The sequence below is a fragment of the Mesorhizobium sp. 131-3-5 genome, from assembly GCF_016756575.1.
Taxonomy (GTDB): domain Bacteria; phylum Pseudomonadota; class Alphaproteobacteria; order Rhizobiales; family Rhizobiaceae; genus Mesorhizobium; species Mesorhizobium jarvisii.
The window spans coordinates 230308-345650 of sequence record NZ_AP023255.1; the positions used below are offsets into that span (position 1 = coordinate 230308).

Genomic DNA, 115343 nt, shown 5'->3' on the forward strand with positions numbered 1-115343 from the left:
TTGCGCACCTGGTCCATGCGCCGCTCGCCTGCGAGGGCAATTCCTGGGACAACAGAGGCGCAGCTTCGTCCGGGCCAACCCTGTGGCGGACAAGCTTCACAACCGACCTCACCGAACTCGACATCGTGATGGGGCAGGGCGAGCGGAAGCTGTTCAGGGCGATCCGCGAGATCAAGGAAACATATGCGCCGCCGGCAGTCTTCGTCTATTCGACCTGCGTGACGGCGCTGATCGGCGACGACATCGAGGCCGTGTGCAAACGCGCGGCCGAAAAATTCGGCTTGGCCGTGGTGCCGATCAATGCGCCGGGCTTGGCCGGCTCCAAGAACCTCGGCAACAAACTGGCCGCCGAAGCGTTGCTCGATCATGTCATCGGCACGGTGGAACCCGACGACGCCGGACCCTACGACATCAACATCCTTGGCGAATTCAATCTCTCCGGCGAATTCTGGCTGGTGAAGCCGCTGCTTGATCGGCTCGGCATCCAGGTGCGCGCCTGCATTCCGGGCGATGCGCGTTACATCGACGTTGCATCCGCGCACCGCGCCCGGGCGGCTATGATGGTGTGCTCGAGCGCACTCATCAATCTGGCCCGCAAGATGGAGGAGCGCTGGGACATCCCGTTCTTCGAGGGCTCCTTCTACGGCATAACCGATACCTCGGAAGCACTTCGCAACATTGCTGAGCTGCTGGTGAGGAAGGGCGCCGATCCAGAGATCCTTGATCGCACAGACACGCTGATTGCTGAGCAGGAAGCGATTGCTTGGAAGAAGCTCGAGGCCTACCGCCCGCGGCTTCAAGGCAAGCGCGTGCTACTCAATACGGGCGGTGTGAAGTCCTGGTCAGTCGTCCACGCGCTGATGGAGATCGGCATGGAGATCGTCGGCACCTCGGTCAAGAAATCCACAGTCGAAGACAAGGAGCGGATCAAACGGATCCTCAAGGACGAAAACCACATGTTCGAGCAGATGGCAGCGCGCGATCTTTACGCCATGCTCTCAAAACAGAAGGCCGACATCATGCTGTCGGGCGGGCGCACGCAATTCATCGCTCTGAAGGCCAAGACACCGTGGCTCGATATCAATCAGGAGCGCCAACATCCTTATGCCGGCTATGACGGCATGGTGGAACTTGTCCGGCAGATCGACCTCGCCATTCATAACCCGATCTGGGGCCAGGTGCGGGAGCCGGCGCCATGGCATTGCCAGCCTGCTTTGGAGGACGATCTGGCGAGCACGAAGAACGGGACCGCGACTGTGAACGCCTTCAATGAATTCGCCGGCGCGACTGCTCACCGCTTCGGCGACCGTTGAGGAAATCCGATGGTCCGCATCCTTCGCAATACCAAATCAGCGGCGGTCAATCCGCTGAAGTCGTCGCAGCCACTGGGTGCCGCCTTTGCTTTTCTTGGAGTCGACGGTGCGATGCCCGTGTTCCACGGCAGCCAGGGCTGCACCAGCTTCGCGCTCGTGCTCTTCGTGCGGCATTTCAAGGAAGCGATCCCCTTGCAGACAACGGCGTTGGACGAGGTGGCAACCATACTCGGCGGAGCGGACCATCTGGAAGAGTCGATCCTCAACCTCAAAACCCGCACAAAGCCAAAGCTGATAGGGGTGTGCACGACCGCGCTGGTGGAGACCCGTGGCGAAGACTGCGCGAGTGATATCGCCAACGTCAAGCTGAAGCATGCGGAAGAGCTCACGGGTACGGAGGTTGTGCTGGCCAACACGCCTGATTTCGGCGGCGCTATCGAAGAAGGCTGGGCCAAGGCTGTCGCGGCGATGATCGAAGGGATTACACGGCCGGGCGCACGGACCCGGCAGCCGAAGAAGATCGCGATCCTGCCCGGATGCAACCTCACTGTCGCTGACGTCGAGCATTTGCGTGACATGGTTGAAAGTTTTGGGCTCAACCCGGTTATCCTGCCGGACGTCTCCGGCTCACTCGACGGCACGGTTCCCGACCGCTGGGTAACCACTACCTATGGCGGCACCAGCGTCGAGGAAATCCGCGAGCTTGGCACGGCCGTGCAATGCATCGTCATCGGCGAGCACATGCGCCACCCGGCGAAAACGCTGCACGGGTTGACCGGCGTGCCTTACGCGGTGTTCCGGTCGCTGACCGGATTAATGGCCGTCGACCGGTTCGTCTCGCTGCTATCGGCGGTTTCGGGCGCGGCGGTGCCGGACCGGGTTCGCCGTCACCGGGCGCAATTGGAGGATGCATTGCTCGACGGACATTTCCATTTCGGAGGCAAGAAAATTGCGATCGCTGCTGAACCAGACCAACTCTATCAACTCGCAACCTTCTTCACCGGCATGGGCTGTGACATCGCGGCGGCGGTCACGACGACCGATCTGTCGAAGATTCTGCAGAAAGTACCGGCGGAGTGGGTTCAGATCGGCGATCTCGGCGATTTGGAAGCTCTTGCAGCGGGCGCGGATCTTCTCGTAACACATTCCCACGGTCGCCAGGCGTCGCGACGCCTTGGCATTCCGCTCATGCGCGTCGGCTTCCCGATCTTCGACCGGCTTGGCAGCCAGCACAAGCTCACAATCCTCTATCGGGGGACCCGCGACCTGATCTTCGATGTTGCCAATATCTTTCAGGCCAACCAGCACGCGCCGACGCCTGAGGCGCTTGATCCATTCCGGAAACGAGAAATGCCAGATGAGCTCCGTTCGTCGCCTCTCACTCGTCACTGACGAGGTTCACGCACCGATGACGGACCGACGGGCAGGCGCATTGCGCGTAGCCATCGCCACGCAAGACATGACGAATCTCAATGCCCATTTCGGGTCGGCCAAGCGCTTTGCTGTCTACGACGTGACGCGCGAGGAGTGGCATCTCGTGGAAGCCGTGGCCTTCGATGACGTTTCCGATGAGAGCGGGAAGCGTCGGACCGAGGGCGATGACCGCGTCACGCCGAAGGTGGAGGCGCTGAAGGGCTGCCATCTGCTGTTTTGTCTGGCCATCGGCGGGCCTTCGGCAGCCAAGGTTATTTCGGCAAAAATCCATCCAATCAAGGTGCCGCAGCCACAAACCATCCAAGAGGTGCTGTTGCGCACGCAGATGATGCTGAGAACGTGTCCTCCGCCCTGGCTGCGCAAGGTGCTGGCCGAAGCTGGTGTCGCCGAAAAGAAACCCTCCTTCGAGGACGAGGACTAAAACGAGGAAGTGCAAAATGTTTGAAGTCGCGATCAGCCCTGCTGTCAACGATGACGAGGCCGCCCTTGCCAGCCCATTCGTCAAATGCCTCGTGCGGCTGATCCGTGCTCAGGATACCCACGGGTCATGGGACGGCACAGCGGATGCCGAGTTGCTGGCCGACTTCATCGTCAGCAAGGAACAGCGCCGTACGATTCCAATAATCGGCGATCCCGATCCGGACGTGCTGTGGAGGCTCGACAAGTTTTACACTGCCGTCGCCCTTGCCATCGAGGAGCGCTCCGGCCTGATGGCATCGCCGATGATCGAAATGAGCCATGAGGGGTTCGGGCGCGTGCTTTTCACCGCCGGGCGGCTGGTCGTTTTGTCCAAGACCGTGCGCGACGTCCATCGGTTCGGCTTCGAGACGTTCTGCAAACTCGCCGCCGCCGGTACGAAACTGGCCGACGATGCCATCGCAGCCATCGACGCCTATCCCGAGGTGGCACGGGCATGAAACCAATTTTCGAGCAAGAGGATCATGTCAGGCCTTGAGGAGCCGCGATGGCCAGCCCACGCGGCCGACGCGGTCGAGGCCAATTTGGTTCTCGGGGTAGCGCTGATGAAGCCACTCGTCCTGATCTGTTCGCAAGATGCGGAGTTCTATCTGTTCCTCAGCCACATACTGGAGGTGGACGGCTTCGTCAGTGAGCCGGCAGGCGGCGCCAAGGAAGCACTTGCAAAGGCCGACGAACGGGAATTCCAGGCCGTGGTGCTGGACTGCGGTCCAACGAGCCTTACCGGGTCCGCAATCTGCGCCCGGCTCAAGCGGGAACCCCGGACCGGCGGCCTGCCCATCATTGCCCTGATCGCGCCCGGCGCCGAGAACCAGCACCTTGATCTGTTGAAGGCCGGCATTGACGAGAGCTTTGTGCGGCCAATGGCACCGGCCAAGCTGCTCGATTGTCTGCGGACGAGGCTGGCGCTGCCGAAGCCGGGTTCAAACGGGATCGAAAACGACAGCTGGCTTTCCTATGGCAGCCTTGAGATGAAGCTCGATGCCCACCGGGTTTGCGGCAATGGCCATGACATCCATCTCGGACCGATCGAGTTCAACGTGCTGCGGCATTTGCTGGAGGCTCCCGGCAAGGTCTTCAGCCGGGACGAGCTGATCGGCGGGGCCTGGCCGGCCAATATCCATGTCGGTCTACGCACAGTCGATGTCCATATCAGTCGGCTCAGAAAGGCACTGGAGACGGCCTCGACCGGTATCGTCATTCGTACCGTCAGGTCGGCCGGCTACTCGCTCGAGAAGCTGGACGGCTGAATCGAGTGCCGGGTCTGGTGCCACTCCCTTTTCCTCGCGCTGTGAGCCGGTCTTGCCGCCTGAAACGCCCTCATCGAACACTCAGGAAGAAGCAGGAAAATGGGCTTTAAAACGGTACTCTGTTTGACCGGCGCTGACCATTCCGATCAGGACGTCAGAACTGCTGCCGGCTTGTGTGCGGAAATCGGCGCGCACCTTTCCGTACTGATTATACCCGCTCCGATGCTCCTTATGTCGCATCGGCGGATCGGAGATGGTGTCCCCGAGTGGCCTGTAGGACGTGGACAGGCAATTGCCAGATTGAACGATCGGTTTCGGCAAATCGATCGATTTACACAGGACGCGGTCAGACTGGGAAAACGCTCCAGAGATATCCAGAAACTGCTGGAATCTATGTCGCTCGCCTATGACGTTGACACCGACTATTACGATCCGGCCAGCCTCGGTGAAGTGGCACGACAGCGGGCGCTCTGCGCCGACCTCACGATTGTCGGACCAGGGCTCCTCAACGACGAGAATCTCGGACCTCCTGTGGTCAACGGCTGCTTGTTCGATACGGGAAAGCCGGTGCTCATTGTGCCGAAGGGGGCTGAGGCGACGCTGTGGCCACGGCGCGTCCTGGTCGGTTGGGATTCGCGAGCAGAGGCGTCCCGTGCGGTTCGAGAAGCGCTGGGCCTCCTATGCGTTGCTGAGGAAGTTCGTGTCGCCCTGGTCGATCCGAAGGCCAACTACAACGGGAACGGCGCGGAGCCTGGAGCCGACATCGCTGCTTATCTCACTCGGCACGGTGCTCGGGTGTCGGTTGACCTCCTGCCAAGTGCCGGCAAATCGGCGGCCACGGTGCTTGCGCAGCACGCAATCAACACGTCTGCGGACATGATCGTCATGGGCGCCTATGGCAGCCGTCGGCTGCGTGAGCGGCTCTTTGGCGGTGTGACCAGATGGATCTTTGAAAAGCCGACATTGCCCCTGTTTTTGGCTCGATGACGGTTGCGGCACCGATGCTGTTCAAAGCTCTACTGTGACGCCTGCATTCATACGTAGATGGGCTCCATCGAAATAATCGATCTTACGAAGAGTAACGAACATGAAAAGCATTGCTCGGGAGGCGACGCCCGCCGGAAATCTCTCCAGTCATGCGCAAGGCGGAGGTGGAACGGCCAGAGCGTGACCAGTGTCAGCCTCGACAATGGCGACAGGCTGGAAGTCGGCATCGTCGTCAATTCAGCCGGGCCGAATGCCGGCACGGTGGCTGCCATGGCGGGGCTGGTGTTGCCGGTCGAGCCGCGCAAGCGCAACGTCTTCGTCTTCGAGGCGCGCGACAAATATTCTGATATGCCGCTGCTGGTCGATCCCTCCGGCATCTATGTCCGGCCGGAAGGTTCGGTCTATCTCACTGGCGGCGCCGAACCGGAAGAGGGCGACGGCCCGGCCGACCCCACCGATTTCGAGGTCGACTGGCCGCTGTTCGAAGAGGTGATCTGGCCGGTGCTGGCGACCCGCATTCCCGCCTTCGAGGCGATCAAGCCGAGACGCGCCTGGGCCGGCCATTACGACTACAACACGCTCGACCAGAACGCGGTGATCGGCCCGCACCCCAAGGTGAAAAATTTCCTCTTCGCCAACGGATTTTCAGGCCACGGCCTGCAGCAGGCGCCGGCGGTCGGCAAGGCGCTGGCCGAGCTGATCGTGCACGGCGGCTACCGCACGGTGGACTGCTCGGCGTTTGGGTACAGCCGTGTCGCTGAAGGGCGGGCGTTCAGGGAATTGAATGTGATCTAACGCTGGCGGGACAGCCCCCTCTCTGGCCTGCCGGCCATCTCCCCCGCAAGGGGGGAGACCGGCAGCTTCCCTGGCGGCTCCAAACTTCTAGCCTTGGAGATTGGCGAAGGCAGCGATGACGGCCAATCTCCCCCCTTGCGGGCGCGGTCAGCGGGTCCTTGCCTTTGGCGATGCATGTCGTGGCTGGACCGGGTGAGGTGAGTCCGGCCCGTCTACCCAGCCTCTGCGCCCGCCCCGAAGCCGCTCGCCCGCTCGGCGCTATGAGGGCGCGCTCGCGAGCGGCTTCGCTAAAGCTACGTTACAGCACGTGCAGGGACGCGACCCCAGTGAAGGCATACTCCAGCGTGGCTTCGCCAATTCCGTTCGTTGGCCCGCCTCAAGCCGGTCTTCCAACCGAAGGCCGAACGCGCCAATTCGCCAGCCAACTCCACCAACGATTGTCGAAATCCGCAACCCGGGGCGGTTCGCTCGAGCTCGCTTGCTTGAGAACGGCACAGACGGGATCGCGAGCATGATGCCGCGGAATGGGAACGCACCCATACTTGGGTACGAGGGCCCCGAGCCAACGCGCATCGCGCCAATCGGCGTCGTCACGTTCGAGATTCATCACCGGCAGCTCGGCGCTTTTCGCTCGCATATGCGCCGGCACGCCGCTGGCGATCGATGACGCATTTGCCGACGAGGCTGCTCGTTCCACGAAAAAGCAATAAGCGCGAGATCAATGGGCAACCTCGTCGGGACCGAAAAGAGCGCTAAACCGGGTTGCTAGATCAATCCAGGGTACCGCGTCGCCGCTCTCTGAAGCTATTCGAACGACCGCCGCCAGATAATCGGTAAAAGCCTTCAGTCTTATGGCGCCTTGCTCTGAGAGATAGTCAATGGCGTCAAGCCGCTGGTGAACGGCAGCGAGCATATGTTGCACCAAAAGCAGGGAGGATGGGCAGGGGCAATCGCTCTTACTCGCGAGGCGCCTGCACTCGCTGCAAAGCGGCGGAATGTCCTCTAAGGCTAGGTCGCCGGAAAGACGTTGTATGAGATTGTCAGTGGCGTTCCACAAATTCGCTCGCATGCAGTACGGAGTGCAGCGTGACGCCATGTTGGGCTAGCAGCGCCGTAGCTCCCTCGTCACGGTCCACGAGGCAAGCAGCGTCACCCACAATGCCGCCGACGCGGCGAACCTCTTCAATCGCCTTCAATATCGACTTGCCGCTTGTGGCAACGTCGTCAACGATCAGGACCACTTTTCCCTCGAGATCTTCTTTAGGCCCAAGTCCTTCAATCACGTCCCTTGTGCCATGGGCCTTTGGAACTTTGCGAACGAAGATCGTGTTTATGGGTTTGTTCATCATCGAGCTGACAGCCGCCATCGATCCGATTACGGGGACCGCTCCCATTTCAAGGCCGCCGACGTACTCTGCTTTCACTTGCTCAGCTATTTTTAGGAATTCAAGAGCGGCAAGTTGCGCGCCTCGCGCCACCATCATGGTAGGCTTCATATTGAAATAGATGTCGCTCTCTATGCCCGACGAGAGCGTGTAGCGTCCGAATCGAAAAGAGCGCTCACGGACAATCTCGCGGAGTTCGTCCTTGTCGTGTTGGCCGGAATCAACTGGTCTGAATTTCGCCAGTGCCGCCATAGATCAGACCTCGCCCGTAGGGAAAAAATTGGCTGCGGCATGCACCTAGTCACTACCGCTATGTGGCTTATGCAAGTGTTCGCGGGGTGTGTCAATTAATGTCAATACCGGTGCGACCGTTTCGCGCAGATTTTTCCATTATCGTTATTGGGTGCCTAAAGCGTGATCACGGGCTTCGCCACGGCTGGGTAGCCTTGGCTCCCGGCCCTTGCCCAATCTCGGCTAGGCACGGGTTTTTTCGACGCGGGCCGTCTCTTTGAGGATTTGGGCGTTTCATCCTCGTCCCCTCGAGTTCCGCCACGCTCGGCCCCGTTTGCGCCAGCTTCTTAACCAGGTTGCGCATGAGGTGAGCGTTTCGGCCGCCATGTCGGCCCCGTGTCACTCTTGTGGTACGAGTGGGCAAGGCCGCGCTTTTCGTGCAACCTCCTCGTAAAGGCGAGGTAAAGGTCGAGTCTCCGAGAATTTCGTTCATCAGCACCGCGGCGCAACATTCGGCTCGCTTCGTCTGACGACGGTAAAAGCCAGCAGCAAAGTCCAAGGTAGGCCGTAGTCCACCTCCCCTGCAGGCCGAGTCTCGACGCGATATCGGCGACAGGGCGAGCGTCTGCCTCTGAGGCAGACGCCGAACAGCAGACCGAGCCTTACACTGATTTTGGTGGCATTGAGTTCGCCGACACCGTGACATGGAGCCTATCACGGGCGGGAAGTGCCTGGTGGCAGAACTCGACAAGCGGCGCTACGTTCTGGACGCCGGCGTTGCTGACCAGGACATCGAGGCGCCCGAAGGTTTCGATCGCCTGCATCAGCTGCTTTCCACCTGCCCCTCTCGCTGGCAACCATTTTCTGTCAACCGATCGATCCCGGACGCCGTTGTTGGACTTCGCTGTGATCAAGATCCGCGGACCACTCTTGCTCCCTCGCGGGCGAACCGCGCTATCCTTGCCGACCCCGCTCGCGGCTTCGGTGATCAGCGCCACCTTGTCGAGAAGCCGGCCACCGGCTCCCCATCGCGTTGGTTCAATGAGATATCACTGTAAAAGTTCATGGTTTCTTCCTTTCCGATGGCGAGGCTAGGCTTTCGCGAGATAGTCGTGGACGACCTTCCCGAGCGCGAGCGTGAGATCTGCGACGAAGTGGACGGCCGAGACTACTTCCAGCACCGGCAGTTCGGCGACGGGGGCAAGCGCATGCGACCAGAGGTTCAGGGCTGCCGGCCCGGTCCAGGCGCCCCTCAGATGGACGTCCTCTAGATGATATTCCACGAGCTCACAGATGCGCGGCGTGCCGTCGACATGCGGGATGATTTTGAGGAGGAAGTTCGGTTCAGCGAGCGAGGCCCTCACGCTCGCGAGGTCGGCGGCTCGGTGCTTGTAGCCCATGGTACCCGTCGCGACGCGGACCGGCCCGTAGTCCAGCGTGCCAACAAGGGTATCCGTCTCGGTTCGGAGCGTTGGGCTAGCGAGCTTCTTGGGAAAGCCCCACAACTCGCGTCCGCCCGCTATCGGCGGATGGTCGTCGAGAAACATGCAGTGGGTGTAGCTGCCCTTGCGGCCTCGGAAGGAGACCGGGATGACCTGCCCGCTTTCAGTGTAGTCGCCAAAGCCGGTCGAGTCCGGCATGCGAATGAACTCGAATTTGACCAGAGGCTCGCACACCTGAAGCGGCTCCGGCACAAGGTCGCGCAGTTTCTGCGGATCGGTGCGATATGTGATGATCAGATACTCCCGGTTGCCGAAGCGATATGGGCCGGCCGGGAAGGCCGGGCTGGTCAGGGGCATGGCGAATGCGGTCGCCCGGACGGTATCTTGGTGCATGTTTGAAATTCCTTTGTGCTGGATCAAGTGGGCTTAGATCGGTCTGCAAGATGGCGGCGAGGCTCTCCGAGGTGCTGTCGCAGCCTCGTAAGGGATGCATGGCGTAATCGCGCGTAGCCATTTTGCGCTGGGCAATTGCCTTGGGGCGCGATCATTGGCGATGGTCGCGCACGCGGTTCCATGGCTCCGGTTGTGATCGAGGGAGGCAAGATTCGAGGTAAGGTGATTTTGTTCCTCATTTGAAGGCGCTGCTTCCCGTCTGCCCTCGTGGTAGGAGGAGGTGGAGTGGCGGCCAGGTCCGATTTCTCCTCGACGGGGTTTGCGGATCGACGCGCATGCGCCATGCCAAATGAGAAATCGTTCGAGGCTAGCAGGACAGACGGCCTCGGCGAGCCAGTCGAGAGAGAAGGTCTTCGCCTCACGCGGATCAGATACGAATTCCCGAGCACTGCGGTGATGTAGCAGCAAGGCCCGCGACGCCACCAAACCTCTGTCGCGAAAATATGGAGGTGACGCGGTATCCGCCGTCTAGCGAAACAGCTTACGCAGCATCCGGCAGCACGCACTCGACGGCCCGGCCTCATCGCCGGCTTCAGGAGAAAAGATCAGCTATGAGCCGGCAGGCAATCGCTGCACGCGGCGGTCAGGTCGTGTAGATCTTCCGCGCACACAGCTGGCGCCGGAATGATGCTAGATGATGAGCCGACGCCAACATTACCGCAGGGGAGACAGCCAAGTCTGTCCTCAAGCGTCTGAAATGCATGTCCAAAAGCTGACAGCGACAAAAAACATGTCTGGTCCAAAACAACCGGCCGCCTTGGGCGTGAGGTTTCTCGAAGCCTACTCGTGCAGTTGCTGCGGCTAAGCGCGCTGGCACGGCCTTTGCTGGAGATGCGGCAATGTTGAGTGGGGGCTGACCGCATAAGAACGGGAGACGATCGATTTTCTGCTGCGCCATCTCGGCGGCGCGCCCGCTCAACGGTCACGGCTACACCTTGGCAATGGCTGACGCGCGACTTTGCGGTTGCGCCGCCCTGCCGCGCCGATGCGCCCAAAGTTCGTTGATAGTCCGCTCGGCCGATTGAGGAAACCGGCTGTTGACTGCTGCCAAGGCGGAGATGGCTGGGCTCATTCGGACTGTCTTGACCGTCGGTGTCATGAAGCCAAAGACACCATACTGGACGTTATGCATGACCAAGACGAGTGGGAGTCACAACGAATGATTTTACCGGAACTGCGCTCTGCTATCCCAGCCGGCAGAGTTTTGGAGATAACGACGACCACAGGGTGCATCGTGGGATGTTCATATTGTCCGCAGGACAAGTTCGCTGACCGGCAAAGAAAGGTATCTGATACGAAGCATCTTAGTCTTGGAGATTTCAAGCGCTGTCTGGCGCGCGTCCCAGCCTCCGTCGACATTAGTTTTGCCGGGTATTCTGAGCCATGGCTCAATCCGGATTGCACCGAAATGGTCGAGCACGCTTCCGCCAAAGGCCACGGCATCAGGATTTTCACGACGCTTGTGGGAATGAAGGGGCAGGATCTACAACGCTTGCAGGCGCTGCGGTTGGGGGTATTCGTGGTTCATGTTTTTGATGATGGCGCCCACATGAATAGCCGCCTTGTCGGAGCCAAGTATCGCGATTTGGTTGGTCAACTCGTCGACGCCGACATCCCTTCGATCCGATTCGTGGTTTTGGGTGAGCCCCATCCCGATATCGCCGACATTATCCCTGCCCAAGCCCTAGTTCGCGCGCGACCGGTGAGCAGCAGGGGTGGAAGCGTAGACCCTAAGATTGTAGAACCACGGCAGCCAGTCGTCGGAGCGCTGATATGCGTGGACGAACGGCAGTATCGGAATGTACTCCTTCCAAACGGCGAGGTTACTCTCTGCTCCATGGATTTTGAGCGGCGTCACGTATTGGGCAACCTTCTATGCGACGAATATGACGATCTCTTTAAAAGCCCAGTTTTTTGCGAAATCGTCGATCGCATGAATGGAGCGGCTGGTTTTCTGCTTTGCAGGATGTGTGAGTTTGCCGATCCAAACGATAGAACTGCTGACGCCGGCTGACCGCGGCGGGCCTGAAATGCCGACGTCCCTGAAACGGCAAGATGCACATGCCCGCGAAGTCATCGTGTTTTCACGTCACGCTAACACGATCCCGTAGGCGCGGCAGTCAGCCTCGACCATTTCCGAGACGAACTCATCGAAAGTGGTCTTCGGCTTCCAATCGAGTTTTGTCGGCTGCCTTGGAGGCATCGCCGATCAGCAGGTCAACCTCGATTGGCCCGAAACAGCGTTTGTCGATCCGGATCAGCGCTTGATTACTCATGCGTTCACGGCCCACCTCGTCAACGCCTTCGCCCTCCCAGGCGCTCTCCTTTTCGACTCGCCTGAAGGCAAGCCCCGACAAAGGTGCGGACCGTGTGTGTCTCGCCGGTTGCCAGCACGAAATCGTCCGGTTGATGCTGCAAGATGCGCCACATGCCCTCGACATAGGCGCGCGCCGAGCCCCAGTCGCGCTTTGCTTCCAGGTTTCCGAGATAGAGACAGTCCCGTTTGCCGGCCATGATCGAGCCACCGCACGCGTCACCTTGCGCGTGATGAAAGTTTCGCTGCGCGTCGGCCCTTCGTGATTGAACAGGATGCCATAGAGCCCGTATACCTCGCGGTAGTTCATGGTGATCCAGTAGGCGTAGACCTTCGCCACCGCACAGATCGAGCGTGGATAAAACGGAGTGCTCTCCTGCTGCGGGATGCCCTGGACCGAACCAAAGAGTTCGGAAGTTGACGCCTGGTAGAACCGCGTTTCTTTCTCGAGACGAAGAATGCGGATCGCTCGGCAGCAGCAGCGTGCCGAGCGTATCGGCATTGGCGCTGTATTCCCGGTCCCGAGGGAGACTGCACGTGGCTTTGCGCAGCCGGTGCAAGGTTTCGGCCTCAATGTCGGATACTCGACAGGATCGCAAACCTCCTTCCGTTGCTTTTCTCATGTTTTGCTCTGGCACGTTCGATGCATGGGACCCTCCCGAACGCAGCAGCGGATGTCTTCTATGATCAAACCCACGGGAAAATGCTGTCGCCGCACTCATGACCGCGCCCTCGCTGGTCGCCAAGCAGGCCGAAGGTCGGCTCATCACGGTCGAGGCGGGCAACTGAGCCCAATTGCAATGAGGGATAGGCTGCGAAAGCATGTCACTGACCACGCGGGGGTCATCGAGGCGGGATTCTCGATGCCAGCCACGCGCAACATATCGCCGGCATGAGTGCCGATCTCATCACGGAGCCGGCATCCGCGGGCGTCACACCCGATACTACGAACGCGCGGACAAACTGTTGCAAGTCCTGCGGTGTCGACGATGCGTGCGGGAAGGGCAAGCCCAGCGGCCATGGCCGACATTCGCCGCATATAGCGCCTGATTGGGAGGCGTCAGCAGGAGCAGGACAACTGGATCTCTCTTGCATTGGGATCGGTGCTGGCCCGTCCAATTTGAGCCTTGCGTGTCAGATACACGAGCAAATCGGGCACGGGGCATTGTTCTTGGATCGGCAAGTTGACTTCCGCTGGCATCCAGGCAGCGCATTCGACTCTTCAGAACTCCAGGTCAGCCACGTCAAGGATCTGGTAACGCTGGTGAATCCGCGATCCGCCTACACTTTCATAAACTACCTGCACGAGAACGGGCGTCTGTACCACTTCCTGAATGCACAGTTCGATGCTGTGCTCAGGGCTGAGTTCGAGCAATACCTGAACTGGGCGTTCCGCAGGAACCCACTTGTGCGCGGCGGCGAGACCGTCCGCGAAATACGCTATGATGGCGAGTTTCGGGTGCGGACGGACGACGCGGTGCTTAGTGCCAGAGACCTGGTGGTCGGCATCGGCAAGCAAGCGTGGATTCCACCTCAATTTCAGGGCTGGATCGGACGCAACCTGTTCCATTCATCCGATTTGCTGCACATCCATCCTGAGGTGCGGCAAAAACATGTTTGCGTCGTTGGTGGAGGCCAGTCGGGAGCCGAGGTGCTGTTGCATTTGGTCGGTGGGCCAAGAGAACGGCGGCCTGCCTCGATCACCTGGGTCTCGCAGCGCGAAAACTACCTGCCCCTCGACAACAGCCCGTTCACAAACGAGTTGTTCATGCCCTGTTTTTCGGATCGTTTCGCGGCAATGAGCGAGCCGCAGCGCAAGCTGTTCCTGCGGCGTTTCGTGCTCGCCTCGGATGGTATTTCGGATCGCACTTTGCGCGCCGTCTACCAGGCGCTGTATCGCCACGAATTTCTTGAGCCGGACCTATGTGACATCGCACTGCGGCCGGGTTGCAACGTTTCGCGCTGCATCAACGCCGGCGCGGGTCACAACTTGACGCTGCAGCGCGGCTTGGGCGACGTCGAAGAAGTCACGGCCGACATCGTCATCCTGGCCACCGGTTACGAGAACGCCGTGCCAAGCTTTTTGGAACCGATGGCGGATCGGCTGCAACAGACCGACAATGAGTTGGTCATCAACGAGGATTTTTCGGTGTGCTGGGACGGACCGCGTGACAGACGCATCTTCGTACAGAACGCCAATCCCGGGCAGCGCGGGCTGGCCGATCCGAACCTAAGCCTGCTGGCCTGGCGAGCTCGCCGCATTCTTGACAGCCTTCTACAGCGCGCGCCGTGCGCGAACCCTGAGCATCCTGGCTTTATCAGCCGTACCACCGTCGAGAGCTGGCCCGACCCGGTAGCCGAAGAAATGGGCAGCGGGATATGACTCAGCGACTACTGATCATCGGCGGTGGCATCCAAGGAATGATGTCCGCCTCCGCTGCGGCGCAGTCCGGAGCCCGCTCCGAACTCATCGTGACTGAACATGCCCTTGGACCTATGGGCGCATCGCTTTATTCTGCGGGCGAGGATTTGCCCCACGGTCGTCGAAACCGTACCAGGTCGCTCACTCGAAAGTGTGCAATGGCCCTGACGGCCATGGCTGCGTCGGCCGTCAGCGGAGGCTTCCGGCTCGTAGCGATGCGTGTGGTGGCTGGGCCGGGTGAGGTAAATGATCGGGACGAGCTTAGGGAAGCCCTGGGCCCGGCTTGGCCTGGGATGGGCAGTGGGCGCCGAACTTCTGCGGACAATACTCGTTTTTGGAGCATCGATGGACCCGATGCCAGCGACGTGCCCTCCCTGATCGCCCGACCCGAACGGGAACTCGTCGCAAAGATTCGCGTGGCGCACGGATTGCGTTGCGTCAGGCTGCACGAAGGTCGTCTTTCGGGCAGTCGCACCACCAACAGCATGCTCGGCCGTGACTACAATGCAGCGGTACCGGATCGGCAGACCTTACGGGCCTGGGCGATCTCTCCATTGAGGAGGGACAACACAGCCTTGAAATCCAGCCGGAGCGGAATGCACTTAGCGTCGCCGCCCACATGCCATGGAGTATCGTCTCCGTGGGCCACACCCTGGCCAGCGCCCGACTGCCTCTAACCGGAATGTTCGACCAACCATTTTTTCCAACAGGAGGCCTTTGGCATGTTGACTGATGCGCAAAGAGAAAAGTGGCAGAAAGACGGATACATCAGGCTCGAAAGGTTCTTCGATCCCGCGGCTGTGGAACGGATTTCGAGCTTTGTTGAAGACGTATCACGCTGGGATGTTAGCGATGATAAATGGCTCATGTGGTTCGAGAAGACGACTGATGATCGAAAGATCACCTCTAAGGCCGAGAATTTTCTGGACTTCCATGACCCATTGCGTCGTCTCCTCCTAGAAGATCAGCGCATAATCTCTGCGGTCGAGGATTTGCTTGGCGAAGATTCGCGCAGACTCAAAGAGTTGCTGATCTTCCACTATCCCGATAGCGGCGGTTATCGCCCGCATCAGGACATTTATCACATTCCACACAGGCTGCCCGACCGGATGGTCCATGCGATCGTTGCTATAGGCATTGACGATTCCGACCCGGACAATGGTGGCCTTTTCTTCAGCCCCGGCAATCACAAGAAGGGGGTATTTCCCATGGATGCCGGCGGGGTGATTGATCCTGGGGTCGCCGAAACATTCTTCTGGGAACCCGTAGTATGGAAGGCTGGCGACATCTTCATCTTCGACGATTATGCACCGCATTACTCGAAGCCGAATAAAAGCAATCGTTCGCGGCGGACGCTCTACTTGGTGTTCCAGCGTGCTTCAACCGGTGGACCGACCCGCGCTGAATATAACGTGCTTAAGCGCGCCCTTAATCCGCCAGAGGGCAAAGTGGCTGATCTCGACAACCTGAAGCTCCCAAACGGCATTTTCTATCGCGATTGAGCTCACGGAACCAGGCGGGAATGCATACGAAACTGATCGGCCGCCAAAAAAATGCGCGGAGAGCACGACGTTCTGATTGCCGGCTACTGGACCCCGCCCGCAGTCCGTTACAACACTTCGGTATGTCGATTGTGCAGGTGTCGCCGGGGGTCTTCTGTAACGCCTAGAGCCCCACTGGCGCTCGTCGTCGCCCGCCTGGGCCCCAGAGCCGGATTATTCTGACGGAGCCGGCCAACGTGTCGGGCTACCGCCTCTCTTCGCAACGTGCAGCAGAGCCTGTTGCGTTGGCAGCCGAAGATACCACTGCTTCAACAGCTGAGGTCGTCATGCGCAAATCCACGTTTTCTCGAACGGAGCTATCGCTGGCGTTCGGCATCGACATGGCCACCCTTGGAACGGGGAGCGCGGGCACCGGGTTTTCATTTGGCAAGGTGGCACCGGGCGTCACATCCGAGCCCCATCGGCACGACGAAATCGAGGCCTTCGTGGTCCTGTCTGGAGCGGGCAAGGTCAGGACCGACCTTGGGGAGATCTCGGTCGCAGCCGGCGATGTCGTTCTGTTCCATCCTTTTGAAGCGCATGTGCTGCACAACGATGGGGACGACGACCTAAATTTCGTCGATGTCTACTGGCGCGACGGCAAGGCCGCCCTCGAAGCTGCTGCACAGGTCGCGATTCCCCGCCGGCCGATCTTCGTCTTCTCCACGCCGCCGACGCCCAATGGCGATCTGCATCTAGGGCATCTTTCTGGCCCATATTTTGGAGCCGACGTGTACACGCGTTTCCTGCGCATGAAAGGGGTCGAAGCGTATCACCTGACTGGAAGCGACGATTACCAGAGCTACGTCGCCACGCGTGCCGATGCCGATCAATCGACGCCCGCAAAGGTGGCGCGCCAATACGCCGACGAGATTCGAGCCACGCTTGCGCTTCTCGACTGTGAGATCCACAGCTTCCTCCGCACTTTGGGCGATAGCGCTTATGCAGAGTTTCAAGCCGCGTGTTTCCGTAGTCTTCTAAGCAGCACGGCGGTAGATCTGCGCCAGAGCCCTGCGCTCTTCGATGCTGTGACAGGCGACTACCTTTACGAACCGGATGTAAGCGGCCTCTGCCCCGATTGCGGCGGCTCCGCTGGTGGCAACATCTGCGAGGAATGCGGCGCGCCGAACCTATGCCACGACCTAGATGCAGTCCGGTCGCGGCACTCGGCCGAGGCGCCGGTGGTCGGCTCCGTGCGCCGTCCCGAACTTGCGCTGGAACGGTGCTACGTCAATATCGACCGGCATTTAAGGGCGTCGGGCGCCCCCGTTCGGATCATGGACCTCTTCGCGCGTCTACGCCAACGTGGCGACTTTTCCGTGCCCATCATCCACCCGTCGGACTGGGGGCTACCGGCCGAGGGGTTCCCGGGGCAGGTGACCTGGGTCTGGCCAGAGATGGCGTTTGGCTTTCTTTACAACATCCAGACGCTAGCTACATCGCTCGGCCGAGACTGGAATGCGGCCCTGCCCAGCAATGACTGGCAGATTGTCCATTTCTTCGGCTTCGATAATTCCTTCTATCACGCCCTGCTTTATCCGGCGCTTTATGCTGAGGTCTTCTCCCGCTGGACCCCGCGCGTCCGGTATCATGTGAACGAGTTCTACCTGCTCGACGGCCAGAAGTTCTCGACCAGCCGCGAACATGCGGTCTGGGGCAAAGAGGTTCTGGGCCCAAAGACAGTCGATGTCGTCCGTCTTCATTTGGGCCTGACACGCCCGGAAGGTGAGCGAACGAACTTCACGCTGGACGCGCTACGCCGCACCGAGAACGAGGTGTTCCAAGGGATCTGGCTGAATTGGCTTGATGCGCTGCACCGGGAAATCAAGCAGGACTTTGGCGGGTGTGTGCCCGATGCAGGCGACTGGGCTCCCGCCGATCGCGCTTTCTTTGCTCGGATAGAGATCCATCGCGCGGCGATGGAACGCGCCTATTCGGACGATGGCTTCTCGGTCCGGCGCGCGGCCGCGCAGGCCTGCGATTTCGTGAGCGATTGTGTAGTCTACCGACAGGCGCAAGACTATGAAGCGGCGCGACGTCTCTATCCCGCCCGCACCCGCACTTCGCTCGCCCTTCAGACGACGGCCGCTGCGATCCTGGCGCAGACACTCGCACCGCTGATGCCCCGATTCGCCAGCACGCTGGCGCGAGCTATCGATGGCGTCTCGACCGAAACATGGCCCACGTCCGTCCGGCGCCTTGCGCCAGGAACGACCTTTGATCTCGGACCCGTGCTAGGCTTCTACGCCAGAGCAGAGCTTCCTGTTCTCAATGAGGAGGAGGCATAATAGCCTATCGTGATTTCGACCAGATTTGGGCGGCAATCAAAGCCGAGGATGCCGAAGCTTTACTCGCTACCGCTGGCTGCCGAAGGCCACTCCCAGACCATAGGTACAAACACTGGCCGGCCTTGACCAACATATCGTCGAGACGCCGGCCCGCGCCTTGGAGGATCGCTCGGTTGACAGCTTTCGGGCGCTTGCCATTCGTGCGGCAAATGCCGAGGAGCGGGCTGCACTTCCCTGACCAACTTTTTCGGAATCGCGGAATTTCCGACCTGTAGCCAGCCGATCAAGAAGGTCATGCGGTTCGGGGCGCTGGGTCGGCCTAGCTGTGCGCGCCCGCGCTTCGCCGGCGGCGAATGATGCTAGATGAGCCGACGCCAACATTACCGCAGCGCAGACAGCCAAGCCGTTCTCGCCCTCAAGCGTCTGACGCATGATGCGTGTCCAAAAGCTGACAGCGGCAGAAAACATGTCGGGTTCAAAACAACCGGCCATCTTGGGCTTGTAAGGTTTCGAGGCAGAATCATGCATTTACTGCGGGCAACGCGCTGGCATGACGTTTGCTGGTTGAGATCGGCAATACTGAGCGAGGGCTGATCGCATTAGAACACGCAAGACTTTGATGGTCTCCTAACCGGTGTGTTCCGTTCTGAGAGAACCAGCTCGCGCATACACGTCAGGAAAGGTGTGGGAATGGAGAACAACATGTTGCGTAGAGAGTCCCCGGCTCCTCTGATCAAAATGGACGACTGGCTGCGTGGCTAACCTCTCACGAACTTTGAGCCCGGCAAGGTGTCGGGATGACAAGTGGAATGGAACCCTGATCAATTCGCCCATTTTCTGCGGCGCGCCCGCAGTAACTGTGTTCATGGAGCACAGGGTCGACGGTTTGCACCAGGTCAGGGCTCGGACCTTAGACTTCCAACCGAATAGCCGCGGCGGCGATATTCGATGCGAATTTGGCCCGTCGTTGAAGACGTCACAGTCCAGGACCTGTTCAAGGTCGGCCACAGGGGCAGCATTTACGTGGAACCGGCCTGGCGAGGCCGGACGTCGGCTGCGTAAGCGGGCCCGAAGTCAGCGTAACCGAAAGCAGAAATCCTCCGTTGAGGACGAGACCTGAAATTGAGGAAACGAAATGTCTCACGCAGCGCTTGGCCCTGCCGTCAACAAGGATGGCGAGGCCCTTTCCCGCCCGTTCGTCAAATGCCTCCTGCGGCTGATCCGTGCTCAGGATTTTCACGGCTCATGCCAACGGAAATCGGACACCGGGCTGCTGGCCGATTTCATTATCACCGAGGAACTGCGCCGGAATATCCACTCATTGGCAATCCGGATCCGGACGTGCTGTGGAGGCTCGACATGTCGGAGATCGAGGAGCGCTCAGGCGTGATGACATTGTCAACAACAGAAATCAAACGTCTGTCGAGACGTCTACCGATTCGGCTTCGAGACTCTCCGGAAACTCGCGGATACCGGCGCGAAACTGGTCGGCGATGTGACTGCAGCTATTGCCTATCCCGAAGTGGCGCGGGCGTGAAGAAACCCATTTTCGAGGAAGGATCATGTCAAACCTGGATGAGATGGCGAAGAAAGTCCGAAAGCTTCAACTGCGCGCGGCAATTGCCAAGACGAACTTGCGCGACCTTGCCGAGGGTCTCCCGGTCAAATGGATTGAGATAGAGAAAGTCGCCGAGAAAACGCATGCCGTTTATGCCGAGTTGGATGGTGTCAGAAGAGAGCTTGCCAAAATGAAGACTTTGCGATGAGGAGCACATTCATCAGCCGCGACGGCTCCATATGGGTGCCGGAATATCTGATCGCTATCGATGGCAAGATCTGTATCGGCTGCGGCCGCTGCTTCAAAGTCTGCTCGCGCGAGGTCATGCATCTTTACGGCGTCGATGACGCGGGTGAGATCCTTGGCGCCTGCGACGCCGATGACGACGATTTCGATGGTGAGCTCAATCGCATGATCATGGTTGTGGACCATGCCGGCCGCTGCATTGGCTGCGGAGCCTGCGGCCGCGTCTGCCCAAAGAACTGCCAGACCCATCTTGCGGCCGACCAGGTCGCAGCATGAGCTGCATGATTTGACGAGACAAAATCAGGAGAACGGCATGCGCTTCATCATCTTTTGTCGGCTCCTCGGGCTGGTCCTGTGCGGCAACGCTGTGACGGTTTACTTCGCCTCGCATTCGTTCCGTCTAGCAGTCGTCACGACGCTGGGCTGTTCGCTACTTCTTCAGCTGGGCTATTTCGCAAGTGTGCTCTTTCTGATTTGGCGATCGAGCTGCGCTGGCAAGGCCGGGCAAGGGGCTGAGCTTGTCGATAGGTCCCAGGAAGTTCGGTACCAGTCGCGCGACGATGAGCATAGGAATGAAACTCAAGATGTGTCCCAGCGCAATCAAACGCTCGGCATATCGCTGCTCCTCCCTTGAGGCACCGTAACAAGATCAGAGCTCAGATTCATCCCTTTGTTCAAGTTTGATTATTCAGGCCATGGTTCCCTGGTAAGGTCGAAGGCGACGGCATTCTCATCGTTCTAACGCCAGGGAATGCAGTTTCGATTCTCCGGGCGGATTCGCCGATGACGGTCCTGTGTTTCGGCGTGCGATTTTGACACCTGAGGCGGGGAATCGGCGTCCAATTTTAACCCCCGGTTGGAGAGCGCCCCAGGGGTGGACACTGATCAGGCTGCGGTTTTGCCCGTCTGCCGGATGTGTTGATCCTCGCGATCATCTGCGCGACCGCATTCGCCGCGCCGTCTCTCGTGGCCGCGCCCTCTTGAATTGAAGGTACAGACAGTTCCTCTTTTAAAAGCGACATCCGCCCTGTCCGTCAGCCGGAGAACAGTCGGAGCTAAAACCCGATCACCACCAGTTCGCCAGGTCGAAATGGCAGCGAACGACCTTGCAGGGGCGCTTGGGTTCAGGCGTAGGTCGATGCCGAGAGGCACGTTCGGCATTGTCCGATAGCCGGGAATGTCGGGTATGCAACGTAGGGGAAGCTGACTCTTGGGTGTTTTTTAAATGCTTTTTGGCTTGGCACGGTAAATGCTCGTTATTGCGCAAAACGCACGGATTGAGTGGTCCCACCGCCACGAAAGTCGCTAGCTTACGCCACCTCCCAAGGCGAACCCGGCCCGGCAGGGAGCTCCGTCTCTGCCGGGCATGCCTTTCAGACGACTCGCGTTCAGAACAGCAGCAAGTTCACGACAGCAACACCGACACAGATTACTAATCAGTTGCTGGATACCGCTAGGACCGACACGCTCGTCAACTACAATCCGACGACGTACGGCCGCGGCGAGGCCAGCCTTTCGAGGGCATTGGCACCCGTTTCGATCAGGTAGACGAGCACATCGATCGAGCAGCTGAAACCTCTGTGAGGCGTTGAGCGCCACAAAAAATCGTCTCGCGGAATTCGGCTCGGCAACCGTGCAGTTCCTGCCGGTCCAATCGCAAACAAGAGCCACTGCGTTTTTATCGAAGTCTGTTGGTTTGGCGGTCCGGCTGCACTTGCAAAGCTAGCAAAAACGCAGATGCCGACCGCGTGTCGTCGTAGGTTTCCTAGGCGATGGTCGCCTCATCGCAGCATGGCGACATTTGGATCGCCTCGTCTCAATCGCAAGGAGAGCGCTGGAAGTCCCCAAAGCTCTGATGGGTGGTCGGAGAGCGCGGCTGACCAATCCAAGCAGCGCTTATGGAACGAGTTTTGCGTGGCTATTTCAGCTGAATGATCATCGCCGGAGAGAATATGCTGGAAAAATTCGAGCGTTACCCGCTCACCTTTGGACCCACACCCATCGAGAAGCTCGACCGGCTCGGCAAGCATCTGGGTGGCAAGGTCGAAATCTACGCCAAACGCGAGGACTGCAACTCCGGTCTGGCGTTCGGCGGCAACAAGCTGCGCAAGCTCGAATATATCATCCCCGACGCGATCGCGTCAGATGCCGATACCCTTGTCACCGTCGGCGGCGTGCAGTCCAACCATACGCGGATGGTCGCCGCCGTTGCCGCCAAGATCGGCATGAAATGTCTCCTGGTCCAGGAGAGCTGGGTTCCACATGAGGATGTCGTCTACAACCGGGTCGGCAACATTCTCTTGAGCCGCATCTTGGGCGCAGAGGTGCTTCTGGTCGACGATGGCTTTGACATCGGTATCCGCCGCAGCTGGGAAAAAGCACTCTATGAGGTCAAGGCAAGGGGCGGCAGGCCCTATGCGATACCGGCCGGGGCGTCTGTTCACCCGAATGGAGGCCTCGGCTATGTGGGGTTCGCGGAGGAAGTGCGCGCCCAGGAGGAACAGCTTGGGTTTGCCTTCGACTACATGGTCGTTTGCACGGTCACCGGTTCAACGCATGCCGGCATGCTCGTCGGATTCGCCAAGGACGGTCGGCAGCGCAACGTGATCGGTATCGATGCCTCTGCTACCCCGGCCAAGACCAAGGCGCAGGTGCTTAGCATTGCCCGACATACGGCGACCCTCGTCGAGCTCGGATCGGAATTTGCCGAGGATGACGTGGTGTTGCTCGAGGACTACGCGCACCCGCGGTACGGCATCCCATCCGAGGAAACCAAGGAGGCGATCCGTCTGTGTGCGCGGCTCGAGGGTATGATTACCGATCCCGTCTATGAGGGCAAATCGATGCAAGGGATGATTGACCTCGTTCAAAAAGGCTTTTTTCCAGCGGGCTCGAGGATACTTTACGCGCATCTCGGCGGCGCGCCGGCCATCAACGGTTATGGCTACACCTTTCGCAATGGCTGATGCTCGACAGATCTCCACGTGCTGTGCCTGCCGTAACAGCGCTGAGCCAAGTTGACCGAAGGCCCGTTGGCAAACTTTAGCGGGCAGTTGTTAACTGCCGCCACGACGTGGGGTCGTGGTGCTGGCATGCTTGGCAGCATTTGCCTGTGCTCAATGTGTCCTGAAGCCGCATAAGAAGGGAGAGGACATGGCCGTTTGACTTTTTTGTCATTTTGCGGTGCGGCGATAAGCGATAATCGCCGTAAATTTCATAAATTGTAAGCCACCGAAGATATCCGCAGGCGCGTGGTATCTACTTGAGCAGGTATGGAAGCTGTGACCAATCGTGCTCGAGCGGGTCGTCGTCGGCGAGCACATCGCCGGACACCCCCAGCGCGGCGGTGAACTGGGCCAGCATGGGGGATGGAAGAGGCGTCCCCCGCGACGTGACAGCGGGCAGTCGGTATCCGGCTTAACGAGGGCTTGCTCATCCCTATTGCGAGCGTCGACGAGACTGTCGTCCCTTCGGCAATTTTGACCGAAACGGCGCGTTCAGCCGGCGCGTTGCCTTCGGGCGGGTTCCTCCACCTGGCGCTCTTTTAGCACTACGTGCGGAGGGGGTTGGGGGCTACGACGTAGCTGAGCCGCTCTATACGGAGGGGCGCGCGCGGCGAGGCGACGATGAGGTTGAGTTGTCCCCCGATCGCCTCTACGTAGCTCTAGGTGTCGACAGATACATATCGGCCTGTTGCTCGATCTTCGAGACAGAGGGCTGGTTGAAATCTCCGCCTGGGGCTTCCCAGCCGCACGGCGCAGCTCTCGTTCGACCTCCGTCCTTTAACTCTCCGAAACGTGCGTCGACACGCTCCCGACGCTCCTCGGGGAGGGCAGCGATCACGTCATCAAGCCTGCGTTCCATCACTTCCTCTCCTTCTTGTTCGCCGGCCCGGCGGAGATGCCCTTGATGGCATTTGTCCAATGGCGTGTTGATTGGTGGCCCGGAAAGGAAGTCGCATCTGGCCATTGCCATCGCCCGGGCGCTCATCCGCGACAGCAGGCGCGGCTACTTCGACGGAACAACGACCGCACTGCTCGATCCTCGTACGCATACGACGAAGGCCGCATGATTGGCACATGCGCGTGCGCGCGGCGGGCTCTATGATGGCGTTGTGTGAAGGTCAGGCGGCCTGCGGACCGGCGGGCTTGTCGGCTTCGCGCAGGAGCTTCCATTGCCAGGGCAGTAGTTCGTGCAGACGCGAGACGGGAAGATCGGCAATGCGGGCCAGGACGTCGGCGAGCCAGGCTTTCGGGTCGACGTCGTTGAGGCGTGCCGTGGTGATGAGGGTAAGCATAACGGCGGCGCGGTCGGCGCCGCGCTGGGAACCGGCGAAGGTCCAGTTGCGCCTTCCCAGAGCAATGCCACGCAGCGCTCTTTCGGCCGCGTTGTTGCTGAGGCAGATTCTGCCGTCGTCGACGAAGCGGGCGAAGTCGGCCCAGCGCCTGAGCATGTAGTTGATTGGCTTCAGGACCTCAGAAGAGCGCGAGAGGGTATCGCGCTCGCGGAGCAACCAGGCGTGCATGTCGTCGAGAAGTGGTTTGCTCTTCTCCTGCCGCACGGCATACCGTTCGTCAGCGCTGCGGCCGTTGATGGCGCGCTCGATCTCGAACAGCGCGTCGAGGCGCCTGACCGCCTCCAGCGCGATCGGGGAGATCGGTTTGCCCTTCTTGCCATCCCGGGCCTCTTTCGCGATGTCGGCCAATTCGAAGAATCCTCGCCGCGCATGGGCGTAGCAAAAGGCCGGCGTGATCGGCTGCTCCTTCCGCTGCGGGTCGAACAGCGGCTCGAAGCCACTGTAACAGTCGCACTGAAGGATGCCGGCGTACCCAGCCAGATGCTTCTGAGGACGCGCGCCGCGCCGGTCGCTCGAGGCGTAATAGATCGCCGCCGGCGGCGCAGGCCCACCGAAAGGCCGATCGTCCCGCACGTAAGTCCATATGCGCCCGGTCGCGCACTTGTCCTTCGCCAGGATGCGAATGGTGGTGTCGTCGCCATGAAGGCGCTCGGCCGCGAGCACATGGCGCTCGATCAGATGGAAGAGCGGCATGACGGCGAAGGTTCCGTGGCCGACCTGATCGGCCAGCGTCGACACCGGCAAGTCGATCCCCTCAGCCTTGAAGCGCGCGCTCTGGCGGTTGAGTGGAGCATGCATGCCGAACTTGTCGAACAGGATTGTCGCGAGCAGTTGGGGACCGATGAAGCCGCGCGGCGTGGCATGGAACGGCGCCGGCGGCTGGGTGATCTTCTCGCAGTCGCGGCAGGTGAACTTTTCGCGCACCGTCGCGATCAGCTTGAACCGGCGCGGGATCTCTTCCAGCGTCTCGGTCACATCCTCGCCCAGCTTGGACAGCCGGGATCCGCCGCAGCAGGCGCAGGCGCTGGGTGGCTCGATGACGATGCGCTCGCGCTCGATGTCATCCGGCCATGGCTTGCGCACCGGTCGCTTGCGCGTGAAGGGGCGCACCGTCTGCGTCTTCGCCGCCGCAGCCTGCGCGGCAAGCTCATCCTCGGTCGCCGAGGTGACGAGGTCTTCGAGCTCCAATTCCAACTGCTCGATCAGCCGCGCCGTGCGCTCGGAGCGTTGCCCGTACAGTTCGCGTTTCAGCTTCTCGATGCGCAGCTCGAGATGCACAATCCGCGCCTCGTTGTCAGACAGCATGGCCTTCGCGTTGGCGGCTTCAGCCTGCCAGTTGGCAGCATCCGCGACCGCCACATCGCGTTCAGCCTGCAACGCCTCACGTTCAGCCAGCAGCGCCGTGTAGGCGCTGGCAAGATCCGAGGGGAGCTCAACCGGCTTCGAAGTCATATGCCGATTGAATCACATTCCATTGTATTTTCAATTAAAAAATGCTACCCAACCCGAGCCGGGTCGCCACGTTTCCTGCGGGTTGCGCCAGTCTATCCCAGACAAGAGATAACTCAGTTGTGCAGGAGATACTGTCACAGCCCCACCTTCAACTGTCGGCCAGATGAATCGGCCGCGCTCGAGTCTTTTTGTGAACAGGCATGATCCTTGGCCATCATGCCAGATCACCTTCAACAAATTTCCGCGTTTCCCCCTGAAGCAAAACAGGTTGCCCCCAAGGGGATTATGTTTGAGCACCTCCTGCACCCGCAGCGCCAGTGATGGAAAGCCACATCTCATGTCGGTGTAGCCTGTAGCGAGCCACACACGCACGCCTTCTGTCGGGATCATCGCAGCATTTCCAGCCCCTGCAAGATCCGCAGCAAGACACTGACGTCGACCGTGCGGTCAACGATCACACGCCGGCCGTTGGCCCCGACGATTTCCATCCGGCCACCGGCAGACAACGCTTGGCTGGTCGCAGCTGGTACTTCAGAGTGCGATCGTGTGGGAGCCAGCTCTTGCGGATCTACATCGTGCAGGCTGGGACCGACAACACCCATGTCAATGAAGGCGACCGGTGGGGTCTCGGGCAGCGGGTTGGATCGGCCCAATCGCCCTTGCTGGGTTTGCTTCATCCAGATGAACAAGTGGTTCGCGTTCATGTCGTGACGCCGCGCCACAACCGACACGGGATCACCGGACTCTTGCGCCTCACGCACGATCGCCAGCTTCTGCTCGACCGTCCAGGAGCGGCGCCTCCGCTGTCGGCCCGCACCCGGCGGCAGCGGCAGAGCCGCGGACGTGCCCACTTCCACCGTCGACGGCTGCTCCATCGCCAGATACTTCATTCGCCAAGTGTCCACTTAATCTAAGCGGACACTAACGTCTCAAGGTACGCGTCAGCAGGCGGCCTTCAGCGTAGGCATACCGATCCTCTCACGCATCATTGCGAGATCATCGAAATCGGACATGAATCCTGGCGCTCCAAGAACCGCACCTGATCACCACATGGCCCAAGACGATCCGCGCTCGCCGGGCTTCGCAACCCGGACCAGCTCCGCCCGGCGAGCGCTAAACGCGATGCGCTGCCGCCAATTTTTACTGGGATATTCGCTGCGGCCAAGCAAGAGGGACATCTTCTCAAAAAAAGCAAAACTGGGCTCATTATCGATGTAGCACCGCCAAAGTGCTCTACTGGGTGCATTTGCAGAGCGCGATTGACGAGTATCTGGGAGGGTTTTGCGCCGAGCTGGAACGGTCCGTGCAGTCCAAAATGCGTTCATAGGAAATATGATCACTTGGCGAAAACGGCTGTTTGACCCGGATCTTTCTTTCAGTGGCTGAGCGGAGTGAGATTGGTCGATGTCTGCATCGTCATGGGTGTTGCAATCAACGATGCCCAAAATGGCGAGCAGCATCTGGCGGTCAAAGCCCTCAAGGGATTTGGCGGCCGAATCCTTGCGGTGGTCGACGACTTAGACAGGGATACTTATCGCCCGTCCATGCCGCTTCGCTGGTGTGATCTGCATCTTTGCTTCCAGAAGAAGGGCAGGGACACGCCCAAGTGCGAAGTCGACCTCGTTATAGCGATTGAAGGTGGCTGAGACGCACGATCGCGAAAACTATCGGAAAGGAACAAAGTCATGACTGAAGAATCACCGGCGAAATGACCAGCGGCAACGTATTTGCGGATTTGGGCTTTGACAATTCCGAAGAGGAATTGCGGAAAGCCAAGCTCGCCCGTGAGATCCGCGCCATCATTATGCGTCGGCGCCTCACTCAAGCCAAATCAGCGCAATTAACAGCCCGACATATCCGCCGTAGTCATGGGCGAACAGGGCAAGTTCTCTATAGATCGCCCGATGCGCTGCCTCGATCGACGCGCTTATAAGGTGGACGTTGTGGTGCGCCACAAGCCGCGCAAATCTGCGCCGACGGCCGATGCAGCCTAATCATTGGCGGAAGCGTGGGGTCCAGCTCTCGACAAGATAGGCTTCCTCGGAGATTTCCATCTCCTCGTTCGGTGGATACGAGGACCATGAGTGCCGAACTGCCCTTGCGCCCCAGTTTTCCTCCCGGAAGCGGTCGTTGCTTCGCAGCGGTACGGATGACCTTATCCGGACGACGATGGCTCTTCCGATTCTTAAGTCCAAATGCTCTCTGGCGTGAGGATCTCGAACGGAACGATCCGCTGTTCGATTAGCCGTGTGTCCGTACGTTCGATCATGCGCAGCATTACGTCGATGAGTTCTTCAGGCATCCTGTCGACGGGATGGCACAAGGAAGCAGTAATCAAGCCTTCGCTCAATCCCTTGCGTGTCTCGGGCCCGATGTCTCGGCAGACGACCCGGATTTTGCACTGCTGCTCCGCAGCGAGCTCGCGCATAGCACGCAGGACGCAGGAAATGCCGCCGCCATTAACGAAGATGCCCCGGAGCTCCGGCTCCTCCGCTATCAGCCTGCGAACGATTGCATAGGCGTTCTTCGGCGCCTCATGGGTCAGCAGGGTTTCGCTGACGTGGAACTCGGGCGCGTGCTCGCGCATATAGGAGCGAAAGCTCGCATCCGAGATGTCTTGATAACGGTTGCTGCCGATGAGAGGAAAGACCTTGCCGGGCCGCCCGGACGTCTGGCTGATAAACTATGCTGCGGTGCGGCCGGCCTTCCAGTTGTCGGTCCCCACAAGCCGGCCCGGCTGGCGGCGGACAGGTCGGTGACGTAGGCGATCACCGGAACGCCCTTGACGCGCAACTCATCAATCGCCTGGCCGACGAGCGGGTGATCGGCCGAGATCACCGCGATTGCATCGGCGCTTCCGCCCATCTTGAGCAGATTGGCAGCGACCGCTTCTGGGGAAGGGTCGTCCTGGAAGAGCATGTCGGGCTCAATAACCGCATCTGTGCGTCGCGCGCAGGCACCTAGAAGCGCCTCGGCCCAGATCCGGCAGAGCGGCCGGTGCGATTGCTGCATGAGAAAGCTCAAGTGCCGATGCGGGAGATTGTCCCGCCTGCGTTCGTGCAGCGGCCCCGAACTGCGGAAGCCGATCTGCTGCGCTGCGCTCAAGATGAGGTCGGCCGTCTGCGGTCGCAGTGTGCCAGTTCCGTGCAAGAGCCTATTGACGGTGGAAACACTTACGCCCGCGGCTTTCGCCAGATCGGCGATCGTTGGTCTGTTCATCAGCCGCCTCTCATATGCAATTCGTGAATGACTTTCTTTCAAGTGCAAAGGCCATGTCTGCGCGAAAGAGGCGTAGGTCTCCGGATCCTTCGTGGAGAGGCCTGACATGTTGCACGAAATCTCGGCGCCGCCTGACGCCAATCGGCAAGATTGTTCGCCCGCGGCCGCCCGCCCGATGGCACCACGCGCGCTGCGGCTGTGCGATCCGAAGCCGCGCGGCGCGCTGCAACGCGAAGGCGCCAATCTGGCTGACGTCAACGGACAGTGCTTTCTGGACCTCGACAACACTTTCGCCATTCTGATGCATAGGGATGGCTTTGCCCCGTGCTTAATGCGGTCGCGCGCATCCTTCATGACGGCAGCGGCCTTTTCAATTCGACGGTACATGAGATCGACTTTGCTGAATTACCTGCTCGATTGTCTCCGGCGATTGTGCAGATCATTTCGTCAACTTCGACACTGAGGCTGTGACGATCACCATCAAGACGGCACGCGTATTCACTGGACGCAGGAGCATTACGAGATCGAAGGCGCTTATCAGGAATCCTATGATTGGGCCGAGGTAGGCCAGGGGAGGGATATCCGCATCGCGTCGCCGCAGGCGCCTGCGCCCGTGCCGGCTTACGCAGGCGCCGGCATCGATTGCCGATGAGGTCGTCATTCGTCACTTCAATGATGCCAGTGGTGCGGCCATGCTGGTTATGGACCTGCATCGACGATCCTCCAGGATAAGGGCAGGCTCGGGCATCAACCGCCTCTCGTCGAAACCACAACCTCCCCTTTTTCTTGGCGGTACGCTCCACGATCAATCCGACCGGGATTAAGGATAATAACCGCGGCCTGCTCGCTATGGTGCTGAACTCCCCTACCAAACAGCACCACGCGAACGGCAAAGATCATCAAGGTCGATGGTATGGAACAGCCCTTCGAAACGGCATCGAAGGCGCCTACCCTGGTCGTGCTGAACACCACAAAGAGAAGGAAACGATCTATGGAACAGGTTGCCACCGTCGGCCTGGATCTGGGCGCTCACGTCATTTCATGGGCGGCCACCGGTGCCACTTTGCGGGATCGGAATTGCTCCCATCCTGCTGCGCGAAGATTACACTCGACGCAGGTCCCGCAACCGAAACCCCAGCTATGTCTATGTTCGCGGTCTCCGCTATAGCAGGTGTGGCTTCCCTCGCAGATGAGCTTCACCAGCGCCTCGCCGCCCAGCAAATCCGCCAGCGCCCAGGTCTGCGCCTTGTCGCGCCGTATGAGGGGTGTGTGAATGACAAAACGCGTCTCCATTCCAAGGTTCAGGGCGAGTTGCATTGCTTTGACTGCGTCATCCCGACAATCCGGGTAGCTGAAACGATCCGTCTCGGACACGCCGATCACGAGGTGTTTCGCGCCCATCCGGTAAGCCATCGCGGCCGCAAAGCCGAGGAACAGAAGGTTGCGGCCAGGCACGAAGGTATTTGTTATACCGTTCGCGTTCAGTGCGATCTCGACGTCGCGCGTGAGCGCGGTATCACTGATTTGACCGAGCACGGCCATGTCGATCATGTGGTCCTCGCCTAGTCGCCCACGCCAGGCCGGAAAGTCTGTTCGAATGCGCCCGAGCAGGTAGGGCCGCACATCGAGCTCGATCCGGTGCCGCTGCCCATAGTCGAAGCCGATTGTCTCGACGCACTCGAAGTTCTCGAGCGCCCAAGCCAGGCAGGTTGTCGAATCCTGGCCGCCGGAGAAAAGGACGAGTGCGGTTCCCGGATCTCGTTGCATCGGGTCAACCCTCGTATTCAGCCCAGCACAGCGGCGTCTCATAGACCGTTACCGAGCACATTTGGCCAAGAAGCGGCTTGGTTTGGTTCCAGATCCAGACCGCAATGTTTTCCGCTGTCGGATTGTCGAGACCCTCAACCTCATTCAGATGCTGATGGTCGAGACGTTGCAGAAGCGATCCGAACACAGCCTCGACATCGAAGAAATCGATGACAAAGCCCGTGTCTGGATCGACGGGCCCTTCCAGACGCAGTTCCACACGGTATGAGTGGCCATGCATGCGGTGACAGCGGTGGGTCTCTGGCACGCGCGGAAGACAGTGCGCTGCCTCGAAGGTGAAAGCTTGCGTAATTTTCATGGGATCCCGAGAAGTTTGTGGGTTTGAAGGCTCAAGCGCCAACGTGGGTTGGCAAGACAATAGGCCACTGCGGCGGCCGTATTCGCCTCGCGCTCGGGCCCATCCATCGGCTGAAGCAAAAGGCGCTCAAACGCGAGAACTTCGAAATGTTCGGGCTCCGCGCCAATCTGAGGATATACAAGCTTTAGCTCGTCCCCTGCCATGACCACGAGGCGTGCATTGCATTTCGGACTGACGCACAGCCAGTCGATGCCGGCGGGTGTGGGGATGGTACCGTTGGTCTCCACGGCAATTTCAAACGCCAAGGAATGCAACGCTTCAAGCAGTTCTTGATCGATCTGGAGGAGGGGTTCCCCTCCGGTGAGCACGACAAGACGCTGCCCAGTTGCCGACCCGCGCCAGGCTTGTTCGACCGCCAGCGCAAGCTGCCGTGCGGTGTCAAAATGTCCGCCACCGGGGCCATCTACCCCGACGAAATCGGTGTCGCAAAATCCGCAGAATGCTTTTGCCCGGTCGCCTTCACGTCCCGACCAAAGATTACAGCCGGCGAAACGACAAAATACGGCGGCCCGCCCGGCATTTTGTCCTTCACCTTGAAGGGTGTAGAAGATTTCCTTGACCGCATATGACATTGCTTAAGCGGCCTTCGAGTGCGCAAGGGAGCATCTCTGCTGGCTTACGAGACGCGGCAAAAGGTGGGAAATGTCCCACTGCACGTTTTGCAGCGCGTTCCACCGTCGAGGCTCGTTGCCGAAAACCCACTCTCCCGAACTCCAGGCAGAATTAGGTTTCAGCGAGCGGAGGCTGCGGGGAAGGGCCTCTCGCTTTTTGAGGCCAGTCACCGCGAGAAACGCTTCGATTACGTCGCTCATGGCGATGGTGCCTTGACGAGGACGAGGCGTGAGAATCCTGGGGTCTCCTCGAAAGCCTGCCTCACAGCACGGAAGAACTCGCTCATCAGACGCAAGCCGCGCTCCAGGATGAGGCGGTCGAGCGATGAGTAGGTCGTGTGCGGCGGCAGGGCGCGGAGAAAATCCGCCATGTCCTGATCGGTGATCTGAAGGGCTTCATCGATGGTCTTGCCGACAATGAGTTCGGTAAACGCCGAGGAAGTGGTTATGGCCGAGCCGCGGCCGAAGGTCTGGAACGTTGCGGCGGTGATCGTCTGCGTCGTACGGTCGAAACCCATCGTCAATTTAAGCCCATCGCCGCAGGCGACGGCGCCGACCTCGCCGGCCGCATCGGGGGGTTCCAAAGCGCCGACATTGTGCGGGTTGATGAAATAGACCTTGTCGCTGAAGAGGTAGACGTTGTCGGTGTTACCCCGCATGGCGCCGATCCTTGTCGTTCTGGCGGCTAGCCGAAGGACTTGCCGCAGGCGCATTTGCCCCGCGCGTTGGGATTGTCGAAGACAAAGCCCGAGGACTCCAGGTCCGTGACAAAGTCAACGGTCGTGCCGGCGAGATGGGGCTGGGAGTTTGCGTCGACGAACACCTTGACCCCGTCCGTCTCCATGATGGCATCGCCCTCCCGCGAGACGCTTTCCAGACCCATCAGGTATTTGAGGCCGGCGCAGCCGCCCGCCTCGACCTTGATGCGAAAGCCTTCCGCCGGTTCGTCGGCGCGGGAAAGCGCGGCCTTGACGGCGGCGACGGCGTTTTCAGTGAGTGTGATCATGGGACTATTTTCTTGCTGATGCATTCGCAAGTCGCGCTGCATAGAGCGTGCCACAGAGGAAGATTGGGTTAAAACACCGGGTTAGCGGATTTGACGCCCTGTCTCACATCCAACAATTGTCGGATGTCGGACAGAGTGAAACCTTGCGTAGAAAAAGCGGCATCGGACACATCGCCAGTGGCGTCGCCAGAGCCAGCGTTTTCGATCGTATGAATGTTGACCAGTGTAAGGGTGGGAACTCTTAGTCGTGGTGCGCTCCAAAAGCCGCGCCATCGTCACTACCAGTGCGGAGGCGAACACCGGGGTTGTCGATACCGCTACGATGGCGCCTTCTCGAAGCAGCGCCGTCTGCGTCAGCTCGTGGGTGGCGAACACCACTCGCGTGCTCGGCCCGTGGCCTGCAGTGCGGCCGTCACCTCGCGAGGGCCGACTGAGGCATTGTAGACGCCGCGAAGCCAGGGGTTGGCCAACGCGCCCCCCAGCGAACGGCCCCATCACCGCCGGCGGCCACGGCCGCGATTAGAGGCCGCGGTCAGTTCCCGTTTTGTCGCCAGTTCGCGGTCTGGCTCGTCCGCGTTCCAAAACGAAACTCGAGCGAGCATTGGTCTCGCCGTCACATCGAAGCAGAGAAATCGCTATCTGTCACAGCTACTCGTCGGCAAGGATCCCGTCACGGCCGACATAGAGAAATACCCAAGCATCGTGATTGCAGTCATGCTTGGAAAAACCGGTGCGGCTATGTCAGTTGCCCCCGCCAACAACGCCGCCGATAGCGTTGCCGCAAGGCGGGTACTGACTGTCACGCTATCGCTATCCAATGCGTTGCAACAGATTCGTCAAACAAGTTTACAGACTCTTTGCGAACGCAAGTCGCTGACCATGATATGTTCGCTTTAAGGCAGAGATTGGCCGCAGCTAATCGTCGAAATCAATGCTTGGAATGCGTGAACATAGAACCTGCAGCGTTGATCGCAAGCCGCATACAGAGAGGCCCTTTAATGGATATCGACATTTTTGAAGCTTACGAGTCTAACGTTCGTCGCTATGGACGATCCTTTCCAACAGTCTTTACAAAATCTCTTGGGGCGACAATCTGGGACGAGTCCGGAAAACCTTATATTGATTTCATTGTCGGGTCCGGCGCGCTCAATTACGGTCATAACAATCAAGATATTATGGCACCGGCAATTCAATATCTCACCGATAAAAATATTGTTTTGTCGCTTGATATGTATACAGCTGCAAAGCGTGATTTCATCGAAGTGTTCGTCAATTCGATCCTGAAGCCCAGAAGCCTTTCTTACAAGATACAGTTTCCTGGGCCAACCGGGACAAACGCTAACGAAGCGGCGTTGGCACTGGCGCGAAAATATACCGGCCGCTCGAGTGTCATGGCCTTCACAAATTCGTACCATGGCATGTCGCTCGGCTCTTTGGCGGTGTCGGGTTCAGCGTCAACCAGACAGCTTGGCGGCGTTGCTCGCCACGATGTGATCCGTGTCCCTTACGAGAACTATCCGAACCAAACTTTCGATTCCGCGAGTTACATCGATCACGTGTTGGGTGACCCAGGCAGCGGCATAGAAAAGCCGGCCGCAATCATCCTGGAGCCCATCCAGGCAGAAGGCGGCATGAACACCGCATCCGCACCATGGCTCTCAGAAATTCAGCGCATTTGCCGTAAGCACGACGTTGTTTTCATCGTCGATGACATTCAGGCAGGTTCGGGACGAACGGGCGATTTCTTCTCATTTGAGTTCGCGAAAATCGAGCCCGACATCGTGTGTCTTTCGAAATCGCTAAGCGGTTCAGGTAATCCGTTGTCCATAGTTCTGATTCGCCCTGACATGGACATATGGAATCCGGGAGAACATAGCGGGACCTTTAGAGGCAATAATCTCGCCTTTGTGACTTCCGCGGCCATGTGCACAATGTGGTCCGATAGGCAGTTTACTAAAGCCGTCGAGGGGACGGCCGTAAAACTGCAAGAACACCTTGATCGCCTCGTTGCGAAATTCCCGAAGTGCATCGAACAAAAGCGCGGCCGTGGTCTGATGGCCGGCCTCAAGTGCCGGTCACAGGCCGTTGTTGGCCGTGTGCACGATGTCGCGTTCGAAAACGGCCTGCTGATCGAATCCTCCGGGCCAAATCGCGACGTCATCAAAGTCCTTCCGCCGATAACAATCTCAGATGACGAACTTGATCACGGCATTGCCATCCTCGATCAGGCACTACAGGAGAAAACAAATGGCGACTAACCAAGCACGTCAAACGCCGGCCATCTCGCCTCTTACGATCGAGGAACGAACCGGCTCGATCAGCACTGCGGAGATCATCTCGGTCCTAAAAGGTGAGATCACGGCTCTGCACATCAGCCAAGCTTTCAGCACCGAAATAGCCGAGGAGATCACCGCGAAGTTTTTTGGCAGTCCCGGTCTCACCGAGCGCAAGGATGGCGTCCCCGGACAATATGTCGGCGCATCCCACTACAGGAAGGATGCAGCCACCTATTTCGCGGAGGCAGAAACTGCGCGGCCGCACGTTGACGCTCTTTTTGGCAGTTTTGTTGACCCGGTCCGAGCCTTATTCGACGCGTTGAAGCGCGAGCTTCACAACCAAGGCATTGAATTGCGGCTGGCGCGCTCAGAACACGGTCAGGCGAACGTTTGTCGGGCGCTCAGTTGGACCGGAAGCGGCACATTTTCCTTGGACCCCCACGACGATGTCGCTCAAGTGTTACGTGCTGGGAACGATTACGAGCTTTCTGCGGTGGCGCACAACACCGTCGCAGCACTCAACTTTTATCCCAGCATGCCTGAGGAAGGTGGAAACTTGAGGCTATGGAGTCACAAGCCGACAGTCGCAGATCGAAAGTCGCAGGGTGTGGAGACCACGGGATATCCCTACTCCGCAGCTTATCTCGAGGCCGTGCCTAGTTGCGAAATCCAGCTCAAGGCCGGGGATATCGCGCTACTTGACGGCGGTTTCGTTCATGGGGTCACCGGTCAATCAGGCAACGGAAAGCGTCGCGTGCTGCTGAACAGCTTCTTTGGGTTTGCGCGGCCGGATCTTGTTCTCTGGTGGACGTAATGTTGGATGTCGACTGGCTGCCCTTCCGCCAACAGGTGTCGCATCGACCGCAACACAAGGGGGGAGCCCCCTTTAGTCGCAGCCGCCCTCGGGCTGATCCAAAGACCGACACTATCATTAAGCCCTTGGCGTTTCAGGGTACTGCCGGTCTCCGACACGATTACCAATTACCTGTCCGCGTTGCCCAGCGCTCCACTGTTGCCGGTGTGAAGCCGAACACGCATCGCGAGGTGATGTTAAGCAAGGCAGAAACAACGCAAGATGTTATCAAGCAACGCATAGTTCTCCCTATATCCATCGGGCGTCTGCCTGCGTCAGTGTGCAGTGCACCGCGGCTCGCCTTCGACCTTTTCCGAACTGAACCGAATTATGTCAGGCCCATGTAGGAGCCGATGGATCTGCTCGTTTTATATCGTCGCGGGTCTTCCACCGACGCCACGAAGGCCAGAGAGGTCAGCGGTCCAACGGCCGACATCAGATGCCAGCATGGCTTCGATGCGGCGGTTATCTGCCGCGCCTTCTTCTTGTCCAGACCGGCCAGTTCGACCTCAACCCGCGCGAGCGTCTCGAGAAGTGCCGCGACACTGATATAGAGCATAGAGCGCATCATGCCGGTTGCAGGAAGAACGGAACCGCTTGCCGCCGGCGCGTGCCGAGATCTTGATGCCAAACGGGCGCAGCAGGCCACGGACCTGCCCATAAAGCTCTCCAATCAGCAGACCCGCCCTAACCGACGACAACCTGTTGAGGCGCGACACCTAGTCATGCCTTAACGGTCGGGACGTTTGATGCCGCCATGGCGGGTTCGCAGAGAATTTGCTGTAACCTCCGACGATATCCTTCGCGCGAACACGGCCTTTGATTGACCTTGCCCCTCTGATCTAATCCGGTTTGAAGTTCGTTCTGCAAGCACGGGGGCAGCGACGCCTCGATCTACAACTGGAAGGCCCGCTTCGGCGGGATGGATGTCTCCGAGGCTCGGCGACTGAAGGCGCTGGAGGACGAAAACACGCGGCTGAAGCGGCTTCTGGCCGACGCCATGCTCGACAATGCCGCGTTGAAGGATCTTGTGGGAAAAAATGTATGGTCCGCCCCGTCCGTGCAAGGGTTCGCGACATCGCCGATGACGATTCCAGTTGCGTAAATGTATCCGGCCTCTCGCGAGTGAGCTGCTGTTGCAGCCAGGCCATGATGAGATCCGCGCACGCCGTTCCCAATAAATGGTTCGGGCACGAAGCCCGCTTTTTTGCACAGGGGTTACGGCATGCTGATCCACTGTTTCGTTCCCGAGCCTTGCAATCGAGCCGGAGCGTCAGGCGAAAGCAGGGTCCCTGCGTTCGTAGAGCGCTCCCGGCTTGGTCAGGACAACCCAGACAATGCGCGCCATCTTGGCGGCAAGTGCGACAACAGCTTTGTTCGGGTGCATACGGCTCTGCAACCCGTCAAGCCAGCTTCCCAGGCGATCCCGGGTTCGATCCAGGTGACGGAAGCATGATCGCGCGCCATGAACGAGCAGCTTGCGAACGTAGCGGTTCCCGCGCTTTGCTGATACCGAGTAGCTTCTGCTTGCCTCCGGTCGAGTATTCTCGAGGGACCAGCCCCAGCCATGCGGCCAGGTCGCGAGCCTTCTGGAACTGGCATCCGGTGCCGACGGCCGCCAGTAGCGCGGTGGCTCCCAATGCTCCGATTCCGGGGATCGTCATGAGCCGGCGGGCAACATCTTCTCGGTCTGCGATCGCTGCGATCTCCCTCGTCACGTCGTTGATGCGCTGCTCCAACTGGCGCAGATCTGCGAACAGGTCCACGAGCAGTTTGCGCATTGCCGGCGTGAGGTCATTCGAAAGGTCATCGAGAACCAGTGGCAAGTCGAGCTTGAACAGTCCGGCGCCCTGTCTCAATGCGATGCCGTATTCCAGGCAGAATGCTCGCATCTGGTTGATCAGACGGGTTCGCGTGCCGATCATCTGGTCGCGCACCCGATGCAAAGCTTGGAGGTCGGATTGCTCCTCGCTCTTGATCGCGGCAAATCGCATCGTCGGCCGCGTGGCTGCTTCGGCGATAGCTTCGGCATCGATGATGTCGCTCTTGTTCGACTTGACGTATGGCTTCACGAACTGCGCTGGGATCAGGCGAACCCTGTGCCCCAGTGCCTGAAGTCTCCTGGCGATCCATTGCGATCCAGCGCACGATTCCATCCCGACGATTGCCGGCGCTGCCCGCTCAAAGAACTTCATCAACGTATCGCGTCGGAAGCGAACTCGCTGGACGGGCTCGCCGTCGCTGTCCAAGCCGACGACGTGGAAGATGTTCTTGCCGATATCGACACCATAGACGGCCGCAGGGCGCGGCGCATTGCGTGGGGACATTGCAACCTCCTTTGTTGTGACTGCCCAGATGATGCTGCGGGAGGACGGTGACGCCCGCGGCCAAGCGGAAAGCTGTCGCTCGCCTGAAGGAAGGCTTCGGGATGAGCGAATGGCGGCCATCGGCTGTTGCCGCATGACGGTTCGCTACGAGACCAGCAGGCCGGACGACCGCGAGGTTCGCGAGCGGATGAAGGCGATCGCGCAGGAGCGTCGCCGGCTCGGCTACCGGCGTCTTCTCGTGATGCTGAGGCGGGAGGGCCTGGTCGTGAACCACAAGAAGCTGTTCCGGCTCTATCGGGAGGAGAAGCTTGTCGTTCGTCGCCGTGGCGGCCGCAAGCGGGCGATCGGGACCAGGGCGCCGATGCTGGTGCCGCTGAGGCCCGACGAGCGCTGGCCGCTCGACTTCGTATCGGACCAGCTCACCGACGGGCGCCGCTTCCGCATCCTGGCCGTCGTCGACGATTGCACGAGAGAGTGCCTGGCACTGATCGTTGATACGTCTCTCTCGGGCATGCGGGTCGCGAATTGGACCGGCTCATCACCGAGCGCGGCCGGCCGAGGATGATCGTCAGCGACAACGTCCTAAGAGCGGAAGAAAATGGAGGAGACAGTCAAAGTCTCTCTGTTCGTCAGCATGCTCTCGCCGCATGACGCTCGTCAAGTTGGGTGGTCGAACCAGGCGACTTCCACCGGCAAGGGAAAAGGTCTCGTCCATAGCAAACACAGGGTACGCTGATAGCGGCCCTCACCGTCCTCAACACGAGCTTCTGATCCAGGTGGAAGACCCAAACATTATCTACAGGGTCATCGCAGTGATGCCCTCACGGCCCTAGCTGACAGAGGTTCTTCCTCCTGGCACCCGCCCCTCAACGAAGGGCCGGTAATCGGAACCGCCTTTGACGACGGCGTGTACGACGCGCGCCATCTTGGCGGTAATAGCGGTCATCGCCTTGCGGCGCAGATCTGGATTGTCGCGATCTCTTGCGATGTAGCGTTCGAACTTGTGTCGAAAGCCGTTCTCACGCTGACGGATGGCGACTTGCCCGGCGATCCACAGAGTGCGGCGCAGCCGCGCATTGCCGAACTTGGAAAGGCGGGTCTGGCCGCGATATTGACCGGACTGCTGTGTCGAGAGATCCAGTCCGCAGAACTTGAGAAACTGGCGATGATGGTGGAAGCGGCGAAGATCTCCGGCTTCAGCGATGATCGTCAGTGCATTGATCGGTCCGATGCCTGGGATTTGTCGCAAGAGCTGATAATCCTGGCTGTGCCGCAGCAGTTCGTCGGCCTGTGCTTCGATCTCGCTGCGTTGACGGATCAGGCTGCGTGCTTCGGCAATGACCATACGAAACATGCGAATGGCAGGAGCATCAAGCGGCAGCGGCAGTCCGATCGACGTGCGCGCCGTCTCGTAAATATCGATGAGAATCTGTGTCTTGCTGACCTTGCGGCCGACGACATCCCAGGCTGCTGCCACAAACTCCTCCTTCGTCAGCGCCGTGATGCTTGCCGGCGTCGGAAAAGCATCGAGCAAGGCGAAGAACCAATCACTGCGGCTGTTTCCCCGGAAGCGATCAATCTCGGGGAAATACAGCGGCAGGTAATGCGTCAGGATGCGGTGCTGGATCTCGGTCTTGGCTCTGGCGATCGCCTCATGCGTCTTCGACAGTTCCTGTACGTCGTTTATTCCGGCGCGCAGCGAATCGTGATAGCGCTGCGTCGCCTGGATCCTGAGCATGTGCAGGATCACCTGCGCATCCTTGGGATCGTTCTTGTCCCAACTGTTGTGCAAGGCCTCCCGGGTTCGGGCGAGCGCCAGTGACGACACCAGCCGCACCTCGAAGCCTGCCTCAGCCAAACGCCATGCGATAGGGCGATGATAATTGCCCGTCGCTTCGAAGCCGCAGACCACCGGTTGGCCATACGCCTGCAGAATCTCGATCAGCCGGTCATGCTCTGCGGGGGTGTTGAGAACCGGCAGCCGGCGGCGGCGCTTGTGGCCGGAGGCTTCAATCAGGACTTCATTGCGGACCTTGGCGATATCGATCGCTACCAACACCGCATCGGCGGGTATAACATTTGGGCTGGTCATGGTCGGTCTCTCCGGAATGGGTTGTGAACATTCACATTCTAGAGATCCTTCGACTGGCCATGGCCACCTCGATCGGTGCGCGCCTGCAGCGAAAAAGCTGCGCGCACCGATGTCTCGGTTGCCTCATCATTCCTTCCGTAGGTGCTATGGCAGCGAGTTCACCTCGAACGCCATCCTCTCTTGGGCGGATCAGAACCGCGTCGAATGGCATTACATTGCGCCCGGCAAGCCGATGCAGAATGGCTTCATCGAGAGCTTCAACGGCCGACTGCACGATGAACTGCTCAACGAGACGCTGTTTACCTCGCTGGCTCAGGCGCGCGTAGCCATCGCCCTGTGGCACGCCGACTACAACACCGCGCGGCCGCACTCCCAAATCGCCTGGCAGACACCGGCCGAGTTCGCCAGCACCTTCAATCCGCGGCGGTCGCTCGCGCTGCGCTATGCCCAAAGGCTCCGCGCCAGCGCCCGTCGCTTCACCCGCCCAGCAGGGCACAACCCACGCCGGAAACGAACTCAAAACTGGATAAAAACTGGGGGCAACGTCATGATGCCTGCTTTTCCACCAGCGGGACCTTGACCCCCGAACTCACCTCCAAAAAAATGCGAACGACTCCGTGATAACCCGATCCGCTCTGGGCCCTCGGATACGCGGCCTCAATTGCAACGACGCTCTTAGCTAGGAATCGCGGAGAACTACTAATGTTAGTAGGTCTCTTCTTTCCGGCCGCCCAGTAGGATCAGTGGAGCGTTCTGGTAAGTACAAGTCTGGCAGCTAAGGCCAGCTGAGATGCGCGGCACCTATCTTTGTGTCCACTTTGCATAACGTCGAAGAAGCGCGCTTCCTCTGTTGAGCAGTTACTTGGAAGGGAGACGAGCATGGGCGAACCTCTTGGCGGGTCAGGTACTATGGCCGTTTTCGAAGAGCTGGAATCAAACGTCCGGTTATACTCACGTTCATGTCCAACGCCGTCCACTCGCGCGCGCGGTTCGATCATGTTGACCAAGGAAGGAGGAAAGATCATTGTTTTCCTTTCTGGTGCCGGAGCACTAAATTACGGCCACAACAACCATGAGATCAAAGCGGCTATTACGGAGTATCTGGCGTCGGATGCTGTGGTCAATGGGCTGACGTGCCCACGCCAGCAAAACTGGAATTTATGGAGACCTCAACTCCATCATACTTCGGGGAGTGGGGTCTGAAATACAGGTTACAATTCACAGAGCCAACGGGGCTTATACTATTGATGCAGCTTTAAAGCCGTCACGAAAAGTTACCTGACGTCTTAATTTGCTTGGCCGCGTCACTACAGCAAGCGCTCGGATCAACGAGAGATCCCTGCGAAAGCCTCGCTTTGTGCGATATCGAGGACATTGGCGTTCGGCATGGCGCATTGGGCGTGCAGGTTGCTCAGCGGGACAGTCACCGGAATTATGTTCGATCCGGCAAGCGAAAGCACTGCTGAGAAGTTGGAACTGGCTGTCCGCGACCTGAGAAATGAGGGGTTCGAAGCCTCTGTCGTGACACAGTAAATCAAATGGAGAGTGTCAATTGGCTATACTAATGCGCAAGCTTGAGGACTTCGAGAGTCCGCGAATCGTCGAAATGAGAAATGGCCTATATGGCGCTAGTTTCTTCCTTATGAAGCTCCTACCTGCACGCTTCATGCTGGAACGAGCCGCAGAGCAAGGACTACTGAGTTCGGGTGCTACTATCTGCGAGAGTTCCTCCGGTACATTCGGCCTCGCATTGGCCATGCTTGCTGTACAGCATGGCTATAAACTCGTACTGGTGAGCGACTGGTCGATTGACCGGCACCTTCACAGGCGCCTTGTCGAGCTTGGCGCACACGTGGATATCGTCGAGGTGCCCCACCCCAGCGGCGGGTTTCAGCAGGCGCGGTTAAACAGGCTTGCCGAACATTTAAAGGAGATACCCGGCAGCTACTGGCCTTCACAATACTCAAACGTCGACAACCCGCTCGCATACGCGAAATTTGCGGAACTGATAATCGATAGATTGGGCAAGATTGACTGCTTGGTTGGTACCGTTGGATCAGGGGGCTCCATGTGCGGCACCGCTGAATATCTGAGGACAGTCTTCCCCGATTTATATTCGATCGGTGTTGATACACCAAATTCTGTTCTGTTTGGGCAGCCTGGCGGAAACTTGGTCGATCTTAGCGGTCTAGGTGGTGAGATGGTTCCTTCCAACATCGATCACAGACACTTCGACGAGGTTCACTGGCTAACGTCAGCCGAGGTATTTCGAGCGACTCACGAGTTGCACCGGAACTATGGTATGTTCATGGGGCCCACCAGCGGTGCCGCTTTCAAAGTGGCGGACTGGTGGTTGCGCAATAACCCAGGTAACAAAGTCGTTACGATCTTTCCCGATGAGGGGCATAGCTACGTTGAAACTGCATATGACAAAGATTGGCTCTCATCAGTACCCGGATGGTCTGGCCCGGTGCGCGAAGAGCCGTTTTTTGTTACAGCTCCAACCGAAAAGTTGAACGGCTGGTCTTCCTATGTCTGGGGCAGACGAACACTCGATGAAGTCCTTTCTAGCCTAGTTAATCAAGCGCGAACGCTCCTAGACACATCTCAGCGGCAGTTGGGCTCGCGCTCGTCCGAACCTAGTCCGGGGAAATCAGAAGGGTTTAATTTTTCTGACAAAAAGTCCGGTGCGACGTTGGAGCCTCTATCCAACATCGATCTCGCTGCCGTGAACCATTTGCAACTTGACCCCGAGCAGGTGCACTTCGTTGACCCATTGTATGTTGTGTTCTCGGAGCTTCAGAATAGCCCTCACCCGGAACTTGAGCACCCGTTCGCGATTGCAGTCCGCAACGAAATCGTTGGATTTTTTGTCCTGCGTGAAAAAGCAGCAATACCAGAGTGGGCACCGTCAGATGCTATTACTTTGCACAACCTGCGTGTCGGCGGAGCGTATCAAGGTAATGGATTCGGTAAGGCAGCCATCGGACTTGCAGCTCAATGGATCTCGAAAAGCCGAGAACGCGTCAACCGTCTCATGCTCACCGTAAACGTACGCAATGCAACAGCTCGACATGCTTATCTAAGCTGTGGCTTTCGCGAGACAGGTAGTATCTACTGCGGCTCAGCAGGCTTACAAGACATTCTTGAATACAAGCTCGATTAGCCGTGCCGCATCTCTGCACATTTGACGGTTCACGCAGCGGTCAGATAGGCAGCGCAGAAGCCCTTCAGCAACTTTAAGTCCAGTTCACCTAATACTGTCGACGAGTTTATCGTCCTTGAGGCGGAGAACAACCGGCTGAAGACCAAGGTCATCGTCGATCACATCGACATCATGGAATCCGCAGCGGCGCGCAACATTTGTGGCCGCTGGCTCTCCTGGTTGTTCTGGACCTGACCCGGCGTCGACTGTCGAACTTAGACCACAGCTTTGCGCTTCGGCACCGTGGCTGGAGGGAGATCATGCCCGTCATCGCTGGCCTACGACGCCGGCCACGGCCGTCAGGAGGGTCGCCAGCTGGCAACGACGGCGCTTCGTTCCGCGTCGCTCAGGCCTCGCATCTGCGGCGTATCGAGCGGCATGCTCAGCTGCTGGGTCAGCAGCGGTAGCGACGAGGTTGTGGTTGTGCCTTTCGCGATCGGCGACATGCACGCAGCGCTCGGGCGTCTCCAGAAGCGCCATCGACTGGCGAAGATTTTCGAGCCAGCGGTGGCTTTCCTTGGTCTCGATCGGCACACGCGTCGGTTCACATGCCTCTTGACTCTCCCAGTCCCCCGTGCATTGGCCGGCGTCCAGAACTTCACCGCCGTCGGACCGAGGGCGTCCCAGCGGGCGTGACAGCCAGACTGGAGTGCATGAGCATGCCGCACAGGGCACCACGTTGGGCTACCCCGCCTTGTAGCGCCCGCCGTTGATCGTGGTGAAGCCGATAAGGTCCCGCCGCGCACGGCTGTAGATGAACTCGGTCGTGTCCTGCAGGACCAGGATAGGCCTTCGCTCGCCGCACAGCGCTGAACCGGTTGGCCTGGCGCAGCAGACATCCGATCAAACAATTTCAAGCGCCGTCCGAGACGCTTGTCCGGCAAGCTCGAGCAGACCAGTTCATCATCCTGCCAGCCACAACAGACAACGGCAATAGCAGGGAGAGTCGTGGACCATGACCAGATGCGTCAACTACCAGAAGTCGTAGTATCGGCGCTTGCTCGGAAACTGTAAAACTGCTGTTGTTTCGGCGCACTGACCAGGAGGCCTGAGGTCAGACCCGGCTAAATAAGCTGCCATCGATTTACGCTCAGACTACCGCATCACCCGCAACGAGAGGTCAACACAAATGACACCAAGAGCACTTATCCTGATCGAAGGCGCTAGCACAGGTAATGGTATGCTCTATGTCCACGCGGCCCAGCGTCTTGGTCTTCATCCAATTACCTTGGCGACAGATCCAGCTCAGTACGACTATCTGGCGGCTGAAGGCATTGAGGCCATTCGTGTCGACACCGACAATCTCGAGGCGCTGATCCACGAATGTTCCCGGCTACGTGCGACGTATGACATCGCTGGTATCACTGGTTTTGCTGGCTCTGATGAGTCGGTCCATGTGACAGTTGGCAAGCTCTGCCGGTACTTCGATCTACCCGGACCGAATCCCGCATCGATCGAACGATGCTATGACAAGTTCGCTCAACGTCAGCTCCTCGCGCAGGCCGGAGTTCCAGTACCTCCTTATCGAGTGGCAGAAAATGCGAGGGAGGTACAAAAGGCTGCGGCGGAGATCGGCCTGCCGGTGGTTCTTAAGCCAATCGTCGGGAGCGGCAGCAGCGGTGTCCGATTGTGCCGTGAGATCGATGAGGTAGCCGAACATTCGACGTATTTGTTGAGCGGGCCGCACAATTGGCGGTGTTTGCCGAGGATTCTGGTCGAAGAATTCGCACAGGGCCCCTTTTGTATCGCTCACATAATGGGAGAGGAAGTCATTGCGATTGCCGCCGGTGACTTCGGCCCCCCACCGTATTTCATCTTTCGTGAGACGATCTTTCCGGCCCCGCTGGCCGATAGCGAGCACAAGCATATTGTCGATGTTTCGCTGAACTGTTTGCAAGCTCTCGGCCTTGGCTGGGGGCCAGCGAACATTGAATTCCGGAGGACGAAGCGTGGCCCGGTCGTCATCGAGGTCAATCCGCGCCTTTCTGGCGCCCCCGATCCTCAACTGGTTCAGCTGGCTTACGGGGTTGATCTCATCACCGAGCACGTCAAGCTCGTCATCGGGGACGAATGGGATTTGCGCAGAAGGCATTCGTGCACGGCGGCCGCGCGGAATTTAGTTCCCGATCGCGATGGCACCCTCGACTGGATCGAGGGCGCCAGCCGAGCGGCTGCTATACCCGGTGTCACCGAGGTTAAACTGTATTTTGAACCCAAGACGCCGATCGTCAAGAAAGGCGATTACCGAGACTGGATCGGGCATGTCATTGCTGCTTCACCCAGCATTGCCCAGACGGAGGCGATACTTCAGCGCGCCGTCGACTTAATCGATTGGTCGATTACACCATTTCCGACCCTTAACGAATAGGAACAATCTGCAGCCCTTACGTCCCCACGCCTGCGCAGATGGCGCCAGCGGGGAGGTTATTGTCGGCGAACACAGCTGCAATCGAGAGCAGGAGAGAGACGCGGCAAAGGCTGGCTGGTAGGCAACCTCCTCGACAAGTTCACACCGGACGAATGCGCAAATTACTTCAAGGCCGCAGGATATGACCCAGATTAAACAGGACGTGCTCTAAAGCGAGACCTGTGCGCGGGTGTTGGACCGGCGCATTGATCTGTGATTCCCTCGATCAGCCGTGCCTTCGCTTCCGCCGACCAGGGTAGTGTGCTGAGAGTTCTGCAAATTCGCTGAGAGAGGGCGGTCATGGCAGGCTGGTGATGTTCAACGTCACCGATTCCCTGGAAGGAACGCCACCATGACCAAGACAGAAAGTAAGACCGCCAGCGCTGCCGTCAAAGACATTCTGCTTTCGAACCCGGATGGATTGCACGAGGTGATCCGCGCGTTGATGCAGGAGGTACTCGAGGCCGAGATGGACGAGGCGCTGGGTGCTTCGAAGAGCGAGCGCACGCCGGAGCGTCTCAGCTATCGCTCGGGTTATTACGGCCGTACCCTTGTTACGCGGGTCGGCAAGCTTGAGCTGCGGGTTCCGCAGGACCGGGCGGGCCGCTTCTCCACGGAATTGTTCGAGCGTTACCAGCGTTCCGAGCGGGCCTTGGTGGCGACGCTTGCGGAGATGTATGTGCAGGGCGTGTCGACCAGGAAGGTCAAAGCGATCACCGAAGAGCTGTGCGGCCATGCGTTCTCGGCCTCGTCGATCTCGGCCATCAACAAGCGGCTGGACGAGAGCCTGAAGGCCTTTGCCGAGCGCCCGCTTCAGGAGCCCTTTGCCGATCTCATCCTCGATGCCCGCTACGAGAAGGTGCGCGAGGCCGGCATCGTCACGAGCCAGGCGGTGCTGATCGCGGTCGGCATCGACTGGGATGGGCGGCGCCAGATCCTGGCAGTGGAAATGGCCAATCGCGAAAGCCGCTCGGGCCTGGAGGGATTTCCTCGTCGACTTGAAACGACGTGGTCTCAAGGGCGTCGAACTGCCGTGTCCGACGACCATGCCGGCCTGGTCGCGGCGATCGGCGAGGTGATCCCCGAAGCCGCCTGGCAGCGCTGCTACGTGCACTTCCTCAGGAACGCGCTCGATCACCTGCCGCGCAAGCACGGCGACGATTGCCTGCAGGAACTCAGATGGCTCTACGACCGGCGCGATCTCGCCGACGCCAAGGCCGATCTCGCCACATGGCTGTCCAAATGGTCCGCCCGCTATCCGCGACTGACGAGCTGGGTGGAGGAGACCATCGAATGCACGCTGACCTTCCTTTGCCTGCCGCGCCAGCACCACAAGCACCTAAAGTCCACCGACATGCTGGAACGCCTCAACGAGGAAATCCGCCGGCGCACCTATGTCGTGCGCATCTTCCCCAACGCCGAAAGCTGCCTGCGCCTCGTCAGGGCGCTGGCCGTCGAAACCAATGAGAACTGGATGGAGGCCAACCGCTACATCAACATGGACGACCTGCGCGAGCACAAGAAGCTCGCTCTACGCCAAGCCGCATGACCAGCATCGTGGCCACCCCTTTTTGCAGAACTTGACGCACACAACCCCGACCAGCGCCGCCGCGGACGCTGCGGGCTTGCCTCCAGCCGGTTCGGAACCGCCTCAAGGACATGGAAGCTTCTATCATCAGGACATAGGCGCAGACATAGAAATTGACACTGCAAGCTCCTCGGCTCCTTCAGTGTCATCTCTCGCCCATCATCTCATGCCGCGCCAGATGGGATGAGCTTCACGCTTACATCTGACCGAGGGATTGTGGGTTCCAAAGTCGTCGAGCAGTTGCGCGCGGTTGAGTTTGTCGATAAGGCACGGGAAGCGGCCATCGAGGCGGGCGAGCGCCAGATCCTCGAACAGGCGCGGCACGCGCACATAGAGCACGGAATGATCAAGCCGCGCCGCTTGCCGACCGAAGGCGCAGGCCAGCCATGACTTGCCGGTGCCGGTCTGGCCGGTGACGATCAGGTTCTCATGCGCCTTCAGCCATTCACTTTGGGCGAGAGCCTTTGTTGTTGCGCATAGGTACCGCCAAGGGGAAGGCGTGCAAATCCGAAAGGCGGATGGAATCCTCGAAAGGTCGCTCGCCCGGAGGGGCCACGAGACAGAATTCTTCGCGTGCCAAAGGCGTCGTTTGGCCGATGTTTTCCTCCGTTCTGTAGAGGATCGCTAAAGGAAAACGGCCAGCTGCCATCCGTTCTTCCAAAGGCCCCGTCATGCCTTCGACCATTATGAGTGAAACTCTAGGTAGCTCATTCCTCACGGCCTCCAGCAGAGGCGCGCTCAAGACGCGGGCAGCGCCAGAGGGATGCCGATGATGACTTCTCCGGTCGGCGACGCCTTTTTACTGGTGAGATCAGCTTCTGTCAGCTGGATTTCCGTGAGGATCTTGCGGGCTCAATAGAGTAGCTTCTGCCCTGCATCTGTCACCCCGGTCCGGTCTCAGACCAGTAGTTGAATACCGAACCCTTCTTCAAGCTGCCGGACGTGCAAACTCAGTGCACTTTGTGCGTAAGAAGCCCGGCAGCTTTTGTAAAGCTGCCCGCCTCCACCACGCCGACAAAGTATCTTTCCACGACTTAGATGCGTCCAGTGAAGCGTTGCCACAATGATATCAATCGCGAACCGAGATGGCAAACACGATCGAGTGTCAAACGGACTTTGCCTGACGCGACATTAAGTTTCGGCGCTGGAAGGAACCACTTTTCCCGCTAGAGCTAGGGTCTGCAGAGCCCGCCGAATGATGGGAGGGTCGATCATTTTGCCGTCCACCACGAAGGCGCCTAGACCATTCTTCGAAGCAGCGTGTTCCGCCTCGACTACTCTTTGTGCCCATTCGATCTCCGCTTCGCAAGGCGAGAACGCTTCATTAAACACCTTGACTTGAGCAGGGTGGATGGCGAGGGCACCGGCGAACCCAAGCCGCCGGGCATGAGCTGCGCATTGTTGCAGCTTTTCCGTATCTTGAAACTCACCAATGCTCCCGACGAAGCCCAACGGAAGCAGGCCAGCCGCCCGTGCAGCAAACAGCACCTGTAAGTTTGGCTGCAAGAGAAGATCGAAATCCGGAGAACCGCCCACAGCGGCACAGAAATCCTCTGGGCCGAGCGCCATGGCCGCCATTCTGGGATCGGAGGATGCAATATCTGGCAACCGTTGGAGAGCACGCGGGCTCTCAATTTGAGCAAGGAACCTGACCTTGCCAGAAGGGATCCCCCTCTTTTGCTCCAGCCTGGTGACGGCGTCGCCGACTTCCATGACCCAATCCGCCGATTCCACCTTGGGCAATACCAGGCCATCCACCCCCGATACGACAGCCGCGTCGAGGTCCGTTGCCAAGGCACAAAGGTCATGATTGACCCTGACCAAGACTGAAGCACCTTGGCGCCCCACTTTGGCGACGCCCCCGGAAAGTTGTCGCCGCGCTTCCTCCTTGTGGTCTTGCGGTACCGAGTCCTCGAGGTCGAGGATAACGCCGTCAGCTCCTCGCTCATGCGCCGATGCTATATATTTGCGGCTGTGGGCCGGAACGAAAAGAAGAGATCTCCAATGTGGAATGGCAACCATGACATCAATCCAGCTTGCGGCAGGGAACAACACGCCGCGCAATACATTCCACAGTCCCGACCTAGGTGGGGCAAAATGGCCACGGAAAGGGTTTTGAAACGGCAGGGACGGTTCACCCGTCCAGTTCCTCTCGAATACGAGCCGTGTGGGCGCCTAGCGCCGGAACAGGGCCAAAAGAGGGCTGCTCGCAATTAAAGATTGCGGCAGGCGCAATCACGTTCACCGTGCCTTCAGGCGTGGCTACGGGAACTCTGCGAACGTGCGGGTGCTCAGCAACTGCCGGGATGTCGCGCAATCGGCCGTATGCCAGGCCCGCGGCCTCAAGCTCTTGCATTGCTTCTCCGCTGGACAAATGAGAGAAGTGTGCTTGGATAATTTCGTCGAGCAGGTGACGTGTGCCCAGCCGTTCCATGTTGTTGGCAAGACCTGGTTGGCGCGTGAGCTCGGGCTTCTTCAGGAACAATGCGCAGAAGTTCACCCATTCGCGATCGTTCTGAACCGAGAAAATGATATCTTTCCCGTCCGCACAACGATACGCCCCGTAAGGTGCAAGTGAGGGATGCGTTACCCCAGCGCGAACGGTCTTATAATTGCTGTAGTCGTGTTGCAAAATCGGCACATTCATCCAATCCACGATGGCGTCAAACAGTGACACGTGTATCGACGCTCCCTCGCCCGTTCGCTCTCGGCTGAAGAGTGCCTCTAGAATGGCCGCATGCGCCGTCATGCCGGCCGAGATATCGCACACCGACACGCCAACGCGGGCTGGCCCTTCTTTGGTCCCGGTAATGGCGCTGAGACCTGATTCGGCTTGAACGATAAGGTCATAGGCCTTGAGGTGAGAGAACGGGCCGCCTTCTCCGAAGCCGGAAATATCGCAGGTGATGAGGCGCGGGAAGCGTCTACGGAGATCTGCCGGTGCAAAGCCGAGCTTGTCGATACTGCCTGGCTTCAGGTTCTGAATGAAGACATCCGCTGTCGCGATAAGCGACTCCAACACTATCCGATCGGCCTCAGCTCGTAGATCGAGGCAAACCGATTCCTTACCGCGGTTAAGCCAGACAAAATAGGCGCTTTGCCCAAGCACCAACTTGTCATAGTTTCGGGCGAAGTCACCCTCTGGCCTCTCGATTTTGATCACGCGCGCGCCTGCATCAGCCAGCCTAGACGACGCGTAGGGAGCGGCGACAGCCTGCTCCACTGCGATCACGGTGATGTCCTTGAGGTTATTCCTCATTGGAGCACTTTCTACAACGAATTCTGGGTTTGGGATCGACGATGAGCAAGAACGGCAAGTAGGCGATTTTGCTCATTACCCACGATGGAAATGCCTTCGTCGACACCCATCCCAGGCTTAGCCAATATCATGTCAGCTTGAGTGGCAACTGCGACATGTGCGGAGACTCTTGCCGATAAATCTGTTTCGCTGCAGCTTCCGCCGACGTAGGCACCGACGCCATGTTCCTTGCACGCCAGCACTCCCCATACCGTGTCGGCAACAGATCCTACGTCGGGCATTTTGATTTGCACGATATGAGCCGCCTTGGCTTCAGCAAAGAGTCGGATATCATCAAGCGTATTGCATTGCTCGTCGACGACAATGCGGGCGTTTGAGCCCCGCGCGTCGAGAAGATTCACAATCTTCACGTACTCATCCAGCTGCGCGTCCGTTGATCCAAAGTCGGCCGGAGACTCTATGTGAAGACGATAGTCCGGCACGTCATCGGCAACCGAACATATGAAGTCCGTGATCTTGCCCGCATCCATTCCGAACTCCAGGCCGATCCAGCCGTAAACATCGAAGTGAAGCGTGGGATGGTATCCGGGTTCTCCAATTTCAGTCGTGCGCTTTGCTACCCATTTCACAAACTGGCGGAACTTTTCGCCCGACGGGCCGAACTTGTCGCGAGAATTGATCAGACCGTGCGGAAGCACGTCGACAGATTTGAGTATCATCTTGTCGACGTTGATTTCCCTGGCGTCCCCGCTCTGCGCATAGAGAGGAACGCGCTTTGTCGGCAAAGGAAGGAAGAATTCAGAGCAGATTACCTCGGCGAGCGTCGTACGGGCCACATGCGCAGCAGCTCTAAGAAGCGCCTGGCTCACACCGTATTCGACAGAAAGCGGAAGCCGGCTGCCGCTATGATAGGCGAGCACATGGCTGCAGGTCTCTAAGAAATTGGAAACGTCAACGGAAAGGAGCCGGGGGACTACAACGGATCTCGTGAGGGCCTCGATCCTTTCCGTGTGGAAAAGCGGGTCGCGACTGCCTGCACCCGAATACTGCACGCTCATCATATCGCCCCAGACGATCGTTCCGTCGGATAAAACGAGGCCGATACTGAGAGAACGTGACGGCATCCGAATAGTTGTAAAGCCGGGCGTTACTGCTGTGCCCACATATCGAAACCCATCCGAGGCGACGCCGGCCCGGATGGCCGCTTGATCATCATAAAAAAAGCTTCCGTTGCCGGGAGCGAGAATCACGTCGATAACTGTCACAGAACTTTCCATAGGCCGCTCAATTCTAAATCCACGTTCGTCGGCATGCCGCTAATGGAAAGAGGCCGCGTCCACTCATCTGCGAATTCTCTCGTGCGAATTCTCGCCGTCGCCCTTTAGTATGCCAAGCGCCACCGAATACACTCCAATATAATTTTTACTTTCCAGCCATCTGGTTTCGAGATAACGTAAGTGAGAATAAAAGCTGAGGCGAGCAGAGAAACGGTTGACCTCGCTGCGGAACCGGATGGTGGAATTAAGACAGATCAAATATTTCGTGGGCGTTTCCGAAGCGGGAAGTTTCACCCGGGCCGCTGCACAATTGAATGTCGCAAAGAGCGCGCTCAGCCTCTATGTCCGGCAAATGGAGGAAGGATTTGGGACACGGTTCCTGGTTCGCGAGAGAACTGGAGCGCCGACATGGAGATGGGCGAAACGCGCGTTGCGGTGATTGGACGGGTAGAGCCATAGACTGCTTTACCTGACCTGCCACTGAGAGTTTCCTCCATCTGAGATTAGAGTCCGGGCCTTGATTGAAGGACGGACTGATGAAGAGAAAGCGGTTTACGGAAGAGCAGATCATCGCGGTTCTGCGCGAGCATGAGGCGGGTGCGAAGGCGCGCGATCTTGCCCGCAAGCACGGGGTCTCGGAGGCGACGCTGTATAACTGGAAGGCCAAGTATGGCGGGATGGACGTCTCTGACGCCAAACGGCTGAAGGCACTGGAAGACGAGAACGCCAAGCTGAAGAAGCTGCTCGCCGACCAGATGCTCGAAGCCTCGGCATTGCGCGAGCTTCTGTCAAAAAATGTATGGTCCGCCCCGTCCGTGCAAGGGTTCGCGACATCGCCGATGACGATTCCAGTTGCGTAAATGTATCCGGCCTCTCGCGAGTGAGCTGCTGTTGCAGCCAGGCCATGATGAGATCCGCGCACGCCGTTCCCAATAAATGGTTCGGGCACGAAGCCCGCTTTTTTGCACAGGGGTTACGGCATGCTGATCCACTGTTTCGTTCCCGAGCCTTGCAATCGAGCCGGAGCGTCAGGCGAAAGCAGGGTCCCTGCGTTCGTAGAGCGCTCCCGGCTTGGTCAGGACAACCCAGACAATGCGCGCCATCTTGGCGGCAAGTGCGACAACAGCTTTGTTCGGGTGCATACGGCTCTGCAACCCGTCAAGCCAGCTTCCCAGGCGATCCCGGGTTCGATCCAGGTGACGGAAGCATGATCGCGCGCCATGAACGAGCAGCTTGCGAACGTAGCGGTTCCCGCGCTTTGCTGATACCGAGTAGCTTCTGCTTGCCTCCGGTCGAGTATTCTCGAGGGACCAGCCCCAGCCATGCGGCCAGGTCGCGAGCCTTCTGGAACTGGCATCCGGTGCCGACGGCCGCCAGTAGCGCGGTGGCTCCCAATGCTCCGATTCCGGGGATCGTCATGAGCCGGCGGGCAACATCTTCTCGGTCTGCGATCGCTGCGATCTCCCTCGTCACGTCGTTGATGCGCTGCTCCAACTGGCGCAGATCTGCGAACAGGTCCACGAGCAGTTTGCGCATTGCCGGCGTGAGGTCATTCGAAAGGTCATCGAGAACCAGTGGCAAGTCGAGCTTGAACAGTCCGGCGCCCTGTCTCAATGCGATGCCGTATTCCAGGCAGAATGCTCGCATCTGGTTGATCAGACGGGTTCGCGTGCCGATCATCTGGTCGCGCACCCGATGCAAAGCTTGGAGGTCGGATTGCTCCTCGCTCTTGATCGCGGCAAATCGCATCGTCGGCCGCGTGGCTGCTTCGGCGATAGCTTCGGCATCGATGATGTCGCTCTTGTTCGACTTGACGTATGGCTTCACGAACTGCGCTGGGATCAGGCGAACCCTGTGCCCCAGTGCCTGAAGTCTCCTGGCGATCCATTGCGATCCAGCGCACGTCGCTGTCCAAGCCGACGACGTGGAAGATGCTCTTGCCGATATCGACACCATAGACGGCCGCAGGGCGCGGCGCATTGCGTGGGGACATTGCAACCTCCTTTGTTGTGACTGCCCAGATGATGCTGCGGGAGGACGGGGCGGACCCATCCCATTAACGGTAAGGCCCCCGCCGCCAAGCGGAAAGCTGTAGCGCATCTGCAGGCCGTCATGGGCCTATCCGAGCGTCGGGCCTGTTCCTTCGTCGGCGCCGATCGCAAGATGGTCCGCTACCAGTCTCGCCGACCGCCAGAGACGGAGCTGCGTGGTCGGCTACCTGACCTCGCGAACGAGCGCCGACGCTTCGGCTAGGTCCATTCCGCCCCAAGGTCGGTCATCTCGGGCATAGGCGAACAACTGCCCCGTTTTGGTCCGCCCCGGCCCGGATCAAGCACAGGCGCAGAGGTCTCGTCCGCGAAGAGCTTGTCTGATGCCTTCAGCCTCTCGTACAGCCGCTCATGCACAGGACGAAGCAGGAAAGCTGCCTTGCCCACCCAGTCGGCGAGTGTCGAACGGTCGAGATTGACGCCCTGGCGGGCGTAGATCTGGGCCTGACGATATAGGGGAAGGTGGTCGGCATACTTCGACACCAGAACATGAGACACCGCATTGAGCGAAGTCCGCGCTGCCGAGGAAGCCCTTGCCCGGCAAGCTTCGGCTGAGCCTGTTGCGCAATTGGCGTTGGGCAAGTCCCTCAACAGCAAGGTAGTCGCCCTGTCCGGCTGCCTGCCGCAGATCTGGGCGGGCGACGCCACGACGGATGCTCATCGCAAGGCGCTATTGCGGTGCCTGATCGAAAAGGTCGTTCTTGATCGCGGCGAGCGCGACGTTGCTCTGCTCAGGATCGTGTGGCGAGGCGGCGCGGTGACTGAACTCGAGGTGAAGATGAAGGTCAACTCCGTCGCCAAGCTCACGCGGTGGAGAAATGCGCGCCCGTCAACGCGTGATCAAACCGGGCAATGCATTGGGATTGGGATCGAGTTTCTGGGGGGTGTCGCTGAACGCCGGGAAGCATTCCGGCCACCGGCCAGTTATTTTGACTCATTTCTACAACGACGAGCACAGTGCGAGCTTGATCTGATTGATCGACTGAGATCGTCGACTTTGGACATGATAGTCTATTCTTCGGGTGATGGTCCGACGAACTGTGCCACCTCCCCGCTTCCCCGTATAGCTTCTCATGCCTTAGCCTCAGTGCACTCAATAGCAAAAGGTGCGGTCAAATTCGCGCTTACGATCATCCAGACCCGCCGGACCCTGCTCCTCATAACGCTTGCGCCACTTGTAGCCGGTCTTGCGCGATATCCCGAAAGCTCCGCACAGCACACAAACCAAAGCCGCTCGCCCATAACATTATCAGTCTCTCGCCAAAACCATCGCCAGCCCTTCCAGCTACAAGAACCTGTCACCTTTCTATCCGGTCCACTCCGTCGCCCTTCTATCCGGTTTGGACAACACCATCCGACACCTCCTGCCGGTTTGTCGGGTTCGCGACTTAAGTTTGTAAACCAATCTCATGTTTGGCCCCAGGCTAAATAGCTGAAAGGCAAGCACAGAATTCTTTCTTCGCTCGATCACCCAAAATTGGCACGAGTGTTGCGACATTCGTTGCGAGGCAGCGGGAGCTGCGGTCCGGCATTCGTGTCGTAGGTGACAAGCGGTCGATGGAGCAAGAATAGGAACATGTCAGGTCAGCGTCAGATCGCATCCTACGGCAAGGGGGGCACTGGCCAGCTCTGCAAAGCCTTTCACCTGATAGCGGGCCAACCTAGGCCTGACCGTCTCCTCATGCTGACGTGCGATGGCCGAGGTCTCCGTCGTGATGAGCGCTCTTCTGAACGTTGCTCTTCAACATATCGCAGCCCATCGATTATCCCGCCCGTGCGGCCAAGGTTACTGCCCTCATTCGTCGGCGTGGCGATACATAACCGAAAGAGGAAATCTGTAGATGAGAAAAATCGTTGCCGCCAAGTTTCATGGCATCACCGTGACAGACTCGGATCTGAACTACCACGGTTCAATAACGCTTGATCCAGATCACTGCGATGAAGCAGGTATTCTTCCGCTCGAATTCGTTGAGATCTGGAACAGGGCTTCAGGCGCGCGAATCAGCACGTACGTCATTTACGGTGAGAGGGGTTCTCGTTGCTGTGTGCTGAATGGAGCCGCTGCTCGCACCTGCCAAGTCGGAGATGAGATAATCATTTGCTCCTCCGCATATATTGATAAGCATCAGATCGCAGACATGAAACCGCGAGTGCTGACGTTCAACCGAGACAATTCTGTCCGCGACCGCATGTTCTACGATGCCGGAGTCAGGGATGATGGAACGATGACGTTCGCGGTTGGCGAAGGGCCTCGTGACGGCAACGCCTAAAAGTCCCGAGTCGAGCCAATCGCTGATAGCTCAAGAGGTCGGACTAAACACTGAGGGTATACCAAGCAGAGCCCGTCCTGTTTAATCCGGATGCTCCTCGTGTTCCGAGCCCAACCATAAGGCTGACCCTGCAACTCACCTCGAAAGGTAATCTCGTATGCAATTGGCGCTCATGTATGGCGGCCGGTCCGTGGAGCACGACTGGTCGATTGCGATGTATAATCACGTCGCTGACGTTCTAAACAATGCTCCCGACGCGAATATTTCACCGGTATCCATCTACTACATCTCCCGATTTGGGGACGTACTCAGGCTTGTGCTGGAAGGGGATTGCCTTCCCAAGCACGACGAGTTCGCGACTCGCGCCGAGACGCATCCGCTCGCTTCTCTCGCTCATCTACTCAAGAGCGACGGCGTTTTTGTCTTTTCACTTCTTCAGGGTCAGGACGGAGAGGATGGCCAAATTCAGGCTCTTGCCCAATTCCACGACATTCCAGGTAGCTTTGGCGACAAGACTGCGGCCATGCTCTCAGCAGATAAGTATCTGCAAAGCGTAGTTGCCAATCGACTTTGCCCCGAGTTAACTCCCATACCGATGGTCCACGTCTCCCAAGGCAATCTCGAAGCCGGCATCGCAGAGGCGCTACGGCATCTTGCTGGCCCGTGTGTCCTCAAACCTAACACGCTTGGAGGATCCTTCTTAACCGAGTGCACAGACGAGCTCTCAGAGGATGGCCTCCGTTCCTATTCCGAACGGATCGCTCCTTATGACCCCTCGTTCTTGGTCCAGGAGCGAATTGTTGGAACGGAGTACACCTGCGGCGTCTTAATCGACCGCCATGAGATTACGGCGCTTCCAGTTGCGCGGATCAACAGTCCCTCAGGCTTCCTGGGATACGATCAGAAGACGCAGAAGGGAAGCTACTCTGTTGAGTTCCATGACGTAGAGAACGTCCTACAAACTCGTGTCGCCTCGGTTTCCACGCAGATTGCTAGGGAGTTCAAGCTACATACATTCGGGCGACTCGATTTCATCCTTGACGAGCAGCAACGTGTTTACTTCTTCGAAGTCAATGTGGTCCCGGGGCTGACTGCGGGAAGTATCTTTCCCAAAATGCTCGCAAAAGCCGGCTTCGACCTTCACCACATCATTCGGCTGGCTGCCTCCAATGAGATGTATCAACGGCATCTAGAAGAGACCCGTAAGATCGAGACGAGTCGCATCCGCTACGGACTGCCATCAACAGTGGCATCCTAATTCCCATTCGCGCCTCACGGAATGTTGCTATCAGTGCAGAAGACCAATGCTCCACTGCCATTCGCTCGAGATAACGATCAAGCTCGGCAATCTTGCCCGGAACTTCAATGAGTTCCGAACTCTTTGCCCTGGAGCTAATGTTGCGGCTGTAGTCAAGGCCGACGCCTATGGAACTGGTCTCGATGCGGTCACTCGCCACTTGGCCTCGCACGGTTGCGCCACTTTCTTCGTGGCCCATCTCCGAGAAGGAACTCAACTCCGCCAGCACAGCACTGTTGAGACATATGTTCTGAACGGACTTCTTCCTGGCACTGAGCCAGCCTACAAGACGTTCAAGCTCAAGCCGGTACTCACCTCGGAGCGTCAAGTTCGGCTTTGGATCCAATTCTGCGACCGTGAAGCCTGGATGGGCGGAGCCGCTCTGCATGTGGACACCGGGATTAATCGGCTCGGCTTCCGAGTCGAGGAGCTGGGCGCTCTGAAACGGCTGATCGAAGGTCGCACACAGTATTTCGATCTGATCATGAGCCACTTGGCCTGCGCCGACCGGCCTTCAGATCCTCGCAATAGAGAACAGATCGAGACCTTCTGGGAGGTCCGAAAGGAGTTCGGAAAGCTCCGGCGGGCCTCGCTCGCCGGCTCGGCAGGGTGCTTCCTCGGCCCTAGTGCCCATTTTGACCTAGTTCGTCCGGGTATAGGTCTCTACGGTGGCAACCCTTTCGCGAGCCACAATAACCCGTTTCGACAAGTTGTTACTGTGAATGCACGGCTCCTCCAAGTGAAGACACATCGGCATGGAGAGTATGTGGGCTATGGACGGGCCTACAGGCTTGAAAAGGACAGCCTGATCGGGGTGATTTCTTTGGGCTATGCAGACGGCTATCCGCGGTACCCAAGTCTTGGAGGCGATCGGGATCGACTTCAGGTCTATTATAAAGGTCGGTCGGCTCCCGTCATCGGTCGGGTTTCCATGGACACCTCGATCATTGATCTTAGCTCGGCAGCTGACCTAAAGCCGTCGCTCGGTGATCTGGTCGAGATCTGTGGCCCATCGCAATCGCTCGATGACCTCGCCAAAGCAATAGGTTCCATACCTAACGAGGTCTTGACGACGCTTGGCTCAAGATCCGTTCGATCGTATGTCGGGGATCCTGAATTCTCGGTCGCAGCACAGATAGATGACTTGAGTGATCCGATGTAGTAGTGAGGCGCGATCAGGAATGTCAGATGTTCAGTCCCAGTAGACGGTGGGTCGAACAGCATCTTTAGTCCTCCGCCGGTCGAGGCGCAGCCAGCGCCGCGATATCTATGCTGAGCCACGTCTTCGCCGATGGCGGCTATGCCGGACCCAATCTGAGGGGCGCGCTGCAAGTTCACACTGGAAATCGTCAAGCGCACCGACAAGGTCTCACCCGCCCGATTCTGCATTAAAGTCCGGCGCTCCGAGGAGTATGGGACAAGGATATCATTTATCAATGAATATTATTCTACTATATGAATGGTTGCTAGGGTTACGCAGGTGAAGGACCCCAACAAATGAGGACACCTCAATGAAAGTCATTCAGCGCTCGACATTGGGAGCTTCGGCAGAGCTGAGGGCGCGCGACCTGGGACTGCCTTTTTCTGGAACCACCGGACCCCTCAACGCCATCACGGATGTCGCCGGTGTGGAGGTGGGCTATGCCACCGTTACCAGCGACTCCTATGGAGGGGGTAACGGGCCGGCGCGCACCGGCGTCACAGCCATTCTTCCGCGGGGTCGTTCCGGGCCGCTGAAGGCCCCCGTATGGGCAGGCTTTCACTCGCTTAATGGAAACGGCGAGATGACGGGCACACACTGGATTAGGGAAGCTGGATATTTCTTAGGGCCTATTGGCATCACGAACACCCATAGCCTTGGAACAGTTCATCAGGCGATGCTGCAATGGATGATTGAGAAGCCCGACATAGGGTTTGGGGCATATAGTTGGATGCTGCCTGTCGTGGCCGAGACGTGCGACGCCTATCTCAACGACATGAACGCCTTCCATGTCACGCTGGCGCATGTGATGGAGGCTCTGAATGGCGCTTCCGGCGGCCCGTTGGCCGAAGGCAATGTCGGCGGTGGAACCGGGATGATCTGCTTCGAATTTAAGGGAGGCACAGGAACGTCGTCCCGCATCGTAGAACTGCTCGGTGAGAGCTATACGATCGGATGCCTCGTACAAGCGAATTTTGGCAGTCGTCCTCTCTTGAAGGTTCTTGGCGTCCCGGTTGGCGAATACCTCACTGCGGACCGACTCTGGGCCGGCGAGCAGGGCTCGATCATCGTCGTCGTTGCGACCGACGCACCTCTTATGCCCACCCAACTGGAACGGCTCGCGCGGCGCGCCGGTCTTGGCATCGGCCGAACCGGAACACCATCAGGGGACGGCTCCGGCGATCTGTGCCTTGCCTTCTCAACGGCAAACCTCACCAAGAGCCAGTCGGCGGCCGCACCCGTACTGGGCGACCTCGCTTTCCTACCGAACAACAGGCTCGACTCAATGTTTGAGGCAACGGCGCAATCCGTGGAAGAGGCAATTATCAATGCCATTGTGGCAGCCGAACCAATGGTGGGACGCGAGAATCGGCGCGTCGCAGCCATCGACCATGATGCTTTAAAGGCGGTCATGCGCAATTATGGACGATTGAACGGATGAGCGGCCAGAAGCGCCCCAGCCAGCGCCTGCCGCCTTCCCCTTTGTCGAGAAGATCGAGGAGCGGCAGGCGACATTCTCGCGGGCGGAAAGTGTCATCGCGGCATATCTCATCACGCATCTCCGAGAGATCCCCTTCGAGACTGCAGCCTCGATTTCGCGTCAGCTAACCCGCTTGATGCACGGCGATGAGCTTTTGGCGGCCTGAAGCGGCGATCAGACGGCCGGTGGGTGCTTTTTGGCAAGCCTCGTCAGCGCCGGCGGTGATCCGTTGTGATGGAAGGCGGGGGTTTGCAGGTCGCTGTCGGCGGGTTCGGTTCGGGGCGTCTACGCCCTGTGGCTATGTCGCGAGCCGCGGGATGCGGTCGAGGGCGATGCGCAGAATACGCTGGCCGGGGCAGGATGTCGGCAGGTGCAGGCGGATCTGGGTTTTCATCTCGACCACCCGCGCGGCGATCTTGATGAGGCGCAATCGCAGCGTGTCGAATTGGGCGACGGCAAAGCTCGAGCGTTCGGCATCGCAGCGCGCAGGCCCCACATCAGCCAATAGACGCCGGCATGCAGGAACAGCCGGAACTGGTTGGCCGTCGCTCCCGCATCCTGGCTTTCCGACTGGTTTCATCGTGAGGCACACGCCGGCGGTCCAATGTGCACGCGTCGAAGACGCAGGACACCAAGTTTTCCGAAGACAATGTCGTCAGAGAAACGCTGTGTGCCGCGTCCCTGCACCTTGTGCCGTTGCGCAGGAAGGTGCGAACACGGTCATAGACGTCGTTGTCGACCGCTCAATAGGCCGGCAAGCGTGTTCCATTGTCAAACGGCCCTTTAATTCATGATGATGTTCGGGTCGGGCGCCTCAACGTTTCCAACGAGATGCAGGTAAACTGCTGTCAGCCGTTTGACCGAGGTCGCCGCAACCACCGTCCCGGCGGGGACATCACGAGTTCCGCGCTGAGCGGCCCGAGAACTCGTTTGGGGTGGAGGCAACTAAGCCTTCTTTTCGTTACCCCACTCAAAGCTGGTGCCGTCAAGCCAAATGCAATGGAGCAGAACTGCGATCTTCCGTGCCACCGCCACCTTTGCCTTCTTCAAGCCGATCCGTCTCGACAGACGCATCCCCCAGGCTTTCAGTGTGGACCATTTCTTCGTCCGGTGCAGGAGCACGCTGGCCGCCTCGTATAAATAGGTTCGCAACAGTCGATCTCCCCAACGTGAGACGCGGCCCTTGATATCCGTTTCGTCGGACTGCTTTCGTCGCGGCGTCAGGCCGAGATAGGCACCTACATTGGCAGCCGAGCGAAAGCGCGCGGGATCGTCGATCGTGTGGCGGAAGGTAAGCGCGGTCATCACGCCGATGCCGGGGACTGTCATCAGCCTGCGTGTGACTTCGTCTTCACGAGCGAGATGCCGGACCTGCCGATCAAGCTTCTCCTGTTCACAGCAGGCCTGCTCATGGACAGACAGAAGCGCCTGAACCAGGGCGAAGCGGATGGCCGTCAGCAACCAGTTCCCAAACCTTTCGCCGGAACTGTGACCCAATCAATCGACCGAACTGCAGCCCATATTCCTTCAGCATGGACCGTGTCTGATTTTCGAGGGTCTCGACGGATCTCGACAAGTCTTGACGGTGCGACGAGCATGGACCGGGTGGCCTGACTCTCTGCGCTCTTGACCTTCACTTCCCGGTACCAGCCGACGCGAACCAGTTCGGTCAGGCCGCGGGCATCGTTCTCATCGCTCTTGTTCATTCGGACTGAAAGCGCTGCCTTTGCATGCCGAGCATAAGGCAGACGACCGGCAACCCGACCCTTTTCAGCTCGTGCCAGAGCCAGCTGGACATGGCACCCGTCCAAATCCGATGCGCTCGGCGTGAGGCGCACGTTTACGCAGCAACTCCGTCAAGGCTCCCGGATCGGACTTCGCCTTTCTCTGGAACACCGTCTTTCCAGCATCATCGACCACGCAGACGCTCGTCTCCCTCTGCGACAGTAGAGTAGGCGGTAAGCGCCGCGCCGCCTTTCAGCGGCCGGTTTCTCACCGCCTCTCCCCGAACCGGGCATGCGCCTTTCGTTACGCACCCAGCTCTCCAGCAGACATGGCAAAGTCAGGCGTATCCATCCATGCGAGACGGAAGCGGCAAACGGGGGTCCAGGCGAGCATATGCTGCTCGACCATTCCCTCGCGCCAAAGCCGTCTCGTTGGCCGTCGACCACTGGGCTGGCATGAGGCCCAGATGTCATGCGACCGCGCTTTGGGGCGTTTCTTCCGCAGCCACCGCGCTATCCTCATGCCGGCGTACCAGTCGAGACTGGTGAACATCCGACCGGCATAAGCGCAGTGGCGGTAGTAGTTCGCCCACCCACGCAGGATGGGATTGAGCTCCTGAAGCTTGGAGGCCAGACTGCACGGGGTGGAACTCGTTCCCGTACATGCCTTGACCTTTCGACGCAGGTTGGCAGCCTTTGCTTTGGGAATCTCAATGCGCGGGCCATAGCCGTAGCGCTTGTCCCAATGCATGATGAAGCGGAATCCGAGGAATTCGAACCCCTCCGTCATGGCTGTGACCTTCGTCTTTTCCGGCGACAACTCAAGGCCCATGGTCTGATGCAGGTAGTCCGCCAGCGCGGCCTTCTCCGCGATGGCATCCTCCCGTGTGCCAGACACCAGCACCACGAAGTCATCGGCGTAGCGCACCGGCAGAAACGCACAGCGACCAGCCATGCGATCCCAGTAGCGCGCTCTGCCTGCCGCGGTCCTCCCGTCACATTTGCGGTCGGCATGGGCCTTGGTGCGTTGATACACCCACCGTTCATACCGCTCTTCGATCGCGCTGAGCGCGATGTTGGCGAGCAGCGGTGAGAGAATCCCGCCCTGAGGCGTGCCGGCGTCTGTGCGAAGGAACTGCTCCTCCGACAAAACACCGGCTTTCAGGAACTGCCCGACCAGCCTCGTCACCCGCCGGTCAGCCACGCGCTGGCGCAGCCGCTCTAACAGATGATGATGACTTAAATTATCGAAGCAGCCCTTAATGTCGCCCTCTATGACCCATGGATACGGCATCCGGTTCCGACGTGTGTCCTTGTCGCGTTTATGCGGCAAGGCAGCTCGTCGGATATACTCCAAGGCGCCGTGCGTGCTCCGTCCGGGTCGAAACCCATAGGAGACATGCCAAAACTGCGCCTCGAAGATCGGCTCCAGAAGTGTTTTGACCGCGCCTTGAACGACGCGATCCTTGATCGTGGGAATGCCCAGGGGCCGGAATTGCCCTGGTTTACCGGCCTTGGGGATGAGCTTGCGCCGCGCAGGGCTGGGTCGATATGCGCCGGAGCGCAAATCGGCCTGAAGCCCTTCGAGGAAGCGTTGCTCACCGATCCCATTCCGGATGCGGCCCACGGTCATCCCGTCGATCCCAGCCGTGCGTCGGCCTCGATTGGAGACTACGCGCTGCCAGGCGTGACGCAACATGCGCAGGTCGGTGACCCAACCCCACATGTCCCGCCACGCATCTTCGGGATTTGCCTTACTCCACTGATAGAGTTTGCGCTGAACGCCGAGTACCCAGGCCTCGTCGGCCTGGTGATCCATGTCCACAGATCACTCCTCCGTCATGCAAGTCTACCGTCTTCCTGCTTCCCTTCGCCCTGTGCACGGCTTTCCCGCGCTCCGACTACTACGGAAGCTCCGCCCTTGGTGCCGTCCATCTCCGGCCGTCGCGGCGAGCCCAGTTCCATGCTGGGCAGACAGTCCAAGTTCCCGTGTTCCGATTTCCAACCTTCATGCCCGTAGGCGGTGAGCTTTACCCCAGGCGATGCGGAAGACAGGGCAATGAGAGCTTTCCCCGTCTCGAACGCGTTGTCCGCGCCCTGCAGTGAGGATAGACGAGCCCCACCGCGTCTGATCGCTTCTTACCTCCCACGCCATCGCGCAACTTGGAGGCGTTACCGGTTGAATCCGAGGCTTCCAGCGCTCACTTCGTTATCTCGCCATAGACATTGTGGTAGCCCAGCCTGCGGCCGATGGTCCGCACCCGGTACAGTTCAGGCCGATCTGCTTATGACACCCAACCGGCGACGCCCGGCCGGGCTTCTCGGCCCCCTTCCGCCCGCTGCTCCTGCGGGCGAGGCGGCATTACAGCCGCCGGTCGAAAACCAGCAAGCTTGAGAGGTGGCTATTCCATATTCACCTCCCGCGCCGTCACGGCGCACCATCCAGTCCGACATATTGCTTCACTGCGGCCTCCTTGATCTCAATGGTCGGCGGCTTTTGCCGTCAGCCGAGTCTTCGTTCAAAGGAGCGACGGCAGCAATTACGTGATCGTTTCCAAAACTAATTTTGCACGCCGATTCACATCCGGTGAGCCGCCAATGTTTCAGGAACCGGTTCATGTAGATGACCGAGAGGAGTTAGCGAAAAGGGTGTCCGGGAACTACCGAAACACGCAACCCCGTATCACCCTTGCCACGTGCCGTGCCCATTACCCGGCGGATCGAACGGGTGCACATGTCTATTGCTTCCCGTTCGCGCGGCCTTCCCCGAAATTCAGGCGGGTCGGCATCCACATCATCACTTTCGAGGCCTGATCAGGCTTCACTCACGTTATGGCCCACCAGATTGCTCAACCGCCCAAGGCGGCTTTTGTCACGAGGCTTCGACCCGGCCAGTTGCCCGACCGAGCCGCTCGTCAGCTACCAGACCAATCGACTACTCCACTCGGGGCGCACTGAATCCTCCGGGCTAAATGTCAGCCCCATGGCTGTGGGCGCTTTCTGCGTTCGCTGGGTTGTGGGGCTTGCCGCACTCAAAGAGGAATTGGGCAGCACCGTGCATCAAATCGCGTGGCTCGTGGGAGAATGATATGAGCGCATCGCTTCGCCAGAACGTTCTAACAGAGAGAAAGGTGGGGCGGATCGAAATTTTTCTGGAAGTCTTGATTTGGAATTGAAGGCTATCATCAGCACCTACGAGCTGACCCGTACAGCACGGTTCGGTCAAGTTGCCGAGCTGGCCACCAAGACTGATCGGTCTACGTGGCGGGCTTTCAGACGGTGCGCGGCCTCGCTATGGATTTCGCCCAGCGTCGCCCGACCCGGCATCCGCTTCATGGATGGCACCAGCGTTACCTAGTCGGCGCTGAAAAACATCAGAAAGCCTTGTAGACATGGATTCCCAAGGGGTTTGAAGTATCGGAGAATGCGGGAAATCGAATCCGACTCGTTGCTTTCCCGGTGTTTTATCGATGCCTCCTCTGGTCCATCACGCGACAAGAATGATCTTTTCCGCGAGCGCCTGGATGCGCTCCTCAACATGAGGCACCCGCTGGTGCGGCTGTCGGGGTTGATGCCGCCGTAGGCCCTGTTTGATGAGGCGTTTGACCGCTTCTACCGCCCGGTCGGCACGCCGGCCAAGCCGACGTGATTTGATGGTGGCGCGTTGCTGCTTGCACAGAATGATGAATGGGCCGTGCAGCGGGCGCACTGCACGATACTTGAGACCATCAGCCAGATGAGCGATGATCCGCTCATCAGCCTGCCGGCTATGGCGCGCTGATCAATTCCGGCCCATGCCGCAGAGCACGGCGACCAATGCCGTCAGCTACACCACTCCAGTGGAGTACGTCATGCCAAGCTGATGACTGTTTGTGGGTGCAAGTGGTGGCGCATAGGATCGCTGATCCTCGTATTCTACGGCTCATCGGGTTGTGGCTGCGAGCCGGCGTCCCTTGAGAGCGGCGAGAAGCAAGAGACGGACAGGGCACCTCGCAAGGGGCGGGCATCAGCCCGCTCCTCGCCAATATCCTCCTGCACTTCGTCCTCGATCTCTGGGCCCACCAATGGCAACGTCGCCATGACGCGGTTGTGTTGTGATCGTGCGCTACGCTGACGACTTCGTCATGGCTTTGAGAAGAAGGCGGAGATGCTGTTGGCCCTCAAGGCGCGGCTGGCCGGCTTTGGCCTGACGCTCCATGAGGACAAGACGCGGCTGATCGAGTTTGGGCGGTTCGCGGCCCTCTCACGACAGCGGCGTGGCAAGCTGCGGCCAGAGACCTTCGCCTTCCTGGGCTTCACCCACTACTGCGGGCGGACCCGGGATGGCCGGTTCATCGTGAAGCACAAGACGGAAGGGAAACGCCTGACGCGCAAGCTGACGGCGCTGCGTCAGCATGCCTGGCGGCTCATGCACGCGCCACTGGCTGCGCAGCACAGGTGGTTCGCCGCCGTTCTGCGTGGACACTACGGCTACTACGGCAGGCCGCACACAGCGCTCAACGGATTCCATCGGCAAATGCGCCGGATATGGCTACGGTGTCTGAGACGGGGCAGCCAGAAAAGCCGGCGCATGGGCTGGTCGGAGTTCGAGACCCTGACGGCGCGCTTCCCCTGCCAACTCCGCGCATCACTCGAACTTGGGCGCAGCACGGATATGGCGCGGGCTACCCTCGGGAAGAGCCGGGTGCGGGAAATCCGCCCGCCCGGATCTGTGAGGGCGAAAGCCGAATGGCTGAGCTACTCGACCACGATCCATATTTCTGTTCCAGATCTCTTGGTGTTGATGCATCTCGGCCCAAGATGGCGACAATATAAAAACTGCGTTTGACGGAAGCAGCCCGATATCGTTCAGTCGCCCCTTACGAGCTGAGACAGCCGGAACATAATGCTGTTCGCTCGTCGGCGGCCAACACTTCCAACGCAATGAGGCGCTCATGACTGCAGAATTCGCAACGATTCCGATGACCGGTGTTCCTTTCCCGCGACCAGAGTATGAGCGTCGGCAGCAAAGGGTTTTGGAAAAGGTACAGGACGCCGAGCTAGACGCGATTGTGGTGACCGCTATAGGTCACCTCAGATACCTAACGGGATATGATGGTAGCGGAGCGTATTTCAGGCCGTTTCCGCTGATACTCGTACCCGGCCAGCTTCCGATATTCTTAGTGCGTGAATACGACGAGCTTGCAGTTCGCGCTTATAGCTGCATTGATCGGATCGAAGTCTATAGACATCAGGTCGATTTTGGCACGACTTGCGCTGCAGTGCTTCGCCGATGCGACTTGCTTAACAAGCGGGTGGGCTTTGAACTCGGCTGCTGGAACCTTGCGCCGTCCGACGTCAGTGCGATCCAAGTGCAACTACCCGATATGCGAATTATCGATGCGACGCGCCTTGTCCCGGCGGTGGCAGCGGTGAAAAGCGAGTTAGAGCTTCAGTGCATGCGCGATGCCATGCGGATGACCGACTTAGCAGTGCGAACCTTTCAGAGTTCTCTGCTAGAAGGTATTACCGAACGGGAGGTATTGGAGCGTATGTCGGCGGCCATTGCGGCAGATACCAGCAACACGAATGGTGACATCGAGATGCGCCTTCCAACGTTGCTACTTGGCGAGCGAACAAAGTTACCGCATGGTCCTGTGACCCGGCATGCAATCAAGAATAACGAACCGGCGTTTTTTGAAGTCGGATTTTCCAAGCACGGGTACGCCGCAGGTATTGTCCGGTCCGCCGTGCTCGGTCGGCACCCTGAGACAGAATCTACGCACGCTTTGGCTGAGGATGTGATCGAGGCCCTGGTTGCTGCAGTTAAGCCAGGAGCGACCGCGCATGAAGTGGACGCCGCCGGCCGCCAAGTGCTCAAGCGTTCCGGTCGTCAGAATGCCTTTCGCCAACGAACAGGGTACCAAACGGGTATAAATTGGTCTGAACGCGGCGACCTCAGCTTGGAGCCGGGTGCAGAGGACGTGCTTAAACCAGGTATGACCTTGCACATGCCTAACATTTTGTGCAGCGAAAACGGCTTTTTGATTGGCACAGGGGCACAAGTCTTAGTGACAGAGCGTGGCGCGGAAAGATTGAGCACCATTCCAAACACGCTTCATCGTGCGTGAATAAGAAGTATTCCAAAGCCGCCCCAATCGTTCTGAGGAGTGGAACTTCAACGCTAAGCCTTGTTTGGCAGTTCCGTGAATTAGCCGCCTTGATGCAGGGCGATGAGCTTTTGGCGGTCTGAAGCGGCGATCTGGCCGCCGTTGCGGCGCTTTTTGGCAAGCCTCGTCAGGCGCCGGCGGTGATCCGTCGTGATGGAAGGCGGGTTTTGGAGGTGGACACCCCGAAAAACGTCCATTTCGACCGCTTCGTGGTTCACTGTCATTGTGATTTGCGGGAGGCTGCGAATGCGGGGACAGGTGGGATTCTGGGACATCGACGAGCGCTATCTGCGACTGAGCGAGGCCGGCGATCCGCTGGAGAAGCTGAATGCGGTGTTACCGTGGGAGGCTTTCCGCAAGCCGCTCGGCAAGGCGATGAATCGCTCCGACGGCGCGAAGGGTGGTCGCACGCTTCCAGGTCGATCCGCTCAAGCGGCAAGCCGGTCCCCTTCAGCGCGTCACACAATGCCTGCGGATCGCTCAACGCTCTTGCCTCCTTCACGATCCGGCCAGTCTCGTCGACAATGCGAATAGAGGTCTCTTCCAAAGACACGTCCGGCCCGGCAAAGTACTTCATGGCTGCTCCTTCCAAATGTTTGTGGTGACTCACATCGACCACGTTTCACATTTCGACAGGAGCAGCCGCCATCATCTGGCTGGGTCGAGACCCCAATCACCCCATCTGTTTCGAAAGGCACTATACGTCAATGTGAAGTTGAACCGGGCTTAGCCGCGCCATTGGGGGCTTGACCACGCGTTTAGGTTTAGAGCAGGGATATCGGTTGTGGTCAGGCGGGGCGTCGCCTTCTCCGCCAATTACCACGGACAGAAGCATGATCCTGGCGATGAGATATCGTTCAGAAGGGACTTGACGAACGAGGACCCATTACAGAAGCATTACAGTTGCGTATTCATCTGTAGTCTGAATCTACAGGTCTCCATGATTCGGAGGTCATGGATGACGGGTGCATCAATCGAGACAACGGTCGAATTTGTGGGCATCGTCGCTGCGTGACATGAAGACCCGTATGCGCGGACTGTTTACGCAAGAGCGAGTTGCGGCGTCGGCGAGCCTTTTCTTGGACGACTTGATCGGTGACGAGCGTCGTAAGACAGGTTGGATGCGCCTGAGGCGGCCGGTGATCCCGGCCCGTGGCGGCAACAGGCCATTCTGGGTCGCGGACGCTGGGACGCGGACGGACTTCGCGACATCGTGCGAGAGTATGTTGTGGAGAACCTCGCCACAGATGACGCGGTCCTTGTCATCGATAAGACAGGCTTCCTCAAGCAGGGCAAGACATCCCAGTTGCGCGTCAATATACAGGTTCGGCAGGCAAGATAACGAACTGCCAGATCGGTATGTTCGCCGCCTATGTGTCCGTTCGCGGTCATGCTTTTTTCGGTCGGGCCCTGTACTTGCCCAAGAGCTGGGCCGGCGATTCGGCAAGGCCTGCAGCAACCCATGTTCCTGAGGCTATAATCTTCGCTGCCAAGCCAGGCTTGGCTGTCGATATGATACGACGTGCGCTGGCAGCCGATGTGCCGTTTCAGGGGTGGCCGCAGATGCGGTGTATGTCGTCGGGAACCCTGCGCCGAGCCTGCAAAGGCTACGTTCTTGGGGTTAAATCGGGCGATCATTTCGGCTCCTGGTTGAAGGCGCAGGTGAGCAAGACCGACCGCAATGACACGCGCGGGATCGCGCAGATGATGTGGGTCAATCTGTTCCGCCCGGTGCATGTCAAGACCCTGACGAGTCAGAAGCGCCGGGCGCTGCTGACGGCGCGCAAGCTCTTAAAGGACAAGGCGATTGCCATCGAGAACGACATCCGCGGGCCGTTGCGCAACTTCGGTCTCAAGGTTGGCAAGGTCGGTGCGGCCAGTTTGAGGAGCGGATCCGCGAGCTCACCGAAGGCAAGCCCGATCTGGTCGAGATCGTCGAACCGTTGCTCGACGCGCCGCAAGCTGCGCCAGAATTATGCCGCCCGGCACCGCAAGCTTCTGGCGATCGTCCGGGATGATGAGGTTTGCCGCCAGCTGATGTCGATCCCCGGTATCGGCCCCGTCGTGTCGCTGGCCTACACCGCGACGATCGATATCCCCGCCCGCTTCCGCAACTCCAAGGCCGTCGGTCCAATTTTGCGCCTGACGCCGGCGCTCCATGAATCGGGCGAAAGCCGCCGGGTGGGCGGGATCTCATTATGCGGCGAGGGCATGATGCGAACGTCTACGAAGCCGCGCAGACCCTGCTGACGCGGGTGACGAAATGGTCCTGGCTGAAGGCCAGGGCGGTGGACGTCGCCAAGCGGCGCGGCCAGCAGAAAGCCATCGTTGCGCCCGCCCGCCGACTGGCGGTGTTCATGCATCGCATCTGGAGCGACGGCAGGAGCACCTTGACCGCAACGACCCCAATCGGAGAGAGCTCTAAGCTCGGGGACTCGAACAGGTCGATACAATCAAGGACGGCGGGAAAGAACGTTCCAGAGGGCCGAATTGGCGGCATCTCACCGCCAGATGATGGACATATGAAAATTGAATTTGTGTCATGCTATCAGATCACACATTCTCAAATGGTTGCTGGAACACAAAAATGAAGAACAAGGGGAATGTGATGACATCGAGAACGTCACACGGTCGCGACCGGTGCATAAAGGGTCTGACGCGGCAGCGGCTGCTGCTGAGTGGAATAACCATGGGCGGGATTGCTGCATTGGGCGCGATCTTGGGATCGTTCCCCGCACTTAACCGCGCGGAAGCGGAAACTAAAACGCTGACAGTCCAAACGGGAACTGGCGAATGGGGCAACTGCCTGAAAGCCGCGTATTTCGACCCATTTGAAAAGGCAACGGGGATCGAGGTTAAAACTACACCTGAAAACCTCGACAATTCAAAGTTCCCCCTACAAGTGAAGACTGGCCACTATCAGGCAGACGTGCAATCGACTGACTCAATGTTCGCTCTAAGCAAAGACGGCTCTGACTACCTTGAACCGATCGACTACACATCAATAAAAAAAGACGAGATTATACCGGGCTTTGCGTTCGACAACGCTGTTCCACTTGATACGTGGACAATCGTGCTTAGCTATAATTCTGATAAAACGGGCGGAAAAACTCCGAAAAGTTGGGCAGATTTTTTCGACTTAAAGAAATTTCCGGGGAAGCGCGGCGTCAACAACTTAGCGCAACCTCTCATTACAATGGCATTGTTGGCCGACGGTGTGCCGGCCAAGAATATCGTGCCCTTTGATTATGATCGCGCCTTCAAAAAGCTTGACTCAATCAAGAGCGAGTTAATCTTTTTCGACTCTGGGAGCCAAGTTCAAGACCTGCTCACCTCCGGTGAGGCGTCGCTTTCTATGGCGTTCGTAAATCGCGCCGACGCAGCAAGGGCCAGCGGCGCCCCAGTAGGAATGGTTTGGAACGGCGCTTTGATAGGAATGGACTTTTGGGCGGTTCCCAAGGGCAATCCGAATGCGTCGGTAGCGATGCAGTTTCTGTCATTTGTCTTGAGCAAGGAGATCAATGGGCGGCTCACCGACTGCTGGGCAGTTGGTCCCGTGAATACAAAGGCAGGTGTCAATCCAAAATGGAAAGACATCTATCCCAGCAGTCACCTCGATGAACCTCAGGTATTCCTGGACGATCCAGATGCCGTGAAATGGCTGTCCGTCCACAACAACGAGGTTCAGGAACGCTTTAAGCTATGGAAGTCTGAGTAATATGAAGGCGCCGTCTCCGTTTGTTGCATCGGCCATGCCTGATAACGCTACACCGGCCTCGCCAGAAAACCGTTGGTTGGTGGGAACTGATGGTGATGTCAGCGTCCAGATGCGACCACCGGAGCGCAAGGCAAATATCGCATCAGCCAACAAATCGGGTTGGCTGGTGCTGCCTGCCGTGATGTTCCTCATCGCTTTCTTCATATGGCCTCTCGCTTACATTGTCTTTCTGAGTTTCGCGGATCCCCACCCCGGGTTCGAAAATTACGCGCGTCTTGCCTCTTCACCGCTGATCGGTCGGTCCTTTGCCGTGACGATTAAGATGGCCCTTTTAGCAACGGTAGGGGCTTTGCTAATAGGTTATCCGTATGCCTATCTCATGTATATTTCGTCGGCCCGGTTTACCGCCTTTCTGCAGTTGGCGGTCCTGATCCCATCGTGGCTAAGTTTCGTTGTTAGAACATACGCCTTAACGGTGGTGCTTCGCGATACCGGAGTGATAAACACGGCGCTGATTCAATCGGGATTTATCAGCGAGCCGCTGCCCTTAATCCGAAATGAATTCTCAGTGATGGTTGGCACGCTGGCGGTACTGCTGCCGTACATGATCTTTCCGATCTACGCGGTGATGCGCCGGATCGACCGCGACTATTCACGTGCTGCTGCGATCCTTGGCGCGCCTCCCGCCCGAACATTCGTTCGCATAATCCTGCCGCTCAGCCTATCTGGTGTCCTCGCAGGAAGTTTGATCGTATTTGTCTTGGCGTTAGGTTTTTATCTTACACCCGCCCTCTTGGGAGATGGCCGAGGTGTTTACGTCGTCGAGCAAGTTGTCTTCGCAGTTGGGCATTTGGAGTGGGGGTATGGGAGCGCGATCAGTATGGCACTGCTCGTCTTTACCTTCTGTGTGCTCTTCGCTGCGAGTTTCGTTGTGCGGCTGGGCGATGTTTTCGGAGGGAAGGTTTCCGAATGATGCCAAATTTGTCTACTCGCCTACTGCTCGGTGCCTACGGCGTGATAGTTTGCGTGTTTATGATAGCTCCGATGCTCGTTCTTTTGCCTCTGAGCCTTACGGAAACTCGTTACCTGCAGTGGCCACCCGTTGGCTTTAGTACTCAATGGTACGAGGCCGTGTTAACGGACTCCGTTTGGCGGGATCGTGTCGTAGCCTCTCTTCAGGTCGGCATCGGTTCAGCGGCGCTCGCAACTGTCCTCGGCCTGCTGGCTGCGCTCGGGATCGTTCGAGGCCGGTTTCCCGGGAAGCGGATCGCGTTAGCCCTTCTTCTTTCACCGTTGGTCGTTCCTACGGTCGTGACTGCCATCGGCATGTTCTTCGTATGGGCTGTAGGCTGGTCGATCGGGCCAATCCAGTTTGGGGGTGGTCTGGTAGGGACGGTGCCAGGGCTAATCCTGGCGCACGCCGTTCTGAATCTTCCGTTCCCCATCATCATGACAATGACTGCGCTTGGTACGGTGGATCGGAATCTTGAGCGGGCAGCCTCGATTATGGGCGCAAGTCCAGTCGCGGTATTCTGGCGCGTGACTGTCCCACTGATTCAAACCGGGATCCTATTCGGATTTGTATTTGCCTTTCTGGGGTCGTGGGATGAATATATCGTCGCCTCCTTCCTGACTAGTGCTCAGGTAACTACAGTTCCGGTCGGTCTTTTCTCCTCCGTGAAGGGTTCGAACGATCCCTCAGGTGCTGCGGTCTCGATGCTGCTCTTGGTAGTGAGTTCACTTGTCCTCGGGCTGATGCTTATCCGAGGCCGCCAGCAACTTCTAGGTGAAAGCGCGCAGCGATGAGCATTTCTTTTGGAGGTACTGAGAAGATGGCGGGGGTGTCAGAGTCGGCGCTGGTCTTGCGGGGGGTAACCAAGGCTTTCTCAAGTCAAGTCGCTGTCGATCAGATCGATTTGGAGCTGCGGAGGGGCGAGTTTCTAACCCTTCTCGGATCATCGGGCTCGGGAAAAACCACGACGCTCAATATGGTAGCAGGTTTCATTCAACCGACAGCAGGTCGTATATTGATCGACGGCCAGGACGCAACTCACATCCCCCCCCATAAACGTGGCATCGGAATGGTTTTTCAAAACTATGCCCTGTTTCCGCACCTTACTGTAGCGCAGAATATAGGTTTTCCATTGACGCGCACCCCAAAGGCTGAGCGAGCGGTTTTGGTACGCGACGCGCTACGCCTTGTCGGGCTAGAAGGCGTAGGGGACCGATATCCACGGCAGCTCTCAGGCGGCCAGCAACAACGTATCGCCTTTGCACGTGCAGTTGTTTACCGGCCTCGTTTGTTGCTGATGGACGAACCATTTGGAGCGTTGGATAAGAGACTTCGTGAGACGTTACAACTAGAGGTACGACGTCTGCATCGGGAACTCGGTATTACGATCTTACACGTGACACATGACCAAGAGGAAGCCCTCGTTCTGTCCGACAGGATTGCAATATTTAGTCGCGGGCGCATAGAACAGTTGGACAGTCCAAAAGGCGTCTACGAACATCCAAAGACTTTGTTTGTCGCCGACTTCATCGGAGATGCGAATATTTTCCACGGGGAGATAAGCGATGAGGGAGGGAAGATCGCGGTGGGTGGAGACGGCTGGCGTTTGTACGGACAAGCTCAGCCCAAGGAAGTCCTTCGGACTGGGGCTCGAGGCGGATTGGTGGTTCGGCCCGATAAAATAAGCTTGGCTCCCGTCGGCTCGCCCAGCGAAACGGGGACCCAACGAATCGTCGGTCGAGTACGGCAGGTGATGTACCTTGGCAATTCGGTGAAGTATGAGCTGGACGCTTTGAATCAAACCATCTATGCCTGCCCTCGGGCGGATGCGGCAGCTTACGCCCCAAACCCAGACGAAGATGTAAGTCTCGAGTGGCGGTTGGAACACGGGATCGTGCTTGCGGCACCCTAAAGCTACGTCCCGTGACGGATGCGGCCGGTTCTGGGCAGGCACGGAGAACATAAGCGTGCTTGAAAATGGCATCATCGGCTTGGTGAGACGGACGGCGATCTCACTGCTATGCACCGCCATTGATCATTACCAGTCAAGAGTTGGGACATGATCGTCGACTCGACCGCGCAGTCAGTCGACGCGACTCTCGCACTCAAGACAGAGGGTTAAATATGATCGACGGACCCAGTGGACTCTCACTCGGAGTCGACACTGCCCATGCATCTACTTTACGGGGCCCATCGGAATTCTCAGCCTTTGGGACGGACGTTCGACCGGTTCAGGGTCGCAAACATTCGATGGTCGCCCCGTCGTCAGTGAGAAAGTCCCCGTTGCCTGGTGGCAGGCGCTCGTCGACGACGACTCCCGAGTCTATGGTGCTTACGCTGAAGCCGCCCGTCGCCTTGTCGATCGCGGCGCTGCTGCGATTACCGCCAGATACCAGGAGGCCATCGCTGCGGCCGTGGAGGTGCCTGTGTTGACCGGGAGCCTCCTTCTAGCGGCGGCCGTGATCCGTCATCTACCCCCAGGGGCCAAGCTCGGTGTCGTGGTCGCCCACGAGAAGTATGTTGGTACCGATCTGCTGGGCATCGTCCAGGCTCACGAGGACCGCGCAAGAATCGTGGTCGACGGCATCTCAGGTAGCATGCTTGTGACGAACGAACTGAAGCGTCCGACAGGGACGTGGCCGATCCCTGACTCTGACACAGAGCACCATCTCACGGAAGCTGTGCAGCGGCTCCGCGCTGCGCATCCGGGCATCGGCGCACTCATCTTCGAATGCTCCGAGCATACATCGCGGCATCATCAAATTAGCCAGGAGGTGAATACTACCGTGACGGGCGCAATCCAGTCCACGCCATCTATCCGCACCCAACACAGAGGGTGCAACATATTGGAGGCGAACCAGCAAGTATCGAGATCGGCGTCAGCCGCATCTAGAGCTTAGCAGCGCGCGCTATCCGTTCTAAAAGGGCCTGTTTCATCCATGGAATATCAATCTTTCCTACCGGTCGGACTTTCGCAAGGATCGCCATTGTGGTGGCCCAACCCGAATTACAGACCCAGTGATAACATTGCAGAAGGCCCGGCGGGGGCGCTTAACGCATCCAGCTTGCTTGAGGCGCGCGGCAACTGGCTGCGGCTGGCACCTGTGCTGGATGTCGTGTTCCCGGATGGGAGCGATACCGAAATCCAGTCTTCTCTGATTGAAATCGGCAATCATGGATTTGACGGGATCGGTCTCCTTGCAAAGTGCGATCATGATATCCGTTCGACCGGCAGCATCAAGGGGCGAGGAGGCGTCTACGAGGTTCTGATGTTCGCCGAAATGCTGGCGAACAGCCACGGATTGAATGTCTCGGCATACCCGATCGGTCTTCTTTCGCAGGAGGCGGGCGATCTTTTTGGAAGATACAGGATCCTCGTCGGATCGACGGGCAACCTCGGCTTCAGTGTCGGGGTTACGGCGCGGAGGCTGGGATTTGCGGTCGAAGTCCACATGTCCCGGGAGGCGAAATCATGGAAGAAGGAGCGCTTGCGCCGGTTCGGTGTCGCAGTTGTCGAGCACGACGACGACTATTCTGTCGCGGTCAGTTCCGCCCGTCGCGCTGCGAGCGGGGATCCTTTCAGCTATTTCGTCGATGACGAACATTCCCTCACTCTGTTGCTCGGATATTCCTCGGCGGCATTTGAAATTTGCCAACAGCTCAAGCAGAGCGATGTTGCCGTCAATGAGCAAAATCCGCTTTACGTGTATCTTCCGTGCGGCGTTGGCGGCGCTCCGGGCGGAATCACGCTTGGGCTTAAATATTTCTTCGGGCCGCATGTGCATTGCATCTTTGTCGAGCCCGTCGCATCGCCCTGTATGCTGGTGCAGCTGGCAGCTGGTGTGTCCGGGCCGGTGGATGTCTATGCCTGCGGACTTTCGAACGATACGATCGCAGATGGGTTGGCCGTGGCACAAGCTTCGTTGCTGGTTGCTGAAACCGCGGGCCCGCAGATTGCCGGCGTAGCAACCGTCAGCGACGATGATATGATCCGGTGGGTTCATGACTTGTGGATATCGGACTCAATGCGGCTGGAACCATCCGGGGCAGCCGGGTTTGCGGCGCTTGCGCGGCATGGCCGCGACATCCGGAAATCGCTCGGCGGTAAAGAAGGAACGACAATCGTGTGGACGACCGGTGGTGCCTTCCTGCCGGACGCCGAATGGAAGGCGGTATTCGAAGAGGGTCGGAAAGCCCTCGAAAGGTGCGGCTGACGGGTGCCGGCCCGTGTGAAGTTACGTGTGATAGGTGATTGCCATTGCCAACAGGCTGTTCTAGCGCAGGCGATGGGGAAGGAAATGCGATGAAGAAAAGAGTGGCAATTGCCGGATTTCTGCATGAGACCAACACTTTCGCACCCACTAGGGCGCGCTATGCGAATTTCGAGCATGGGGGCGGCTTCATGCCTATCAGCAGGGGCAAAGAGATCCTCGAACGATGCCGCAACACCAATCTGGGTGTGGCCGGATTTGTCGATTACGCGTCCTCGGCCGGTTGGGAGATCGTACCTTTACTCTGGGCAGTAGCGATCCCGTCCGCGCATGTCGAACAGGAGGCTTATGAACGGATCGCCGGTGAAATCATCGATCGCGTCCGAGCGGCAGGCCCCCTCGACGGTCTGCTGATCGAATTGCACGGCGCGATGGTAGCCGAGCACCTAGATGATGGTGAGGGTGAGCTGCTCGCCCGCCTGCGAGCGCAAATCGGCCCAGAGGTGCCGGTCGCGGCCACGTTGGACCTGCATGGAAACGTGACGCCCCGGATGGTGGAACAGGCCGATGTACTAGTCGCCTATCAGACCTATCCCCATGTTGACATGGCTCGAACGGGTTGGCGGACGGCCGAGCAGCTCGATGCGATCATCGCGCGCGGAAAGCCATTTGCAAAAGCCTTCCGGCAATTACCCTTTCTGATCCCGACACCTTGGCAATGCACGTTGATCGAGCCGGCCAGCGCGCTTTATGAACAGATCGGAGCGGTGGAACGTGGTCCGGTCTCCAGCGCGTCGATCCTGATGGGTTTTCCCGCCGCCGATTTCGAGGATTGCCTGCCCTGTGTGCTGGCTTATGGCGAGACGCACGATGACGCAGATGCGGCCGCGGAACGGTTGGAGTCCTACTTTCTGAAATCCGAAGGACTGTTCGCCGGTAAGGCTTGGTCTTCGGACGATGCCGTTGCCGAGGCCATCCGTCTTGCCTTCAGCGCCTCGAAGCCAGTGGTGATCGCCGATACCCAGGATAATCCAGGCGCCGGGGGGGATTCCGATACGACCGGAATGCTACGCGCGCTCCTTGTCGCCGGGGCTGAAAATGCGGCCCTCGGCATCATCTTCGATCCTGAATCGGCCGCCCGAGCGCATCGGGCCGGCGCGGGGGCGAAGGTCGAGCTGTCGCTGGGCGGAAAATCGGGCATTGCCGGCGATGAACCGCTCTGCGCTACCTATCATGTGGATGCTCTGTCAGATGGCGCTGTGACGGCCACTGGCCCCTATTATGGGGGCACGAAGATGCAGCTCGGTCCGTCCGCGTGCATCTCCATCGATGGGGTCCAAATCGTCGTCACAAGCGAAAAGACCCAGATGGCCGACCGGCAGCTCTACCGCTTCGTCGGCATCGAACCGGAGAAGAAGGCAATTCTGGTCAACAAGAGTTCGGTGCATTTCCGGGCGGATTTCGAACCCATCGCCACGGCGGTTCTCGTGGCGACGGCGCCCGGCGCCATGCTGCTCGATCCTGCGCAGCTTCCCTTTACCCGGTTGAAGTCGGGAACGCGTCTTTCTCCGGGCGGGCCGCCCTTCACGCGGCGGGAGAACAGCGCCTGAAACGGCACGAACGCAAACCTGGCAAAATGGCATTTGCCGCGAAAATCGCTGGTATTTACAAAGTCGGCCGTGAACAATGAGGCTGGTTAGGCTTCGAGTTCCTTCGGCTGACTGTGGAGGGCTGCGATGAGAAGCCACAAAAGCTGCCTGAACCCGTTGAGCAGGAGGAGAAGTTGTAGCCGGCGGCGGCCAGGGTGGCGTTGAGGGCGTCGCCTTGCTGGCCGGCGAGGCGGCTCATCCGGTGTTCGGCCTTGGTGTAGCCGACCACGGGCTCGATGGCGGAGCGGCGGCGCATCTTGCCCTTGACGGCCGGGGTGACGCGACGTTTCTAGCCGCTGGTGAAGATCCTGAGCTTGTGGCTCTGCGGTGCGTTGTGGCCGCGATAGCCGGCGTCGGCGAGGATGCGGCCGATCTCCTTGCCGATGGTCTTTTCCACTTCGGGGATCGTCATAGGGCTTGCCGGACAGTGCCTTTGCATGCAGGGCGAACTGGCCGCCCTTGGAGCGCTTCAGCGTCACCCCGAAACTCGTAAGGCGCATGCGCCTTGCCCTTGCCGATGCATTCCACCTCGTGAGCGTGCAGGCTGTAGATTTTGCGGCCGCGCTGGCGCTGACGCTGCTGGAGAACGGTGGCGGCCTGGTAGAGCGGCCATTTTGAAGAGCGCGTCCAGCCCCTGATCGGTAAGCGGTGCACCAAGGCACCTTGCAATAGGCCGATGAACATGGAGCTTTCGCGCCATGACATTGGAAGTACGCATACGACGAAGGCCGCATGATTGGCACATGCGCGTGCGCGCGGCGGGCTCTATGATGGCGTTGTGTGAAGGTCAGGCGGCCTGCGGACCGGCGGGCTTGTCGGCTTCGCGCAGGAGCTTCCATTGCCAGGGCAGTAGTTCGTGCAGACGCGAGACGGGAAGATCGGCAATGCGGGCCAGGACGTCGGCGAGCCAGGCTTTCGGGTCGACGTCGTTGAGGCGTGCCGTGGTGATGAGGGTAAGCATAACGGCGGCGCGGTCGGCGCCGCGCTGGGAACCGGCGAAGGTCCAGTTGCGCCTTCCCAGAGCAATGCCACGCAGCGCTCTTTCGGCCGCGTTGTTGCTGAGGCAGATTCTGCCGTCGTCGACGAAGCGGGCGAAGTCGGCCCAGCGCCTGAGCATGTAGTTGATTGGCTTCAGGACCTCAGAAGAGCGCGAGAGGGTATCGCGCTCGCGGAGCAACCAGGCGTGCATGTCGTCGAGAAGTGGTTTGCTCTTCTCCTGCCGCACGGCATACCGTTCGTCAGCGCTGCGGCCGTTGATGGCGCGCTCGATCTCGAACAGCGCGTCGAGGCGCCTGACCGCCTCCAGCGCGATCGGGGAGATCGGTTTGCCCTTCTTGCCATCCCGGGCCTCTTTCGCGATGTCGGCCAATTCGAAGAATCCTCGCCGCGCATGGGCGTAGCAAAAGGCCGGCGTGATCGGCTGCTCCTTCCGCTGCGGGTCGAACAGCGGCTCGAAGCCACTGTAACAGTCGCACTGAAGGATGCCGGCGTACCCAGCCAGATGCTTCTGAGGACGCGCGCCGCGCCGGTCGCTCGAGGCGTAATAGATCGCCGCCGGCGGCGCAGGCCCACCGAAAGGCCGATCGTCCCGCACGTAAGTCCATATGCGCCCGGTCGCGCACTTGTCCTTCGCCAGGATGCGAATGGTGGTGTCGTCGCCATGAAGGCGCTCGGCCGCGAGCACATGGCGCTCGATCAGATGGAAGAGCGGCATGACGGCGAAGGTTCCGTGGCCGACCTGATCGGCCAGCGTCGACACCGGCAAGTCGATCCCCTCAGCCTTGAAGCGCGCGCTCTGGCGGTTGAGTGGAGCATGCATGCCGAACTTGTCGAACAGGATTGTCGCGAGCAGTTGGGGACCGATGAAGCCGCGCGGCGTGGCATGGAACGGCGCCGGCGGCTGGGTGATCTTCTCGCAGTCGCGGCAGGTGAACTTTTCGCGCACCGTCGCGATCAGCTTGAACCGGCGCGGGATCTCTTCCAGCGTCTCGGTCACATCCTCGCCCAGCTTGGACAGCCGGGATCCGCCGCAGCAGGCGCAGGCGCTGGGTGGCTCGATGACGATGCGCTCGCGCTCGATGTCATCCGGCCATGGCTTGCGCACCGGTCGCTTGCGCGTGAAGGGGCGCACCGTCTGCGTCTTCGCCGCCGCAGCCTGCGCGGCAAGCTCATCCTCGGTCGCCGAGGTGACGAGGTCTTCGAGCTCCAATTCCAACTGCTCGATCAGCCGCGCCGTGCGCTCGGAGCGTTGCCCGTACAGTTCGCGTTTCAGCTTCTCGATGCGCAGCTCGAGATGCACAATCCGCGCCTCGTTGTCAGACAGCATGGCCTTCGCGTTGGCGGCTTCAGCCTGCCAGTTGGCAGCATCCGCGACCGCCACATCGCGTTCAGCCTGCAACGCCTCACGTTCAGCCAGCAGCGCCGTGTAGGCGCTGGCAAGATCCGAGGGGAGCTCAACCGGCTTCGAAGTCATATGCCGATTGAATCACATTCCATTGTATTTTCAATTAAAAAATGCTACCCAACCCGAGCCGGGTCGCCACGTTTCCTGCGGGTTGCGCCAGTCTATCCCAGACAAGAGATAACTCAGTTGTGCAGGAGATACTGTCACAGCCCCACCTTCAACTGTCGGCCAGATGAATCGGCCGCGCTCGAGTCTTTTTGTGAACAGGCATGATCCTTGGCCATCATGCCAGATCACCTTCAACAAATTTCCGCGTTTCCCCCTGAAGCAAAACAGGTTGCCCCCAAGGGGATTATGTTTGAGCACCTCCTGCACCCGCAGCGCCAGTGATGGAAAGCCACATCTCATGTCGGTGTAGCCTGTAGCGAGCCACACACGCACGCCTTCTGTCGGGATCATCGCAGCATTTCCAGCCCCTGCAAGATCCGCAGCAAGACACTGACGTCGACCGTGCGGTCAACGATCACACGCCGGCCGTTGGCCCCGACGATTTCCATCCGGCCACCGGCAGACAACGCTTGGCTGGTCGCAGCTGGTACTTCAGAGTGCGATCGTGTGGGAGCCAGCTCTTGCGGATCTACATCGTGCAGGCTGGGACCGACAACACCCATGTCAATGAAGGCGACCGGTGGGGTCTCGGGCAGCGGGTTGGATCGGCCCAATCGCCCTTGCTGGGTTTGCTTCATCCAGATGAACAAGTGGTTCGCGTTCATGTCGTGACGCCGCGCCACAACCGACACGGGATCACCGGACTCTTGCGCCTCACGCACGATCGCCAGCTTCTGCTCGACCGTCCAGGAGCGGCGCCTCCGCTGTCGGCCCGCACCCGGCGGCAGCGGCAGAGCCGCGGACGTGCCCACTTCCACCGTCGACGGCTGCTCCATCGCCAGATACTTCATTCGCCAAGTGTCCACTTAATCTAAGCGGACACTAACGTCTCAAGGTACGCGTCAGCAGGCGGCCTTCAGCGTAGGCATACCATTGGAACATGCAGAGGGCGATGTGGTCGCCGAGGACTGCGGCGCCGCGGCGGCTGAAGATGGTGCAGCGATGCCCGGCCGCGCGCGGCAACGGAGGCTATGGAGTTGCGCGGAGAAGCGCGCGTTGGTCGACCTTGCGAGCGCGGCGGGGTCGTCGGTGACCGAGGTCGCGCAAGCGTTCGGCGTAGCTCCGTCACAGCTCTATACCTGGCGCAAGCAGATGGCCGGCGGCGAACTCGATACCGATCAAGCGATGGCGACCTTCGCGCGCATCGACGTGAGCGATCTGCCCGAGGTCGAACGCCCCGTCGCCGATTGCCCGGACCCGGCCGGCAGGATCGTAGTGGCCTTTCCGAACGGCGCGCGATTGCGGATCGACGGGACCGTCGATCCGACAGCACTGCGTATCGTCCTGGCGGAGTTGACCAGGTGATCACGGTGGTGCCAACCGACCAGATTTTCCTGTGCTGCGGCGCTACCGATATGCGCCGCGGGATCAATAGCCTGGCGCGAATGGTGCAGCAGGTGCTCGCGCTCAACCCGCACACCGGCGCGATCTTCTGCTTCCGTGGACGCAAGGGTGATATCATCAAGATTCTGGCGCATGACGACCAGGGATTTTGCCTTTTCACAAAGCGGCTCACCGATGGTTGTTTTGCCTGGCCGACCACCAAGGATCAGGTCGCTGTTTCGCTCACCAAGGCGGAGCTTTCGCTGCTTCTGGAGGGGATCGACTGGCGCCGGCCGAGCAAGACTTATCGGCCGCGTCTGGCTGGCTAATTTTGCTCGTTTCTTATTGATTTTGTGTCGATTTTGCTTTCGTAACAGAGGTCTTTCGGGTATGTAATTTGAGTGTCGGAACAAGCTCCCTCAACCGCTGATTTCCTCGCTCGGATCGCCCTTCTGGAGGCGGCCGTTTCTGCCCGTGACATCACCATCGCCGAACGCGATGAGCAGCTGCGAAGAGAGCGCGCCGAGGCCGCACTTCGCATCCAGCGCCTGCAGCTGCAGATCGATCGCTTCAACCGGAAGGCCTTCGGCCGCTCGTCCGAGAAGCTGGGCCAGATGCTGCTCGAGCTCGAAGATCTCGAGACCGAGGTCGCCGCCAGCGTGCCCGATATCGAGCTGCCCATCGTCGCTGACACCAACAAGGTGCGGGTGTTGCCGGTTCGCAAGCTCAACCCCAACCTGCCGCGCAAGCGGGTCGTTCGCGAGCCGTCTTGCGCATGTTGCCCGGGCTGCGGCGGCGATCTGCGCGCCATGGGCGAAGATAGCGACGAGATGCTCGATCTGGTCGCCCAGGCCTGGCAGGTGATCGAGACCGTTCGACCAAAGTACAGCTGCCGGACCTGCGATAAAATCATCCAGGCGCCGGCACCAGCTAAGGCCATTGCACGCGGCAAGCTCAGCTATGCCGCGCTCGCCCATATCATGATGGCGAAGTGGGGTTATCATCTGCCGTTCTACCGTCAGGCCCAGATGATGGCCGCCAAGGGCGTCGATATCGAGCGTTCCACGCTTGCGCGCAGCGCCGGCTACGCTGCCGCCTTGCTCCATTCGATCTACAACCGCATCCGCGAGATCGGCCGTACCCGCACCAAGATTCACACCGACGACACGCGGCTTCCGATCTTGGCGCCCGGCAAGACGCACAAGGGCGCGTGCTGGGTTTACGTCGCCGACGACCGCAATTCGGGTTCGCAGGAGCCGCCGATCGCCTGGTATCGCGCCACCATGGGCCGCGCCGGCGAGAGCGTGATGACCGAACTCGCCGGATTTGCCGGCACCCTCCAGGCCGACGGGTTCACTGGCTACAATCAGCTTTACAAGGGCGGCGCCATTCGAGAAGCCGCCTGCCTGGCCCATCTGCGTCGCAAGATATTCGACGTTCACGACAGCCAGCCGACCGAGCTCAGCACGACGGCGATGGCCGGGATCCAGGCGATCTACCGGATCGAGGAAGAGATACGCGGGCTCCCGCCCGCCGAGCGATTGGCCGCACGACGAACGCGGACCCGACCACTGGTCCGCGCGCTGCGACGACAGCTTATGCGTCAGGGCAACGGTTTGTCGCGCCATGCCGATATCGCGAAGGCCTTCGCCTATGGCGCCAGGCGATGGCGCGCGTTCAATCGCTTCCTCTACGATGGCCAGCTCGAGCCAGACAACCTGATCGCGGAGCGGGCCATTCGTGGTTTACGGTCGGCCGACGCAACTGGCTTTTCTCGGGCAGCTTCGCTGCGGCAGAGCGGTCAGCGGTCGTGCTCAGCATCATTGAGACGTGCAAGCTCTGCGGCGTCGATGCCGAAGCCTACATGGCCGACGTCACCGAGCGCATCCAGAATGATTGGCCCGCCTCGCGCTGGGACGAACTGATGCCGTGGAATTGGGTGCGCCGCGAAGAGATGCCGCTCCCCTTGGCGGCATGAGCGCGCCCGATGACATGGCGCTGTCGGACGAGGCGCTCGAGGCCTGGATGGCTGCCAAGACCAACCGCCCGCTGGTGCGGACCATGTCGGCGCTGGATGGCTTCGTAACGGCGGCGGTCACCGGGCCGCGCTACCCGGACCCGCAAGACTGGATGTGCCCGCTCATGGGGTTGCCGCGCGACGTCTTGGCCAAAGGGTCTGCGACCGATCACGCCGTGTTTGCCAGTGTCGCCAGGATCCACAATCGGATCAACGAAACGCTCTTCGACAGACCGCAGGATTATGCGCCCCGCTTCACCAGCAAGCCCAGCGGCGGCATCGACCCCCGGCCGTGGTGCCAGGGGTTCTACGCGGCCATGAACCGCAACATCAAACGCTGGAAACGACTACTCGACCTCGACAACCCCAACCACGGCCTGCTGCTGCCGATCCTGATTTACTGCGTCGACAAAAAGGGGAGACCCGTCCTCGGCAAGCCCAGGCCGGGACCCGAGACCGCGCACTTCATCGAGCACGAGGCCTACAAAGACATCGCCCTGGTCATCCCCGCCCTCCGCGAACTGCACTACGTTACCTATCATGACCCGAAGTGATCGGTGCCGGCGCGCCCATCAACGAGCGACCTAACCATCAACGCCGCATTCGGGAAAGGCGCCTTGGCGCACCGCTTACCCTGATCGCCGCGATCTGGCGGGAGATGTCGCGAATGGTCCGGCCGAGATAAGTCTTGAGCCTGCGCAGCGCCTTGTTGGCCCGCTTGAACTGCTTGGCGTGGGCATAGCGCTGGTGGCTGATCAGCGCCAGCTTGGAGACCCGCACATAGCTCTGGCGCAAATGGAGCCCCTTCCTCTTGGCCAGCCGCACCAGCCGCTCGCGCGCCCGGTGGATGAGCTTGGCGTCGGTCGGGAACATGACGTTCTTCGGCTGCACGGTGGTGTCGACGATCACCTGGCGCGTGTCGGCCGGCTTCATCGCCCCGGTCTTGACCGCAAGGCTGAGGCTCTCCTGCAACAGCGCCATGATCCGCTCCTCGCCCATGCGGCTGCGCCAGCGCGTCATCGACGAGCGGTCGAACGGCAGCGCATGACAGAAGAACACCTCACCGGTGCGATACTGGAAGTAGGGGGTTCTCCACCCAGGCTCGCACAGCACCTCGTCGGACAGGTTGAAGGTGTGCTTGAGGATCGCCAGCCCCGCCATCAGCCGGGTCGGTAGTGGCGGCATGCCAGGGCCGTCCGAATAGACGGCGCCAAAACGCTCCTCCAGCATCGGCCAGTCGATCGCCTGCGCCAGCCGCACCAGCTCGTGCTTCATGTTGATGATCTGGTCGAGCCTGGAGCGGAACAGGTCCTGCTCTCCCGTCTCGCGCTTCTCGCGTGGCCTGGACATTCGCCGTCCCCTCGATTCGCCGCCGCCCTACCGAGTGAATCTGGAGGGTTCTGTGTAGTCGCGGGCGCGATTGGGCGGGCGCGCACGGGTCGCGACTGCATTGAAGCCTGATTGAACTGAACCGCGGGATGGCGGGCGGGGCTATGGGGATTTAGGGCTCGACATTGTGTCCGAGGCGCCGGAGCGGGCTCGCCGACCGCTCTTGAGCGGTCGGCCCTCGTCGCGATGCAGGACCATCTGCGACGCGGGAGACGGCGCCATTGGGTCGTTGACGCTGAGGTGCAGCGTTGCTGGCGACAGCCGGGCTGCGACTTTGACTAGCGGCGCGCAAAGGCCCGGCGGCGACTGTAGCAGACGCCGGGATGGACGGGGCGAGCGTGTCGATGCGCAGCGTGTCATGAGGTGTCTGGCCAGGTCGGGGCCTTGCGCGGGATCGGGGATCGGGCCGAGCGAGGCCATGGCGCCGCCGCAGCCCGGACAGATGTCCAGGGACCGCCCTGTGAGACAGCGGTAACGCTGGCGATAGTCGGCGGTCGGGTCCGGCGTCAGCGGCGTGGGCGCCGCCAGAAGAAGACGGCACTGGGCGAGCTTGGCGACGCGGTGGCCGTTGGCGAGGAGGCCGTAATGGCGGATGCGATGGAATCCGTCTGGAAGTGCGTGCAGCAGGAAGCGCCGGATGAACTCGTCGGCGCTTAAGGTCATGAGCTTGTGCTTGGACTTGTCGTGGTGGCGATAGTCCTTCCAGCGGAAGCTGACCTTTCCGTGGTCCAGGCTCACGAGGCGGCTGTTGGCGATGGCGACGCGATGGGTGTAGCGGCCCAGATAGGCGAGGACCTGTTCGGAACCGCCGAACGGGGGCTTGGCGTAGACGACCCTTGCGACAGGCTAAGCCCTGGAAAGGAGAATGGAATGTAGATCCTGAAATCTTTCGAAGCGATCCAGAGGGTTCGACCCCCTCCCGGCAAAGGCGCAGCCCGCCAGCCGGAAGCGAGTCTTGCATGGGCGGCGGCAACGTCGCTCGTGAAGCGTAGACAGCGGATGCTGAAGCCATGTGTCAGCCTCGAGATTATGTGCATGCGGAGGCCTTCGGCGTGGGTAGCCCGGGGGCAGCATAACCGCCAGGGGCGAGGTTCTGGCGGCTCGGCCGGGGTCTTGGAGCAGGGCAAAGGCATGGGATGGATCGCCAGGGAACCTGTGAGATCCCGCTCACGTCCACAAGCGAAGTACGCCGGAACAGGGACCGCCGGTTGACCACGGGTCCAGGCTCGATGAGCGTCCTCCACGCTCATCGGGAGCGCCTCGGCGAGCACGAACATGGGTGGCGCATGTGGGGCCTGCGACCGAAGCAATAAGGGAGCAGGTATGCCGTGAGCGGGAAGTCGTAGCGCCTTCATAGTAGCGGTGAAGACGGGGAACTGGGCTCACCGGGACCCGACGGAGCGAAGGGAGGCGTCATGTGTAGAGAACCGTTGACCTGCAACATGGGAGGGGGCTCTGAACCCCACAAACCTGTCTACGAACCGACAACGGATAGCCGAACTGGCGAGGACGAAACGGGGTGTGGCGCTGTGCTCGCTCCATCATGTCATCGATCTGGACTGGATGAAGGAGGCCTACCGGCTGACCCGCAAGGATGGTGCCCCTGGCATCGACGGCGTCACGGCGGCGGACTATGAGGTGAACCTGGAGACCAGACTTCTGGACCTCCTGGAGCGCATCAAGTCCGGCCGATATCGCGCGCCGCCGGTCCGGCGGGCCTACATACCCAAGGCGGATGGGTCGCAAAGGATGCTTGGCATTCCGACCTTCGAGGACAAGGTGGCGCAACGCGCCATTACGATGGTGCTGGAGACCATCTATGAGGAGGATTTCTACCCCTGCTCATATGGCTTCCGACCCGGCCGCTCGGCCCATCAGGCGCTCCGCAATATGCAGAACGTGCTGTGGGCAAAGCGGCTCTATTGGGTGATCGATCTCGACATACAGAAGTACTTCGACTCGATTCCGCACTCTCACCTCCGGGCGTTCCTCGACCAGCGAGTCACGGACGGCGTCATCCGACGGATGATCGATAAATGGTTGAACGCAGGAGCCGTCGAAGACGGTCTTCTGCGCCGAACGACCGAAGGATCCCCGCAAGGAGGCGTGGTCTCGCCCTGCCTCTCGAACATCTTCCTGCACCACGTGCTGGACGAATGGTTTGAGACTGAGGTGCGGCCGCGGCTCCGTGGGGGCTGTACCATTGCCCGTTACGCTGACGATGCGCTCATGGCGTTCGACAACATCGTCGACGCCCAGCGTGTCCTGGCAGTGCTGGACAAACGTCTTGGACGGTTCGGGCTTACGCTCCACCCCGACAAGACGCGTCTCGTCGACTTTCGCCCGCGAAGGACGGAGAGCACACGGCATCCGGAGACGGATGGCACCAAGTTCGACTTTCTCGGCCTGACCCACGTGTGGGGACGGTCGCGCAGAGGCAAGGACATGGTGATGCGATCAGCATCGCCATCTCTCGTCCATGATGCGGGGCCACTTCGCCTATTATGGCGTCGGGGGAAATGCTCGGCGACTGCGATGGTTCGCCCATCAGGTCGTGAGGATATGGCAGAAATGGCTATCTCGGCGAGATCGTCAAAGCGTGTTCCGATGGACCCGCCTTAACGAAATCCTGAAACGCCATCCGCTGCCGCCAGCCAGGATTCTTCATTCGTTTGCCACCGTGAGCGAAACTCTACCATGAGGAACCGGATGCGGGAAAACTGCACGTCCGGGTCTGTGAGGGGTGGGGGCAGCAACGCCCCCACCTACTCGGCATTCGATCCGCTTCAGTCCAGCCAGTTGGGCGCAGAAAGTGGCAGGGTCGGCCAGGCTGGCAAGATCGCTGAAGAAGCGAAGCTGGCCGGCGTCGAAGGCGTCCTGCAGGCGCTCCAGGAATAGCCGCCTGAAAAGGCGCGACAGAATCCGCACGGGCAGGAAAAATCCCGGCTGGCAGGCGATCCATCGCCGGTCCCCGGCCTTCGCCGTGGCAGGCTCGAGCGACAGGCCGCCGCCCGGCACGACGCAGTGGACATGCGGATGAGGTGGAGATTTTGACCCCAAGTATGAAGCACGGCGACCACGCCGATCTCGGCGCCCAGATGCCTGGGATCGGCCGCCGCCACCCTCAAGGCTTCGGATGCGGCCTTGAACAGGATCGCATAGACCGCCGCCTTGTTCTGGAAGGCGATCTCAGCGATCTAGGCCGGGACGGTGAAGACCACGTGGAAGTATGGGACCGGCAGCAGCTCAGCCTGCCGCTCGGCCAGCCACTGGGCGCGGGCTAGGCCTTGGCATTTAGGGCAGTGGCGGTTGCGGCAGGAGTTATAGGCTTGCCGCACGAGGCCGCAGTCGGTGCACTGTTCGGCGTGACCGCCCAGGGCCGCGGTCCGGCACGCCTCCACCGCGGCCATGACCCGGCGCTCGACACGCCCGAGGTGGCCGGCATGGTCGCGGCGATAATCAGCCCCGTGACGGTGGAATACATCCGCCACTTCCAGATCCGGGCGCATGGCGCGCGACTCAGCCGGGCGGCGTGATCTCCATGTGGAGTTGGTCAAAAGGACTGGCGGTCCGGCCGATCACAGCCGTTGAGACCTGGGCGTATCGTCGTCGCCAGGCTGCGATGGCCCAGCAGCACCTGAATGATCCTTATGTCCGTGCCGGCTTCCAAAAGGTGGGTGGCGAAGCTGTGGCGAAGGGGGTGCACCGTCACCCGCTTTTCAACGCCCAGGAACTCGCAGGCTGCTCGACAGGCGTTCCCCAAGGTCTGTGGGTGGATCGGGCCGCGGCCATCGCGCCGGGGAAACAGCCATCGCCCCGGCTTGGTCAATCGCCAAATAGACGCGCAAAATCTCCAGCAACTGCGGCGACAGCATCACCCTTGCCGCCCTTGCCCTGCTCGATGCGAATGACCATCCGGCTGCTATCGATGTCCGTCACCTGCAGACGCGCCGCCTCCGTGGCGCGTAAGCCCACCGCATAGGTGGTCATCAGAGCGACCCGGTTCCTCGTCCCCTTCACGGCCTGCAGAAAGCCGACCACCTCATCGGCGCTCAGCACGACCGGCAACTTGCGCGGCGTCCGGGCGTAAGCGATCCGCTCAGGCAGATCAGATCGACCCAGCGTCACGCCATAGAAGAAACGCAAGGCGCAAACGGTCTGGTTCAACGCGCCCCAAGAGACCCTTCGGCCCACCAAGTGGGCCTGATAGGCGCGCACCTCTTCGTATCCCAGTTGATCGGGTGATCGTCCAAAAAATCGACTGAACTTCGCCACGTGATGCACGTAGGATCGCTGGGTCTCCGGTGACAAATTGCGGATCGTCAGATCTTCAATCATCCGCTGACGCAGAGGGCTTATCTGGGCCATCTGGGGTTCTCCTGTCTGGAAGGTTGGCTCGACACCAAATCTTCTCAGACAGGGGCCTCCTCAGGCCAGACCCGCGCATCAGCTACCGCGGCAGCGGTTTAGTTCAATCACGCTCCGCAGCACAAGGGAATCGTAAAACCGAATTGCAGGAAAACAGCGCCCAAATACCGCTAATCCTGCAATTCCAAACCTGCCGTCCGCCTTAATCAATATGCCAGATCAACGACTTGCGGATAGTTCACGGCCGACTACAAAGGGCCGCGTAAAGCGGTTCAGGACGGAACCGAACGCGAGATCAGACCCGATGATGGTCAAGGGCACGAGCAAAGAGGTTCATTCCCCTTTGTTCTCATGCGACTGTCGAAGTCGGGTTTGGCACAGCGATGCGGTGAGGGGGCGTCCGCCCCATCAACCCTTCAAGCGCACGGCTAAAGCGCCAGCAAAGGGACACTTTCAGGCCACCCAAGCGAGTGTAGGGTATGATCGGGCGCGGCAACTTGCTCATCGATCTGCGCAAGCGCTGCCCACATAGTTGCCTGAAGCGCGGTAATGACTGGCATTCCGTATCGTGCGTTCAACTCCGGTATAAGGTGGCGGGTGGGAAGCGCCGTGCAACTAATTAACATTGCTGTAGCATGCTTGTCGTGCGCTGCAGCAGCAATACTGCGCACCTGGTCATCAGACGCGCGATCCAGATCTTCGATTTGAGTCGTGGGAATTGGCAACACCTCAAATCCAGCCTGCGTTAAGAATTCCCTAAGCGCCTGATTGGCTTCTGCGTGATATGGCGTCCCGACCGCCACTCTTCCAGCCCGCAATGCAGTAAGCGCTCCAACGACAGCACCACTCGTTGTAAGCGCTCGGCTCGCACCTGAACCCAAGATTGAACGCCTGATCGCCCTCTCCCCTTCTAGGCCCCCTGAAAAGCTTCCAGATGTACAATTCAAAACCACTATATCGGGGTCTGTTGCAGGGAGCGTTGCGCTACTTATGAAAGTTCGAGTTGCAGGCTGAATTACCTCGGCGCTACCAATCGCTCCGTCGATGGATCCATACCGTTCCGCGCTCGTCTCAGGTATCTGTAGCCGTGTTATAATTGGAGTGACATTTTGCGGGCACCATTTCCAAATTTCGGCATCTGGCGCTGCGTCGGGGACGACTAACATCCCTATCCGTTTTGACGATCGAACGGTACTCATGCTTCACCTCACAGTTTGCTGTTTCTGTTTAGCCGCCGACGGCAACGACCGGTCGGGCAAAATAGAATAACCCTTCGTGGCCTCGACACACCCCCCCAGATAGAATAGCGTAGACGATAGACGCGGTAGGCGCGCGAATTTCGATGGGTTGTGCCGTCAGCGACTCCATGGAATGCAGGACGCCTATGAGACCTCCCTGCTTCACGTTGTCTAACCTCAATGCATCCGCCTCGACCTGCACCCGCTTCCGGTGGCTGCGCTCACGTACCAGAAGCACCGGCGCGGTAGCGGAGTCGCGCGATCACTTCATCAAGTGGTACGCCCATAGCCCGCTCTAAGTTCATCCAGTAATACTCGGCATCAGCGAGTAGCTCCTCGCGCTGGTAAGCTGCGCGTTCAGCCTTCCAGTGCCTGATCAACGCAAGCATTGTGAGCCGCGCGAGAGCCGCAACTGGCAAAAGTGGAAGTTCTGACTCGTTGATCGTCCGGCTCTGCTCGTAACCGGCGATGAAGGCAAAGGCATCCTCCCAAGGGGGATCCTTGCGGCCGACCAGGTGAGCAATCGCATTCGCGGGGTCAAAGATGACAGCGCTAAGGACCGTGTCACCAAAGTCAAGGATAGCCTTCACGAAGTCATTGCTGTGCGGATCGACCACGACATTGTTTGGAGCATAGTCACCATGGATCACTTGCATCTCAAGACTTGGCAGCCTCGGCAGTAGAACTTCTTCGAAGAGCCTAAAGGCCCGTTGAGCCAGCAGACGACGGTTGGGGTCCTGCGTGTACTCGACAAACCCTGCCCAATGGTGAAAGTGCGCAATGTCGTAAACCAAGTTCCGCGCGGCGGCTGGGTGCGCAAAAGATCCCAGTGCACTGTTTACTTGCCCCAGCATGTCTCCCAACTTAGTTAACTGCTCGGCGTTCGAATTTAACTGTTCCCATAACACCCCTTCGACGAAGCGGAAGACGCTAAGTACGCGACGGGTGCCATCGCTCAGGTCGATGGGAACGCTGTCGCTTCCATCAAGGGTCAATTCTATTCGCTGAACCGGCAACGCGTGAGCGGTATCATCGAGGTAACGCATCACGGCGGTCTGCAGCGCCGTCACCAATTCCGGCTCATCGGAGGGCGACACCTTCACGAGGTATTCACTGGCGCCAGTTGCGAGCCTCAAAGTGACGCCCTTTTCACTCGCCAGTCGTTTGACCTGTCCGCTGAGCCCATAGTGTCTCTGAAGCATGATCTTCAGCAAAGGGAGGTCGATGGACTCATGAGGCGACAACAGGCAACTCTCCTCAAGGAGACTTTGCAACACCAGGGCGGGTGACTTGTTCATATCCGTCGAGCCTCCTACAGCCGGTGTCTCGCGACAACCGCAAATGTCTCAAGGAGACGAGACGCATCGGCGGCGGTGAAGGCGACTGGGGGACGTACTTTTAATACATTGGACCCCGGGCCTGTCCGGCTGATCAGGACTCTACGATCACGCAAGTCCTTGATGATGGCTTCGCAACGAGCGGAATCGGGCTCAAGCGTCCTTTTATCCTTGACGATCTCGACCCCGAGGTACAGGCCGCTGCCGCGGATTTCGCCAACGTAAGGCGATTCCCGTGTGAGCGCCTCAAGTCCTGCGCGTAAGGTCGCACCGTTACTGACAACGCGCTCACGCACATTTTCCTGCTCGAACACATCGAGCACTGCAGACGCAGCAGCTACAGAGATCGATCTGCCACCCAACGTATTGAAGTAGCCGACCGTCTGTCCGAACTCGTGGGACACCTCGGGGCGGAAGACGACTCCGGAGATGGGGAAGCCGTTGCCCATCGCCTTGCCCATCGTGACGATGTCCGGAAGCACATCGTGTCGACTGAACCCCCACATGGAATCTCCGAGCTGAGCGAACCCCGATTGAACTTCATCCGCGACGTAGAGGCCGCCAGCGGCGTGAACCTCGTCGACGACTGCCTTCATGAAGCCAACAGGGTGAGTGAAGATCCCGTCGGAGGTGAACGCCGAATCGGTGATCAATGCCGCCAGCCGGAATCCATGCCGATCGAGATCACGGATCGCGGAACGAATCTGATCGCGCATGTAATCTTCGAGAGAACATCCAGATCCGACGAGTCGGGGGTCAGGAGCGGCGATGAGGCGGACGTTCGGTCCTAGCGGGGATCCCGCGCCCAGCATTGGGGAAAAACTCGCCACCTCGCGAGTGCGACCGTGAAACGCCCAACGGGTCGCGATGATTCCCTCGCCGCCCGTGTGGAATCTCGCGACCCGAATCGCGAGATCGTTCGCCTCGGATCCGGTGCAGGGCAAGCTTAGCTTCGACAGCGCCGGCGGAACGGTCGCAAGTAGCCGCTCTGCATAGTCAACGAGTAGCTTCTGAGGGTAGCGCGTATCGGTATTGATTGCGGCCATCTGGCGGCAAACGGCGTCCACAACATGCTTATGCGCATGGCCGACGCCCTGAACGTTGTTATACGCGTCTAGATAGTCATTGCCGTCGCGGTCGACGAGATGTGCGCCAAAGCTCGAGACAAACTCCACTGGAATCGTCTCGGAAAATTGGTAGCCAGGACCGAGCACAATGTCCCGGCGTCGCATGATGTCCTGGAGTCGATTTGGCATTCGGAGTTTCCTAGCCGCTGCAATAAATTCCATGTCCTCGAGCGCCAGTAGACAGCGGGCGGCCCGGGGGCGTCCAGTTCAATTTGCAGATTGGGCTCTTCTCGCGACGAGATGACGGCATGCAAGGCGGTAGCTGAAGTCGCGCGAGCGGGTATCAGGTGAGGCGAACCTATTAGGCGAGGTAGGTGCGGTGGCACTCGAGACATGGTAACAAACGGGGGGCAAGTTTATGAAGCCATTCAAACGGTCGAGTACGAACCAGCGAGAAGCTTCTGACTGTGACGCCCAAGGTTACACCGCAGATCTGGGAGTGCTCACAGGCGACGAGCAGGCTCGTTTCCCAGTGAAATCGGCAAGACACCCTAAGATCTGCCTTCACACAGTACCAAGATTTTATGTTGGATTGATGATTTAAAATGTAACGAATGTATCTTGCCACAGCTGAATAGTTCTGCACAGCGAAGACCGCCACTTTGGAGAATGCCACCATGAATCAAATGCACTCGACGGATAATGTCATTCCGCGGACCGATGTTCTTAAATGCACAGCGCGCATCGGCGCTGAGATCAAGAACCTCAAGCTGTCGGCCGATTTGCCGGACCAGACCATCGCGGCGATAAATGACCTAGTGCTTGAGCATAAGGTCATATTCTTCCGCGATCAGGCTCATCTCGATGACGCCGAGCAGCAGCGCTTTACTCTTCGTTTCGGAAAGCTTTCGCCATATCCGGAGGGAACGACGCCGATCTTCGAGATTGATTCCGCCAGAGAACTCGCGACTGACGTTTGGCACGTCGATTGGTCCTGCCTGCATGCTTATCCCAAGATTTCGGTGCTCCGAGGCGTTGTGATCCCTCCAGTCGGCGGCGACACGGTGTGGGCAAACACGGCGGCCGCATATCTCGACCTGCCGCCGCCGCTGCAACGGCTGGCCGATGACCTGTGGGCTGCTCACGTTGATCAACGGCCTTATGCGGAGGTCATTGGCGGAGCCAGGATTGAGACCGAGCACCCCGTCGTACGCATCCATCCCGATACTGGCGAGCACTCGCTGGTGCTCGGCTCTTACGTGGTGCATTTCCTAGGCGTCTCGACATATGACGGCCGGAGGCTAGTCGATCTATTTGAGTCTCACATAACCGCGCAGGAAAACACGGTGCGTTGGAAGTGGAACCAGGGTGACGTTGCTATTTGGGACAACCGGGCCACTATGCATTGCGCGACAAAGGACTACGGCGACCAGCGCCGCGTTGTTCATCGCACAACGGTCGAGGGCGATGTGCCCGTCAGTGTCGACGGGCGGTACAGCGTTGCGCGCTTCAAGTTTGTCGAACCAAATTAGAGAAACGACCCCCACTGAAGCGTAGAACGAACCTCATGTCAAACGAAGGAAGATGGAATCGATCTCAGCGCCCTGCGTTGTCGCGAGCGATGCAGGGCACGCAGATGCTTCAGTCGGCCGTGAACAATGAGAGGGATCACGCTTTGAGTTCCTTCGGCTGACTTTGGAGGGCGGCGATGAGAAGCCAGAGATGAGAAGCCAGAAAAAAGAGCCTTCAGCCACCTGAGCACGAGGGAGAAGTTGTAGCCTGCGGCGGCCAGGATGGCGTTGACGGCGTCGCCCTGCTTGCCGGCGAGGTAGTCGCGGCCCATCCGGTGCTCGGCCTTGATGTAGCCGATCACGGGCTCGATGGCGGAGCGGCGGCACATCTGGCGCTTGATGAGCGGGGTGACGCGACGTTTCTAGCCGCTGGTGAAGATCCTGAGCTTGTGGCTCTGCGGTGCGTTGTGGCCGCGATAGCCGGCGTCGGCGAGGATGCGGCCGATCTCGTTGCCGGTGGTCTTTTCCATTTCGGGGATGACGCTTGCGACCGTGTGGCCGTCACAGGGATTGCCGGACAGCGCCTTTGCATGCGGGGCGAACTGGCCGCCCTTGGAGCGCTTCAGCGTGGTGGCCACCGACACCTTCACCCCGAAACTCGTAAGGCGCATGCGCCTTGCCTTGCCGATGCATTCCACCTCGTGAGCGTGCAGGCTGTAGATTTTGCGGCCGCGCTGGCGCTGACGCTGCTGGAGAACGGTGGCGGCCTGGTAGAGCGGCCATTTTGAAGAGCGCGTCCAGCCCCTGATCGCCGCGATCTGGCGGGAGATGTCGCGAATGGTCCGGCCGAGATAAGTCTTGAGCCTGCGCAGCGCCTTGTTGGCCCGCTTGAACTTGTGTGGATGCCAGCCGTTTTGCAAGGAAGATTTGTACCTTTGAACGCGTGATCGAGTGCGGACTTGTGTCAGGCCTTTCGGGTGCGGCCATTTCACATGCCGCGGGCCGGTATGGTGATGCGCGGATCAGGTCCAAATCTGCTTGGCGAGCTCATGCGGCTCTCGTTCAAACACTGGTTTTCCTGACCCCGATCTGGTCGATCATTTGCCCATGCGGTTCTTGCCTTCCTCACATCCCCGACGTACCGGCTTCAGGTGCGCTGCTGAATGATCATGCGCGCACCATCGCCGGATTCCGGTAATCCTCTTGTTTCTTCAGCATGGCCCAGATGCCTCGCGCCATCTTGTTGGCCAGCGCGATTGCCACCAGCATGCGCGGCTTCTTCGCCGTCATGCGGGCGAGCCAGGAACCCTCGGGCGCACCCTTCCGGGATGCCCATTGCACCACGGCCATGGCGCCGACGATGAGCAGACGTCGAATGTCGCGCTGGCCTATCTTCGAGGTCTTGCCTAGTCGTTGCTTGCCGCCGGTCGACTTCTGCAGCGGGACCAGCCCAAGCCAAGCGGCAAAGTCACGGCCGCATTTGAATGTCTCCATCGGCGGCGCGAAGGTTTCGATGGCAAGGGCGGCGATGGGGCCGACACCGGGCATGGTCTGCAAGCGTTGCGATGTTTCACCTTTCCTGGACAGCGCGTCGATCGTCTTCTTCAGTGCGTCGAGCCGGCCAGTCAGCTGGTCGATCTGGTCCAACAGATCGCCGCAGATCTCGCGGACCAGATCCGGCAGTTCCGTGTTCTCGTCCTCAACGACCTCTGCCAGACGCCGCAGGTGGCCGATGCCTTGCGGAGCAATATGGCCGAACTCGTAAAGGTGCGCGCGCAAGGCGTTGACCAACTCGGTGCGCTGATTGACCAGCTGTTCGCGGGTGCGAAACACAATCGCCCGGGACTGCTGCTCCTCGCTCTTGGTCTCGACGAAGCGCATCGTTGGCCGCTGCGCCGCCTCGACGATCGCCTCCGCATCCGCTGCGTCGTTCTTATGCCGCTTGATGAACGGTTTGACACAGCCAGGGGCAATCAGCTTCGGCTGATGGCCAAGCCGGGCCATCTCGCGAGCCCAGTAGTGGGAAATGCCGCACGCCTCCATCGCCACGATACATGTCGGATGACCCGCCATGAACTTGCAAAACTGCAGGCGCGACAGCTTCTTGCGGAACACAACCGATCCATCAGCTGCCGCCCCGTGCAGCTGAAAGACGTTCTTTGCCAGATCGACCCCAATGATGGTAACCTTTTTCCATGGATGCCTGCCTCTCCTTTGCGTGGCGCTAACACCACAATCTTGGCACATTGCGATGCCGTCGGAGAAGGCTGGCATCCACCCCATCTGCTTTTGCGCAACCTTCAGCCCTCACGCCGCCAGATCCGTTCGACCCCGTTTGACGTTCACCACCCGCACGGTGCAGCATCACCGTGATGCGGCGATACCCGTAGCGGCCGAATTGGATGGCGAGCGCGATGATGGCGGCGGTCAAGGCCGCTTCATCATCCGGTGTCGTCGGGATCTTGCGCTGCGTGGATCGATGCTGACCGAGAACCCGGCACGCCCGTCGTTCAGGAATGCCAAGTTCAGCCACAACATGATCCACGCAGGAACGGCGACGCGCGGGCCTAGAAGTTTCCGCACGCAGCTTCCGCAAGGATCACCTTGTCCAGCGTCCGGTCGGAGACGGCGCGTCGAAGCCGGGAGTTCTCCGTCTCAAGCTCCTTCAACCACTTAACCTGATCGCCCTTCAGACTGCTGTATTCGGAGCGCCAAGGTAATATGTTACTTCCGTCACGCCTATCGATCGGATCGCTTCGGCGATCGATTTGCCCTGCGAACTCAGAACGTCACCTGCCGAAGCTTCGTGACGATCTCTTCTGCAGCGTGTCTCTTTCTCGGCATTCCTAAGTCCTCCATCGGCTCGAAAGCCATACATCAGGGAGGACCACTTTCTTTTCAGGGGGGCAGACCAGGTTCCGCCAGTCTATTCCAGACAAGAGATAACTAAGCTGTGCAGGAGATACTGTCACAGCTCCATCCTCAACTGTTGGCGATATGAAGCGGCCGCGCTCGCTCCTTGGCCATCATGCCAGATGATCCTCAACAAATTTCCGCGTTTCCCCCTGAAGCAAAACAGGTTGCCCCCGAGGGGATTATGTTTGAGGACCTCTGCACCCGTAGTGCCAGTGATGTAAAGCCACATCTCATGTCGGCGTAGCCGGTGGCAAGCCATACACGCACGCCTTCTGTCGGGATCATCGCAGCATTTCCAGCCCCTGCAAGATCCGCAGCAGGACTCTTACGTCGACAGTGCGGTCAACGATCACACGCCGACCGTTGGCCCCGATGATTTCCATCGGGCCACCGGTAGACACCGCTTGGCTGATCGTAGCCGGTACTTCAGAGTGCGATCGCTCAGGAGCCGGCTCTTCCGGCTCTACATCGTGCAGGCCAGGACCGACAACGCCCACATCAATGAAGGCGATCGGTGAGGTCTCGGGCAACGGCTTGGATCGGCCCAATCGCCCTTGCCCGGCTTGCTTCATCCAGATGAACAAGTGGTTCGCGTTCATATCGTGACGCCGCGCCACAACCGACACCGGATCACCGGACTCCTGCACCTCACCTACGATCGCCAGCTTCTGCTCGACCGTCCAGGAGCGGCGCGTCCGCTGTCGGCCCGCACCCGGCGGCAGCGGCGGAGCCGCGGACGTGCTCGCCTCCACCGCCGACGGCTGCTCCATAGCCGGATACTTCATTCACTAATTGTCCCCTTAATCTAAGCGGACACTAACGCCTCAAGGTACGCGTCAGTAGGCGGCCTCGTCGTAGGCGTACGTTCTACCTGTCGACCATCCTCGACGACTCTCCCGCTATATGACATCGCGATCTGGTCGTCGGCAACGATCCTGCATTCACGCGGTGGCGAAGTTTTGCCGGCATTTTGGCCGCTCGCCCGAGGCTTTGGCGTTGAGGATTTCCGCACCTTCACGTCGGAGCAGCGGAGTTCAGTGAAAGACGCGCTAGCCATCTGAAAACGCGATGGCACCGTCCGAGATATTATATTGGCGAATTGAAGACAGCTTGGGGCATACACGGCGGGCATCTCCCGTCATACGCCCATAGTGGATCGAGGTTAATCGACAACGGCGAGACGCGGCTGATCGATTTCGACGACTGCGGAGCGGAACTGTCAAGTCGCGGCCGCCCGCGGTCAAGTTTGGCCAAACGCCGGTGAATAACCTGAAGGCACGAGCTGGTCCTAAAAAGTCTGGAATATACTATCATTCGTGGAGGGTTGAACATGAACGAAATGCCACATGTCACATTTGATCTCGACACGCTTGGCGTGAGCACGGGCCATCTTGTTGTTCCCAAAGGCGTCGACTGCGAAGCACTTTTGCTGCCGGTCATTAGTATCAATAAAGGGGTGGGACCGCGCCTTCTTATCACTGGTGGAAATCATGGCAACGAACTGGAAGGGCCGATCGTTGCGCGGCGACTTGTTGATTGGCTGCCTGAATCGCAAACTTGTGGAAGGGTCATTATCGCACCTGAGATTAATCCACTGGCCGTAAAGGCTTGGACTCGCACCACGCCAGTCGATGGGAAAAATCTCAATCGAGTTTTTCCTGGCCGTGCCGACGGGTCAGTGAGCGAACGGATCGCTGATGCAGTTTCGCGCGTGTTGTTGCCAATGGCGGACACCGTATTTGATCTGCACAGCGGCTCATCGACATGGGATTTGCCGCCGTCGGTCATCATGCATCCTGTTGCTGATGCCGATCTGATGAACAAGATGATCCATATGGGAGAGGCATTCAAATTGCCGGTGACGTTGGTCTGGGAGCACCCTGATACAGCTGGCATGTTCGATATTGTGGCTCACAATCAAGGTAAGGTGTTAATTTGCACTGAATTCGGCGGCGGCATTGTCAGCGCCGATGCTCTAGCCATCTATGAAGATGGCGTGCGCAACGCCCTCATCGCGCTCGGGCTCATCGAGGGGGAAGTGAAGCCTCTGACCTTCGGTCAGCAGAAGTCCCCTCAGACGTTTGAAACCCTCTCGTCTGACGAGTTGAAATCTCCGGTGCGGGGCATCTTCGAACCTCGCTGCTCGCTGCTGGATGAAGTGAAGCAGGGAGGTCTTATAGGCGTCCTGCATTCCATGGAGTCGCTGACGGCACAACCCGTCGAAATTCGGGCGCCTACCGCGTCTATCGTTTACACTATTCGATCTGGGGGGTATGTCGACAGTAACGAATCGGTGGCCTTCCTTGCACGCCCCCTGAAGGTCTAAGCTCCAACAAGAGGTGAGTGATTTTCAACGGATTGTCATCCTATCGGATTGCCGAGATTTGTCCGCACGATCGGCATCGCTCGCGCCCGCACCAAGATCGGCATGGCCAACCTCGCCTACAATCTCACCCGCTTCGTTTGGCACCAGCGGCGAACTGCGTTCGTATGGCGGCGAGAGCGGCGGAAGACGCCGCCGCGATGCCGAAATCGGCAACCAGCATCAGCCCCAACGACCAAAATCCAGCCACCGCCACGCGTCAGACTGTTCACAACCTCATTGCCGCACCACTCCCTCTGGCAATGCCGGTAGTTCGAGGTATCCAGGTTCAAGAAAATCTCACAGTGCAACCGTTGTTGATGCACCGCAATACTAATTCGCGCTTATCTCCCGACAGGGCATGCCGACTGCGGCTAGACTATGAGTTCTTATAAGAACCTTTTTAGGTTTCGATAATTCCGAGGGATAATGCTTTTATAGCAGCGACCATTCTGCTGGTAGTGCCCAACTTCCGCATCACATTTTTTAAATGGAAATTCACTGTGTTTCCTGTTATGCCAAGTATAATTCCTATTTCCCATGAAGATTTACCTCTAGATGTCCACAATATGCACTCCTTTTCTCGGACAGAAAGGTCATTAACCTGCGTCGATGCGGTCGAATTGACGAATTTTGCCATCCTCAGATGGAAATGCAATGCGGCAACTTCCAAGTAAGTGATCGTTCTATTTTGGAATTCGCGGTCCGAGGGTTGAGCAAAACTCATAGTAGTAAAGCTGCCAGCGGGGCCGTGTAACGGAACAGTAACGCCTGACCGTAAGCCGAACGTCGCCGCTTCGTCTAACACGCGACGTTCGTTTTCAGTCGTGCTTGCATCAGTGTACACCTCGCTCCATCGAAAGGCGCCTACCCCCTTTCGACTTTTCTTTATGATCGGGTCTATTCTGTCATAACCCATTTTCAAGTAGCGCTTCTGCCATTCATCGGGGTAATTCAACATGATCGCCGAGTCCCGCCTGGCCGGCTTCAAAACCTTTTGGTCGGGTGCAAGCGGACCATAGGCGATCCACGGGCAATCAAAATTCAGCGCAAATGCAGACAACAGGTCGAACAACTGTTCGGATTGAGCGATACCATCAGTCTTGTCGAGAAATCGGCCTAACTCGACCGCAATCCGCGGGAGTCCCATGGTCTATCCTTCAGTTGCGTTGTCATCGGTGCACAAATCAGACGGCTGTAAGTGCCTGTGGCTCCATGCGCCGTCGTCGCCGGGCCAGCATCGCAAAAATGCGCTCTCAATGCGGATCTGAGTCGGACCTCCTACCGCCACGAGAGACTCTCAAAAGTCATGCCAGCTTGGCAGCAAAAGATTTTCTTTCAGGTTTTTCAATCGACTGGATAGGGTACCCAGGAAGCAGGCCCAACAACACTGTGTCGCAGACTCGACAAACCGTATAGTAGGCATCGATTGCTGATATTTCCCCGGATGGGGGCGGATCCGACTCGTTGTGAAAAGGCGCCGACATGACTCCGCAATGGACAACATTATTTGTGAAGCAAAGTCTTGCATGATCAAGGACACCTTTCCGGCCGTTGAAATCGCGATGTCTGTACCTCGCTGGAGATCCCTGCTAGGCGGCCGGAGTCTCGATCTGGGCGAGGAACCGGATCCGTCCCGGCGCAAGATTTCTTTCCCGTTCAATTGGAGACGACCCCTGAGCGGGGTGCGGATGGCGCCATTCTCGACCTGGAGGATTCCGTTCCCCAGGATAGAGATCGCGAATGCGGTTTCAGAAAGGCTCGCGGCCATTGCGTCAGCGCATCCGAGGATGGTCGCAATGACGCTCGGTCCTGAAGATTTCAGTGCCGCTGTTGGCGGCACCCCGGAATTCGACCTTCTGTTGACGCCGAACCTTTCTGTTCTGTTTGCCGCCCGTGCGGCCGGCTTATCCCGCTTGGCTTCATAGGAAGCATCGGCGAGTTCTCGGACATTGATAAACTTCGTGAAGCCGCGGCGCAGGCGCGGCGGGCTTGGCTTTGCCGGAGCCTGGCGATCCATCCGACACAAGTGGCCATATTCAATGAGGCTTTCTCGCCAAGCGCCCAGGAACTCGAGTGGGCCCATAAGGTCGTCGCGTCAGAACATCATGCCACCACGAGTGGCCTCTCTGCGTTCTCGTTATGGCAAAATGATCGATCCGCCAGTGGTGCGGCGCGCCCACGAGATCCTGGCTCTCTCCAGCAACAACTGAGCCTTTAATCAGCCGCCGGACAGGCGGTTTTGAAGCTAATGCGACAGTTTTGTGGCTTGCCAACCATCTCGTTTCGAGATAGACAAACAGCACTGGGGAATATGCCCCCGTTGGATTTGTTCATCGTGGACATCAGGCAGTTAAGATATTTTGTCGGCGTCGTCGAAGCCGGCAGTTTCACGAAGGCAGCTGCTACCCTCAATGTTGCTCAAAGCGCTCTAAGCCTGCATGTGCGTCAACTGGAGGAAGGATTCAGCACCCAGCTGCTGGTTCGCGACAGGACCGGTGTCAGCGTCACGGCGTCCGGAGATAAGCTGCTTGAGCGCGCGCGGGTTATCCTGAAGGAAATTCAGCTCACTGAGGCTGAACTGACCAACTCGGTGGCTGCTCCTTCCGGAGAGGTGACCATCGGCATTCCGTCCGGCGCCGCTCGCGTCCTCAGCGGTCCCCTGCTTGAATCGGTAAGAAGCGAATTGCCGAGGATCTCGCTTAAGATGATCGAAGGAATGACGGGACCGCTGGAGGAGTGGATGGCTGCTGGCCGTTTCAATCTGGCTGTCCTGTACCGCACTGCCGAGAGCGTTGGGCAAATGGCGGTGCTGGCCCGCGAAGAGTTTTGCCTGGTGGTGCCGCCGGCTCTACCGCCTTTCGAAGATTCAATAGCGCTGGCCGACCTGCACGCATTTCCACTGGCGGTTCCCATGCGCAACAACAATGTCAGGCGTTCGGTGGCTGATGTCGTTGCCCAGCACGGTTGTGTGCTAGACGTCAGGTTCGAGGTCGACTCCCTTTCCACGATCATCAATATAGTCATGGAAGGAAAGGCGTATTCCATCCTTACCCCGTCGGCCATTCAAAAAGAGGCGTTTCAAGGCCTGGTCCGGACGGTCAAAATCATTGATCCGGTGATCATCCGTTCCGTTGTGCTTGCCGTGAACCCGAAAGATGAACGCTCTCCAGCTGTCTCTGCGGTCCGCAAGCTGATCCCCAAGGTCGTAAGGACCTTGATCGAGGGCAAGCACTGGTCAGCCACGGTTCCGGACCGGGTTTAGGAGATCCAAGCCAAGTTCTTCCAGTTGCTAACGCTCTTCGCGGCTGCTTGAGCGGTATCAATCTGGATACGAGATGGGTTTGGCCAATATTCAATATTTGACCCGCTGCGACCGTCGCGGTGAAACTGGCTCAGGCGAGTTACCGGGTTCGGTATCGAACGGCGCTCGTATGGCAAGAATTCACTTGAGTGGAGCACGCGATGTTCGACGCCAGGAGCTACGAGCTCTTCATTAACGGCAAATGGCGAGCCGGTGGCAGCAAAGCAACATTGCCGGTGATTAACCCGGCGACGGAGAAGGTATTTGCCTCGGTGGCCTCGGCCACGGTGTCGGACTTGGATGAGGCTCTTGCTTCGGCAGAACGCAGCCGCAAGGCGTGGTCCTCGCGGCCAGCCAAAGATCGGGGCGAGATCCTCGTAGCAGCCGCCAGGATTCTAGCAGAGAAGGCTGCAGCCGCAGCCCGGGACCTGTCGGCCGAACAGGGAAAAACGATTGCCGAAGCGACAGGTGAGTACGCGCGCGCTGTCGAAACGCTGGAATGGAACGGCAGGCATGCCGAAGAGCTATCGGCCTCGATTCCGTTGGGCCCGAACCGGATGATCGTCCCGGAGGCGCTCGGTGTCGTTGCTGCCTTTACGCCTTGGAACTATCCGGCCGTTCTCATCGCGCGCAAGCTCGCCCCCGCGCTGGCGGCAGGCTGCCCGGTGATCCTCAAAGGGGCTGAAGAGACACCGAGCGTGGCTGTCCATATCGTTGAATCGTTGCGCCAAGCAGGCATCCCCGACGGCGTGGTCAATCTGGTCTTCGGTGTTCCGGTGCGGATATCGCGGCATCTCCTGAGTTCCCCAATCGTGAAGGTCTTGACTTTCACGGGTTCAACCGCGGTTGGAAAACAGCTGGCCACGCTTGCCGCGAACAACTTGCAGCGTTGCATCCTTGAACTCGGTGGGCACTCTCCGGTTATAGTGTGCGAGGATGCCGACCTGGCAAAGGCCATACCGGCGATCTCGGAATACAAGTTCGAGTGCGCGGGCCAGAGCTGCAATGCGCCCAGCAGGATTTTTGTCGCTCGGTCCCGCTATGAGGAATTTCTGTCCCGGATGACGGAAGCGGTCCGCAAGATCAGGATCGGCCTACCAGACGACGCTGCAACGGACATGGGTCCGATGGCGAACGCCCGGCGAATCGAAGCCATGCAGCGCCTGACCAAGGATGCGGTCGATCGTGGCGCCCGCATCGAGACCGGTGGCGCCCGCCTCGACCGACCGGGCTTTTACTGGCCGCCAACCATCCTGACGGGCGTACCGAAGGAAGCGAGAGTGCTTCATGAAGAGCCGTTCGGACCGATCCTCACGGTCGCGCCGTTCGATACGATCGATGAGGCCATCGAGGAGGCCAACGCCACCGAGTACGGCCTGGCCGCTTACTTTTTCACCGGCGCTGCCGATGCGCAACAGAAGCTTATCAACGGTCTTTCGGCGGGCGCTGTCAGTGTGAATTACCTGAAAGGGGTTTCAGCGGATGCGCCTTATGGAGGCGTCAAACAGAGCGGCTATGGATATGAAGGAGGCGAGCAGGGGGTGAGGAGCTTCCAAATCTTGAAAATGGTCAATGGCCTCGGCTCATTTGGATGAAATCCGGTGGGAAATAGAACACGGACCATCGCCGGCAAGGACATCATAAGGAGCGTGGCCGACGCGCTTCAGTATATTTCGTATTACCATCCTCCAGATTATATCCGGTCTCTTTCGCAAGCATATGCGCGTGAACAGAGTCCGGCGGCGAAGAATGCCATCGGGCAGATTCTGCTGAACTCCCGCATGGCGGCCTTTGGGCGGCGCCCGATCTGCCAAGACACCGGCCTTGTGGTGGTTTTCGCAAAAATCGGCATGGACGCCCGCATCAAATCAACCGTCAATTTCGCGGACCTTGTGAATGAGGGCGTCCGTCAGGCCTATCTTGACCCTGACAATCCCCTTCGGGCATCGATCGTTGCCGATCCGCTTGCCGGACGGATCAACACCCGTGACAACACGCCGGCAGTCGTCCACGTCGACCTTGTGCAAGGTAACCAGATCGAGATCACCATTGCCGCAAAAGGCGGCGGGTCAGAGAACAAGGCGCGCTTTACCACCTTGAACCCCAGCGGGTCCGTTTCCGACTGGGTGGTCGATACCATTTCCACCCTCGGCAGCGGATGGTGTCCGCCCGGCCTGATATCTGTTGGCATCGGTGGTAGCGCTGAAAAGGCGATGCTGCTGGCCAAGGAGGCTATGAACCAGCCCATCGATATGGCGGAGTTGATCGCGAGGGGGCCAACAAGTGCGGAGGAGGCACTGCGGATCGAGCTTTATGAACGAATTAATGCCCTAGGGATCGGCGCTCAGGGCCTAGGCGGCCTGACGACAGTTGTTGACGTCAAGGTTGCGACTTATCCTACCCATGCGGCGTCCAAGCCCGTGGCGCTCATTCCGCAATGTGCCGCAAACCGGCACCTGAAGTTTACCTTGGACGGCTCTGGACCCATCAGGCTTCAGCCGCCCGACTTGCGCGAATGGCCCGATATTGGAACCGACGATTTAAATCCAGCCGGCGTACGAAGGGTCAACCTGGATGCGTTGACCAAGGAAGAGACGGCATCGTGGCGCTGCGGGGAAACTCTCCTTCTGTCCGGAAAAATGTTGACAGGCCGTGACGCCGCCCACAAGCGAATGGTTGAGTTGATCGACGCTGGCAAGCCGCTTCCGTTCGATCTGCAGGGACGCGTGATTTATTACGTTGGACCCGTCCGCGCGGTGAGGGATGAGGTCGTTGGGCCGGCTGGCCCGACAACCTCCAACCGCATGGATGATTTTATGGAAAAATTGCTCGCGCAGACCGGGCTTTTGGCGACGGTCGGTAAGGCGGAGAGGGGGCCAACGGCTGTTGCATCGATTGCCAGACACAAGACGCCCTACCTGGCCGCAGTAGGTGGCGCTGCCTACCTGATATCAAAATCGATCAAGTCCGCGCGGGTCGTTGCCTTTGAAGACCTGGGCATGGAAGCGATGTATGAATTCGAGGTCCAGGACATGCCGGTGATCATGGCTGTGGATGTTGAGGGAAACTCCGTTCACAATTCCGGGCCTCTTGAGTGGCGCAAGCGCATGGCGGCGGACAGCATCGCACGCAACATCGGCGTTTGAGCCTTCCGACCAAGCTCGGTTGGTCGGTGTCAATTCCATTGTCGACAACGGCTTGAGAGCACAAGGTCATGAAGTCAAAACCCAATCCTGCGCGCCTGGACGCTTGGGACTTCCGGATTCTCGCAGAGATTCAGTCAGACGGCCGGATCTCAAAAAGCGAGCTTGCAAAACGCGTTCATCTTTCGGCGTCGGCCTGCTCGGAGCGGCTCCGTGCACTCGAGATAGCAGGGATTATTGAGGGGTTCTACGCGCGGCTCAGTCCGGCCCTCATCGGCGGCATGGTCTTTGTCATGGTCGAGGTCGTGCTGGAACGTCATCGCCTCGAGGACCAGAGACACTTCGAGACTGCGATCGGAGAATTTCCGGAAATCCTGGATTGCTGGGCTATCGGCGGGCGGATCGATTATCTGATGCGCGTCGCATCTCCTTCTATGGCTGCGTATCAGGATTTCATGGAGGGACTGCTGCAGGCAGGCTTGGGGATCGATCAATATTACAGTCTTGTCGTGACCAAACCAATCAAGTCCAATTCACCCATCCCCTTGTCCGCACTAAGGCGACGGTAACCGCCGAGGCCTTGATTTCCACGGCTTTTGATCTCGATTCCGCGAATTCGTCGGCGAAGGACGTGCATTCCCGCGAAACTGGAGAGGCGTTTGCGGTATGCTAATTGCTAATGAGGCGGCCGGCCGAGTGGCCTCCGCCAATCCATCGCGAGAGGGACTATGCGGTTGAGTAATCTGGGAACCGAGCAACTCAGAGAGAAGGATCGAAGCTTCGTCGTTCATCCGTCTACGCATCTGGCTAAGCACAGCCGAGGCGAGACCCCAAGTCGGATCATGGCCGGTGCGGAAGGCGTGTACATCTGGGATACCGAAGGCCGAAAGAGCCTCGACGGTTTCGGTGGGCTCTACTGCGTCAATATGGGATATGGCTGCACGGAAATTGCCGAGGCCATTGCCAGGCAAGCACACGAATTGCCGTTCGCCCATGTCTATGCAAGTCAAGGGACAGAGCCAGTCGCCCTCTTGGCAGAGGCCGTGGTCGAGTATTTTGGTCAGAACATGCGAAGGGTCTTTTTCGGCCTTTCCGGCTCCGACGCCAACGAAACCAACATCAAGCTGGTTTGGTACTACAACAACATACTAGGCCGCCCTGAAAGGAAGAAGATCATCTCGCGACATCGCGGTTATCATGGGTCTGGGCTGGTCACCGGGAGCCTGACAGGCCTTGCCTTCTTCCATAATTTCTTCGACCTGCCGCTAGACTTGGTACGCCATACCACGACGCCGCACCACTATCGCCAGGCGCATGACGGCGAAAGTGAGCAAGCGTTCTCGAAACGCTGCGCGGATGAACTTGAAGCCCTTATCCTGGCTGAAGGCCCGGACACCGTTGCAGCTTTTATTGGAGAGCCGGTGCTTGGGACAGGCGGTATCGTTCCACCCCCAAAAGGATACTGGACCGCTATTCAAAGCGTGCTCGACAAGTACGATATCCTGCTGATCGCCGACGAGGTGGTTTGCGGGTTTGGACGAACCGGTGAAAAATTCGGTTCCCACCTCTATGGCATGCGGCCGGACTTCGTGACCATCGCCAAGGGTTTGAGTTCCGCCTACCTGCCCATCTCTGGGTCAATCATTGGCGACCGCGTCTGGTCGGTCCTGGAACAAGGAACAGAGAAGCACGGCGCCCTCGGCCATGGCTGGACATATTCGGGTCACACGCTTTGCGCTGCGGCCGCGCTCGCCAATATTCGACTCCTAAAGGAAAGAAATATCCTGGAGCATGTCGGCGATGTCGGCCCGTATTGGCATGCCCGCATGAATGCCGAACTGGCGGGACACCCCATCGTTGGCGAGGTTCGTGGTGTCGGAATCCTCTCCGCCGTAGAGCTGATGCGAGATCCAAAGCAGAGAATACCGTTTGAATCCGATCTTCAGGTCGGGGTTCGAGCCGCCGCTGCTCTGTTCGAGAATGGTGTCATCGGCCGTGCCATGCCACACGGCGATATCCTCGGCTTTGCCCCGCCTTTGATCATCACGCGGAAGGAGATCGACATAATCGTCGACGCAACCGCGAAATCAGTCGAGACGACCTATCGCGCGCTGAAGGCCGAGGGTGCGATATGAACATGCGAGTGCCGACGGAAGCGAGCCCCGGGTTCGACGCCGTCCCGGGTAAAGTGGTCCCTGGGAGGAACTTTCCCACGGACCAAGCGCTTTGACGTCAGCCTGTCGTTAGGGCTGGTCGCCCACGGTGTCCCATTGGTGAAGGCGGGTTGACAGCGCATTTCGCGCCGAGCCGACCGAAACTGCTAAACTTGAGCCGTCAGATTCTAAGCATGCTTCGGATACCTTCGATCGCAAGCGATAACCAAATCAGTTCTGCCGCCGCTGTCCTGTTGCCCAACGACCAGGGTGTTTGTGCGGCGCGCCCTGCCGGTGTACCTCCCCGCCGGCAGGGCGCCTTTTTTGACCCGCCGGATCTGGGTGCCCCGCTAGATCTGCGTGATTGTAGCGCGTCCGCAATCGAAAGTTCGAGAAGGAGGTCATCTGCATACCCGGATGGCACATCAAGCTTCAATATTTCTACTACACCATGGCAACCGCCCACAATCGCAGCTTCGGACCAGCGGCTTACGGCAGCCGGCGTCGAGGTCGCATGCACCTGCTTTCATATGATCAAAGGTCCGGGGAGTAGTCACCGCGGTGTATTTTCTCCAGCGTCGAATATCTTGGGGGGCGAGTCTTCTCGCCGTAGCTGCCAAGAAGCCAGAAAGTCCCATGTCTAATTGAAAACAGCCGCTGGAGAAAATGCAGCTCGTCTTCGAAACTTTGCTGGAACAGTTGTCTTTGAGCGTTGATGAAGTCGACTTCCATAACGCACTGGCCAGCGCCGCCGGCGCCTTCGACATTCCCGCATTCGCCTATCTGTCTCTGGTGTCTGATCGCGTCACAAAACCCAGGCTGATATCGAACTATCATTCCGGCTGGACGTCGCACTACTTGCGCCACCAATACGAAAAGATCGACCCGGTCATAGAATGGGCAAGGTGCAGCGAATGTCCCTTTCAGTGGGGACCGGGTTTCGGCCATGCCGGCATTTCAACGCGACAGCAACAGCTTTTCGATGAGGCTGCCGAGTTCGGCATCTGCTGCGGACTGACGATTCCACTTGTCGATCGCCGCGGCGGTGTCGCTGCGATGACCTTCGCGGCAGACAGGCTCGATTCGACCTTCCTGCGCATCGCCGTGCAATATGAACAGGCGCTCGAGATTATGGCGATGTGCTTTCACATTAGCGTTCGCCGCAAGCTTTCGGGTGGTCTGGCGGTGTTTCGCTGACGCCCCGTGAGTACGAATGCCTGCAATGGACGGCAAAGGGCAAGTCCGCCTGGGAGATCGGCTGCATCTTGGGGATCAAGGAGCGCACGGCCGCTTTCCATCTGGACAATGCCAAGAAGAAGCTCGGCGTGCGCACCAAAAATCAGGCGGTGACGCTGCTGGCCTCCTCACGATCATCAATCCTCTGAGGAACAGAACCCCTCTCTGATCTACCTGTACAAATGCACAGGCAGTCGCGGCATGAAGGTTCGCCTCCAATGGCAGGGTCATACCTGCGAGGAGACCATCATGATTGAGCTTATTGCGCCCGGCTGGTACGGCGCCTTTGCCGACGAACTTCACGAAATGCACCGCCTGCGCTACCGCATCTTCAAGGAGCGACTCGACTGGAACGTGCGCACGACGGGCGGCTTCGAGATCGGTTCATTCGATTCCCTGAAACCGCACTATCTTGTGTTGCGCGATTCCGCCGGTCGCGTCGGGGGCTGCGTACGCCTCCTGCCCTCGACAGGGCCGACGATGTTGCGAGAAGTCTTTTCGAGGCTGTTGGAGGGAAGAACGGCACCCGAGCAACCAAGTGTCTGGGAAAGCAGCCGATTCGCCCTTGATCTTCCACCGTCTGCACCGAAGGGCAGTGGGTGTATTGGTGTCGCGAGTCCTCGCTGGCATGATCGAGTTCGGTCTGTCGCGGCAGCTCACCCATATCGTCACGGTTACCGATTTGCGCATGGAGCGAACTCTGCGCCGCGCCGGATGGCCGCTGGCCCGGATCGGTCCGCCACGACAATCGGCACCACGCGCGCCGTTGCCGGCTGTTCGGATGTCTCAGAGGCGAGCCTTGCTGCGGTCCGCCACAGTGGCAGTCTTGGCGGTCCCGTACTGTGGGCGCCGGTGCTCTGCACGGGCGCCTGACATGGCTATGATAGGTAATGACGCCGACTGGCCGGACTGGCAGGATGAGAAATCTTATCGCTATACGCGGCACCTGACGCGACGCGGCTGGGCCTGGGAATTCCTGCGGCGCAATCCGGCCTTCCAGCGTGACTGCAGGCACGCGCTTGAGCACGCAGAATTTGCAGAAAGGTGGTTCGAGGTAGAAGTGATGAGATCGTCGCTCGATCTCACGCAGTGGGGGCTCCTGTTTCGCAAGCTCGTTGAGGCCTGATGCGGCTGTGTTCTGGTGCTCCCGCCAATGCCCGCATGTCCTGACGGTCATTGCGAAAAAGGCACTGTCGCCCGAAACGCTTTCGTTTGATCTCGCTACATTGCCATGCCGGGCGGCACTCATGATCACGGCGGACGGTCGACAGCACGTCATGCTGCGAAATGCTCACCGCGACCTCCAACTTGTCGTGGAGGGCGCGGAGGTTTTGCGCCCCGTTCGGCTTTCCGTCGACGCGATCTGGCCCGCCGATCGGATGAGGCAGCACCTGAATGCGCTCGAATGCCTCAATGCTTTTCACGCGACTGGACAATTTCCCGACAGGCTGTTTCCCCCCGAAGCGCGCGCTAGCCGTCTGCGCTTTGTTCTTCAGGCGCTCGACGGCTCGCTAGGCGGGGCATCGCATCGCCAAATCGCAATGGCCCTGTTGGCTCGACAACGCGTCCAGGCCGACTGGACGGATCCGCGCAACCACCTTCGCGATCGAATCCGCCGTGCCGTCCGGCGCGGTCACATGCTCATGGATCGTGGCTATCGGGATTTCCTCGTCTAAGATGATTGGAATAGCTCACCTGGAGCCGGTCAGCGCGCGAACAGTTCTTTGTATCCAGTCGCAACCATCCAGTTTGCCCGATCGAGATGGCTGCGAACCGCCATTCGGGCGCGCTCAGGTTCTCGCATCGGATCGATGCCGAGGACGAGCTGCGCCATCTCGTCTTCGCTGGCATCGTCGGCGGACGCGTCCAGGAGCCTCATATAGATGGTGAAGTGCTCATTGTCGTAAGCGGTCAGGCTGTCCGACCAGGGGACTTCGTCTTGGACTTTGCGTTTCATCGCGACCCTCTTGCCGGTTTGGGGTTTGTTGTGATCGGGCACGGCTTATCCTCGGTTGGCTCACCATAGCGAATAGGAACGATCGTTCCTAGAACGATAGTTCCGGTTCTGGTCCCTATCTCGCCATGGACCTCACGGAAGTCATGGCGATCAACATGCGTCGTTTGCGCCATGATCAGGACCTGACGCAGGAAGAATTGGCTGCCCGCGCAGAGCTGAGCATGCGCTATGTGGGCTCGATCGAGCGTGCTCGGGTTTCCGCAAGTGTCAGTGTGCTTGGCCGGCTCGCAAAAGCGTTTGACGTTGATCCTTGTGAGTTGATTAGGCCGCCGCAGTAACAAAGGCGATCAGTCCATCCCGGATTGCCGAAATCGATCTGGATGACGCGCAACCGCCGCCCATGAACTGAGCCCGCTTTTCTTCGACATGGTCTCGACCATACAGCTTGCTCCATGGCACGGCTTGCCTTGTGGATTGCAAATATATCCTAAAATGGGATAATCCGAAACTGGGATTAGTCGATGAGCCGGTTCCCTTCTGGCCGGTTCATCTGATGCCGAAATCCCTTCGATCGCCCCGCCAACGCCGGCTGCTGGAACAGCTGATAGCGGCGCGCAAGAACAAGGGGTTAACCCAGGCCAAGGTTGCCGAAGCGCTTCGCCGCCCGCAGTCTTTCGTGGCCAAGTATGAGGGCGGTGAACGTCGCATGGACGTCATTGAGTTCCTCGATGTAGCGGAAGCGCTCGAAATCGACCCTTGCGAGGTTCTCGCACGTGTGCGTCGCTTGCGTGACCGATAGCTTGCGCTGCTTGGCAAGCGACAAGTCACCAAAATCGTAGCCCTGGATTTGCTGCCCCCCGGCGGCAGATGGTTCGGGCACATCGATGGCATAAACTCAATGGCTTTGACTTGCTGACCTTCGCATGGAGAGCGCAAGCTGGTCTGACGAAATGCACCCAGGATCAGGGAGAAGGCCGGCTTGACGCAGGAGCAGCTTGCCGAGATCTCCGGCTTCAGCCAGCAGTACATCAGCGGGCTGGAGAAGGGCAAAAGGAACCACCATCGTCACGCTTTATGAACTGGCACAAGCCCTCCGTGTCAGCCACATCGAAGGGGTGCGACCTAACTGACCAGGATAGCGCTATTTGGAAATGGCGCCAACGCGCCGCGGACATTTCGACCGCATCCGTCATGTAGATGATGCTGCGCACACTCGGATAGGCGAAGAACGGCCCGGCGTGCTGCCAGTCGCGCCGCCAGCTCTGAGTGATCGCCGGGTGTCGCCGGCCTCGAAGTCCTGCAGAGCCTTCATGCCGGCTTAGCGTCCGCCGCAGGCAGAGGGCGCTGAGCGTCGGCACAACGGCTTCGCGACCTTCCGCGACATGAACAGATGGCGGATCAGGTGCACGATGCAGGTTAGCACTGTCGCCTAGGTAGAGGTGGCGCCGCTCGCCTCCCTGTTGGCCAAGCAGTTTGCCAGCTTGCCGTCTTACCAGCACCTCGCCAGTCTCGTTGCGTTCTTGTTTAGGCCTTGCAACAGATCCTTCAAGGAAATTTATGGAATCTTTGCGACCAAAAATCGCTGTCAATGGTACGCTCACCACAACTTTCAAGTTCAGTGGTGGCAGAAATCTGATGTGGTTATGTTCCGCTGCCGAACAGCATTTGCGAAGAGCCCGACATGAAAAAGCGAGCGGGACGAGGGGTTCGGTTCTTCTATTTGGCGCCGTGCTGACCAATGATGATACTTGTCGATCGCCTAATGACAGCAGCACATCTTGATCGCCTACGGATCCTGGGCCTTTGCGCGCATGCCGACCTGACTGTCCGCGAACTGGCGGAGATTCTCGATCTTCGTCGGGAGCGCGTCGCGCGACACGTCCGGATGCTGGCCAGAGCCGACTTTCTTTGCGGCAACGGACAACGTGCTTGGTCCTCATATCATCTCAATGCAGGGGGCAAGGAGGGAGGGTTGGTTCAATTCCTGGTCGATCTTCTGCCCCACGACGATGGGTATCATAAGCGGGACCTGGAGCGGCTCGAGGCGGTACAGACGCGTGGTCGAAGGGGACTGCTGCTTAATCGTGAAAAGATCTGCCTAGGTGGGAGTGCTAAACTACCATGAATAACTCCGCTGACGCAGCCATCGCAGAGCCCGGCACATTCGGACGGTCTTCCTTGATCCACGTCGATTGCCGCGTTCACGAACTGCTTCTAAGACAGGAGCGGCAGGAGCGGACAACGCTCAAACTCATCGCATCCGAGAACTTTGCCTCTTCGGCCGTACTGGAAGCGACCGGCTCTATATTCACGAACAAGTATGCCGAAGGGTACCCGGGTGCGCGCTACTACGCGGGAAACGAGATCGTCGATGAGCTTGAGACCCTCGCGATCGAGCGCCTGAAAGCGCTCTTTGGCAGTGAGCACGCCAACGTCCAGCC

Annotated in this window: 82 protein-coding genes and 37 pseudogenes (2 of these 119 only partly in view); 73 read left to right on the plus strand and 46 right to left on the minus strand. The window is 59.1% G+C overall.

The features are described 5' to 3' along the window. From nifE to JG747_RS33645, 7 genes and pseudogenes are all read left to right on the plus strand, one after another. Nucleotides 1-1313, plus strand: the 3' portion of a protein-coding gene (gene nifE, locus JG747_RS33615) for a nitrogenase iron-molybdenum cofactor biosynthesis protein NifE (protein ID WP_199201507.1). The gene continues 178 nt to the left of window position 1, outside the view; the window shows 1313 of its 1491 coding nt (coding positions 179-1491); its start codon lies off the left edge, out of view; the stop codon is at nt 1311-1313. Nucleotides 1314-1322: 9 nt separating this feature from the next. Continuing rightward, nucleotides 1323-2705: a nitrogenase iron-molybdenum cofactor biosynthesis protein NifN gene (gene nifN, locus JG747_RS33620; RefSeq protein WP_199201508.1), complete on the plus strand. Its 1383-nt coding sequence runs from the start codon at nt 1323-1325 to the stop codon at nt 2703-2705. Beyond that, a complete protein-coding gene (gene nifX / locus JG747_RS33625; RefSeq protein ID WP_010913613.1) occupies nt 2671-3168 on the plus strand; it encodes a nitrogen fixation protein NifX in 498 nt (165 codons plus the stop codon). Before nifN ends, nifX begins: the two co-directional genes overlap by 35 nt. Before the next feature lie 16 nt (nt 3169-3184). Beyond that, complete coding sequence (locus JG747_RS33630) at nt 3185-3664, plus strand: NifX-associated nitrogen fixation protein (RefSeq protein ID WP_199201509.1); 480 nt, start codon at nt 3185-3187, stop codon at nt 3662-3664. Nucleotides 3665-3688: 24 nt separating this feature from the next. Beyond that, a complete protein-coding gene (locus JG747_RS33635; protein WP_199201510.1) occupies nt 3689-4474 on the plus strand; it encodes a response regulator transcription factor in 786 nt (261 codons plus the stop codon). Between the two features lie 99 nt (nt 4475-4573). Continuing rightward, nucleotides 4574-5461, plus strand: a complete 888-nt coding sequence (locus JG747_RS33640; protein WP_199201511.1) for a universal stress protein — start codon at nt 4574-4576, stop codon at nt 5459-5461. A 171-nt stretch (nt 5462-5632) separates the two neighbouring features. Continuing rightward, nucleotides 5633-6256, plus strand: a pseudogene (locus JG747_RS33645) (NAD(P)/FAD-dependent oxidoreductase); the annotation flags it as partial. Between the two features lie 1040 nt (nt 6257-7296). Here JG747_RS33645 and pyrE read toward each other — a convergent pair. After that, nucleotides 7297-7893, minus strand: coding sequence for an orotate phosphoribosyltransferase (pyrE, locus tag JG747_RS33650; protein ID WP_096453656.1), 597 nt, complete (start codon nt 7891-7893; stop codon nt 7297-7299). Nucleotides 7894-8606: 713 nt separating this feature from the next. Between pyrE and JG747_RS33655 the strand changes: the two genes are divergently transcribed. Beyond that, the gene (locus tag JG747_RS33655; RefSeq protein ID WP_202296299.1) at nt 8607-8930 is read left to right on the plus strand and encodes a hypothetical protein; all 324 of its coding nucleotides are present in this window, start codon (nt 8607-8609) and stop codon (nt 8928-8930) included. Nucleotides 8931-8963: 33 nt separating this feature from the next. Here JG747_RS33655 and JG747_RS33660 read toward each other — a convergent pair whose 3' ends face one another. Beyond that, entirely contained in the window at nt 8964-9707 is a 744-nt protein-coding gene (locus JG747_RS33660) for an acetoacetate decarboxylase (RefSeq protein WP_199201512.1), read from the minus strand. Between the two features lie 1219 nt (nt 9708-10926). On the opposite strand from JG747_RS33660, the gene JG747_RS33665 reads away from it, so the two are divergent. After that, nucleotides 10927-11781 carry a radical SAM/SPASM domain-containing protein gene (locus JG747_RS33665; RefSeq protein ID WP_244748491.1) on the plus strand — a complete coding sequence of 285 codons (855 nt, stop codon included), beginning with the start codon at nt 10927-10929 and terminating at the stop codon, nt 11779-11781. Nucleotides 11782-11856: 75 nt separating this feature from the next. Here the strand turns inward: JG747_RS33665 and JG747_RS33670 are convergent. Then, nucleotides 11857-12630: pseudogene (locus JG747_RS33670) on the minus strand (GDP-mannose 4,6-dehydratase); the annotation flags it as partial. Nucleotides 12631-13159: 529 nt separating this feature from the next. Between JG747_RS33670 and JG747_RS33675 the strand changes: the two are divergent. The 10 genes and pseudogenes from JG747_RS33675 (at nt 13160) to JG747_RS33715 (ending at nt 24208) form a co-directional block, all read left to right on the plus strand. After that, complete coding sequence (locus JG747_RS33675; protein WP_199201573.1) at nt 13160-14464, plus strand: lysine N(6)-hydroxylase/L-ornithine N(5)-oxygenase family protein; 1305 nt, start codon at nt 13160-13162, stop codon at nt 14462-14464. 761 nt (nt 14465-15225) lie between these two features. Next, a complete protein-coding gene (locus tag JG747_RS33680; protein WP_199201514.1) occupies nt 15226-16005 on the plus strand; it encodes a phytanoyl-CoA dioxygenase family protein in 780 nt (259 codons plus the stop codon). Between the two features lie 326 nt (nt 16006-16331). Then, entirely contained in the window at nt 16332-18332 is a 2001-nt protein-coding gene (locus JG747_RS33685) for a class I tRNA ligase family protein (RefSeq protein WP_199201515.1), read from the plus strand. Nucleotides 18333-19467: 1135 nt separating this feature from the next. Further along, a pseudogene (locus tag JG747_RS33690) lies at nt 19468-19869 on the plus strand (DUF269 domain-containing protein). A 25-nt stretch (nt 19870-19894) separates the two neighbouring features. Continuing rightward, on the plus strand, nt 19895-20098 hold the full coding sequence (locus tag JG747_RS33695) for a CCE_0567 family metalloprotein (protein ID WP_199201517.1): 204 nt from the start codon (nt 19895-19897) through the stop codon (nt 20096-20098). Next, nucleotides 20095-20412, plus strand: coding sequence for a ferredoxin III, nif-specific (gene fdxB, locus JG747_RS33700; RefSeq protein ID WP_096453666.1), 318 nt, complete (start codon nt 20095-20097; stop codon nt 20410-20412). Before JG747_RS33695 ends, fdxB begins: the two co-directional genes overlap by 4 nt. 37 nt (nt 20413-20449) lie before the next feature. Next, nucleotides 20450-20770 carry an exopolysaccharide production repressor protein gene (locus tag JG747_RS33705; RefSeq protein ID WP_199201518.1) on the plus strand — a complete coding sequence of 107 codons (321 nt, stop codon included), beginning with the start codon at nt 20450-20452 and terminating at the stop codon, nt 20768-20770. A gap of 764 nt (nt 20771-21534) precedes the next feature. Continuing rightward, nucleotides 21535-21684: pseudogene (locus JG747_RS37920) on the plus strand (S8/S53 family peptidase); the annotation flags it as partial. Nucleotides 21685-22088: 404 nt separating this feature from the next. After that, entirely contained in the window at nt 22089-23102 is a 1014-nt protein-coding gene (locus tag JG747_RS33710; protein WP_199201519.1) for a 1-aminocyclopropane-1-carboxylate deaminase, read from the plus strand. 950 nt (nt 23103-24052) lie between these two features. Next, nucleotides 24053-24208: a hypothetical protein gene (locus tag JG747_RS33715; RefSeq protein ID WP_199201520.1), complete on the plus strand. Its 156-nt coding sequence runs from the start codon at nt 24053-24055 to the stop codon at nt 24206-24208. Nucleotides 24209-24259: 51 nt separating this feature from the next. On the opposite strand, the gene tnpC (JG747_RS33720) is transcribed toward JG747_RS33715, so the two are convergent. From tnpC (JG747_RS33720) to tnpA (JG747_RS37620), 3 genes are read right to left on the minus strand one after another with little or no spacing between them, the layout of a single operon-like run. Further along, nucleotides 24260-25945: an IS66 family transposase gene (gene tnpC / locus JG747_RS33720; RefSeq protein ID WP_199201521.1), complete on the minus strand. Its 1686-nt coding sequence runs from the start codon at nt 25943-25945 to the stop codon at nt 24260-24262. A 30-nt stretch (nt 25946-25975) separates the two neighbouring features. After that, nucleotides 25976-26335 carry an IS66 family insertion sequence element accessory protein TnpB gene (gene tnpB / locus JG747_RS33725; protein ID WP_199201522.1) on the minus strand — a complete coding sequence of 120 codons (360 nt, stop codon included), beginning with the start codon at nt 26333-26335 and terminating at the stop codon, nt 25976-25978. Next, complete coding sequence (gene tnpA / locus JG747_RS37620) at nt 26332-26835, minus strand: IS66-like element accessory protein TnpA (RefSeq protein WP_446720627.1); 504 nt, start codon at nt 26833-26835, stop codon at nt 26332-26334. Before tnpA (JG747_RS37620) ends, tnpB (JG747_RS33725) begins: the two co-directional genes overlap by 4 nt. Before the next feature lie 507 nt (nt 26836-27342). Here tnpA (JG747_RS37620) and JG747_RS33735 point away from each other — a divergent pair. After that, complete coding sequence (locus JG747_RS33735; protein WP_244748493.1) at nt 27343-27591, plus strand: type II toxin-antitoxin system RelE/ParE family toxin; 249 nt, start codon at nt 27343-27345, stop codon at nt 27589-27591. Nucleotides 27592-27653: 62 nt separating this feature from the next. Further along, nucleotides 27654-27878, plus strand: coding sequence for an XRE family transcriptional regulator (locus JG747_RS33740; protein WP_244748494.1), 225 nt, complete (start codon nt 27654-27656; stop codon nt 27876-27878). A gap of 252 nt (nt 27879-28130) precedes the next feature. Here JG747_RS33740 and JG747_RS33745 read toward each other — a convergent pair. Then, a pseudogene (locus tag JG747_RS33745) lies at nt 28131-29164 on the minus strand (LacI family DNA-binding transcriptional regulator). Nucleotides 29165-29270: 106 nt separating this feature from the next. On the opposite strand from JG747_RS33745, the gene JG747_RS33750 reads away from it, so the two are divergent. After that, the gene (locus tag JG747_RS33750) at nt 29271-29627 is read left to right on the plus strand and encodes a hypothetical protein (protein WP_202362412.1); all 357 of its coding nucleotides are present in this window, start codon (nt 29271-29273) and stop codon (nt 29625-29627) included. A gap of 566 nt (nt 29628-30193) precedes the next feature. Here JG747_RS33750 and queC read toward each other — a convergent pair. From queC to JG747_RS33775, 5 genes are all read right to left on the minus strand, one after another. Then, nucleotides 30194-30931: a 7-cyano-7-deazaguanine synthase QueC gene (gene queC, locus JG747_RS33755; RefSeq protein WP_199201525.1), complete on the minus strand. Its 738-nt coding sequence runs from the start codon at nt 30929-30931 to the stop codon at nt 30194-30196. A 4-nt stretch (nt 30932-30935) separates the two neighbouring features. Further along, on the minus strand, nt 30936-31289 hold the full coding sequence (queD, locus tag JG747_RS33760) for a 6-carboxytetrahydropterin synthase QueD (protein WP_199201526.1): 354 nt from the start codon (nt 31287-31289) through the stop codon (nt 30936-30938). Further along, nucleotides 31286-31921 carry a 7-carboxy-7-deazaguanine synthase gene (gene queE, locus JG747_RS33765; protein ID WP_199201527.1) on the minus strand — a complete coding sequence of 212 codons (636 nt, stop codon included), beginning with the start codon at nt 31919-31921 and terminating at the stop codon, nt 31286-31288. Before queE ends, queD begins: the two co-directional genes overlap by 4 nt. A 236-nt stretch (nt 31922-32157) precedes the next feature. Then, a complete protein-coding gene (locus JG747_RS33770; RefSeq protein ID WP_199201528.1) occupies nt 32158-32619 on the minus strand; it encodes an iron-sulfur cluster assembly scaffold protein in 462 nt (153 codons plus the stop codon). Between the two features lie 26 nt (nt 32620-32645). Then, the gene (locus tag JG747_RS33775; protein WP_199201575.1) at nt 32646-32966 is read right to left on the minus strand and encodes a HesB/IscA family protein; all 321 of its coding nucleotides are present in this window, start codon (nt 32964-32966) and stop codon (nt 32646-32648) included. 998 nt (nt 32967-33964) lie between these two features. Here JG747_RS33775 and ectB point away from each other — a divergent pair. Both ectB and JG747_RS33785 read left to right on the plus strand, forming a co-directional pair. Beyond that, the gene (ectB, locus tag JG747_RS33780) at nt 33965-35224 is read left to right on the plus strand and encodes a diaminobutyrate--2-oxoglutarate transaminase (protein WP_199201529.1); all 1260 of its coding nucleotides are present in this window, start codon (nt 33965-33967) and stop codon (nt 35222-35224) included. After that, nucleotides 35214-36056: a 2OG-Fe(II)-dependent halogenase WelO5 family protein gene (locus JG747_RS33785; protein ID WP_199201530.1), complete on the plus strand. Its 843-nt coding sequence runs from the start codon at nt 35214-35216 to the stop codon at nt 36054-36056. Before ectB ends, JG747_RS33785 begins: the two co-directional genes overlap by 11 nt. A gap of 367 nt (nt 36057-36423) precedes the next feature. Here the strand turns inward: JG747_RS33785 and JG747_RS33790 are convergent, their stop codons facing one another. After that, the gene (locus JG747_RS33790; protein ID WP_202362413.1) at nt 36424-36756 is read right to left on the minus strand and encodes a transposase; all 333 of its coding nucleotides are present in this window, start codon (nt 36754-36756) and stop codon (nt 36424-36426) included. 207 nt (nt 36757-36963) lie between these two features. On the opposite strand from JG747_RS33790, the pseudogene JG747_RS33795 reads away from it, so the two are divergent. Then, nucleotides 36964-37140, plus strand: a pseudogene (locus JG747_RS33795) (transposase); the annotation flags it as partial. Between the two features lie 228 nt (nt 37141-37368). Here the strand turns inward: JG747_RS33795 and JG747_RS33800 are convergent. After that, nucleotides 37369-38422 (minus strand): annotated as a pseudogene (locus JG747_RS33800) (IS110 family transposase). Nucleotides 38423-38469: 47 nt separating this feature from the next. On the opposite strand from JG747_RS33800, the pseudogene JG747_RS33805 reads away from it, so the two are divergent. Further along, nucleotides 38470-39001, plus strand: a pseudogene (locus JG747_RS33805) (IS3 family transposase); the annotation flags it as partial. Between the two features lie 225 nt (nt 39002-39226). Here JG747_RS33805 and JG747_RS33810 read toward each other — a convergent pair. Further along, nucleotides 39227-40514 (minus strand): annotated as a pseudogene (locus tag JG747_RS33810) (IS110 family transposase). A 148-nt stretch (nt 40515-40662) separates the two neighbouring features. Here JG747_RS33810 and JG747_RS33815 point away from each other — a divergent pair. The 5 genes and pseudogenes from JG747_RS33815 to JG747_RS33835 all read left to right on the plus strand — a co-directional run. Continuing rightward, nucleotides 40663-41044: pseudogene (locus JG747_RS33815) on the plus strand (integrase core domain-containing protein); the annotation flags it as partial. Nucleotides 41045-41393: 349 nt separating this feature from the next. Then, the gene (locus JG747_RS33820; RefSeq protein WP_199201533.1) at nt 41394-41717 is read left to right on the plus strand and encodes a hypothetical protein; all 324 of its coding nucleotides are present in this window, start codon (nt 41394-41396) and stop codon (nt 41715-41717) included. Between the two features lie 361 nt (nt 41718-42078). After that, on the plus strand, nt 42079-43680 hold the full coding sequence (locus JG747_RS33825; protein WP_199201576.1) for a pyridoxal-phosphate dependent enzyme: 1602 nt from the start codon (nt 42079-42081) through the stop codon (nt 43678-43680). A gap of 1168 nt (nt 43681-44848) precedes the next feature. Beyond that, nucleotides 44849-46087 (plus strand): ATP-grasp domain-containing protein, encoded by a 1239-nt coding sequence (locus JG747_RS33830; protein WP_199201536.1) that lies wholly within the window; start codon nt 44849-44851, stop codon nt 46085-46087. A gap of 391 nt (nt 46088-46478) precedes the next feature. Next, nucleotides 46479-47675 carry an IS256 family transposase gene (locus JG747_RS33835; protein WP_199201537.1) on the plus strand — a complete coding sequence of 399 codons (1197 nt, stop codon included), beginning with the start codon at nt 46479-46481 and terminating at the stop codon, nt 47673-47675. A gap of 255 nt (nt 47676-47930) precedes the next feature. Here JG747_RS33835 and JG747_RS33840 read toward each other — a convergent pair. From JG747_RS33840 to JG747_RS33860, 5 genes and pseudogenes are all read right to left on the minus strand, one after another. Continuing rightward, nucleotides 47931-48176: pseudogene (locus JG747_RS33840) on the minus strand (ATP-binding protein); the annotation flags it as partial. Further along, nucleotides 48169-48745: pseudogene (locus tag JG747_RS33845) on the minus strand (LysR family transcriptional regulator); the annotation flags it as partial. The pseudogenes JG747_RS33845 and JG747_RS33840, both read right to left, overlap by 8 nt. A 100-nt stretch (nt 48746-48845) precedes the next feature. Continuing rightward, nucleotides 48846-49736 (minus strand): HpcH/HpaI aldolase/citrate lyase family protein, encoded by an 891-nt coding sequence (locus JG747_RS33850; protein WP_199201577.1) that lies wholly within the window; start codon nt 49734-49736, stop codon nt 48846-48848. A 112-nt stretch (nt 49737-49848) separates the two neighbouring features. Continuing rightward, nucleotides 49849-50973, minus strand: a complete 1125-nt coding sequence (locus JG747_RS33855; RefSeq protein ID WP_199201538.1) for a CaiB/BaiF CoA transferase family protein — start codon at nt 50971-50973, stop codon at nt 49849-49851. 11 nt (nt 50974-50984) lie between these two features. Continuing rightward, a complete protein-coding gene (locus tag JG747_RS33860) occupies nt 50985-52238 on the minus strand; it encodes a methylaspartate ammonia-lyase (protein ID WP_199201578.1) in 1254 nt (417 codons plus the stop codon). 250 nt (nt 52239-52488) lie between these two features. On the opposite strand from JG747_RS33860, the pseudogene JG747_RS33865 reads away from it, so the two are divergent. Both JG747_RS33865 and JG747_RS33870 read left to right on the plus strand, forming a co-directional pair. After that, nucleotides 52489-52650: pseudogene (locus tag JG747_RS33865) on the plus strand (LysR family transcriptional regulator); the annotation flags it as partial. 136 nt (nt 52651-52786) lie between these two features. Beyond that, nucleotides 52787-53050, plus strand: a pseudogene (locus JG747_RS33870) (transposase); the annotation flags it as partial. 228 nt (nt 53051-53278) lie between these two features. Here the strand turns inward: JG747_RS33870 and JG747_RS33875 are convergent. Continuing rightward, nucleotides 53279-54243 (minus strand): annotated as a pseudogene (locus JG747_RS33875) (IS110 family transposase). A 77-nt stretch (nt 54244-54320) separates the two neighbouring features. Between JG747_RS33875 and JG747_RS33880 the strand changes: the two are divergent. Next, nucleotides 54321-54500, plus strand: a pseudogene (locus JG747_RS33880) (IS3 family transposase); the annotation flags it as partial. A 3-nt stretch (nt 54501-54503) separates the two neighbouring features. Here the strand turns inward: JG747_RS33880 and JG747_RS33885 are convergent. Together JG747_RS33885 and JG747_RS33895 are read right to left on the minus strand one after the other, a co-directional pair. Beyond that, nucleotides 54504-54796, minus strand: a pseudogene (locus JG747_RS33885) (IS66 family transposase); the annotation flags it as partial. A gap of 625 nt (nt 54797-55421) precedes the next feature. Continuing rightward, nucleotides 55422-55514, minus strand: a pseudogene (locus JG747_RS33895) (helix-turn-helix domain-containing protein); the annotation flags it as partial. 625 nt (nt 55515-56139) lie between these two features. Between JG747_RS33895 and panD the strand changes: the two are divergent. The 5 genes and pseudogenes from panD to JG747_RS33920 all read left to right on the plus strand — a co-directional run bounded on the left by panD (nt 56140) and on the right by JG747_RS33920 (nt 60507). Next, entirely contained in the window at nt 56140-56568 is a 429-nt protein-coding gene (gene panD, locus JG747_RS33900; RefSeq protein ID WP_199201541.1) for an aspartate 1-decarboxylase, read from the plus strand. 157 nt (nt 56569-56725) lie between these two features. Beyond that, nucleotides 56726-57826: a D-alanine--D-alanine ligase family protein gene (locus JG747_RS33905; RefSeq protein WP_199201542.1), complete on the plus strand. Its 1101-nt coding sequence runs from the start codon at nt 56726-56728 to the stop codon at nt 57824-57826. A gap of 46 nt (nt 57827-57872) precedes the next feature. Then, nucleotides 57873-59027 (plus strand): alanine racemase, encoded by a 1155-nt coding sequence (gene alr, locus JG747_RS33910; protein WP_199201543.1) that lies wholly within the window; start codon nt 57873-57875, stop codon nt 59025-59027. A gap of 110 nt (nt 59028-59137) precedes the next feature. Further along, nucleotides 59138-59258, plus strand: a pseudogene (locus JG747_RS33915) (IS5/IS1182 family transposase); the annotation flags it as partial. Nucleotides 59259-59376: 118 nt separating this feature from the next. Continuing rightward, complete coding sequence (locus JG747_RS33920; protein ID WP_199201544.1) at nt 59377-60507, plus strand: DmpA family aminopeptidase; 1131 nt, start codon at nt 59377-59379, stop codon at nt 60505-60507. A 337-nt stretch (nt 60508-60844) separates the two neighbouring features. On the opposite strand, the pseudogene JG747_RS33925 reads toward JG747_RS33920, so the two are convergent. The 3 genes and pseudogenes from JG747_RS33925 to ltrA (JG747_RS33935) form a co-directional block, all read right to left on the minus strand. Further along, nucleotides 60845-61095: pseudogene (locus JG747_RS33925) on the minus strand (transposase); the annotation flags it as partial. Between the two features lie 396 nt (nt 61096-61491). Beyond that, a pseudogene (locus JG747_RS33930) lies at nt 61492-62493 on the minus strand (IS110 family transposase). 81 nt (nt 62494-62574) lie between these two features. Continuing rightward, nucleotides 62575-64089: a group II intron reverse transcriptase/maturase gene (gene ltrA / locus JG747_RS33935; RefSeq protein WP_244748495.1), complete on the minus strand. Its 1515-nt coding sequence runs from the start codon at nt 64087-64089 to the stop codon at nt 62575-62577. A 1605-nt stretch (nt 64090-65694) separates the two neighbouring features. On the opposite strand from ltrA (JG747_RS33935), the pseudogene JG747_RS33940 reads away from it, so the two are divergent. The 4 genes and pseudogenes from JG747_RS33940 to JG747_RS33950 all read left to right on the plus strand — a co-directional run. After that, nucleotides 65695-65916: pseudogene (locus JG747_RS33940) on the plus strand (hypothetical protein); the annotation flags it as partial. A 12-nt stretch (nt 65917-65928) separates the two neighbouring features. Then, a pseudogene (locus JG747_RS37315) lies at nt 65929-66051 on the plus strand (IS256 family transposase); the annotation flags it as partial. A 366-nt stretch (nt 66052-66417) separates the two neighbouring features. Continuing rightward, nucleotides 66418-67098: a hypothetical protein gene (locus JG747_RS37320; RefSeq protein WP_244748496.1), complete on the plus strand. Its 681-nt coding sequence runs from the start codon at nt 66418-66420 to the stop codon at nt 67096-67098. A 106-nt stretch (nt 67099-67204) separates the two neighbouring features. Further along, nucleotides 67205-68380, plus strand: a complete 1176-nt coding sequence (locus JG747_RS33950) for a M24 family metallopeptidase (protein ID WP_199201547.1) — start codon at nt 67205-67207, stop codon at nt 68378-68380. A 445-nt stretch (nt 68381-68825) separates the two neighbouring features. On the opposite strand, the pseudogene JG747_RS33955 reads toward JG747_RS33950, so the two are convergent. Further along, nucleotides 68826-68996: pseudogene (locus JG747_RS33955) on the minus strand (IS110 family transposase); the annotation flags it as partial. A 381-nt stretch (nt 68997-69377) separates the two neighbouring features. Between JG747_RS33955 and JG747_RS33960 the strand changes: the two are divergent. The 8 genes and pseudogenes from JG747_RS33960 to JG747_RS33995 form a co-directional block, all read left to right on the plus strand. Beyond that, nucleotides 69378-70141 (plus strand): annotated as a pseudogene (locus JG747_RS33960) (IS701 family transposase); the annotation flags it as partial. 315 nt (nt 70142-70456) lie between these two features. Next, nucleotides 70457-70669 carry a transposase gene (locus JG747_RS37925; protein ID WP_446720628.1) on the plus strand — a complete coding sequence of 71 codons (213 nt, stop codon included), beginning with the start codon at nt 70457-70459 and terminating at the stop codon, nt 70667-70669. Between the two features lie 337 nt (nt 70670-71006). Then, nucleotides 71007-72137 carry an ABC transporter substrate-binding protein gene (locus JG747_RS33970; protein WP_202362416.1) on the plus strand — a complete coding sequence of 377 codons (1131 nt, stop codon included), beginning with the start codon at nt 71007-71009 and terminating at the stop codon, nt 72135-72137. A 1-nt stretch (nt 72138) separates the two neighbouring features. Beyond that, on the plus strand, nt 72139-73110 hold the full coding sequence (locus tag JG747_RS33975) for an ABC transporter permease (RefSeq protein WP_199201550.1): 972 nt from the start codon (nt 72139-72141) through the stop codon (nt 73108-73110). Between the two features lie 71 nt (nt 73111-73181). Beyond that, nucleotides 73182-73943: an ABC transporter permease gene (locus JG747_RS33980; protein ID WP_202362417.1), complete on the plus strand. Its 762-nt coding sequence runs from the start codon at nt 73182-73184 to the stop codon at nt 73941-73943. Beyond that, on the plus strand, nt 73940-75061 hold the full coding sequence (locus tag JG747_RS33985) for an ABC transporter ATP-binding protein (RefSeq protein ID WP_244748497.1): 1122 nt from the start codon (nt 73940-73942) through the stop codon (nt 75059-75061). Before JG747_RS33980 ends, JG747_RS33985 begins: the two co-directional genes overlap by 4 nt. Before the next feature lie 1027 nt (nt 75062-76088). Continuing rightward, nucleotides 76089-77363: a D-serine ammonia-lyase gene (locus JG747_RS33990; RefSeq protein ID WP_199201553.1), complete on the plus strand. Its 1275-nt coding sequence runs from the start codon at nt 76089-76091 to the stop codon at nt 77361-77363. 89 nt (nt 77364-77452) lie between these two features. Continuing rightward, entirely contained in the window at nt 77453-78970 is a 1518-nt protein-coding gene (locus tag JG747_RS33995; protein WP_199201554.1) for a M81 family metallopeptidase, read from the plus strand. A gap of 86 nt (nt 78971-79056) precedes the next feature. On the opposite strand, the pseudogene JG747_RS34000 reads toward JG747_RS33995, so the two are convergent. From JG747_RS34000 to tnpA (JG747_RS37625), 4 genes and pseudogenes are all read right to left on the minus strand, one after another. After that, nucleotides 79057-79649: pseudogene (locus JG747_RS34000) on the minus strand (IS5/IS1182 family transposase); the annotation flags it as partial. A gap of 147 nt (nt 79650-79796) precedes the next feature. Next, a complete protein-coding gene (gene tnpC / locus JG747_RS34005; RefSeq protein ID WP_199201521.1) occupies nt 79797-81482 on the minus strand; it encodes an IS66 family transposase in 1686 nt (561 codons plus the stop codon). A 30-nt stretch (nt 81483-81512) separates the two neighbouring features. Then, on the minus strand, nt 81513-81872 hold the full coding sequence (gene tnpB / locus JG747_RS34010; protein ID WP_199201522.1) for an IS66 family insertion sequence element accessory protein TnpB: 360 nt from the start codon (nt 81870-81872) through the stop codon (nt 81513-81515). Continuing rightward, nucleotides 81869-82372, minus strand: coding sequence for an IS66-like element accessory protein TnpA (gene tnpA / locus JG747_RS37625; protein ID WP_446720627.1), 504 nt, complete (start codon nt 82370-82372; stop codon nt 81869-81871). Before tnpA (JG747_RS37625) ends, tnpB (JG747_RS34010) begins: the two co-directional genes overlap by 4 nt. An 82-nt stretch (nt 82373-82454) precedes the next feature. Between tnpA (JG747_RS37625) and tnpA (JG747_RS34020) the strand changes: the two genes are divergently transcribed. The 4 genes and pseudogenes from tnpA (JG747_RS34020) (at nt 82455) to JG747_RS34035 (ending at nt 85475) form a co-directional block, all read left to right on the plus strand. Next, entirely contained in the window at nt 82455-82886 is a 432-nt protein-coding gene (gene tnpA, locus JG747_RS34020; RefSeq protein WP_244748498.1) for an IS66-like element accessory protein TnpA, read from the plus strand. Next, complete coding sequence (gene tnpB, locus JG747_RS34025) at nt 82883-83233, plus strand: IS66 family insertion sequence element accessory protein TnpB (protein WP_199201555.1); 351 nt, start codon at nt 82883-82885, stop codon at nt 83231-83233. The genes tnpA (JG747_RS34020) and tnpB (JG747_RS34025) overlap by 4 nt, the downstream gene beginning before the upstream one ends. Before the next feature lie 72 nt (nt 83234-83305). Continuing rightward, nucleotides 83306-84882 (plus strand): annotated as a pseudogene (tnpC, locus tag JG747_RS34030) (IS66 family transposase). Next, complete coding sequence (locus tag JG747_RS34035) at nt 84879-85475, plus strand: UPF0149 family protein (RefSeq protein ID WP_199201580.1); 597 nt, start codon at nt 84879-84881, stop codon at nt 85473-85475. The pseudogene tnpC (JG747_RS34030) and the gene JG747_RS34035 overlap by 4 nt, the downstream one beginning before the upstream one ends. Before the next feature lie 88 nt (nt 85476-85563). On the opposite strand, the pseudogene JG747_RS34040 reads toward JG747_RS34035, so the two are convergent. Both JG747_RS34040 and JG747_RS34045 read right to left on the minus strand, forming a co-directional pair. Beyond that, nucleotides 85564-86271, minus strand: a pseudogene (locus JG747_RS34040) (IS5 family transposase); the annotation flags it as partial. A 465-nt stretch (nt 86272-86736) separates the two neighbouring features. Beyond that, nucleotides 86737-87144 (minus strand): annotated as a pseudogene (locus JG747_RS34045) (IS91 family transposase); the annotation flags it as partial. Nucleotides 87145-87831: 687 nt separating this feature from the next. On the opposite strand from JG747_RS34045, the gene ltrA (JG747_RS34050) reads away from it, so the two are divergent. Continuing rightward, complete coding sequence (gene ltrA / locus JG747_RS34050; protein ID WP_244748500.1) at nt 87832-88932, plus strand: group II intron reverse transcriptase/maturase; 1101 nt, start codon at nt 87832-87834, stop codon at nt 88930-88932. A 153-nt stretch (nt 88933-89085) separates the two neighbouring features. On the opposite strand, the pseudogene JG747_RS34055 reads toward ltrA (JG747_RS34050), so the two are convergent. The 5 genes and pseudogenes from JG747_RS34055 to JG747_RS34080 form a co-directional block, all read right to left on the minus strand. Beyond that, nucleotides 89086-89819, minus strand: a pseudogene (locus tag JG747_RS34055) (IS91 family transposase); the annotation flags it as partial. 10 nt (nt 89820-89829) lie between these two features. Then, nucleotides 89830-90678, minus strand: a pseudogene (locus JG747_RS34065) (tyrosine-type recombinase/integrase). Nucleotides 90679-91106: 428 nt separating this feature from the next. Then, nucleotides 91107-91877, minus strand: coding sequence for a maleate cis-trans isomerase family protein (locus tag JG747_RS37930; protein ID WP_202362418.1), 771 nt, complete (start codon nt 91875-91877; stop codon nt 91107-91109). A 260-nt stretch (nt 91878-92137) separates the two neighbouring features. Beyond that, entirely contained in the window at nt 92138-93214 is a 1077-nt protein-coding gene (locus tag JG747_RS34075; RefSeq protein ID WP_199201559.1) for a phosphotransferase, read from the minus strand. A 14-nt stretch (nt 93215-93228) separates the two neighbouring features. Continuing rightward, nucleotides 93229-94509 (minus strand): aspartate aminotransferase family protein, encoded by a 1281-nt coding sequence (locus tag JG747_RS34080; protein ID WP_244748501.1) that lies wholly within the window; start codon nt 94507-94509, stop codon nt 93229-93231. Nucleotides 94510-94997: 488 nt separating this feature from the next. Between JG747_RS34080 and JG747_RS34085 the strand changes: the two genes are divergently transcribed. After that, nucleotides 94998-95852 (plus strand): TauD/TfdA dioxygenase family protein, encoded by an 855-nt coding sequence (locus JG747_RS34085; protein ID WP_199201561.1) that lies wholly within the window; start codon nt 94998-95000, stop codon nt 95850-95852. 186 nt (nt 95853-96038) lie between these two features. Here the strand turns inward: JG747_RS34085 and JG747_RS34090 are convergent. The 5 genes and pseudogenes from JG747_RS34090 to JG747_RS34110 form a co-directional block, all read right to left on the minus strand. Then, nucleotides 96039-96730 (minus strand): annotated as a pseudogene (locus tag JG747_RS34090) (IS5/IS1182 family transposase); the annotation flags it as partial. A gap of 268 nt (nt 96731-96998) precedes the next feature. Further along, nucleotides 96999-98078, minus strand: a complete 1080-nt coding sequence (locus tag JG747_RS34095) for an IS110 family transposase (RefSeq protein ID WP_199201562.1) — start codon at nt 98076-98078, stop codon at nt 96999-97001. Between the two features lie 56 nt (nt 98079-98134). Then, nucleotides 98135-98675, minus strand: a pseudogene (locus tag JG747_RS34100) (transposase); the annotation flags it as partial. A 124-nt stretch (nt 98676-98799) separates the two neighbouring features. Further along, nucleotides 98800-99006, minus strand: coding sequence for an IS66 family insertion sequence element accessory protein TnpB (tnpB, locus tag JG747_RS37935; protein ID WP_446720624.1), 207 nt, complete (start codon nt 99004-99006; stop codon nt 98800-98802). 22 nt (nt 99007-99028) lie between these two features. Continuing rightward, nucleotides 99029-99532, minus strand: coding sequence for a transposase (locus JG747_RS34110; protein WP_199201201.1), 504 nt, complete (start codon nt 99530-99532; stop codon nt 99029-99031). 545 nt (nt 99533-100077) lie between these two features. On the opposite strand from JG747_RS34110, the gene JG747_RS34115 reads away from it, so the two are divergent. Then, entirely contained in the window at nt 100078-101073 is a 996-nt protein-coding gene (locus JG747_RS34115) for a succinylglutamate desuccinylase/aspartoacylase family protein (protein ID WP_199201202.1), read from the plus strand. Nucleotides 101074-101094: 21 nt separating this feature from the next. Then, nucleotides 101095-101232 (plus strand): annotated as a pseudogene (locus tag JG747_RS37940) (IS5/IS1182 family transposase); the annotation flags it as partial. 280 nt (nt 101233-101512) lie between these two features. On the opposite strand, the gene JG747_RS34120 reads toward JG747_RS37940, so the two are convergent. Further along, on the minus strand, nt 101513-102259 hold the full coding sequence (locus tag JG747_RS34120; RefSeq protein WP_199201203.1) for a LuxR family transcriptional regulator: 747 nt from the start codon (nt 102257-102259) through the stop codon (nt 101513-101515). 379 nt (nt 102260-102638) lie between these two features. On the opposite strand from JG747_RS34120, the gene JG747_RS37335 reads away from it, so the two are divergent. The 10 genes and pseudogenes from JG747_RS37335 (at nt 102639) to JG747_RS34170 (ending at nt 112621) form a co-directional block, all read left to right on the plus strand. Continuing rightward, complete coding sequence (locus JG747_RS37335) at nt 102639-103037, plus strand: aldolase/citrate lyase family protein (RefSeq protein WP_244748457.1); 399 nt, start codon at nt 102639-102641, stop codon at nt 103035-103037. A 410-nt stretch (nt 103038-103447) separates the two neighbouring features. Beyond that, nucleotides 103448-104374, plus strand: a complete 927-nt coding sequence (locus JG747_RS34130; protein WP_199201204.1) for a LysR family transcriptional regulator — start codon at nt 103448-103450, stop codon at nt 104372-104374. A 200-nt stretch (nt 104375-104574) separates the two neighbouring features. Further along, nucleotides 104575-106008: an NAD-dependent succinate-semialdehyde dehydrogenase gene (locus tag JG747_RS34135; RefSeq protein ID WP_199201205.1), complete on the plus strand. Its 1434-nt coding sequence runs from the start codon at nt 104575-104577 to the stop codon at nt 106006-106008. A gap of 6 nt (nt 106009-106014) precedes the next feature. After that, nucleotides 106015-107559, plus strand: coding sequence for a fumarate hydratase (locus tag JG747_RS34140; RefSeq protein ID WP_199201206.1), 1545 nt, complete (start codon nt 106015-106017; stop codon nt 107557-107559). Nucleotides 107560-107627: 68 nt separating this feature from the next. Further along, complete coding sequence (locus JG747_RS34145) at nt 107628-108125, plus strand: Lrp/AsnC family transcriptional regulator (protein ID WP_199201207.1); 498 nt, start codon at nt 107628-107630, stop codon at nt 108123-108125. 159 nt (nt 108126-108284) lie between these two features. Next, the gene (locus tag JG747_RS34150) at nt 108285-109691 is read left to right on the plus strand and encodes an aminotransferase (protein WP_199201208.1); all 1407 of its coding nucleotides are present in this window, start codon (nt 108285-108287) and stop codon (nt 109689-109691) included. Between the two features lie 684 nt (nt 109692-110375). Further along, nucleotides 110376-111094, plus strand: a pseudogene (locus JG747_RS34155) (LuxR family transcriptional regulator). 100 nt (nt 111095-111194) lie between these two features. Then, a pseudogene (locus JG747_RS37630) lies at nt 111195-111818 on the plus strand (acyl-homoserine-lactone synthase). A 1-nt stretch (nt 111819) separates the two neighbouring features. Continuing rightward, nucleotides 111820-112071, plus strand: a complete 252-nt coding sequence (locus tag JG747_RS34165) for a transcriptional regulator domain-containing protein (RefSeq protein WP_032918492.1) — start codon at nt 111820-111822, stop codon at nt 112069-112071. A 121-nt stretch (nt 112072-112192) separates the two neighbouring features. After that, nucleotides 112193-112621 carry a DUF2285 domain-containing protein gene (locus tag JG747_RS34170; RefSeq protein ID WP_027033326.1) on the plus strand — a complete coding sequence of 143 codons (429 nt, stop codon included), beginning with the start codon at nt 112193-112195 and terminating at the stop codon, nt 112619-112621. Between the two features lie 29 nt (nt 112622-112650). Here the strand turns inward: JG747_RS34170 and JG747_RS34175 are convergent, their stop codons facing one another. Continuing rightward, complete coding sequence (locus tag JG747_RS34175; RefSeq protein ID WP_199201209.1) at nt 112651-112902, minus strand: DNA -binding domain-containing protein; 252 nt, start codon at nt 112900-112902, stop codon at nt 112651-112653. Nucleotides 112903-113027: 125 nt separating this feature from the next. Between JG747_RS34175 and JG747_RS34180 the strand changes: the two genes are divergently transcribed. From JG747_RS34180 to JG747_RS34190, 3 genes and pseudogenes are all read left to right on the plus strand, one after another. Further along, a complete protein-coding gene (locus JG747_RS34180) occupies nt 113028-113240 on the plus strand; it encodes a helix-turn-helix domain-containing protein (protein WP_027033328.1) in 213 nt (70 codons plus the stop codon). A gap of 215 nt (nt 113241-113455) precedes the next feature. After that, nucleotides 113456-113701: a helix-turn-helix domain-containing protein gene (locus JG747_RS34185; RefSeq protein WP_080680407.1), complete on the plus strand. Its 246-nt coding sequence runs from the start codon at nt 113456-113458 to the stop codon at nt 113699-113701. Between the two features lie 162 nt (nt 113702-113863). Beyond that, a pseudogene (locus JG747_RS34190) lies at nt 113864-114032 on the plus strand (helix-turn-helix domain-containing protein). Between the two features lie 656 nt (nt 114033-114688). Here JG747_RS34190 and JG747_RS34195 read toward each other — a convergent pair. Further along, nucleotides 114689-114826 (minus strand): hypothetical protein, encoded by a 138-nt coding sequence (locus JG747_RS34195; RefSeq protein WP_155770321.1) that lies wholly within the window; start codon nt 114824-114826, stop codon nt 114689-114691. Nucleotides 114827-115023: 197 nt separating this feature from the next. Between JG747_RS34195 and JG747_RS34200 the strand changes: the two genes are divergently transcribed. After that, on the plus strand, nt 115024-115343 hold the 5' end (the start) of the coding sequence (locus JG747_RS34200; protein ID WP_199201211.1) for a serine hydroxymethyltransferase. 1018 nt of this gene lie beyond the right edge of the window; the window shows 320 of its 1338 coding nt (coding positions 1-320); the start codon lies at nt 115024-115026; its stop codon lies beyond the right edge, outside the window.

What these genes read in the sequence shown, in the direction of transcription:
- nifN (WP_199201508.1), top strand. Translation starts at nt 1,323, where the DNA reads ATGGTCCGCATCCTTCGCAATACCAAATCAGCGGCGGTCAATCCGCTG.
- nifX (WP_010913613.1), top strand. Translation starts at nt 2,671, where the DNA reads ATGAGCTCCGTTCGTCGCCTCTCACTCGTCACTGACGAGGTTCACGCA.
- JG747_RS33630 (WP_199201509.1), top strand. Translation starts at nt 3,185, where the DNA reads ATGTTTGAAGTCGCGATCAGCCCTGCTGTCAACGATGACGAGGCCGCC.
- JG747_RS33635 (WP_199201510.1), top strand. Translation starts at nt 3,689, where the DNA reads ATGTCAGGCCTTGAGGAGCCGCGATGGCCAGCCCACGCGGCCGACGCG.
- JG747_RS33640 (WP_199201511.1), top strand. Translation starts at nt 4,574, where the DNA reads ATGGGCTTTAAAACGGTACTCTGTTTGACCGGCGCTGACCATTCCGAT.
- pyrE (WP_096453656.1), bottom strand. Translation starts at nt 7,893, where the DNA reads ATGGCGGCACTGGCGAAATTCAGACCAGTTGATTCCGGCCAACACGAC.
- JG747_RS33660 (WP_199201512.1), bottom strand. Translation starts at nt 9,707, where the DNA reads ATGCACCAAGATACCGTCCGGGCGACCGCATTCGCCATGCCCCTGACC.
- JG747_RS33665 (WP_244748491.1), top strand. Translation starts at nt 10,927, where the DNA reads ATGATTTTACCGGAACTGCGCTCTGCTATCCCAGCCGGCAGAGTTTTG.
- JG747_RS33680 (WP_199201514.1), top strand. Translation starts at nt 15,226, where the DNA reads ATGTTGACTGATGCGCAAAGAGAAAAGTGGCAGAAAGACGGATACATC.
- JG747_RS33685 (WP_199201515.1), top strand. Translation starts at nt 16,332, where the DNA reads ATGCGCAAATCCACGTTTTCTCGAACGGAGCTATCGCTGGCGTTCGGC.
- JG747_RS33695 (WP_199201517.1), top strand. Translation starts at nt 19,895, where the DNA reads ATGTCAAACCTGGATGAGATGGCGAAGAAAGTCCGAAAGCTTCAACTG.
- fdxB (WP_096453666.1), top strand. Translation starts at nt 20,095, where the DNA reads ATGAGGAGCACATTCATCAGCCGCGACGGCTCCATATGGGTGCCGGAA.
- JG747_RS33705 (WP_199201518.1), top strand. Translation starts at nt 20,450, where the DNA reads ATGCGCTTCATCATCTTTTGTCGGCTCCTCGGGCTGGTCCTGTGCGGC.
- JG747_RS33710 (WP_199201519.1), top strand. Translation starts at nt 22,089, where the DNA reads ATGCTGGAAAAATTCGAGCGTTACCCGCTCACCTTTGGACCCACACCC.
- tnpC (WP_199201521.1), bottom strand. Translation starts at nt 25,945, where the DNA reads ATGACTTCGAAGCCGGTTGAGCTCCCCTCGGATCTTGCCAGCGCCTAC.
- tnpB (WP_199201522.1), bottom strand. Translation starts at nt 26,335, where the DNA reads ATGATCCCGACAGAAGGCGTGCGTGTGTGGCTCGCTACAGGCTACACC.
- tnpA (WP_446720627.1), bottom strand. Translation starts at nt 26,835, where the DNA reads ATGAAGTATCTGGCGATGGAGCAGCCGTCGACGGTGGAAGTGGGCACG.
- JG747_RS33740 (WP_244748494.1), top strand. Translation starts at nt 27,654, where the DNA reads ATGACCAGCGGCAACGTATTTGCGGATTTGGGCTTTGACAATTCCGAA.
- JG747_RS33750 (WP_202362412.1), top strand. Translation starts at nt 29,271, where the DNA reads ATGTTGCACGAAATCTCGGCGCCGCCTGACGCCAATCGGCAAGATTGT.
- queC (WP_199201525.1), bottom strand. Translation starts at nt 30,931, where the DNA reads ATGCAACGAGATCCGGGAACCGCACTCGTCCTTTTCTCCGGCGGCCAG.
- queD (WP_199201526.1), bottom strand. Translation starts at nt 31,289, where the DNA reads ATGAAAATTACGCAAGCTTTCACCTTCGAGGCAGCGCACTGTCTTCCG.
- queE (WP_199201527.1), bottom strand. Translation starts at nt 31,921, where the DNA reads ATGTCATATGCGGTCAAGGAAATCTTCTACACCCTTCAAGGTGAAGGA.
- JG747_RS33770 (WP_199201528.1), bottom strand. Translation starts at nt 32,619, where the DNA reads ATGCGGGGTAACACCGACAACGTCTACCTCTTCAGCGACAAGGTCTAT.
- JG747_RS33775 (WP_199201575.1), bottom strand. Translation starts at nt 32,966, where the DNA reads ATGATCACACTCACTGAAAACGCCGTCGCCGCCGTCAAGGCCGCGCTT.
- ectB (WP_199201529.1), top strand. Translation starts at nt 33,965, where the DNA reads ATGGATATCGACATTTTTGAAGCTTACGAGTCTAACGTTCGTCGCTAT.
- JG747_RS33785 (WP_199201530.1), top strand. Translation starts at nt 35,214, where the DNA reads ATGGCGACTAACCAAGCACGTCAAACGCCGGCCATCTCGCCTCTTACG.
- JG747_RS33790 (WP_202362413.1), bottom strand. Translation starts at nt 36,756, where the DNA reads ATGGGCAGGTCCGTGGCCTGCTGCGCCCGTTTGGCATCAAGATCTCGG.
- JG747_RS33820 (WP_199201533.1), top strand. Translation starts at nt 41,394, where the DNA reads ATGGGCGAACCTCTTGGCGGGTCAGGTACTATGGCCGTTTTCGAAGAG.
- JG747_RS33825 (WP_199201576.1), top strand. Translation starts at nt 42,079, where the DNA reads ATGCGCAAGCTTGAGGACTTCGAGAGTCCGCGAATCGTCGAAATGAGA.
- JG747_RS33830 (WP_199201536.1), top strand. Translation starts at nt 44,849, where the DNA reads ATGACACCAAGAGCACTTATCCTGATCGAAGGCGCTAGCACAGGTAAT.
- JG747_RS33835 (WP_199201537.1), top strand. Translation starts at nt 46,479, where the DNA reads ATGACCAAGACAGAAAGTAAGACCGCCAGCGCTGCCGTCAAAGACATT.
- JG747_RS33850 (WP_199201577.1), bottom strand. Translation starts at nt 49,736, where the DNA reads ATGGTTGCCATTCCACATTGGAGATCTCTTCTTTTCGTTCCGGCCCAC.
- JG747_RS33855 (WP_199201538.1), bottom strand. Translation starts at nt 50,973, where the DNA reads ATGAGGAATAACCTCAAGGACATCACCGTGATCGCAGTGGAGCAGGCT.
- panD (WP_199201541.1), top strand. Translation starts at nt 56,140, where the DNA reads ATGAGAAAAATCGTTGCCGCCAAGTTTCATGGCATCACCGTGACAGAC.
- JG747_RS33905 (WP_199201542.1), top strand. Translation starts at nt 56,726, where the DNA reads ATGCAATTGGCGCTCATGTATGGCGGCCGGTCCGTGGAGCACGACTGG.
- alr (WP_199201543.1), top strand. Translation starts at nt 57,873, where the DNA reads ATGCTCCACTGCCATTCGCTCGAGATAACGATCAAGCTCGGCAATCTT.
- JG747_RS33920 (WP_199201544.1), top strand. Translation starts at nt 59,377, where the DNA reads ATGAAAGTCATTCAGCGCTCGACATTGGGAGCTTCGGCAGAGCTGAGG.
- ltrA (WP_244748495.1), bottom strand. Translation starts at nt 64,089, where the DNA reads ATGGATCACCAGGCCGACGAGGCCTGGGTACTCGGCGTTCAGCGCAAA.
- JG747_RS37320 (WP_244748496.1), top strand. Translation starts at nt 66,418, where the DNA reads ATGCTGTTGGCCCTCAAGGCGCGGCTGGCCGGCTTTGGCCTGACGCTC.
- JG747_RS33950 (WP_199201547.1), top strand. Translation starts at nt 67,205, where the DNA reads ATGACTGCAGAATTCGCAACGATTCCGATGACCGGTGTTCCTTTCCCG.
- JG747_RS37925 (WP_446720628.1), top strand. Translation starts at nt 70,457, where the DNA reads ATGTCGATCCCCGGTATCGGCCCCGTCGTGTCGCTGGCCTACACCGCG.
- JG747_RS33970 (WP_202362416.1), top strand. Translation starts at nt 71,007, where the DNA reads ATGAAGAACAAGGGGAATGTGATGACATCGAGAACGTCACACGGTCGC.
- JG747_RS33975 (WP_199201550.1), top strand. Translation starts at nt 72,139, where the DNA reads ATGAAGGCGCCGTCTCCGTTTGTTGCATCGGCCATGCCTGATAACGCT.
- JG747_RS33980 (WP_202362417.1), top strand. Translation starts at nt 73,182, where the DNA reads ATGCTCGTTCTTTTGCCTCTGAGCCTTACGGAAACTCGTTACCTGCAG.
- JG747_RS33985 (WP_244748497.1), top strand. Translation starts at nt 73,940, where the DNA reads ATGAGCATTTCTTTTGGAGGTACTGAGAAGATGGCGGGGGTGTCAGAG.
- JG747_RS33990 (WP_199201553.1), top strand. Translation starts at nt 76,089, where the DNA reads ATGGAATATCAATCTTTCCTACCGGTCGGACTTTCGCAAGGATCGCCA.
- JG747_RS33995 (WP_199201554.1), top strand. Translation starts at nt 77,453, where the DNA reads ATGAAGAAAAGAGTGGCAATTGCCGGATTTCTGCATGAGACCAACACT.
- tnpC (WP_199201521.1), bottom strand. Translation starts at nt 81,482, where the DNA reads ATGACTTCGAAGCCGGTTGAGCTCCCCTCGGATCTTGCCAGCGCCTAC.
- tnpB (WP_199201522.1), bottom strand. Translation starts at nt 81,872, where the DNA reads ATGATCCCGACAGAAGGCGTGCGTGTGTGGCTCGCTACAGGCTACACC.
- tnpA (WP_446720627.1), bottom strand. Translation starts at nt 82,372, where the DNA reads ATGAAGTATCTGGCGATGGAGCAGCCGTCGACGGTGGAAGTGGGCACG.
- JG747_RS34035 (WP_199201580.1), top strand. Translation starts at nt 84,879, where the DNA reads ATGAGCGCGCCCGATGACATGGCGCTGTCGGACGAGGCGCTCGAGGCC.
- JG747_RS37930 (WP_202362418.1), bottom strand. Translation starts at nt 91,877, where the DNA reads ATGAGTACCGTTCGATCGTCAAAACGGATAGGGATGTTAGTCGTCCCC.
- JG747_RS34075 (WP_199201559.1), bottom strand. Translation starts at nt 93,214, where the DNA reads ATGAACAAGTCACCCGCCCTGGTGTTGCAAAGTCTCCTTGAGGAGAGT.
- JG747_RS34080 (WP_244748501.1), bottom strand. Translation starts at nt 94,509, where the DNA reads ATGCCAAATCGACTCCAGGACATCATGCGACGCCGGGACATTGTGCTC.
- JG747_RS34085 (WP_199201561.1), top strand. Translation starts at nt 94,998, where the DNA reads ATGAATCAAATGCACTCGACGGATAATGTCATTCCGCGGACCGATGTT.
- JG747_RS34095 (WP_199201562.1), bottom strand. Translation starts at nt 98,078, where the DNA reads ATGTGCCAAGATTGTGGTGTTAGCGCCACGCAAAGGAGAGGCAGGCAT.
- tnpB (WP_446720624.1), bottom strand. Translation starts at nt 99,006, where the DNA reads ATGGCTTGCCACCGGCTACGCCGACATGAGATGTGGCTTTACATCACT.
- JG747_RS34110 (WP_199201201.1), bottom strand. Translation starts at nt 99,532, where the DNA reads ATGAAGTATCCGGCTATGGAGCAGCCGTCGGCGGTGGAGGCGAGCACG.
- JG747_RS34115 (WP_199201202.1), top strand. Translation starts at nt 100,078, where the DNA reads ATGAACGAAATGCCACATGTCACATTTGATCTCGACACGCTTGGCGTG.
- JG747_RS34120 (WP_199201203.1), bottom strand. Translation starts at nt 102,259, where the DNA reads ATGGGACTCCCGCGGATTGCGGTCGAGTTAGGCCGATTTCTCGACAAG.
- JG747_RS37335 (WP_244748457.1), top strand. Translation starts at nt 102,639, where the DNA reads ATGATCAAGGACACCTTTCCGGCCGTTGAAATCGCGATGTCTGTACCT.
- JG747_RS34135 (WP_199201205.1), top strand. Translation starts at nt 104,575, where the DNA reads ATGTTCGACGCCAGGAGCTACGAGCTCTTCATTAACGGCAAATGGCGA.
- JG747_RS34145 (WP_199201207.1), top strand. Translation starts at nt 107,628, where the DNA reads ATGAAGTCAAAACCCAATCCTGCGCGCCTGGACGCTTGGGACTTCCGG.
- JG747_RS34150 (WP_199201208.1), top strand. Translation starts at nt 108,285, where the DNA reads ATGCGGTTGAGTAATCTGGGAACCGAGCAACTCAGAGAGAAGGATCGA.
- JG747_RS34165 (WP_032918492.1), top strand. Translation starts at nt 111,820, where the DNA reads ATGGCTATGATAGGTAATGACGCCGACTGGCCGGACTGGCAGGATGAG.
- JG747_RS34170 (WP_027033326.1), top strand. Translation starts at nt 112,193, where the DNA reads ATGATCACGGCGGACGGTCGACAGCACGTCATGCTGCGAAATGCTCAC.
- JG747_RS34175 (WP_199201209.1), bottom strand. Translation starts at nt 112,902, where the DNA reads ATGAAACGCAAAGTCCAAGACGAAGTCCCCTGGTCGGACAGCCTGACC.
- JG747_RS34180 (WP_027033328.1), top strand. Translation starts at nt 113,028, where the DNA reads ATGGACCTCACGGAAGTCATGGCGATCAACATGCGTCGTTTGCGCCAT.
- JG747_RS34185 (WP_080680407.1), top strand. Translation starts at nt 113,456, where the DNA reads ATGCCGAAATCCCTTCGATCGCCCCGCCAACGCCGGCTGCTGGAACAG.